Genomic DNA, 87,239 nt, shown 5'->3' on the forward strand with positions numbered 1-87,239 from the left:
TTTGTTTATAGCTCTGCAATGTGTTAGTCCTAACAACATTGTAACCTATGTGTGAACAAATTGGAGCTGTCTTACGTTCATCATAACTCTCTTTATCTACAATCGCACGAGCACAAGCTCAAACGGACAACCAGCAAGGATTTTTCTCTTGGCCGGAGGAAATTCCCTAGCGGGCGGAGACGCTGGAGATGAAGAGCCCGCGCAGATGAGGAGGAGCTGATGCTTTAACGATGTTTTTCATCGTTAAAAGCACCACGCCCTCTCCACATCCTTACTTTAATGATGAAAAACATCGTTAAAATCCCTTTTATCCCCCCAGACAGGTAGCGTCCTCTTTTAACGATGAAAATCATCATTAACGTGACCGATTGACCTGGAACACTTGTTTTAACGATGAAAAACATCGTTAAGTCAAGCACACGCTCAAACGGACTGCCAGCAGAGGTTGTTTTCCCGAGAGAAAGCAATAGTGGCGATCGACAATTGAAGGATTTCCGGAGGGGAGAAGTTCCCCCACCCGTTCTGGGTACTGGCGGGTCACGGGTGGTACGTCCGAATTCAATTTTTCTAGAGTTTCTTCCACGAACCCTTCCGCACCATGCTCTCCTTGTCCTTTTTCAGGTTCTTTGGCTAGACGCGTTATGTTAAAAAACCAGCCCTCTTTACAAAAAAGGGCTGGTTTTTGTTGATTTTTTCTAATAACGTATGTCGTTTGCAGTTGATTCATTGATTCTACCCCTTAGGCCTTACAAAAAGAGAAGCCAAAAACGAGAAAACAATCGCTGCCGAAATACCTGCGCTTGTCACCTCAAATATCCCAGTGATAATGCCGATCCAGCCTTCTTTCTGAAGGGCCTCCAGAGCTCCATGAACGAGCGCATTACCAAAGCTTGTAATAGGCACGGTAGCTCCTGCGCCAGCAAACTTAATAAATGGGTCATATAGGCCGCAGCCATCCGCGATAGCGCCAAGCACAACCAGTGTGCTCATCGTATGAGCCGGAGTAAGCTTGATAACGTCCATCATCAATTGTCCAATAACGCAGATCGCTCCTCCGATGAGAAAAGCCCAGACAAAATGCATAATCATCCTTGAATCCCCCCCTGAATCCCTGCTGATTCAATGGCAACTGCGTGAGCTATACAAGGTATGCTCTCTCCTTGCTGAAAGGATAGCGGAGATAATAGAGCCCCGGTAGCCACAACCAGTATTCGATTTAATTCACCCTTGCGCATTTTATTGAGCAAATGTCCGTAGGTTACGGTAGCCGAACATGCACAACCGCTGCCCCCAGCCTGAACCGACTGCTTTTCACGATTGTAAATCATAAGCCCGCAATCTTCATACCTTGTCTGTTCAATCGGAAATTTGTGCTTGGCAAAAAGCTCCCTCGCCATATCGTACCCAACTGCAGCAAGGTCGCCTGTAACGATAAGGTCGTAATAGCTGGGCTCTATTCTTAAATCCCGAAAATGAGCTTGAATCGTATCAACCGCCGCTGGAGCCATAGCAGCGCCCATATTAAAGGGGTCTTTAATGCCCATATCTACAATGCGGCCAATCGTTGCCGCGGTCACGACAGGGCCGTCTCCCTTGCTGGTCAACACCGCTGCCCCGGCTCCAGTCACGGTATATTGGGCACTGGGAGGCTTCTGCGAGCCATATTCCGTTGGATAGCGGAACTGCTTCTCAGCCGTGCTGTTATGACTGCATGTTCCACACATCACATAATGCGCCGAATTCGAATTTATAAGTTGCGCGGCTAGCGCCAGTCCCTCCATCGAAGTCGAACAGGCTCCGAATATGCCGATGTAAGGCATTGCTAAAGATCTTGCAGCGAAGGTGCTGGAGATGATCTGATTCATTAAATCGCCGCCAATATAGAACTGAATTTGCCCGCCCGTAAGGCCTGCCTTGCCCATGGCGAGCTGCGCGGCCTCTTCAAGAAAAGATTTTTCTGCCTTTTCCCAGCTTTTTTGTCCTAAAGTCAGATCGCTATGGACGATATCAAAATCCTCGCTAAGCGGTCCCAGCCCTTCATCCGGACCAACAATGGTAGCTGTAGAAACAATGACCGGTTTATTCTCAAATACCCAGCTTTGGTGACCCTTTAGCATCGGTTTATGCCCCCCCTATCACAATGAGGTGCACGATCCCTACCAGGAAGGCTGCCACAGTCCCGAACACAATTACGGACCCGGCCAGCTTGAACATATTCCCCCCTACACCCAGGACTAAGCCTTCAGCGCGGTGCTCAATAGCAGCGGAACACATGGAATTGGCAAAGCCGGTGACAGGTACCGCGCTGCCTGCTCCGGCCCATTGCGCAATTTTATCGTATACACCAAAGCATGTGAGAATAACAGCAATAAGAATTAACACAGCTACCGTCGGGCTGCCAGCGGTTTTTTCCGTAAATCCAAACCATTTCATAAACATTTCCATCAAACCTTGACCGATGAGACAGATGAAACCGCCCACTATAAAAGCTCGCAGGCAATTTTTCAATACTGGCCTTTTCGGCTCCATTTCCTTCGTCAACGACTGGTATTCCTGCTGCAGCATCGTCATGTTCTTCTTGTTGTTGTTGGCCATTATTCTCCTCCGCCTTCATTTGGATTTCAGAATCGGTGTTAGCTTTAGCAAGTGTTGTTGGAGCTCTTCAGCACACTTCCCGTACATCAGCTTCGCATCAGCCTGCCTGGTTGTTAGTGCGAATATTTCCAAATCCGCTTCACATTTCTTCAAGGTAGCAAGCAAAATCCGCCTTTGCACGGGCTTCGGAACCTTCAATTTATCATCATAGAGGTCGACTGATAGCTCCCCATAAGCATCAACTTGTGCTAGAAACACATTTTCCTTTGTCATCCCTAGCTTCTCCAGCTCGCAAAGAAGCCATCCTCTGCTTTTACCGGCTGCGGCCAAAGGCTCGTCCTGAATAACGCCATCCATAATTGCCGTTTGAGACGGCTTCTCATTATTCAGCTGAATACCCAGGTGATTGGCAGTTAGAGGCTGATGCTCTTTTTTCAACAGGATGCTTAAGTCGCCACTTGGCTCCAGCATGGCAAATTCTACGTCGGACACTCGAAATACGCTTTTGCTGCGCAGCTGTTCAAGCAGTTCATCGCCAGTAAAGCGTTCCTTCTTTAAATTATCCTCAAGAATACGGCCATCTTTGATAAGGACAGTTCCTTTGCCTTCGAACCAATAACGCAGCATCTTGCTCTTAAGTGTTAGCATCTCCAGAAGGAAGGGGATTAGGAACCAGACCATCAATGCAAGAAAACCATGAAAGAAGTTCTTCTCTACATTTGTTGAGAGATCACCTGCTAAATCCCCCAGAGTTATTCCTGTAACATACTGAAAAAATGTCAACTCTGAAATTTGTTTTTTACCCAAAATACGAGTCAAAACAAACAAGGCAGCAAGGGCACTAAAAGCTCTAATAAGAATATGCAGCCAATCAGGCATAGGCAACCTCTTCTCTTTCAACCTAGTTGGTTAAGGCTCATTATGCGCATAAATTATGGTTATTATGAACAGGGAGTAATGGATATATTTAACATTTTATTCCCATTGCATTTTGGGGTATATTAAGCATCGCCTACAAGGAGGTGATTGTCATGACTGTTTCTTCTGATGTGAAGACTTGTTTAGCTTCTTTAAAAAGTGCGCAAGCGAGCCTGGAAACTTTCGCTCTAAGTACAGAAAACCAAGAAGCCAAAACAACTTTCGAAAATGCTGCTCAATCCACTCAACAAATCGTTGATCAAATTGCGACGCGAGTACAACAATTAGAAAATGAAGAACCTCAATACAAAGGATTCTAAAAAAAGCTTCAGGGACGAAACGGACACCCGACAGCTTGCCAGCCCCCATTTGGGGGTTGTTCCTTTTTGTGGCTACCTTTGAGGGGCGTGTTCATGACGTTGGTTCATGACGTTGGTGCATTATGGAGGGAATGGCTGTGGGCTCCAGCCGCTGTTAAAGATTTGTTCCCTTGAGTGGAATGGATATGGGGTAGGAACAAATCTTTAAAGGCGGACGCTGCCGCTCTTCCACCCACAGCCATTCCCTCTCTTTAGCTACAATCGCAAGAATCGCACGAACACCAAGTTCCAACGGACAGCCAGCAAAGGTTTTTCTCTTGGTTAGTAAGTGATTTCCTAGCGGGTGCAGGCGCTGGGGATGAAGAACGCCCCCTGCCAGAGCACACAACTAAGAAGGAGCTGCTACTTAACAATGTTTTTCATCGCTAAAAGAACCAGGTCGCCCCAAATACTTACTTTAACAATGAAAAACATCGTTAAAATCCCTTTTATCCACCCCACAGAGAGGTCCTCCGTCCTCATTTAACGATGAAAATCATCGTTAAAGTGACGGACTGACTAGAAACACTTGCTTTAACGATCAAAAACATCGTTAAGTGCACATACTCCATTCGGGGGAGCCGGGCTGCTTCGGAATATGCTCTTTCCCTAAAAAAAAATCGCCAGCATAGTTCTCCTGACGATCCAAGATGCGGCTATTTTCTTCGATCAAGGCCAAAGTATTAAAACCAGAAACAATAAGATAAATAAAATCAGAATTAACAAGCCCATTTTATTTCTTGACATAGAAATCTGCCTCCGTAAAATTGATAGACAGGAAAAGTCATTGTTTCATTTCGCTATATGTTATTCATTCAGGGCATATGACGTGAACCGATTACCTGCTCCTCCTGCAATAATTTTATTCCTATATGTTTACTGTGGTATAATCAAATATGAGATAAAGGTTGCGCATCATTTGTGACAAGAAAGGACGAGATATCCCTATGTTATTATTTTCACCCCTTACCATACGAAACATGGTGCTCAAAAACCGTATAGTCATGTCGCCTATGTGCATGTATTCTTGCCCGCAGCAAGATGGAAAAGTTACTAATTGGCATCGAACTCATTATACAAGCCGCGCTGTCGGTGGTGTTGGACTTATCATGCTTGAGGCTTCCGCTGTCACTGAACAGGGGAGAATTTCAAGTGAGGATTTGGGAATTTGGCATGACGAGCATATTGCCGGCTTGCAGGAACTAAATGGACTTATTCACGAGCAAGGAGCCAAGGCGGCCATTCAGCTCGCACACGCCGGGCGGAAGGCTATGGTCGAAGGACCCATTATTGCGCCATCTCCCCTTCCTTTTAATGAAAAGATGAAGATCCCGCAAGAAATGACGACAGCACAAATTGAGCAGACGATCCAAGCCTTTATTCAGGCAGCTGCAAGAGCCATTGCCGCAAATTTCGACTGCCTGGAGCTGCATGCGGCTCATGGTTATTTAATCAATGAATTCCTTTCCCCTCTCACCAATTTACGAAAGGATGCATACGGAGGCGATGCTTCAGGAAGATACCGCTTTCTGAGTGAAATCATCAGCGGCATCCGACAGCTATGGAACGGTCCTTTATTTGTGCGGATTTCCGCAAGTGATTATCACCCAGATGGGCTCAAAGCCGATGATTATATTCAATTCGCAGCGTGGATGAAGGAGCAGGGCGTAGATCTTATAGATACGAGCTCCGGAGCTGTTGTTCCGGCCGCGCCTGACGTATATCCGGGGTATCAGGTAGGCTTCGCGGATAAAATCCGTAATGCTGCACACATTCCAACAGGAGCGGTGGGATTAATCACCCATGGTGTGCAAGCGGAAGAAATTTTGCGCAATGGACGCGCTGATTTGATATTCCTGGCCAGAGAGCTCTTGCGTGATCCTTATTGGCCGCGGACTGCTGCAAAAGAGCTGAACGTATCCATTGAACCGCCTAGGCAATATGAGCGTGCTTGGTGAAAATAAAAACGAAAGAGCCACATCCACTAAAGGATATGGCTCTTTTCTATATTAAAAGGGGGGTATAATTAGATAATAGCCTCTCAACCTTAAATTAAGCTGAAAATGAAGTGACTATTGTGTTACAAGTAAGGCTGAACCATCATGATGTCTGCTTAACCTGCAGGCTCAGGCGAAAGGTTGTCCCCTCACCAAGATCACTTGAAACCTCTATAGCTCCATGATGCTGCTCGATAATTTTATGCACAGTAGCTAATCCGAGCCCCGTGCCCTCGTAGCCTTTCGCATTATCCAGACGCTTAAAAGGAGTAAAGATATCAGGAATATCATCCTGCTTCATACCAATCCCGTTGTCCTCAATGATAATTAGACGAACGCTTTTGACCTGCTGATTTTGCCGAACCTGGTGCTGCTGCCCATACTGGTTCTCGTGCTGGTTTTCGTGCTGGTTCCTATACTGATGCTCATGCTGCTGATGCTGTTGCTCATGCTCATAAATTTTCACATGTGGCGCTCTTTCTTTATGGTGATACTTCATGCCATTCCCAATCAGGTTCTGAAAAAGCTGATACATTTGAGTACGATCGGCCTCAACAACAGGCAGTTGCCCGATCAGTTCGACCTTACCGCCTTCAATTTCAATCCGGCTATTTAAATCTTCGATGACATCTTTAATAACTACATTAAGATCTACAGCAGTAAAGCTGGTCGTTTCGGCATTCACTTGAGCGTAAGCCAGTACGTCGGTTATCAAGCTGTTCATCCGCCTCGCAGTCCCAGAAATGTGCTGCATACACTGCTTGCCCTTATTTTCCATACCATCGCTGTACTTAGCTATAACCATATCACAAAGGCCCATTATGGCACCTAGCGGGTTTTTCAAGTCATGGGCCACAACACTCGTAAATTCTGTCAGGCTCTGATTGCTGCGCTCAAGCTCCGTTTTCATCGCTTCCAGTTCCTTCTGCTTCAAATTCAGCTCCAGAAATATTTTCACCTTGCTAAGTAAAATATCTTCATCAACAGGCTTGAACAAATAGTCAACAGCACCGGACTCGTAGCCCTTAAACACGCTGTTATCCTCCTTGTTGATAGCTGTTACGAAAATAATCGGAATACGGCTTGTCTCCTCATTACTGCGCAGCAGCTCCGCCAGCTCAAAGCCATCCATTTCCGGCATATTCACATCCAGCAAAATTAAGGCAAAATCATGCCGAAGCGTAAAGGATAATGCCTCATTTCCTGAGTAGGCCTTGAATATTTCGCAGTCCAAAATGTGCAATATTTTTTCCATCGCATATAAATTTTCTTTACGGTCATCTACAACCAAAATTTTAGCACCTGTGTATGTCCAATTCCGAACACTTTTCATCCATTTTCTCCTTGATTAAATATTCGCGAACCAGTTCCCCAGCCTAAGCCGCTCAATAGCTTTCCAATTTCCGCCAGTGAAAGAATATGATCTACCTTCGTCGCTTGAATAGCCGCATCTGGCATCATATTATATTCGGCAGTTTTTGGATCCTGGACCACAGTCAGCCCGCCTTTTTTGTGAATGGCAGACAACCCGACGCTTCCGTCGCTATTGGCTCCTGTTAAGATGACGCCGACGCACCGTTCCTCAAATACATAAGCAGCACTTTCAAAAAGAACATCAATGGAGGGCCTTGAATAATTGACACGCGGATCTACAGACAGGCTGATTGTTCTGTCTTCCTCAATCAGTAAATGATAGCCGGCTGGCGCAAGATACACATAGCCCGGTCTAATCAACTCTTTCTCATCTGCTTCCTTCACATGAACAGCCGTTTGCTCATTTAAATATTCAGCAAGAAAGTTATCGCTTCCATCAAGCAGGTGCTGCACAATCAGCACTGGCAGTAAATAATCACGTGGCAAGTAAGAGAGGACATCTGACAATGCCTTGAGTCCTCCCGCCGAAACGCCAATGACAACTGCTTCATAACGAGACATCGAAATCCCCCTTTTTAGCGTAAGCTTATGAATGAAGCTGCTTCTGATAAATTCGCCATTTCGAGGAAACCACTTCATATTGCTGCCGGCTATCTGCATACTCGAATGATTCCTTACTGCCCAGGCATAGAAAACCGCGATGGATCAAGCTATCGTCGAACAGCTGAATCACCTTTTGCTGCAGCTCGCGGTCAAAATAGATCATCACATTCCTGCAAATAATCAAATGCATCTCGCCAAAAGAATGATCCGTTGCCAAATTATGCGTGGAAAAAACAATGTTTTTTTTCAAATCCTCATTAATCTTGGCCATCTGATATTTGGCATAATAGTAATCCGAGAAGGAGGCAGTGCCTCCGCTCTTGTTATAATTAGCCGTGAACTTGCGAATATTTTCCAAAGAATAGATGCCTTCCTGAGCAATCTGCAGCGATTCCGGATTAATGTCAGTAGCATAAATTTGCACCCTGTTATAAAAGCCTTCTTCCTTGAGCAGGATGGCCATCGAATATACTTCCTCACCCGTCGCACAGCCTGCATGCCATATTTTCACGAACGGGTAAGTCTTCAGAATAGGGATCACCTTATCCCGCAGCTCGCTGAAAAAGTGCGGATCGCGAAACATTTCAGTCACGGTTACCGATAAATCACGGATCATCTGCGCCATGAATGCTTCGTCGTGCAATAATTTAGGGATCAGACAAGATAGGTGCTCCATTTTATTCTTTAAACGTATGTAATCCAGGCGGCGTAATAAAGAAGACCGGGCATAATTGCGAAAATCATACCCATAGCATTCATAAATGGCATTCAGCAGCAAGTCTGTTTCTATTTTCTCTGTTTCTTTGTCGTTTTTCATTTATCTAAACAGCCATACGCGAATCAAGGACAGCAGCTTATCAGTATCTACAGGCTTAGTCATATAATCGTTGGCTCCTCCTTCTATACTTTTTTCACGGTCGCCGCTCATAGCCTTGGCCGTTAAAGCGATAATCGGCAGCTTATGGAAGCGCGGGTTTTTCCTAATATGCCTCATTGCTTCATAGCCATCCATAATGGGCATCATAATATCCATGATTACCAGTTCAACCTCCTGCTCGCTATCCAGCTTCTCCAGCGCCATCTTGCCGTTATCGGCCATCACGACTTCGAGTCCATGCTGCTTGAGTATTTTGGATAAGGCAAAGGTATTCCGTAAATCATCATCAACCAGCAAAACTTTGCGTCCCTTCAAAGATTCATCGGAAGCATGCGCATTCCGGATCATCTGGATCTGCTCAGGGTGAAGCGACTTGTGCACACTGTGCAGGAACAGGGAAACTTCATCAAGCAGCCGTTCAGGTGAGTTTACCCCCTTGATTACAATGCTGTCTGTAAACTGGCTTAGCTCCTTATATTCTTCTTCCGATAAATCCTTGCCTGTATTAATAATGATCGGAGGAATCGTTTTGTCGCTTTGCTTGACGAGCGTTTGCAGCATATCGAAGCCGGACATATCGGGTAAAGTTAAATCGAGAATAACACAATCGTATTCCTCTGATTTAAGCGTCTCAAGCCCTTCTTCTCCCGTATAAACGCTGTTGATTTCTATTTTTTTGTTTTTCAGCAGCTCATGAATCGCTTTTTGATTGTTCGCATCGTCCTCAACGACCAGCACCTTTTTAATACGCTCGTTCAACACATGATCAATGCGTGAATATACCGTATCCAGATCCTCATTCGTAATCGGCTTGGCCAAAAAGCCTACCGCACCTTTCTTCAAGGAAGCGGCGCTTTCGTCTTTCCCGGAAATAATATGTACCGGAATATGACGGGTTTCGCTGTGGTATTTCAGATGATCCAGCACCTTAAGACCATTCATATCAGGGAGCCCCAGATCAAGAAGTATCGCACTTGGCGTATAATGCTTAGCCAGATGCAGACCGCTGAAGCCATCTCCTGCTGCCAGGCACATAAAGCCCTTTCTGCGTGACAAGCCCATCAATACTTTGGCAAAATGAACGTCATCTTCGATAATGAGCAGCACTTTTTCGCCGCTATTAGGCTGAATACGGTCGCGGTCGTCTTCTACAAATTTTTTCACGACCGAAGGCTCTGCTCCTGACTCTACTCCTGGCTCCGACGCAGCGGCGGCCATTGCTTCCCCGGCAAACGCCTCGGCTATGGCTGTAACTTCGGCTGGCGGGGATGGCTGCACGAATTCTTGGGCACCAGTTCCCTTCAGGCTCTCGTTCTCCGAAGCAGCAGGCAGGTAAAGCGTGAAGGTGCTGCCTTGTTCAGGTACGCTTTGCAAATGAATCTCGCCGCCAAGCAGCTTGGCAAGCTGACGGGATATCGTCAGTCCAAGGCCGGTTCCGCCATATCTTCGGCTGGTAGAACCATCCGCCTGCTGGAATGCCTCGAATATCGCTCTTTGTTTATCTTCCGCAATGCCAACCCCTGTATCCTTAACAGATAGAGCAATCATATCAACTGCAGCAGGTCCCCCTCTGTACAATCCCTCATCCTGTTTAGGCTTGTAAATCCTTAAAGTCACTGAGCCTGCAGGTGTGAACTTAAAGGCGTTGGAAAGCAGGTTTTTCAATATTTGTTCCGTTCGATGACCGTCAGTTACGAGCGATTCAGGGATATCTGCCTCCAGCTTAATCGCAAACTGCAGCCCCTTATCCCTGGCAACGGGATTAAATTGATACTGCAAATTACGAACAATAGAATCGAATCTGACTTCCTCTTTATGAATGTTAAGCTTGCCGGCTTCTACCTTGGACAAATCAAGAATATCGTTGATAAGGGTCAATAAATCCTGCCCGCCGCTGTATATCACATTAGCGGATTCAATCTGATCCTCCGATAAATTCCCCTCTTCATTTTTCGCCAATGATTTGGATAAAATGAGCAGACTGTTAAGCGGTGTGCGCAGCTCATGAGACATGTTGGCGAGAAATTCTGATTTGTATTTACTGGCGAGCTCTAGCTCCTCCGCCTTTATTTCGATTTCTTTCTTTGAAATTTGAATCATTTGATTTTGCTTTTCTATATCTGTTTTTTGCAATTCCAGGTAATTCGTCTTTTCTTCCAGCTCTTCGTTAATCGCCTGCAGCTCTTCACTCTGAATTTTCATTTTCTCTTCAGACTTCCGCAGCATATTCGTCTGCTCTTCCAGCTCCTCGTTAGCGGTCCGCAGCTCTTCCTGCTGGGTCCGCAGCTCCTCTGCAAGCTGTCTCGACTCATCCAGCAGCTCTTCTGTGAGCTGACGGCTGCTTACACTGTCCAGCACAACGCCAAGTGAAGTGGTCAGCTGGTCAAGCAAATCCTGCTGAATGGGCGTAAAGCCCTGGAAGGAGGCCAGCTCCATTACAGCTACAACTTCTTCCTCAAACATAATCGGAAGTACAAGAATGTTCAGCGGCTTGCTTTCGCCAAGTCCCGAGCTAATGTGAATATAATCATCCGGAACGTTAGACAGCAGGATCGGTTTTTTCTCCAGAGCACATTGCCCCACAAGCCCCTCGCCCTTCCGGAAACGATTGGCCAAATTTTTTCTTTCTTTATACGCATAGCTGCCGAGTAAAACAAATTCGCTTTCCTGCCGCGGCCCCTTTTCCACTTCCTTGACATAAAAAACGGCTTGTCCTGCTTCAACTAATCCAGCTATTTCTGCAATCAGCATACTGACGAGCTGCTGCAGCTTGATCACACCCTGAGACATTCCCGTCAGGCGCGCAAGCTGGGTTTTCAACCAAAACTGGCGTTCATTCTCAGCCTTAGTATCCTTTAAGGAAGTCAGCATCTGGGTTAAGGCAATACTTAAACGGTCACGGTCCGATCTTGGCGTAATTGTCAGCTCATAATCGCCTTTGGAAATTTGGTCTGCCTGCAGGATTACATCCCGGAAGCTGGCCACCATCTGATTAAAGGCTTTCGTCAAATCGCCGAATTCATCCTTCGTCAGTACCTCGGCCTCCACATCCGTTTCTCCCCGCAAAATCAGCTCTGTAGATTGTTTCAGCAATCCAATTTGTTTAAGCAGCATGCGGGAGACTAGCATAATGATCGCAATCGAGAAAACCAAAATTATGAAATTCAACGAAATGACAAAGACCAATGAATTCAACGCTTTATCTTGAATGACACGCATCTTGGCAATTAATTGATTGGAGAAATCATCCTCCACAATTTTAAACAAATCGATTTTTTCGGTTATAACATTGTACCAATACTCAGAATCAGTCTCTGTGATATCTCCAGAAGCCCCTTCAATTACAGTCAAGCGTATTCGTCCCACTTCATTAACAGCTTGTCCTTTAACCACAGCCTTGTACTGGCTTAATGCTTCTGGCGCCGCAAATGACGAGAAGACATTAAAGTAAATGGTCTGTTCTTGTTCACTCAGCTTCGTCTGCTCGATATCATTTAAAGTCAGCTGATCATTCGAAAAAATATTGGCCAGCAAAGCCCTTTCCTGACTAACCGCCGATTTCATTCTGGAAAAGTTTATGTAAGCTGAAAGCATTCTTGATATTTCCGGATTAGAACTAAGTAAATTTAAATTTTGCATAACATGAAAAAAAGCGTCGATAGTCCCTCTATAGTAGGCCAGGCTTGCATTCACATCCGTTTTATTCGTATCGATCAGCTCGCGTTCTTCGCTCAATTGGTGCAGCATACGAACCGCATTTTCCAGATCTTGAACAAATTTCACCCCATAGCCGTCTGCCGATAACGACTTCAGACTATTTTCCAGCTCGGTTATTTTCCGGTTCGTTTCCTCTCTCTGATCCATCATGCTGACCTTGATCGTAGAGGCCTGCTTCCCCAGGTAACCGGAGACCAAGCCTCGTTCTTTTTGCAGCTCATGAATCATTGCATTCGTATCAACGGCCAGATCTGTTAAAATTTCCAACTGATTAATCGCCGCATTATCATGTATTTTTTCGTAAATACTAGTAATGGAAAAATAAAATACACCAAGCATAGGAATTAGAACCATCACAATCAGTTTACTGTTGATTTTTGCATTTTTTACCCATTTCATGCAAAGGCCCCTCATTTCTTATAAATCATTCATTTTTTGCAAATGCTATACGCTATCCCTTATACTCAATATTCCAAGCTATTTATTATGTCTATACCTTTATTCTCTGATTTCTGACAAAATTCCTTTCTTAGACAATATTATAACCTCTCAATCTATGAATCTAACATTCTTCTAAAAAGTATATGATACTTTGCAACTATAAGAAAGTCATCACTTCCAATTCCAGCAACCAACATATCCAGGGAGGTTCTATCTAATAATGAATAACATCCTTCTGCTGCTTACCATTCTATTCGCCAACAATTTCACATCTGACACCTACATGTCTCCAAATGACTTTAAACAAAGCTTGGTCACAGCCCATCGTGGAAGCTCGTACACCGCACCAGAGAACACACTTAGCGCCCTAAAAAAAGCCATTGAAGACGGAGCAGGCTTTGCAGAGCTTGATGTGCAGGAAACTAAAGACGGAGTCATTGTCGTCATGCACGATAATAATGCATTTCGAACTACAGGCATTAATAAGGCAATGTGGGAAATTCAATCCAGTGAGCTGTTCCGAGCCAATGCAGGTGCCTGGTTCAGCCATAATTTTGAGGATGAAAAAGTGCCTACACTTGAGCAGGCCATTCAAACAGCCAAAGGGAAAATCAAACTGAATATTGAACTGAAAAACAACGGTCACTCTAAGCATCTTGCTGAGGGAACCGTGAAAATCATTGAAAAAAACCAATTCGTAAACCAATGTGTGATCTCTTCCTTCGATCCGGTACTGCTGAAAAAAGTTAAAAAATTAAATCCTAACATTAAAACCGCACTGATTGTAGGCAGAGAAAAAGATTTGGATGAGGAGCTTTACAAGAGCAGGGATTACGAGGCGATCAGTATTTCTTACTTGCTTATCGACCAGAACGTTATGCGCGCTGCCGCCGCTGGCAATAAAGAAGTGTATGCGTGGACCGTAAACGACAAGGACGCCATGGTCAAAATGATAGAGCTTGGAGTCAACAGCATTCTTACCAACCATCCAGACAGACTGCTTCAACTGCTGCTTGCATAATGATATAATGGAAGTCATACATCATGTATAGCTCATTTAAAAAGCGTAAGTAAAGTCATTCTTCAGGAATGAGTTTACCTACGCTTTACTTTATTTTCGATAACTTTTTTCGATAACTTATGGTTTCATTTCATTTTCATCATATAGTTATCTACCTCTTTACTTTATAGAACTCATGATACAGCTTCATTAAAGCCCGCTTCTCAATCCGTGAAACATACGAGCGTGAAATACCTAGCTCCTTAGCAATCTCCCGCTGAGTCCTCTCCTCTCCCCCATGCTCCAGGCCAAAACGGCCCATAACCACTTCCTTTTCACGGTCATCCAAAATTTCCAGATTTTTGTATATTTTACTTTTTTCAATTTTCAATTGCACCTTGTCTACGACATCATCGGCTTCGGTACCGAGAATATCGATAAGCGTGATTTCATTCCCTTCCTTATCAGTCCCAATGGGATCATGCAGCGAAACATCTTTCCTCGTTTTTTTCAGGGAACGCAAGTGCATGAGGATTTCATTTTCAATACATCTTGCAGCAAAAGTAGCTAACTTCGTACCCTTGTTCGGCGAAAAGCTTTCTATCGCTTTAATCAGTCCGATCGTACCAATCGAAATCAAGTCCTCCAAATCTTCTCCGGTGTTGTCGAATTTCTTGACAATATGCGCCACCAGCCTGAGATTGTGCTCAATGAGCAAATTCCGGGAGGTTTCGCTGCCCTCAGCCATCTGCTTCAGATGCTTCTCTTCTTCCTCTTCCGCTAACGGTTGAGGGAAAGCGTTATTCTTGACGTAGGACACCAGCAGCATCAATTCTTTAACAAATAACGCAATCGCTGTGAAAAAACCAGGCACTTCAGCCACCCCCTGGGAGTTTTGCGGAGCATATCCTGCTTCGAAAGCCTCCGCTTGAGATTACTACCATTGTATGTGGGTATATGCCTAGAAGTGTCTGTACGAAGAAAATTCAGCGTTGCCAATATTAAAACATAGCCAATACGGATAAAGAAGGAAATGAATTCTGACTTCACCCTTATTGATGTTAGCTAGCGCAAGCACTGTGGATGAAGACCCAAGAAGGAGCTGCTACTTTAACGATGTTTTTCATCGTTAAAAGCGTAAGGTCGTCCCACATCCTTGCTATTGACCCGATCAGGCTCGCAGAATTACGTCAGAGCCTGCATAAATGCTTAAGCCACAAAGTAGAATCTATTAAAATACCCGATCGTTGTAATGATCTGGAAAATAAAAAACAGCATTTGGTAAAACAGGAGTACCTTTTCCCGCTCCTTGGTGAGCTGAACTAAATAGATATAGAACGGAATGCATACCATCAAATAACGGACCACACTCGTGAGATAATAAGGCTGGCTGGAAAAAGGCAGTATTATCAGACCAGCGCCGTATACATAAAAGAGCAGCTGTCTCTTGTCCCGAAGCAGCCCCTTGGCATGTATCACCAGATAAGCCAAGTAGACGACGAATACGGCTGTTGAGATGGTGAATTCCAGTACGCCGTTATCCCAGCCGGCCGGGGCTGAGAAATAGGGATGCTGCCAATACCTGAAATAATTTTGGAACGGCAGCGTCGTCTCGCGAAACCAGCTCAGGCTCTGCTCGTGGAACGGTGCCAGGAAGTCGCCTGTAATCATTTTCATATGAAGTAAAAAAGCCCCCATAGGCACTAAGGAAAGAAGACCATACAACCCCCACTTCAAGTACCTCTTGGAAAAGTGAAACCCTTCGTCAAGACAAACGCTGCCGGCCACAAACGCCAGATTGATAAAGCCTGGAACCCGCGTTACCGTTGATAGCCCGGCTGCCAGAAAAGCGAGGGCATACTGCTTGTTCGAGGCATAATATACGGACGCCGCTGACAGTAACAGAAATAGGCTCTCCGTGTAAGGAACAGAGAAAAATACTGAAGAAGGATAAATCAGAATGAGCGTCAGCACGGTACTGGCTTGCCGCTCGCTCAGCCCCCTTTGCAAGGCGATTCCGTACACATAAAGCAAGGCGCCAATCAGAAATAGATTGGAAAGCAGCATGCCTATGATCGCCGGATGCACCCACAGCACGTAGCCGAACAGATGAATGAGGAGCGGATACAGCGGAAAGAATACCCAATTTGCCGCCCGGTGCGGCTGATCGATATGTACCTGGTCATAGCCCTTCGTTGCTATGTTCAAGTATGGATAAGAGTCGAGCTTCATGAAGTCACTTAATTGAAACATCCTCGTTTCTTCCAGCCCGAGAGGAAGCTTCTGAATCCATGGCGTTACACTTCCCGGAACATTCTTCTCATAAACCGGAATTTGCGTGTAAGTATTAAATAAGTTCATGCCCATATAACCTGTTAACAGCATCAGTATCCGGCTGATCAGGACAAGCGCTAAAACGCTCCCTACGATCTTGGGTGTCATACGAAAATTGGTTAGCATATTGTCCCCTGTCTTATTCATTAAGAATGATAATAATTGTAAAATTATTCATTATTTTAGCATATAAAGTAACTATTTGCGAAGCTTTGATCATTTTCCCAGCTGCTTCGAATGATTGAATCGATAATGGGGATAATAAGTCAATTAGAAAAAAAATGTACAGAGGATGATTTTATGATTTACATATACAATGATTTTGGTGGCACACACTCGACTGCCTTGGCAGCAGCGTACCATCTCAATCAGCTTCCTACCAACCGCTCGCTTACCAAGGACGAAATTTTAAGTGTCAGCTACTTCAATAAATTACAGACTTCTGATATGGGTAAGCTCATCTTTCATGGGACAGATGAAGACGGAAATCCTGTCTACACAGTTGGATGTGGAGCATCCAAGGTAGTTGTTCCCGCTTTAAAAAATTTGAGCTTCTTATTGCAATCCAGATATCAAACAGATGAAACCATCGTTTTTTCCAATACATCCCCCACTGTTCCAATCGCCATGACATTTGGCGGCTTGTTTTCTAGAAGATTTAAAATTGATTTCATTGGCGTACCCTTATTGGTATTAGGGGCTCAGCAGTCCTACGATAACATCATCCGGCTTGTGAAGCAGACCAAAAGAGTAAAAAAGCCGGAAACTGGCAGCATTGTTATTTTGGAAAATAAAAAATTTAAAGATGATTAAAGCTAATTGGAATCGGACCTATTTCCTCTGCATAAATAAAGAAACCATCCTGTTCGAATTTCGAATGGATGGTTTTTTCGCGCTGTTTCAGGAACCTGGGCATGCTGTATATCATACTTTTTAGAAGGTAGAAAAACGAGGTGAACGCTGTGCAATTTCGATATGTCCCCCTACCAACGATGCTCTATCAGCCATTTCAGCCATCTGCGGGTTCTTACGGTCGTTTTCCGATCCACTCGCCCTATGCACTACCATCTGCATCTGGTTACTGGTACAGGACTCATCAGCCCGAATTGCAAGGCGGCAGCGAGCGGATGGACGAACGGCCACCCCAAGTAGAACGTATCGATTGGGCCGAACAATTTCCTAATGAAATTATTTTACATGGCCCTCCCACCAAAGAAGTGGCGCTAACTTTTGATGACGGGCCGGATGAGGTATGGACCCCGCAGGTGCTCGACGGTTTGCGCGAGTTTGGCGTGAAAGCCACCTTTTTTTGCGTAGGACAACGCATTCAGGCCAATCCGGATGTGTTCCTGCGCATGATCAGGGAAGGCCACAACGTTGGCAACCACTCCTGGAACCATCCCAATTTAGCAAAAATCCCGCTAGCCGCCGCTATGGAACAAATTAACAAAACCGATGAGGAAATGTACCGGGTAGCTGGCATACGCTCTCTTCTGTTTCGGCCGCCATACGGGGCTCTAACTGAAGAGCTTATCAGGGAATTGATCCGTTTGAAGAAAAAAACCATTTTGTGGAACGTGGATAGCTTGGACTGGAACCAGATAACGGCCAATCAGGTCGCAGCCAATATTCTCTCTCATGCCGGACCAGGCTCCATCGTCCTGCAGCACTCTGCCGGTGGAGTAGGCCAAAGCTTGCAAAATACCGTAAACGCCCTTCCTTACGTGATTCAAACTTTATGGAAAAGGGGATACGCTTTACGGACCATTTCTGATTTGCTAAACCTCCCCGCCTACAGCACATAAATGCTGCGGGCGGATTTTTTCTGTTTGTGTGCTCCTTATACTCTTGTCCTCCCCCTATCTACCTCCTATCCTCTCCTATCCCCCTCCTAACCCCTCTCAACAGCTTGAATAATCGCCACCAGGTTCTTCGCATATCTGCCTATCCTTACACTGATCTCACTTTTCATATAGTCGCGCGCCATGATCAAGGGCTCCTCGTGTCCGCGGCAGATGTAGCGGTACTGCAGCATATTCTCGTCCTTCATCTCCTCGAATACCTGGATGCTTCGCTCCTGTAAAGCTTTCTCCACTTTTCTTAAATCTTTACCAATGATGCTCGCAAGCACCCGCGAAGATGCCGAATATAACATTTTAAACGCCAGGGAGGACATTTCAATTTCCCTGCTTTTATTTTCAACCACGGAAAGCATCACCGGCAGCAAAATATAATCCCGGACTAAATTCATTTCTTCCTTGCTTAGCTGCGCAGGGAGCTTGGCAGTGCTGCTCCTCTGGTTCGAGCTGAACAATGCTTTATGCTCAGGCAGCATCATTCGGCTCGATTCCCAAAGACCGTTTCCTTCAAGTTTTTTGGTCATTTGTAATGCCCTCCAATTTTCTTAGCCCTCTCCCCCGCTTGACCGGATTCGCTCAACGAAGAGGCTCGAACGATAGCAAAGCTGCCATACCGCTCCTTGATTTCGTCCGTAACCTTCTCCAATGATCTGATTTTCACCTGGTCTTCGAATAAAGTAAGCTGGTAATTTTCATCATCCGTCAATTGGCTCAGTGTGATGCCTACCCTGCGGACCGCCAGACCGTTCCAGAAGCGGTAGAACAGCATTTTTGCTGCTTCATACACGCCATTCGTATTGTTTGTTGGATCCGGCATCTTCATTTGTCTGGAGAAGCCTGTCGGGTCCTCATAGGGGCTGCACATGCATGAAACCGTCAGAACAGAAGCCATGAACCCTTTACGTCTGCAATCGCGGCAAACCTCTTCTGTCAGCTCAAGCAATATTGTATTTATTTGAGCTTTTGTCGTGTAATCCTTAGGCAAGGTCATCATATGTCCAATAGACTTAGGAGCCACTTGATGCGTAGCGGGATTTACCGGACTATCATCATGCCCATTGGCTGTACGCCACATGACTTCAGCATGAATGTCGCTTTGCTTATTGAATCTCGCTCTAAACCGCTCTTTCAGTCGAGGCAGCGGGGTTTTTGCGATTTCCCCTATCGTATGGATTCCAAGCTTCGCAAAATGAGCAGTCATACGCGAGCCTACGCCAAACATTTTACTTACCGGCTCTGGCCATAGATGCTTTTCAATCTCGTTTTTATGCAGAGTGAAAATGCCGCTCGCATTTTTCTTGGCCCATATGTCCGTAGCTATTTTGGCAAGAATTTTGTTTTCCGATATGCCGATCCGAACCCGGACTCCTGTCTGCTTGAGAACCTTTTGCTGCACAGAGAGGGCAATGCTATGTGGATCGTCGCCAAAGATGGAAAGACTTCCGGTAACATCCAGAAATTGCTCATCAATACTGAACACCTCGACAAGATCCGTGAATTCTTCATAGATCTTAGTGATCATGTGCGAGATGTCGATGTAGTGCTGCATCCGCGGCCGTATGACAATGAGGTCAGGACACTTTTTCAAAGCGTCACCTATGCGCTCCGCCGTTGTCACACCATAACGCTTGGCAATAGGACACGCAGCAAGCACGATCCCGCTGCGCCTGGCCGGGTCCCCGCAGACAGCAACAGGCTTGTTTTTGCAACCTGGATGAGCTGCTTTTTCAACAGAAGCATAGAAGGATTCACAATCGGCCAGCATGATTACCCTTTGTCTTTTTCCGCTCATGGCAGTCGCCTTCTTCCCAAATTCATCAACATCGTCATTAACTCGGCCTTCACCAGGCTGCGCAGCATTTTAAAGTGGTGATTGTATCCACGAACCTTGTAGTCGATTTCGATACCAAGAGCATTTGTCTCAGTACTCAAGATTTTGACATCTCGTTTCCTCATTGATGCCTTCACCTGCTGCGTTTCCAATAAAATGGAATGATCAACTTCCCGCAAGTAGAAAATAACATGATTAAAAATGACCCCATCCGAGCAGCTCTTCAATCTGTTGATATCTCTTTCCAACATATCGAGCAGGATAGGGAGCAAAACAAATTCCTTGACAAGCTGAAGGTCTTCTTCTGTTTCAATCCGAGGGTTACTACTCATCTTCCCACCCCATGAATACGAACGTATATTCGCTGTCTTATTCTCTATTATATACCGAACATACATTCGTTATGCAAGGGTAATTGTTGGAAAACAAAAATATCCTATAAACGTGTCCAATCCATATTACATAAATTGAATATATTGATATAGTAATAAAGGTTTCTATGAAAGGAGTCGACGATATGTCAGAAATAGGTTGTAACCGCACAAGCACAGCAGGTATTCTGGTTCTTTTCATTCTCTTGGTTATCATTTCGTGCACATTTGCCTGGTAATATCCCAGGAAGAAAAAACGTAAACAAAGCTCCCCGCCAGCCTAAGCCAAGGGGGAGCTTTTTCCTCTTAATTGTATCCCAATTGTCGAGCAATCCGATAAGCTAAGTACATTCACAATAAAAGCCCAGGCATCGTTAACCTGGGCTTTGCATGTTTATTACAATACTTCTTCTTTAAGTTCTAATATTCAAAAAATAGGAATTCGGTACTTATCGCCTCCAGGAGAGTATAGATAAGCCTCCGAACTAAATAAATCAATTTGCACAGGTGATTCTTGCAACCGTGATAAAGTGATCTTGTTATTTTTTAATGCTGAGAGCAATGAGGGGATAAGCTTTTGATCAGTACCTATCAGATTGACGACAACGGCAGCATCGTTAAAAGATATATTCGTGCTATTCATATGCTCATTACCTCCACCAATTAATTTTGCTCGGTTTTGACAAGCCGCAACTCGGAATTTATAGTATCGGCAGTCGCCGAGTCTTGAGATATCACTGTAGAGTCTGAATCACTTGGCAAAAGATCAGCAGCAACCTCGGGCTTCCCCTTTTGCGTGTTGACGAGCTTTATAGAATCTAACAACAATCCCATTCCTGTCACCTCCTTGAAGCAATAGAAAAAAACATGGTGCTATCCATGCTTCCGGTTTTCCAGTCAGCTATTATTCTTAGTATTTATATCGGAATAATATGTATATGAACCACAATACCATCCCTTCTATTTCCTGTCAACTTAAAACCGGATTTTATTTTCAAGGTGCAAGAATACGCTTTACTAACTTCCAACTAAACTCTCATTAATCCGATTATATTACTTGGTATATGACATGCGGAAATTCATCATTGCGGAATAGCTAATAAATCGAACATTGGATTTCGTCTGGTCAATGCGATGGTGGCTTCCATAAACGAAGAAGGTTGGGAATGGCTTGGGAAATAGAAGGAAAACAGCTCGTCTGTCGGGGGTTAAAGGCTCAGGTTTCACATTTTACTTTCTTCATCATCTCACGCCCATTTCTTCCAATTCATTTAAGTAATTCTCATAATTTGTAAACTCATTTATAAGATTACTACATTTCGGAGCATACTGCAATCATTTTTTACGTATAAAATGATCATTAAAATAACTTTTTTTAAATGTCTATTGAAATTCTTATAATTCCTAGTATAATACTCGGTATAAGGCTTGGAAGGAGATCAGAAAAATGAATTCAACTAATAATCGTATCGTTCAAACTTGGATTGATGATCAACTGGATCTTTATAATTTGGCAAAGCAGCTTGGGGACACCGTCTGGCAAGAGCAAATTGTTCAGACTTTATATAATAAAGAGCAACATACTCAAAAACGCATGCAGCAGGATTTATGGCGTGTGTTCGATTCGATTAACAGAAAAATGTTGGAGCTATTCGGGCAGTTAAAGGAAAGCAGCAATTCTTACGAGGTACGTGTGCTCAGGGAGCAAGTATGGGAACTTAAGCTTCAGAGGATAGAAATTGTGAAGAAAATCAATAAGTGAAGTATGGCATACAGATGACTGCTTTGCCAGCTTCCTCGTTTCACTTGCGGCATACAGACGACTGCTCTGCCGGGATTGAAATGCATACAGTAGACTGCTCTGCAAACATATAAACATTCCAAATGAATTTGGTAGATTCATTAGGGTTTCTGCTGCACAGTAAATTACATAGAAGTTTCTTTCATTTCACGCATCATACTCATCATCATCGTCATCATTTCATCGCACTCTTGAAAATTAGTCATCATCATTTCAGTGTCCATGCTGCCCATCATGTTCATTTCCTGCATGCTGGTCATCATCATCTTCATGCATTTCATCTTACACATCATTTCTTCCATACACATGTTCATCATCATTTGCATACCCATCTTTTCCATGTTGTTATTCCTCCTCTCCTTCTCATGTTACGTCTATAAGATTACTATATCTTCCTGCAAACTGCAACCTATTTATTGGAATTTTAATAAATTGTCCTTGATTTCATATCAAGTTCTATGTTAATATAGACTTTTTAATTCCTTACAATCCCCATCGGATTTACTTTTCATAACCGCAGCTGGAAGCCAATATTTTTTCAAAATCACTAAAATCCTCTTCCAAATCAATTGATTTTATGTTAAAATGAAAGCGCTTCAATTTTACGCGTTAGCATTTAAAAAGGGAGGAATACAAATGAATGTAGCGCTGGAAAACCAGAATACGTACGATGAGTTTGTACTGGAGAAGGATATTTTGTATTTTCGTGTCGGGGCTCACGGATTAGTCAGCTTTCATGGCAAAAACTTCAATGTCAAACGAAGATTGTCAACCGAGCAATTAGACAAAATGCTTTCTGATAGCGCTTTCTTCAAGGTTAATACCGATTGCTACGCCAATCTCCACAAGGTTGAAGCGGTACAGGACAGCCGTGTCTGCTTTGATTCCAAGAGCCCTACCAGCAAGTCCGTATCCATTACCAAGCTGAGACAGGGCCGTTTAAAGGGCTTTCTGAATCATCATGAATTTGAACGGAACTTGAACGACACCTTAAAATAAATGCATACAGGCTCAGGCTTTAAATAAATAAAAAGGACAGCTTCCGGCAGGATTTGCGGGTTGCTGTCCTTTGTTGTTGCTTACTTCATTTGCTGCAAAAGCTGCACGCGATAGGCTTCGCTCTCCAACGATTGAATTTCTTTGTATTCTTCATCCGTCAACACTCTTGGTGTGCCAACGGCTTTGGCGATCAAATAAATTTTGGCGCTTTCCTCCATAACCTCGGTGCGGTAATAAGCCTCGCGCAGGTTTTTACCTGTGGTCACGAGTCCGTGGTTGCCTAGCAGAATGGAATAGAAGTCCGTTACTTTTTCCGCTAAAGCATCAGCCAATTTATCCGTAGTCGGCAGTACATAGGGAATATAACCAACGTCCCCCACTAGCGCCGCTTGGTCTGGAAACAGCATAGGCAGCTTATCGCCTAAGGTGCTAAGGGCAATGCAGTATGCCGGATGGGTATGAACAATAGCTTGAATAAGCGGATTAACCCTGTAGGCATATAGATGCATCAATACCTCAGAAGATGGACGAAAAGCCTTATCTACAATTTCTCCCGTTGAAATCGTTACACGCACCCATTGCTCGGGTTCAATATCCTCCAACGCGAAGCCGCTTGGCGATAAAAACATCGTATCCCCGTTTCTCGCACTAATGTTTCCGCCTGGTCCTACAACCAGTCCCTTAGCTACCGTCTTTCTGGCATACTTAGTTAGCTCTTCTCTCGTTAACTGTTCAGACATACCGCTACTCAGCCCCTATTCACTTTTGCTCTCATCTATTTTTTTATAACTCTGGTAAGCTTCCTGCCAGGCATCCGTGTCTGCTGGCACATACCTGTCCGGCGGGAAGGAGTCGATAACGACTTGCCTGATTTCATTCAAGCTGCCCACTTCTCCATGCGCCTTGGCCTGCATCAGAATATTCCCGATAGCGGTTGCTTCTATGGGCCCTGCAAATACCGTTCTCCCGGTTGCATTAGCCGTAAGCTGGCACAATAACGTATTCTGGATGCCTCCGCCGACCATATGAATATGCTCCAGCCTCCGGCCCAGCAGAAATTCGATCTCGTCCAGCGTTTGTTTGAATTTCATCGACAGGCTTTCAAGAATACAGCGGATGATCTCCGGCTTCGTTTGCGGAACGGTCTGCCCGGTATCCCTGCAGTAGGCCCGGATCCGATCCGGCATATGGCCGGGAGCCAGAAATACAGGATCCTCCGGGTCAACATAACTGGCATTATGCTTATGCACAGCAGCCATTTCCTGCATCTGTGCATAAGTAAGCGAATCCCCTTCAAGCTCCCAGTGACGCTTGCACTCCTGCAGCAGCCACAGTCCCATAATATTCTTGAGCAGTCTGATTTTCTGTTCGGCTCCGCCTTCATTCGTGAAGGACCAGCGCTCGCTCCACTCGTTAATGACAGGCTTATCCGTTTCAACACCCATCAGTGACCACGTGCCGCAGCTGATAAAAGCATAGTTGTTCGTTAAAGCCGGAATGGAAACTACCGCAGATGCCGTATCATGAGAAGCCGCTGCCACTACCGGAACGCTGCCGATCGCAAGCTCCTCGCGCAGCTCACTGCGAAGCGTTCCAAGCTGTGTGCCCGGCATCACAATATCCGTGAACAGACTCTGGGCAAAAGGAAGCTTGCCCAGCAGCTCCCTGTTCCAGCTGCGTGCAGCCGGGTCGAGCAGGCCGCTCGTGCTGGCAATCGTATACTCGGTTGCCTTCACTCCTGACAAATAGTAATGAAATAGATCCGGCATAAATAATAAACGGACGTCCTCGCCGACCGGCCGGGTACAGCTCTGCTGCCAAGCGAGCAGCTGGAATATCGTGTTGAACTGCAGCGGCTGAATGCCGGTTCGTTCGAACAGCTCCGTTCTGGGGATGGATTTAAAACAGGTCTCCATGGTGGCATTCGTACGTGCATCCCGGTAATGATACGGATTTCCAAGCAGATTGCCGTTACCATCCACCAAGCCGTAGTCCACCCCCCATGTATCGACAGCTATAGAAGCTGGGGTCTTCGAGGTCACTTGCTTAAACGCGCGTACGCCCTTCTTCAGCTCATGGAATAACCGTAAAAAGTCCCAATACAGACTTCCGCCGAGTTCTACAGGCTCATTGGCAAATCTGTGAATTTCCTGCACAGTAAGCTTGGATCCCGTGAATTCACCCCAAATTGTTCTTCCGCTGCTCGCCCCGAAGTCTACGGCCAACATGTTCAGATGCTTGTTTTCCACTTGGCGTTCACTCCATCCTTATCAAGCTGCATTACTTATACAAAGGACCAAAGGCTCCACAAGCACGGAAATCCGCCGCTTCCACGTCCGAAGTACCAAAAGAGCTCCAAACCCGGGGACGGAAAATATGCTCTTCCTCAATGTTATGCATCGAAACTGGAATCCGTAAAATCGATGCTAATGTAATCAAATCCGCTCCGATATGCCCGAAGCTGATAGCACCGTGATTAGAGCCCCAGTTATCCATTACCGAATAAACATCCTTAAAGGCTCCTTTGCCGGTCAAAATAGGCGCAAACCAGGTTGTCGGCCATGTAGAGTCGGTACGAAGATCCAGCGTATCATGCACGTCCTGCGGCAAATCAACCGAATAGCCCTCAGCAATTTGCAGTACTGGACCTAATCCTTTGATCAAATTCAGTCTGGACATCGTTACCGGCATGCCGCCTTTGGTAAGGAAATCGGAGGAATAGCCGCCACCGCGGAAATATTCAACCGCTGCCGGCCTCCAGGAGGTAGCTTCCAGACACTTGTTCACTTCTTCGTCGCTGATTTCCCAGAAAGGCTTCATAGCAGGCTTGCCATCAATGGATTGTTCGCCTGTTCCGTCCAGTGTAGCCGATCCCGAATTGATCAGATGCAGAATCCCGTCCTTAGCCGCTCCGCTAAGCGTATGACCCGTGACTCGTTTCACCGCATCCGGACTCCAGTAGGTTCTCACGTCCGCGAAGATTTGCGCGGAATTCGTCAGCAGGTTGCCCAGCAGCATGGCCACGCCATTTAGGCTATCGTTCTCAGTCGCAACCAAATATGGAGCGCGCTTGCCGTTCCAATCGAAGGAGGTGTTCAGAATCGCTTCCATAAAGTCCCCATTCGGGAAATGGTCGGTCCAGTGGCGCTGCCCTTGGAAACCGGAAAGAATCGCATTATGTCCCAGCGCTTCTTCGCCAAAGCCTATTTTACCAAGCTCGGGGTTCCCCAGCATCAAATCGCGGACGATCAGCGACATTTTGACAACGGTCTCCCAATCCTGATCCTTCTTCTCGCGAGACGTTTGAATTTCAGGACGGTTGTTGTCCTGGCCTTCCTTACAGTTTTCCTTCACCCAAGCCAAAGCCAGCTTAAATTCCTCCGGATCAAAAATCTCCTCTTCAATCCTGCGGACCAATTCGGACATATCTACATATTCATTGCGCATGCCCAGGTAATCCTGGAACAGCTCCTCATTCACGATAGATCCGGCAATCCCCATGGAAACCGATCCGATAGCCAGATAGGATTTGCCTTTCATATAAGCAGCAGCGAGTCCGGCTTTACTGAAGCGCAGCAGTTTTCCCTTCACATCTTCAGGAATATCGGTCGTGCCCGAGTCCTGTACGTCTTTGCCATAAATGCCGAAGGCAGGCAGCCCCTTTTGCGCATGTCCAGATAGAACGGCAGCGAGATAGACAGCACCCGGTCTTTCCGTTCCATTAAATCCCCAAACCGCCTTAGGCAAAGAAGGATCCATATCCATCGTTTCCGTTCCGTAGCACCAGCAGGGTGTAACTGTGATTGAAACTCCGACTCCTGCTTTCACGAATTTATCCGCGGACGCAGCAGCCTCTGCAACTCCACCGATACAAGTATCGGAGATTACACATTCAACGGCTTCGCCGTTCGGATATTTCAAGGTGCTGCTGAGCAAATCGGCAACCGCTTTCGCCATATTCATGGTCTGCTCTTCCAAGGATTCTCTGATTCCTTTTCTTCTACCGTCGATTGTTGGACGAATGCCAATTTTAGGGAAGCCTTGCTTCCATCTTACATCATTGCTTTCCAAATTACTCATCGTCAATTCCTCCTCCATAATATCAAACGCCAACCCTACTAATGCCTTTATTTAAAATGATACACAATACTTAAATTTATTATAATAGAGTTATCGATAACTCACAAGTTAAAAAATAAAGCTAAAATTAGGCCGGAGAGGAAGTAAAAGGTCAGAACCCCTCACCCTTTCCCCACAGTTGCCCTGTTTGCCTTGTTTAGCTTGTTTAGCTTGTTTAGCTTGTTTAGACTGTTTAGCCTTGTGAGCGCTGTTTAACAATGCTTAGCTTCGGAAGGTTACCTTTATGCTAACAATCTCTCCTCTATGGCCAACCCTTACCGGAGGACCCCATGTGCCAAAGCCGGAAGAGACCACGGTATGCATCGACTTTTCTTTATGAAGATATCCCCAATCAAGCTCATAAAGTCTGCGGGTCACATGGTGATAAGGAAACATCTGTCCCCTGTGCGTATGTCCGGAAACCTGCAGATCGATCCCCGCCTGCTGCGCCTCATCTAGCCTGGAGGGCTGATGGTCCATAAGAATAAGCGGCAGCGTTACATCGACATCCTGCATAAGCGTGCCTATCGCCATGCGGGGACGGCCTGTCAGTGACTTGCCTGAAATATCATCCCTGCCCATTACATAAAAACTGTCGTCCACCTTGACTGCCTCGTCCAGCAGCATCTGAACGCCCGCCTTCTCCAGCTCAAGCCGATACTCATCCAGATGACCTGCTATATACTCATGATTGCCAAGCACAGAGTATACACCAAGCTTTGACTTCAGCTTCTTAAATTGCGCTGCCATATTGTGCGCGATAAAAGGGTGGAAATCATCATCAATAATATCTCCGGCAAGGAGAATCAGGTCCGGCTCCAGCCCGTTAACACGCTTTACCAAATGCTGCAGCCTGCGATTTCCGTTAATCACCCCAACGTGCAAGTCCGATGCCAATACAATATGAAGCTCTTTATGCCGGCCGCCACTTTTGGGTATGACAATCTCGTACTTGGTTACGACCGTACTTTTCGCACTCCAGATACCATGCAGCACAATCGATACAGTCAGCAGCAAAGTGATCCAACCGACCAATTCAATGAAAGCAGGATCCTGCATCACAGAACCCGGAATAAGCTTCAACCCATAATTCAACCCTCTACCCACATCAATTAGAAGCAATAGAGGAACCGCATATTGCAGCACAGCAAGCCAGTATGAACCAATAACGGTCAGCAGGCTTATCAATGGACGGGGAAGCCACGAAGCCGTTAACCTAGGCAGCAAAAAAGCAAAGCCAACGATCCAAAAAGGTATCCAATACGCCCAGCCCTGCCACTGCGGTGCCACCACCTGAAGCCACTGCCAGCCGCGTAAACCCGTATAATAATTGACCCCACCGAAAAAAACAACAAAAATGGCGACCATCATCACAACTCTTCTATTCACCAAACACACTTCCCTCATCAAAAGAAAATCGAAAAAAACGGCTTATCACCCAATCAGTGCTTGATTAACCTCCGCCCATCAGTTACCTTATTTGGGGGCAGATCCACAAAAAACAACAGATAATCCTATTCAAAGTCACACATTCAAAATCCTATATTAACATCCTATAGTAAAATCACTTAGCTTCATTATAGCTCATTGCACTAGGGAATTAAAAAAATGCATTCTACTGAACGCTGCAGACCTCGCATAAGCAAAAAAGACCACCCAAGGAAATATCTCCCAGAGTAGTCTGTTCTTTTTCTTGTAAACTTATTCGACAGCGGCCATGAGTCCAGTCCTCTTCTCGCCGCCGCTGCGTTACGGATGCATGGAGTGTCTGCTTTGCTCACTTAACGATGTTTTTCATCACTAAGTGAGGCATTATCAGGTAACCAGGCACTTTAACGATGTTTTTCATCGTTAAAAGAGGACGAATGACCTCACTGGGTGATTAAAATAGCAGATCTTCCTCCCAAGCGCATTTACCCGCTAGGAACTCTCCTACATTCAAGAGAAAAAAACTGTTGACTGACCGTTTGATCTTTGGTGTTCGTGCGATTGTAGCTGAGAGAGGGAATGGCTATGGGTGGAAGAGCGATAGCGTCCGCATTTAAAGATAGGTTTCTACCACCTAAGTCTAATCAAGGGAACCTATCTTTAACAGCGGCTGGAACCCATAGCCATTCCCTCTGAAACGCATCCAAGTCACGAACACGATCCTCAAAGGACACCGCAAGGCATGTTCTTAACTAATCAAATCTCCAACAGCTTGACACATATAGGCCGCGATACCTGAGCTCTATGGCCTGTATCCGTCAGCTCGCCAGTCGCTTTGTCCAGCTTGAACACGACGATGTCGTCGGTCTCCTGGTTGGCTACTAACACATATTCACCATCCGGCGTGAGAACAAAGTTTCTTGGTGTTTTGCCAAGTGTAGAATAATGTCCGATTGGTGTTAATGTTCCCTGGTCCTTATCAATACTATAGGCTGCCAGGCTGTCATGTCCTCTATTCGAAGCATATAAGAAGCTTCCATCTTTGCTAAGATGTATATCCGCACAATAATTGACTGCATCGTAATCACGCGGAATCGTAGTCACCGTTTGAATCGTAGCCGCATTGCCCTGCTCTGCATCGTATGCAAGCACCGTCACCGTGGAATTCAGTTCATTGACTGCGTACAAGAAGCTTCCATCCTGACGAAAAGCGAAGTGTCTGGGACCCGCTCCTGCTTGAATATGGACTTCCTTATGGGCTATCAGCTTTTTGCCGGCAACATCCATGTCGTAAATAACCAATTGATCCAGTCCAAGGTCCGCGGCAACAGCAAAGCGATTGTTAAAATCAGGTGAGATCATATGGGCATGCGCCTTTTCCTGACGATCCTCATCCAGACTTTGGCCTTCGTGCTGGTGGATATCACTTGCTTCCGCAAGACTTCCATCCTCCTGTATAGGATATACACAGACGTTTCCTTTGGAATAATTGGCCACATATACACAGCTTCCTGTCTGATCTATGCTTAAATGACAAGGAGCCCCACCATATGTAGGCTGCTGATTCAAAAATGTCAGATGCCCTGTAGCAGGATCAATCTTATAGGAGAATACAGCGCCTTCTTCAATCTCGCTTACGGCATATAACCGCATCCGGTTCGAATCTATCGCGATATAAGACGCGTTGGTTTGCTCAATGCCATGGTTCAGAGAGGAAAGCTCTCCTGAGTTTAAATCCATTGAAAACAAGTTGAGCCCGTTCGGGGACTCATGAGTGTAACAGCCTACATAGACAAGAATGTTCGTTTTATTTTGCTCTGTCATATTAAAGCTTCGCCTCCATTTCCAGATTAAGGTTTCCCTATTAGGATATCATGATTTAAGCTTTAGATAAAATGTTATTTACTTTTACAAGTTTCGACCCGCTTGATAAGGAAATAAATCATAAATAATCGGAGTTATTCCGGAATTCCTGTATTTATCTTCAATTGCCTGCCTTAATGTTTGAATGCGCGATAAGGAAGCGATGACGTAAATCGGATGGTTTTGTTTCTGACCTAGTTTCTGATCTCGATGCTGACCTTGATGCTGGTCTAGCTCCTGGTCTGGCTGTTGTTCTTGTTTCCGTCCAGATGGACCCGAATCTATCAAGCTCTCCATTTTTAAACCGTGAAAACCTGCTTGCCGCACAAATAAATCAGCAAAGGCACCCGTTCCATATACATGAAACGACTGATGTCCGGCCTCCTTCACCTTGCGAATCAAAGCAAAGCAGAGGCTCTCGCTGCCAAATAAGCTCTGCTGCCGCAAATAATAGGCATACAAATAATAAGGCGATTTCAGCGTTACCATTCCTTGCGGCCAAAAAGCATTAAACATGGCAGGCCCATAATTGCAGTAATCTATGAAAGCTTCTTCTCCTTGTTCGAACCAATGATCATCCACTTCATTGCAAATCGGGGAAATTTGCAAGCCGCCAAAGTTTTCCTGATGCGTCAGCTCACCCAGCATAGAAGCCTCCTCAGGTGTCGGCATATCGATCACGCGATGAAACGGCTTGGTCCACTCACGCGGTTGATCCGACAAAGCTGCCAGCAGCTCCGGTTTAAGCGTATTCAGATAAGCGTAATATTGCTGAAAGGCCAAAACTCCCCTTTGGCATGCTCTTTTACAGCGCAGCTCTTCTGCGGTATGACCCTGCAGCTCAGCAAGCACAGGCTGAACAAAGCCATTGGCGTCCTTCTCATACCTCAGTGTGGATCCAAAATCCCCCATCATTAATTCTTCCAAAAAAGCAGGGCTGCGGGCAATTCTAAAGCCAAGATCGCTATTCCCGCCACAGCTCCCCACAAAGCTTCTGATATCCATGCCTGTCAGCAGGCTTTCCGCTATTTTCCCTGTTCCTACGGCAAGTAAATGAAGCATTCCATAAGGAAGGCCAGTTAATCTGAGCGCAGCTTCCATAGCCTTCTGAATGGTGCCGTTAAACCCTATATCGACCGTCACCATTCGCTCGGGAGAGCCGAATTCCTGAAGCAAATAATCGACGAACAGCTTACGGTTTCTTTCGATGGATGCCTCCACTTTTTGCTGAGTACGCTCTCCCATTATGTACTGCCGCAGGCTTTCCGTAACACTTCCTGAGCTTGCATCAGGGATCAGGCTGCACTGTGCCACCGATAAGTCCAGATAAGGCTGATAAGGGCCAGCTTCCTCCACAATATCCAGCATGCTGAATACATCGCCAACTTTTACCCAATCGAGCTCCAGCAGCCGTTCAAGGTCTGACACTTCAAAGCGCTCCAAGGCGGCCAAATAGGTGGACTGTCTGGAAAGATACACAGGCTTTACCGTCAGCTCAGCGCCACGCATACGGGCCGCAGCTTCCAGCATAGGAGCAAGCAGATAGCCTTCTCTCATCAGCGGATGCACCGCAGTGCGATTCTCGCGAATACAGGTATCGATCACCCATTCGCACCAGCCATGAAGGAAAGGCCCCAGCGAAGCTGCCCCAAAGCGGAAAAAAGCCCGCTCCTGCGGATCCTCTACTTCCCGCGCCCCGGAGCTGCCAGCCAGCTTTCTTAGCGATTTCAACGCAGGGAGCATATTCCCATGCCGGATCGAATCCCAATGGAAGGGGCTGTCAAAATGCTCGGGAATTACAGGATAGTACAGAGCCTCGATATTCCTGCTGGCTGCTCCCGCTATATCCGCAGCCGTATTATCTCCTATATGCACAATATCCTGAGGCGACAGCCCGGTAAAATGCTCCAGCAGCCGATCGAATAACCCGCCGGTTACTTTGCTGACTTGCTGCTCGTTGGAAACCAGCAGTACATCGATCTGTTCCATGTTCAGTCCCGCTGACTGCAAAAGATCCGTAAGCTGAACAGAGGAGAGATACATATCCGAAACAAGAGCTACACGAATGCCGCTGTGCTTGCACCAATGGATCAGCGACAGCATATGCGGATTGAGAAAGCAAACCTGCCGTTCGGCTTCAAGCTCCAATTCCAGCATACGCTGCGTATCGCAGATAACGTCCGGCACTTCCGCATAAATCTGCTCCAGCGTCACTTCCTCATAGGAGCTTGCTCTAGGCTCCATAAGCCTCCTGCGGGCTGCCCACTCCGCTCCTATGCGGATTTCGCGGAATTCATCCGCACTAACCGGCCGCTTCCATATGCCGGCTGCCGCTGCTTTTTCCGCTGTGAGTTCAAACACATCCGCCGGCACAGAGCAAGCACGCAGCAATAGCGTATCAAAAATATCAAGACTTAACAGACGCACAGATAACAGTCTGTTAGCGATTTGGTTCAGAAATACATCCGTTTTCCATAATTCCAGATTGTCGGGAGAAACCTCGCCGTTTTTTAGATGCAGCATGTTAGCCTCCAAGTAATCAGACTCCCATCTATTGTATAGCAAAATTGGCAAAATTAGAAACGAATGAACTATAATAAGAGAGTAAGGAACGTCCAATATGATGGAGGGAATCTCTTGAATCAACCGCTAGTATCCGTTATTATTCCTACCTACAATCGGCCGCTGGAGCTTTGCGAATTACTGGAATCGTTGTGGCAGCAAACATATACGCAAATGCAAATTATTGTAGTCAATGATTGTGGCACGCCTGTAGATTTTATAGGCGGATTGTACCCCGAGCTTGATATTCAAGTAGTCAATATGGAAGCGAATTTAAAGCATGTGTATGCTAGAAACAGAGGTCTTCAGGAGGCCAGGGGCTCCTACATCATGCTCTGCGATGACGACGATCTGCTGCTCCCCACTCATCTGGAGCGTATGCTTGCAGCTATTGAGCATTGTGACATGGTATATACCGACGTCGAAATATTTGACTACGAAGTCCGCGACGGCGTAAGAATACCGACCAGCCGCTTTGTTTTCGCCTATGATGATGACCTTGCGGGCATGCGCAAATTTTCTACCTTCTTCTCATCAGGCTGTTTGTTCAAGCGTCGCATTTATGATGAGCTTGGCCCTTTTGACACCGAAATGTTTCATTATTGGGATTGGGATTTCTATCTGCGGGCCGTACAGAGCTACAGTGTGAAGCGGGTCCCTGTCGCCAGTGCGCTTTATGCCTTCTCCAGTCAAGCGGACACGAATATGTCCGGGCAATTGGATCAAATGCGCCCTTATTTGGATAAGCTGTCGGACAAACATCAGCTCGGGACGCTGCCGACCAAAAACTTTTTCCTTCTATTGGACGAGCCCGAGGTTAAAAGCAGACAAGCGGATACAGAGCTTTTATGGGATGGCGAGCCTTTTCGCTCCCGCCTTGCAAGCGATAATTAGTACCACATTCGTTACTACAGATCAACAAGGAGTGATTCTATGAATACGACGAAGCTTCGATGGGGAATTCTAGGCTGTGCCGCTATTGCAGAAGGATCAGTCATTCCAGGGATCCAGGCATCGGAAACAGGTATTGTTCAAGCCATTGCCAGCAGGGAGCTCGATAAAGCAGAAGAGACAGCAGCGCAATTCGGAATTCCTGTTACTTATGGAAGCTACGAAGAGCTGCTGGCCGACAGTGAAATCGAAGCCGTCTATATCCCGCTGCCCAATCATCTTCACAAGGAATGGACGCTTAAGGCTGCCGAAGCCGGCAAACATGTGCTGTGTGAGAAGCCTCTGGCCCTCGATGCCGCTGAAGCGCTCGAAATGGTCCAGGCCTGCGAAGCGGCGGGCGTTCATTTGGCAGAAGCGTTCATGTACAGACATCATCCCCGTTACGAAATCATGAAAGAAGTCATGCGCTCTGGCGAAATCGGCGAGGTCCGCAGCATACATGGCACTTATACGTATAATCACGCAGATGAAAATGATAATGTGCGCTTTCACCGCCACATGGGAGGCGGCTCCATATACGATGTAGGCTGCTATCCCATTAGTGCCGCGCGCTTTCTTCTTGATCAGGAGCCGCATGCTGCAACTGTGAAAGCGTTCTTCTCGCCTGACCATGATCATGTTGATATGATGGCGACGGGCCTGCTCGAATTTCCGGATGACGTAGCGGTTACCTTTGATTGTGCGATGTGGGCCTCGCCTCGAAACACGCTGGAAATACTTGGAACACTCGGGCGCATTCAAGCGCACTCGGCCTTTGTCAGCCGCCCCAATCCCAGCTGCCATTTCTTTATCGTCAAAGACGAGGAGCTGAGGGAAGTCGTAGTGCCTTACGAAAATCCTTACTCCCTCCAGGCAGACAACCTGGCCAATGCAATTTGGGGAGTAAGACCGCTGCGTTTCGAACCGCTGGATGCCGTTAAAAACATGCGTGTCATCGACGCTTGCTTGAAATCTGCAGGAACCAGCCAGCGGGTTGAGCTGTAGCCCTTACATCACATTATATAACCGGCGGAACTCACTGGGAGTCATGCCCTCATGCTCCAGAAAGCGCTGGTTAAAATAACTGGCGGTCGGATAGCCTACCCTGTGTGCTATTTCCTTAATATTCAGCTGCGGCTGCTCCGTTAGCCATTTCTTGGCCGCCTGCATACGGCATAAAGTAATGAACGAAAGCGGCGTCATCGAGATCGATTTTCGGAAAAGCTTGCAAAAGTAATGCGTACTGACGCCAACCTGCTGAGCCCATTCCTCCAAAAGGAAGGGCTCACAAGCTTTTTGCTGCATGAGAGGCAGCAGCTTGCGAATACGGTCGGAAGCATCCATGCCGCGATTTGGCGTTAATGGAGAAGCATAGCTCATAAACTCGATCAGCATAGCATACGTAAGCGAGGACAGCTTCGAAGGGTGAAGAATGCCATACTCCTCGGCCTCATGAAGCAAAACTGTACACAACTCCTGCAGCTCAGCCCATCTATGAAGCGTCCACAGATTGCTGTGAAAGCCATTTTCATATAAAAAATCCTTGACTCTACTGCCGTAGAAATGAACCCATCCTACATCCCAGGGCTCCTCCTTACTGCTGTAATAGCGCTGCTTTTGATACGGAAAATACAAGAAGGCATCTCCCTTATGCAGTGTATATACATCGTCTTCCCATTCGACATAGCCTTTCCCTTCAATAATAAAGTGCAGACTAAAGGTCGTCCACTGACCTTCCTCACGTTCGACCCTGTGATGCGGCATATCTGTATATATACCAACCGATTCAGGAAATATGAAATAAAAAAATTCCTGTAAGGTTGGCAGGATCACATGTCTCTGCATACGCACCGAATCCTTTCACACTTATTTCCGAAGACAATTTTCTTTTATCTCAATGCAAAATACTTCTATATTCATTTTAATTATTCAGATATATAATAGCAATATCTCGTTATATTTCGTTCTACAAATAGAGAGGATCGTGAAAAAATGAGTTCTGTTAAACTTCGTTGGGGTATTCTCGGATGTGCCGGCATTGCCGAAAAAGCGGTAATTCCAGGCATCAGACAATCTGAAACTGGTGTTGTTACAGCCATTGCCAGCCGGGATTTAAATAAAGCTAAAGAAACTGCAGCTAAGCTTGATATCCCTACTGCCTATGGAAGCTACGAGGATCTGATAGCGGATGAGAACATTGATGCCGTATACATCCCCCTACCCAACCATATGCACAAGGAGTGGACGATCCGGGCCGCACAGGCAGGCAAGCATGTTCTATGCGAAAAGCCGTTTGCTATCGATGCTGCCGAAGCAGAGGAAATGGTAGCTGCCTGCAGATTAGCAGGCGTTCAGTTAGCAGAAGCTTTCATGTATCGGCATCACCCCAGATATGATCGCATCAAGGCGATTATCCGATCTGGAGAAATAGGGGAAATTCGCGGTATTCATGGTGCTTTTACATTTAATAATGCTGCAGACCTCAGTAATTTCCGCAACCAGAGATCCATGGGCGGCGGTTCACTCTATGATGTAGGGGTGTATCCGATTAGCGCAGCACGCTATTTATTAGAACAGGAGCCGCAGGCGGCAACGGTACATGCCTTCTTTTCTCCAGAGCACGGAGATGTTGATATGATGGCATCCGGCCTTGTTGAGTTTAGCGGCGGTGTTGCACTCACCTTTGATTGCGGAATGTGGGCGTCCTTCAGAAATACCTTGGAGATTTTAGGAACTTTGGGCAGTATTGAAGTGCCCTCCGCTTTCGTCTCGCCTCCAGATTCAGGCAGCCATTTCTTCGTTACTACAAGTGAAGGCCGCCGTGAAGAAGGAACAACCTATGAGGACCAATACGCTCTTCAGGCTGACGATCTTGCTTATGCGGTCTGGGGACAGAAATCACTGCGCTTTGAACCGGAAGATGCCATAGCCAATATGAAGGTTTTGGATGCTTGCTTGCAATCAGCCAGCGAGCGTGCCCGCATCATCATTCCATCTTAGAAAGAAGGACTAAGACACCATGAACACTATTCAAATAAAAGGCTTGGCCAAGCCAGTCTCACAGCTTATTATGGGAACAGATTTTTTCAGATTGGATAATCCGGACGAAGTCGCCTATGTGATGGAGCAATTCCTGCAAATCGGCGGAAATACGATCGATACAGCTTTGGTATATTGCGGGGGAGAAAGCGAGCAGGCCATCGGCAGATGGCTTAGAGAAACCGGCAAGCGTGCCGACATCAACATTCTGACCAAAGGCGCTCACCCGGATGCAACCGGCCACCGCGTGAACGCGGAAGCAATCCGCAAGGATCTTGCTATCAGCCTGGAACGGCTTGGTGTAGACTCAGTGGAGATGTATGCCCTGCATCGTGACGATACTAGCGTTCCCGTAGGCGCCATCATAGAGGCGCTTAACGAGCACCTCGAAGCAGGCAGCGTACAAACGATAGGCGCTTCCAACTGGACTCATGAGCGGCTGCAAGAAGCTGCTGAATATGCAGAGCAGCACGGACTTATCGGCTTTAGCTTCAGCAGTCCGAATCTCAGCTTGGCCAAAGCCAACGAGCCCTTCTGGGCAGGCTGCGTGTCCGCGGATCAAGCCGCTATTGACTGGCATGAAGCCCATCAGCTGCCTTTGCTATCCTGGTCCTCCCAGGCCAGAGGTTTCTTTACCGGCCGATTCACACCAGACAATCGTGAGAATGCCGATTTGGTACGTGTCTTCTACAGCGATGACAACTGGGAGCGTCTGCGCCGCGCCGAAGAGCTGGCCGGCAAGAAGGGCGTAACAACCATCCAGATTGCACTCGCCTTTGTTCTCAACCAGTCCTTCCCGACCTGTGCTCTTATAGGGCCGCGTAATGAGGCAGAAATGCGTTCCTGTCTCGAAGGTGCGCAGCTCAAGCTAACCCCTGAAGAATTAGCTTGGCTTGATCTTACCAAAGCGTGATCAGGCTTCTCTATCTAAAAAAAGAGTGCCGCGGTATAAAACCCGGGCACTCTTTTTTCGTGTCTGCGTTCTCATCTTCTCATCCGCGTTCGTATCTCTGTTCCATCTCTGTTTGAAAGCTGTTCGTCATGATTTCGAAGCAAGGAAAGCTTCCAGCGCACTAAGCGTGAGAACGCCTGTCCCGCCAACTGATTGCGTGGAAAGCGCACCACAAGCATTAGCCGTAGCCAGCATCTCTTCCCCATCCAAGCCTTGTAAATAGGCAAAAATCAAGCCTGCGTTAAACGAATCCCCTGCACCCGTCGTATCCACCGGTACTACCTGATAAGGCTCGCCCTTACGTACCACACCAGCAGCATCAACTAGCAGAGACCCTTTCGATCCCATTTTCACGGCAATACCGCGCCTGTCTGCCGGCAAAGCCTCTGGCAATCGATCCAGCGAATCTATTTCAAAAATCCGTTCAACCTCTTCCTCGCTCGGAATAAACCAGTCCGTATAAGGCAGCAGCGCCTTCAAGTTCTCCCGGTCCCAATTCTCTCCCGGATCCCAGCCTGCATCGAACGAGGTGCTGATACCAGCAGCTTGCGCTTTGCGGAAAACCTCTATCCAGCGGGAACGCATCTGCTCCTGCAAATAAAAGGAGCCAAAATGAATATGATCCGCCATCTGATACATCTCCTCGGGAATTAGCTCCAAAGTTACATCGCCAATTGTCCCCATATAAGTAAGAAGAGCGCGATCTTTTCCATCCGACAAAGAAAGCGTAACACCCGTTTGCCGCGAAGCGTCTATCGAAATATAACGGGTTTCTACACCAAGCTCCTGCAGTCTGCTGACACAAAAACGACCAAAATCATCATCACCGACAACCGAAACCAGAACTGTTTGCACACCAAGACCGGCAAGGCCGCTGGCCGTAATGGCAGAGGAAGAGCCAAGCTGCTGCTCAAAGCTATCCACAAGCTTTTCACGATTCGGTTCAGGCGTAACATTTTTACCGCTGAAAATTAAATCCACATTAAGCTCACCGATTACCCACACCTGCTTGTCCATTACGCCCCACCTCGTATTCACATGGTTACCAAACATATCCTCCCTATTTTAACCTGGTACAAAAATACTCGCAAGACGCAAATAACGGATGCTAAAAGCTGCGTTTTTGCGCTTTTAGCATCCGGTCCCTGAACAAACTTGCGCGGATGCGCAATTTATTTTGTGGTGAATCCTTTTCCTTTTCCTAGTACAATAAAGCTATACTCTTCCAAATATAAACAGAAAGAAGTGTCTGCTATGCCTGCTGCTTCCAGATCTTTAAGATTATTACCTAATGACCATCTAATTGAATGTTTTCGTTTGGCTGCCGAGATGGAACTTGATCCTGAATTTGTTTTGCAGCTTCAAGGTGAAATGGATAAGAGAAAGCTAGCTTCGCCGATTCACCAATCCCAACTGCTCGATGGGCGTCCTCTTCATTTCAAAGCCGCCGGCTCTGGGATCTGATTTCATATGTCGTAAAAGAGCGATCGTACTACTAATATCCTTCATACATTCTTTATCATCGATCTCGGCTGCAATTTGGTATAAGGTACTAAGACTCCCTGTAGCCTGCTCTTTTCCAATGGTGCCATTCTCGACATTAATTAGTGTCCTATCCTTTTCCTGGGCGATAAACCATTGGATGTTCATTGCTTTCATAGCCGTCTCTATCTCCTCCTGAAACCTTCCGAATGAAATTCCTTAAACCTTCTATCAATCATATGCACAAATAACAATTTCATTCGGCCAAATTACCAAGTCAACATACTCTTTTACAATTCAAAATCATCCAAAAAAAGAATGACTCAAACAAACAAAAAAACTGTAAAAGAGAACATATATAAAGATAGAATTGTCTATTGCAAACATCATCCAACATTGTTTCAAAGATCATTTAAGGTCAACAATGAACAACCTCACAGATTACTCACAGCTAATTTTAAAGTACATAGAGATCACGCTCTATATAGAACGAAAAAACAAAAGCCGTCCCTTTGACTAGCAAAGAAACAGCTCTTGTGTAGATCGATATAAATGAACAACCGGACTTGCCAGTTATGCTACTTGTATTTACCGGAACTAAATCAAAACAATGAAAGCCCTACCTCTCTTCCATCCTTGCGGCTCCATGACCGCGCCAGTGTGAATTGGTCTGCCAGCAGAGAGCAAATCTGCCCGAACATCGGACCTTGCCTCAGCTTACCTATACTTTGTTACACCTGATGAAGAAACAATGGGAAGGGATGCTTTCATCTCGCTAAACGTTTCTGAAGGGGTAATCGAGGTCTTGAACGATGCATATTTGAAGTTCATTTCAATCAATACATTTAAATATACACTATATCTCTAATTAAAGTCAAGCCCATTTTTATCTTTTTGTTTCTTTTATATATTTTCATATCTTTTTTCTATCTATATCTTTTTCCAGCTCTTTTGTTTCCTTCAGTACTACCAATTTTTTTATAACAATATTCCAGCCAGCACTCAGCAGTAAGTTTATTGTAACGACATAAATCAGGAAATGCTATCCTTTTCCATATAAATGCTTTTCACTTCCTCATTAAAGTCAACATGCATAAGCTTGTGCAGAGAGCCCTGCACCTTAACCCCGCCGTTGTCAAGCACAATAATATGGTCTGCATGCTGCAGCGCGGCTTTTTTCTGGGTCACTACCAGCAAGGCAGTTCCTTTTTTATGGCATAACTCGATGAGCCGTTCCCACAACGCCGCTTCCGTGCGAACATCCAAAGCATTGGAGATATCGTCCAGTACGAGCAGGTCCGCACATCGGATGAACATGCGTGCTGCCGCTACGCGCTGAACTTGACCGCCAGAAAGATTCGTTCCTTTGGTGCTGAGAATCGTGTCGAGCCCCTGTTCGAAGTGCTGCAAGTTCCTCATCCATGATCGCCAGTCTCAACGCTTCGGACAACTGCTGTTCATTCGAAGACCCATACAAGATGTTCTCCTTGATCGATTCGCTGAATAAATATGGAACTTGCGGCGTATAGGCAATGCTTGCAGGTGAATCTGCCTCGCCCATGTCGATTGGCTTGCCGTTCCAGCTGATGTCCCCGAAATCTTTCGGCAGTAAACCGAGGATAACCCGGAGAAGCGTCGTTTTACCTGCCCCCATTTTGCCTATGACCACCGTCACTGTTCCTTTGCGCATTGAAAAAGAAATATTGCGAATCCCTGATTTGGAACCTGGGTACGTATACGACAAATTGCGAAGCTCTATAGTCTCCAAAGGATCGATTGATCGCTTTTTCATTCCTGAAGGAGGCGGCTCCTTCAAATATAAGGAATCGTTCCGCGTAAGTTTTTCCAAATAGTTATCGCCAATGATTTCCTGAATACGGTTCAACGCGATGGTCGAGCTTTTAAAGTTCGTCAAGGTCGTGCCGAACAACCGGGTCAAGTTGGATACATAACCCAGCAAGAAGATAAATAGCGTAAAGCTGCCGATGGAAAAACTGCCGTTTCGGATCTTATCGCTGATCAGTAACAGCAGCAGGGCAGTTCCAATGCTCACTATATTATCGTATACAGAGTTCAATGAGGTGGTGAAAACAGAGTTTTTCCTGCTCGCATGGGCGCGGTTGGCGCTTAGTAGGGCCAGTCGCTTTAGGAATGCTTTCTCAGCCATATTGATCTTGATTGCCTGCGAATAGTTGAAGATGTCAGACAGTATCCCGGTTACATGATCAGTTGCTTTCTGTTCCTGTTGCATAAAAGAAGTTATTTTTCGCTCCATCCAGTTAACTACGATAACGGTGAACAGCAGAGGAGCAAACAGAATAACGGTCACAAGCAAATCAATGGAGCCGAGAATGACAAGCCCGCACATTGAAAAGACGGCATAAGCAATGAGGTATGAGAGATCCCACAAAATCCCCTCATGAATAGTTACGTCGCTTCGCATCACGTTCATGAACTGCCCGTGATTCACCGGCAATGGCAGAGCCCCGCGCTTGTTCAATATTTGCCGAAAGATATTGCGGCGGAAATAAGCACGAATAATTTCGACCCAACCATAACTGAGATGCAGGTCCAGGTAATACGTTGCAGCCTGTACCAAAGGCACAGCGATCAGTATCGCCGTAATGTAATACAGGCTACCTAATGATAAGGTGTGTTCCGACGTCTGATCGAAAAACTGCTTGATAAAAACGCCCGACAGCATACCAAATCCGGCAAACCCGACAATGCGAAGCAATGTTACTATGGAGTAATTGACGGGATAGTACAGGAAAATTCGCTTTAGCACGATCAACACATCAAGCAAGTTCTTTTCCCCCTTCTCTAATCAACGAGGTATAAACCGAGTCCGGATTCGTCTCCAGTTTGACACGCTCATCGAATTCGACCAAGGAGCCGCCGCTCATGATGAGAATATAATCGGCAGATTGTATGGTCGAAAGCTTGTGTGCAATCATCAAGACCGTACGGTCTTTGGTCAGCTGGGCAATCGCCCGACCGATCAATCGCTCGGTTAACGGATCGATTCGCGACGTCGCTTCGTCCATTATCATAATGCCGGGATTTTTTATGAATGCCCTTGCGAAGGCAATCAACTGTGCTTCACCTGCAGACAGATTTTTTCCATCACGTTCAATTTTATGGTCCAAGCCCTCCGGCAATTGCTCCAGCCATTGCCGCATTGACAGAATATCCATGATACCCCAAATTTTTTCGTCCATAACGTCTTCATGGAACATGGTCATGTTTTGACGAAGTGTGCCTTCGAACAGTTCGATATTTTGGGACACGATAGCAATATGAGAGCGTAATTCACTTAGCTTGAGCTGCTTAATGTCGATCCCATTGACCGTAATCGTCCCCTCCTGGGCATCGCACAGCCGGTAGAGCAGTTTGACCAACGTGGATTTGCCGCTTCCGGTTCTTCCGATGATTCCAACGGTTCGACCAGACGGGATCGTGAAGCTAATATCCTGAAGCGCGGGCTTAGCCTCATTATAACGGAAAGTTACCTTGTCGAAGCCAACCGATAAGGGGCCGGTTTTCATTGTAACTGTTCCGTCGTCAGGCACCTTGTTCTCATAATCCAGCAATTCATTGATTCGAAGGAACGATGCGTTCACCTGTTGAAGATCGTTCACCTCGGCAACCAGATTTTTGAATGGGACCAGCAGTATTGTGATATAGAAATAGATGAGAAATATCGTCCCCAAGCTCAGGCTTGAATCGTTCAAATAGATGATTCCCATTGTAAATATTACGCTTACCATAATAAGCGCGAGCACAATTTCTCCGACATTAAGCATGGAAGCGATATGAAAGCCCGTTCTCTTGCGTATGGTATACAGACTTCTCAACATTGTGTAAAACTTCCCAAGCACATGCTCCTCGGCGCGAAAAGCGCGAATGTCTTCTCTCCCGGCAATTCGCTCATCAATAAATCCGATGAATTTAGCTGCTTCTCCATTATAATTGCGAATGTTATTCGAGCCGAAATTCCCCATCCTTCTCAACACATAAAGGCCAAGCAAGGAGAAAAGCAGTACAACAGTGCCGATCAGCGGATGGATGAAGAAAATAACGACAATAACTGAAACAATGAGCAGATTATTGCTGATCACCTTGAGCGCAAACGCTGACATAAAGTTATTCAACTTGCCGACATCTCCGTCAATAAGGTCTACCATTTCACCGGGAGTATATCGATTATGAAATGATAAATCGTAAGCTAAGCAGCGGTGCGTCAAATCGATTCGGAGCTGGTTCGTGATTTTCCAGGTGACGTCACTGGTCAAATACTGAATGAAAATGGTTACCCCCTGCCTCATTACAGTTAACAGAAGGAAAACGAATGCCGTGCGATACAACAACGATTGCGGTTCATCGGCTCTAGCGGCATCGATGAAAGCTTTGATGTATTGTGGATTATAAATTTGAAGAAAAATATTTGCAGCTATCAAGAGAAGCAGCATGCATAATTTAACTCGTTGTGACTTCAAATACAAGTACATAAATTTCACATGCTTTTTCTCAGCTATAATGAACATGCAAGTTCTCCCACTGCAATCAGATTTCGTCCTTTTCAGGACAATGATTGCTTCCCCATACAATTTAGTTCCGCGCGGTGGCCATAACAAACATACAGTTTTTTCAAAAAAAAGACTAGACTGCAATTAAATTTTTTTATATAATAATATCTATCTATGCCATTTTTAAGTGTCTGACTTTAAATTAAAAACCTACACAGTTATTGTGTAGGTTTTCTGGTTTTTTAACGATTCTGCCCGTTTAGCTTAATGAGTGAGTCTTCTCCGCTTTCATTAAATCTTATTCACTATATTTACCGGGCTTCCTGCAGCGTAAGCCCGTAGATTGGCTGCAGCCGTAGCCAGCAGTCGGCCGCGCGCTTCTTTTGTCGCCCATGCCATGTGCGGCGTAATGATGCAATTCCGCGCACCGAGCAGCGGATTGTCCGCATTTGGCGGCTCGACGCTGAGCACGTCGAGGCCGGCACCCCCGATGCGGCCTTCGGCCAGCGCATCGGCAAGATCCTGCTCCACCACAAGCGGGCCGCGCGAGGTGTTAATCAGGAAGGCTGTCGGCTTCATCAGCGACAGCCTTTCCTTGTTTATCAGCCCTTGCGTGCTCGGCAGCAAAGGACAGTGCAGCGACACGACATCGGATTCCGCGAGCAGCTGCTCCAGCGGAACGAACACCGTTGTCGTTCCGCTTGGAGGCGTGCTGCGGCCGCTGGTCGTGGCCAGCACTTTCATGCCAAGGGCTTCGCACACCTTGGCCACTTCTTGGCCGATCCGGCCGTAGCCGATCAGCCCGATGGTTTTGCCATGAAGCTCGATCAGCGGCTTCAGGCTGAAGGTGAAATCAGCGCTGCGGCTCCATTCCCCTGCATGCACTGCCTCACTATGCTGACCTATATGATGACACAGCTCCAAAAGTAGAGCGAGCACAAATTGCGCCACAGAAACCGTGCCATAAGTCGGCACATTCGCGACAGGAATGCCTCGTTTCACCGCGGCTTCCACATCGACAATGTTATAACCTGTCGCTAATACACCTATGTATCGCAGCTTAGGCAGAGCGTTAATCGTTTCTGCAGTGATCGGGGTTTTATTAGTTAAAACAATTTCAGCACCTTCCAAACGCACCACAATAAGCTCCGCAGACGTTCGATCGTGAACGATGAGTTCTCCTTGAGCTTCCAGCTCTCCCCAATCAAGATCACCGGGATTGAGTGTATATCCATCCAAAACAACAATTTTCATAGTTTTCAATCTCCTTTCCTGCTGTTAATAACTGTTGTCTAGTAACTTTGTTTTAACAGCTCGACCATTTTTGCGGGATAATCGGTTATGACGCCACTTACTCTGTAATCAATCATTTTGCGGATATCTTCAATCGCATTAACCGTATAAGGGTACACGCTCAGACCAGCAGCAACAGCTGCGCTCACATCCCCTTTCCCTATTCTTTGATAATGAGGATGTAAAGAGTGCAGCTCCACGCCCAGCTTTTTAGCAAATTGAACATGGTTATTCGTAAAACTATTATAAAGTATGCCTACCTTAACCTCTGGCTCCAGCTCCTTAGTATGGCGGACACATTGAGCATCAAAGGAGGAAATGACCACTTGATTCAGACGATTTTTTTTGCGCAGAACATCCAGCAGCTTCGTCTCCATCAGACCTGAATACGAATCCTTAATTTCTATGTTGATCAGAATATGCTCAGGAACTAGCTCGAACACCTCGTCCAGAAGCGGCACCCGCTCTCCCTGGAAACGCTTGGAGTGCCAAGAGCCGGCATCGAAACGCCTAATTTCCGAAAGCGGCATCGCACGCAGCCTTCCCGAACCCGTAGTCGTTCGATCCAGTGTCGGATCGTGACAGACAACGATTTCTTCATCCTTGGACATGTGCACATCCAGCTCGATGCCATCTGCCCCCTGCTCCAAAGCCAATTGAAATGAAGCCAGCGTATTCTCAGGCGCCTCTCCAGCTGCTCCACGATGCCCGATTACCAATGGTATAAGACTGTTCATCTTCACAATCCTCTCTACTCCGCTTTGTCTTGTTTCTTGTAGTATGTACTGTATTTGCTTATACAAATAACTTGTTTAATTATAGAGGATATGAACCAATTTCTCCAGAGGCCATTGTGTTTCATCGTTAAAATCCCTTTTTACCAACGACTGAGGCCATCCATCCTCTTTTAGCGATGAAAATCATCATTAACTTGACATATTAACCTGGAAAACTTCCTTTAACGATCAAAAACATCATTAAGTGAAAGTTTCCGCCAATTTGGGATAAGGGGCTTCTCTGAAGATAGCACTGTATGCACTTATAATTTCTTATTAGTTAAAAAAAGCCTGACCCACTAAGGGCCAGACTTAGTATTCTTATGATTTACTCAAACAACAGAAATGAAAATTATTTCAAAAGCTGGTGGATCGGATGACCCAATGCGCCTTCGGCTGCATCCATTACCATCTCGGTTAAGGTCGGATGTGCGTGAATCGTCAAGGCGATATCTTCAAGTGTCGCGCCCATTTCAACGGCAAGTCCTAGCTCTCCAATCAAGTTCGAAGCTTCTGGTCCAACGATTTGTGCTCCTAACAAAAGCCCGCTGTCCTTATCGCCTACAAGCTTCACAAAGCCTTGAGTCGCATTCAGGGAGTTAGCACGGCCGTTAGCCGCATAAGGGAATTTGCCAGTTGCAACAGTGAAGCCTTGCTCTTTGGCTTCTGTTTCACTAAGTCCAACGCTCGCAATTTCCGGATCGGAGAATACGACAGCTGGTATAGCTTTATAATCAATCTCGCTCGGAAGTCCAGCGATCACTTCGGCAGCTACCTTAGCCTCATAAGTCGCCTTATGTGCAAGAGCCAGTCCTGGAACAATATCGCCGATGGCAAAAATATGCGGAATGCTAGTTCTGCACTGCTTGTCGACTTCCACAAGACCACGATCAGACAGCTTCAGGTTGATCAGATCCAGACCAAGCTCTCCATCTGTATTCGGGCGGCGTCCAACTGTTACAAGCACATATTCAGCCGTCAGTTCTTTCTCTTCACCTTTAACGGTGAAGGTTACTGAAACATCATCATCGGATTGCTTGCTGCTTTTTGCCATTGCTTCGGTGAAAACCTCAACTCCGGATTTTTTCAGGTTACGCGCAACCAGTTGCGACATTTCCTTCTCAAAGCCTGGCAGTACGCTGTCTGTACCCTCAAGCACAGTAACCTTGGTGCCCAGTTTGGCATAGGCTTGCCCAAGCTCGATGCCGATATAGCCTCCACCGATTACGATCATGCTTTTTGGAATTTCCGGCAAATCCAATGCTTCCGTCGAGGAGATAATCCGTTTCCCGAATGGGAACGTCTTTAGCTCGATCGGACGGGAGCCGGTCGCAATGATGCAGTGCTCAAAGCGATAGCGTGGAGCTTCTTGATCATTAAATACGCGAGCTTCGTGCTCGTTGATGAACATAACTTCACCTTGGAACATCTGAACGTTATTGCCTTTAAGCAGGCCGCTTACTCCGCCTGTTTGTTTGCTGATGATGGAGCTTTTCCAGGCTTGTACCTTGGAAAAGTCAATTTTTACATTTTCCGCCGAAATGCCCATGCTGTCTGCATGCTGCATATGCTCATACTGATGAGCTGCAGAGATCAGCGCCTTGGATGGAATACAGCCGCGGTTTAAACAAACACCGCCCCATGCTGATTTATCTACGATAAGTACGCTTTTACCCAGCTGTGCTGCGCGAATTGCAGCTACATAACCTCCGGGTCCAGCTCCAATGACTAAAACATCAATATCTAGAGAAGCATCTCCTACTACCATATCATCATACCTCCAAAACTAATAGCTCAGGATCAGCTAGCAGCTGTTTAATGTAATTCAAGAAATTTTGTGCAGTAGCGCCATCAACAAGTCTGTGGTCGAAGCTAAGTGACAAGGCCATAACGGAAGCTGCTACGATCTCGCCGTTTTTCACAACCGGCTTTTCCGTTATACGACCAGCGCCAAGTATAGCTACTTCCGGGAAATTAATAACCGGGGTGAAGAACATACCGCCTACAGAACCGATATTCGTAATAGAAATTGTGCTGCCCTTCAGCTCAGCTGAAGTCAGCTTGCCATCACGGCCACGCGTAGCCAGATCCTTAATGGAAGAAGCTATCGACCAGATGTTTTTACGGTCCGCATCATGGATAACCGGAACGAGCAATCCGTTCTCCGTATCCGTCGCTATTCCGATATTGTAATATTTCTTGTAGACGATTTCCTGGTTCTCTTCGTCTAAAGTCGAATTCATAACCGGGAATTGACGCGCCGCGGCAATCAGTGCCTTCACGATAAACGGCAAATAAGTAAGCTTTACACCCTTCTTCTCGGCTAGAGGCTTCGACTTTTCACGCAGCGCTACGAGCGCCGAAACGTCGATCTCGTCCATTAAGGTCACATGCGGAGCCGTGTAGACCGACTTGACCATCGCATTCGCAATAATCTTCCGGATCCCCTTGAAAGGAACCCGCTCCTCTGCGCGATCGCCTTGCACCTGCTGTGCAGCAGCAGGTGCCTTATTCGCAGCCGACTCTGTCGCTGCTCCTGCCTGCTCTTGCCCGGCTGGCGCTTCAGCGCTGCCGCCTGGCGTAAAGCCAAGAACGTCCTCGCGTGTGATGCGGCCGTTCTTGCCTGTTGCCGTTACCTCTGCGAGTGTAACGCCTTGCTCTCTTGCCAGCTTGCGCACGCTAGGTGTCGCAAGCACTTCCTTGCCCGCGGCTGCGGACGATGAAGCTGCGGGAGCTCCTGCATTCGCGCCATCCGATCCCGGCGCAGCGGTTTTATCCTTAGCAGCGTCAGCAGCATCTGGAGCCTTAGCAACACGGTCAGGTGCTACTGCCTTATCAGGCTCGGCAGCTACATCTGGATCAGCTTCAGCTTGGCCGGAAGGAGCCGCTGCGTCGCCTTCAATTTCTATTGTAGCTACCAGCTGTCCTACTGTACATACATCGCCTTCGTTAACTTTCACTTCAATAATTTTACCATCAACCGGACTTGGAACTTCGACGACCGCTTTGTCGTTCTGAACTTCCATGAGAATCGATTCATCGGTAACAACATCGCCAGCCTTGATCAACAGCTTGACAATTTCACCTTCATGAATGCCTTCGCCAAGCTCAGGGAACTTGTATTCGAATATTGCCACAAGCAACTACCTCCTAGATATGAAATGGATCCGACTTCCGCTCTGTAATCTTCTTTTTTTAGAAATCCAGAACCTTTTGAACGCCCTCTATGATACGCGCAGGGTTAGGAAGCCAAGCATCTTCGATTTGCGCAAAAGGATACACAGTATCCGGAGGCGTTACACGAAGCACAGGTGCTTCTAAATGAAGAATTGCTTTTTCATTAATTTGTGCAATAACCTCTGCTGCTACACCTGATGTTTTCTGAGCTTCTTGCACGAAGATAGCGCGGTTTGTTTTCTTAATAGAAGCTACAATAGTGTCAATGTCGATAGGCATAACCGTACGAAGGTCGATTACCTCAACTTTAACGCCTTTTGTTTTCTCCAATTCCTCAGCAGCCTTTAGGGAAGTATGAACCATCGCGCCATAAGTAATGATCGTTACATCTGATCCTTCACGAACAACGTTCGCCTTGCCAAGCTCAACGGTATATTCACCCTCAGGAACTTCAGCTCTAAAAGAACGGTATAAGTTCAGGTGCTCCATGAAAAACACAGGATCATTATCACGTATTGCAGCAATCAAAAGTCCCTTCGCATCGTATGGATTAGAAGGAATTACGACTTTGATTCCCGGGGTTTGGGCAATTAGGCCCTCAAGGGAATCCGTGTGAAGCTCGGCAGCCTTAACGCCACCGCCAAAAGGTGTACGGAAAACGATCGGAGCATTATATCTGCCGCCCGAGCGGTAACGCATACGGGCAGCTTGTACACAAATTTGGTCCAATGCCTCGTAAATAAAGCCTACAAATTGAATTTCAGCAATTGGACGGAAGCCTTGGACGCCCAAGCCTACCGCCAATCCGCCAATGGCTGATTCAGCAAGCGGCGTATCAAAGACGCGTTCCTCACCAAACTCCTCCTGCAGACCTTCTGTAGCACGAAATACGCCGCCCACCTTACCTACGTCCTCGCCAAACAAAAGTACATTCTCATCTCTTTTGAGTTCAACGCGCATAGCGTCCTTTATCGCCTGAATCATTGTCATCTGTGCCATGATTCTAATCTCTCCTCTTTCAAGATTACTGTGCTGATATTTTAATAAAGCGCCTTTTGCTCTTCCAGGTGCTTAGGTGTAGTTTCGAACATCGAATCGATCAAGCCGGCAACCGTCATCTTTTCGGTTTCCTCAGCTTTTTTAATATGCTCCGCTACCGCTGCCTTCGCTTCTTCCTTCACACTTGCTTCTGTCTCCTCATTCCACAGCCCTTTTTTCGTTAAAAATAGGCGCATGCGGGTTAATGGATCTAGAGGCTCCCACTCAGCTTCTTCATCTTTAGTACGGTATTTGGTCGTATCATCAGCCATGGAATGCGGACGATAACGATAAGTCAGCGCTTCGATTAAGGTTGCGCCTTCTCCGTTACGGCCTCTTTCAGCAGCTTCAGCAACAGCTTGATATACGGCCAACACGTCCATGCCGTCTACCTGCACGCCCTTGATTCCGGCTGCAACCGCTTTGTGTGCGATCGAAAGTGCCGCTGTTTGCTTGGCAAATGGAGTTGTAATCGCGTAGCCGTTATTTTGCACGAAGTAAATAGTAGGCAGCTTGAAGGCTCCGGCAAAATTCATGCCTTCATAGAAATCGCCCTCAGAGCTTCCTCCGTCGCCTGTATACGTAATAGCTACACGTTTTTCTTTACGCTTCTTAAAGGCCATTGCGACCCCGGTCGCATGCAAAATTTGTGCGCCAATAATAATTTGCGGCATAAGAACGTGAACGTCCTCGGGAATTTTTCCGCCATGCTGATGCCCGCGAGAATATAGAAATGCCTGATATAAAGGCAGACCGTGCCAAACAATTTGTGGCATATCACGGTATCCAGGACAAATGAAATCATCTTTGTTCAGGGCAAACTCACTGCCGATCATTGAAGCTTCCTGTCCAGAAACGGGCGCATAAAAACCAAGGCGTCCTTGACGCCCAAGATTTACAGCTCTTTCATCCCATACACGGGTGAAAACCATTCTTCTCATTAACTCTTTTAATTGCTCATCCGAAAGTTTGGGCATTTTGTCTTCGTTAATAATTGTGCCGTCTGGGGCGAGAATCGTCAAAGGTTCAACCTTCTCTGTGGTCACTTCATAATTCGCTTGCTTCACAGCCGACTTATTCATATCCCTTCACCTCATCTATAATTTTAATGCCTACCAACTTCTTTTCTGTTATAGTATTATTATAAACCTGTTTTGGTGAAAAGTACACCACAATACCTGTAAAATATGATTTTTTTTAATGTCACTGTATAGTACAGTTCTTGTATATATATAATACAGTTAACAAAATATTAACAACTGCTATAATACACCATCCATATGATTACCCCAAAAAAAGCAGGAGGAACCTATTCATGGAAGACTCAAAATATTATAAACGAACGATCCACAAAGAAGAAATATTCTCTGCCCACCTGAATACTACACGTTCATTACGCATCTTTTTACCGCCTGGTTATAATGAGATGTTATCTTACCCGGTCATTTATTGCCAGGATGGCGAGCAGTTTTTTAATTTCGGAAGAATTGCCACTACACTAACCCGGGGGATTCTTGATGAAGGCCTCGAGCCTGTTATAGTTGTCGGTGTTGATGTGCAGCTGGCTACCCGAACGGACGAATACTCACCGGATGGCAGCCAATTTAATAGCTATTGCCGCTTCTTCACAGAAGAGATGCTGCCCTATATTGAAGCCAACTATCCTGTAAGAACAGAACGCTCCGAACGTATTTTGGCAGGCGATTCTCTTGGAGGCACGATTTCCGTTCATCTTGCTCTAGATTATCCTAGCCTTTTTTGCCGAGTTATATCCTTATCTGGAGCTTTTTTCGAAAAAACAAGAGAACGAATCGATGCAGAAGCCGATTTATCTTGGTTAGAGCTCTATATGCTGATCGGTACGGAGGAAAGCGAAGTCTCAACAGAGCGGGGCGTTTTCGATTTTGTTACGGACAACCGTCTTGCCCAGCGCATTTTCGAGCAGAAAAAAGCCGCGCTTCATTATATAGAGAAGCCCGGCAAGCATGTCTGGGGATTTTGGCAGTTGGAGCTGCCTGAAGCGCTGCATTATTTCCTGTCCTAAACAGAGCTATTTTTCAATTTCAAAGGTAGGCCTCAGCCTGATGATCCGATCGTCATCTTTGCCTGGTCTGCCGCGTCCATCACGGTTATTGGTCAGAACATACAGTGAACCGTCGGGCCCTTCCACGATATCCCGCAAGCGGTCCGACTCACTGCTAAATAAAAACTCGGCAACTTCTGCCGTTTGGCCATCCGCTCCCAGCAGAAGCCTCTGTATTTGTGCCCCCCGCAGATTAGCAACAAGCAAATTCCCTTTCCAGGGTCCTTGAGTAATAAAGGCCATACCAGAAGGTGCCCATGTCTCTTTTCCACTGTGAAGAATAGGAGCTGTAAGCGGACCAGGTCCCTGCTTAGCGGCATCGCCTTCTTCAGACTCCGTCTCATCGCCTTGAATCAGAGGCCAGCCATAATTAGCTCCTGCTTCTATAAGATTAATTTCATCATGAGCACTCTGACCATGCTCTGAGCTGTAAAGCCTGCCGCTATCGGGATCCCACGCAAGCCCCTGCGGATTGCGGTGCCCTAAGCTGTACACAGGAGAATTTCCGAAAGGATTATCAGCAGGTATGCTTCCGTCTGGCTGAATGCGCATGATTTTGCCGCTTAGCTGTCCCAGGTCCTGAGAATTGGACGTATCGCTGGCATCACCATTAGTTATGTAGAGCATTCCGTCCGGACCAAACTTCAGCCGTCCACCGTTATGATTTTGACTTGCCGGAAGTCCATCCAGCAGCACTTTATCCAGCTTCGCTTGATTATTTTCCTCAACGATCCTAATAATTCTATTCTTGGCATCGCCGCCGTCCAAATAGCTTTGATACAAATACATGTAATGATTACTGGCAAAATCGGGATCAAGTGCAAGCCCCAGCAAGCCTGCTTCCGATTTTTGGTACAGCGCCTCTTGCAAATTAAGCACAGGAGATTCTATCAGCTTCCCTTGATCAATAACCCGCAGCAGTCCGGAACGTTCAGTAAAAAACAATCTTCCATCTGGAGAAACGACCAGCTCCCATGGCACATCAAGTCCCGAGGCTGCAACCTCTATTGTATATGGCAGTCCAGGAGAATCTTCCCCCTTATTTCCTTGATTATCACTTTGACCACTTTGTTCAGTATGGACAGGCTTCTCAGTCACTGCTGGAGCTTTACCACAGCCGCTCAGTACGAGTACAGCAATCAACCCTACGAAGACACTATTTCTAAGATTTGACATTCACATGGACCTCCCATTCAACTATCAATCTTATAGCGGTTTCTAAGCTGCTCAATCATCGCCTGGATTTCATCCTCCTCAGGCATGGCCGTCTCGTCTAAATCTGCGAGGACTCCTTGTCCTGCGAGTATTTCTCTGACACTATGAATGAAATCCTCAGCTTTAAGAGTTTGCCCCAAGCATTCCGACAAGCTGGCCATACGATCCTGGAGAACTTCCGGATAGTCAGCCGGATCACCACCAAGTGCTGCCCGGTCATAGAAAGCCTTGGCTAAATCCGCTTTATCCGCTCCCGCACCTTCGACAATTACAAAGGCTTGTACGGATAACGCATTCTGCTGCCGTCTCTGGGCAATGCCGCAAAACTTCCTGCCGCCAATGCTCAAATCATAATCCCCAGGGCAAAATGAGCCCGCCACTTCTCCTTTATGTACCTCGCTAGTCAGCTTCAAAAGCGCTTCTTGAATCAAGGTAACCATAAGCTCGAAATCCTTGTGATAATCAATATTCCCATCCGGTCTTGGCAGCAGCAGCGATATATTTACCACACCCAAATCCAGAGGGACTGCTGCTCCTCCTGAGTTTCGCACGGCCGTCTTGTACCCATTAGCATGAAGCCAGCTGTTCGCTTCACCAGCATGGGGCAAACGGCTGTCTCTTAGCCCGATTACAAATGCTTTCGGATGTCTCCAGAAATGAGCGACAGGCTGGCCCCCCTTCCCAATTTTCCTGCAAAGCAGCTCTTCCAGAGCAAATGGATATAAAATATCATAGGGATGGCTTATACTTGTTCGATCCAGCAGAACCATATTCGCCGGCAGTAAATTCGCATTCATTATCGTCTATCTCCTATATAAGTATATTTATTAGAGTTGTCCCCCTCTTTTATTGTATGCCAAGTAAAGTTAGACTGCAATGAAGGTAGGAATCTCCGGGTTTCCCGTCGAAGTAGTGTACATGAATAAAATTTGCTTTGATAAGTAGGGGAACATACTTGGAAGCGATTGATGACTTATTATTAAATGTACTTGTTTTAACGGCCCCGATATTGCTCTATTATATCCTTTGGCTGGATAAGCCCAAACCTATGATTGTCGATTTTAACAAGCGCTGGAATGCTCTTATGTGCAGTCTCGGCGCCATATTTTGCATGACACACCCTTTCTTCTCTATGACCGGAGCTATGTACGATTTACGCCTTATCCCTCTGCTTGTCGCCTTTTTATATGGAGGTATTGCACCCGGCTTGCTAGTTTCCGCCTCTATCATCGCCTATGCTTACTATCTCAATGCACCCGATTTTATGTGGACTGTCGCTAATACCATTTTGCCCATCCCTTTTTTCCTCGGCTTTATCGCTCTAAGTCATTGGGAGCAAAAGTCGACGAAAGTGATGTTCCCCAGCCTTCTGGCTTTATTAAGCGCATTGACCAGCTTTTGCATTTCATTGCTTTACCGCATAACGAACGAAATCCCGCTTCACCTTTCCTTTTTTCTGATGGGTGTTTTGTACTGTATGTTCCATTTTCTCACCATGCTGCTGCTCACCTATTTAATCGAACGGATTAAAGAAAACTTATGGATCCGTCAAGAGGTCCAGCATTCAGAAAAGCTGAATGTGCTGAGCGAGCTCGCGGCTTCCGTTGCGCATGAAATTCGCAATCCGATGACCGTAGCGCGCGGATTTATGCAGTTGTTAAACCAGTCGCAAGTAAGCGAAGAAAAAAGGACCATGTATACAACCATGGTCATCGAAGAAATTGACCGGGCGCAAAGCATTATCAGTGATTATTTATCGCTCGCTAAGCCCCAGGCAGAGAAATTGGAAAACGTTAATATTTCTTTACTTATGGTCAAGCTGATGAACCTGATCAGCCCGTATGCCTCCTTGCGAAACGTCCAAATTGAATTGCATACGGCACCTTCTCTTAACATGGAAGCTAACGCTGACAAGCTGATTCAATGCCTCGTTAATTTAACCAAAAATGGTATAGAAGCCATGCCAGTTGGCGGAACGCTCGATATCATCGGGTACAAAGAGCATACAAAAATCATTTTGGAAATCAAAGACAATGGAATCGGAATGTCACAGGAACAAATCGAAAGATTGGGCACTCCCTTCTACTCCACCAAGTTAAAAGGTACGGGACTAGGCATGATGGTGTCTTATAATATTATCAAGTCGTTTAACGGCAGCATCCATGTTCAAAGCGAGCTTGGTAAAGGAACCTGTATGAGGGTATCTTTTCCTTCCTTGCCTGAAAGCAAGAGCTCGATGGAGTAGGTGGAATAGTCGGAATACCGCCTAAAGCTGCAGCCACTATTAAAATCGATTTAGCGATATTTTTCATCGCTAAAACACCAGGTCTCCGCCACATCCATACTTTAACAATGAAAAACATCGTTAAAATCCTTTTTTCCCACCCAGTGGGGCCATCCGACCTCTTTTAGCGATGAAAATCATCATTAAAGTGGCTGATTCACCTGGAAACCCTTGCTGTAACGATGAAAAACATTGTTAAGCGAAGCCACACTCAATTTTTTCATTTTCTTTTTCGTTCGTGAGAGATGGACTGCAAAATTACAGGTATTTGGGGGGGGCTTGGAGCTGGGGTAGCTGGTATGCCTTTTAGAAAAAGCCGTTCTCCTGAAATCGGAGAACGGCCACGTCATTCTGTAACTGCTATGTAAGATTACTTATTCCACCCTGAATTTAGAAAGCGTCGTTTTGAGGGAATCGGACAGCTCTTCCAGCTTGTTCGATAGCTTCACCAAGCCCTCGCTAATGCTCAACTGCTCGGAGCTAAGCGAAGCAACCTCTTCCGAGGTGGCCAAGGACTCTTCCGCTACTGCACTGACATTCGTCATTGCATCGGAGAGTACCATCTGGGACTGATCCAACGTGCTGATCGAGTCACTGACTGCGCTAAGCTGCTCAATAAACCCGCCCATGTGACTGGCAACCTGTTGGAAAATAATATCCGCTTCTTTAACCGACAGGATCTGCTCCTGGAAGATTGGAGTCGCGTTCGACAGCACCTTAACCGTCTGGTCGATTTCACCTTGAATCGTCTCGGTGATTTGTCCGACTACATCGATCGACTGACGAGACTGATCCGCAAGCTTGCGGATTTCGTCCGCTACAACCATAAATCCTTTACCGGCAGCGCCTGCACGAGCGGCTTCAATCGTAGCATTAAGTGAAAGAATATTGGTCTGCTTCGTTAAGTTGTTGAGCACATCGAGAATCTTGCGGATGGATTTGGTGCTTTCCTTCAGGTTGTCCACCTTCTCAACCATCGAGCGCATCATATCTTCAGTCAGATTCGTCTTGTTGATCAGCTCAGACATATATTTGGTTCCCTGCTCACTGGAGCTCTGAACATCTGCAGCCGATGTGCCCATCTCGAGATTCGCTTCGATTACATGTTTCATTTGCATGCCGATGTGATGTGTCAACTCATTGCCTTTTTCCGACTCAGTTGCCAGGCCCGCTGCACCGCTTGAGATTTCGTCGGTCGCTATGGCAATTTCCCTGGCTGCAATTGCTGTTGTTTTCGACGAATTGGTCAGCTCGGCTGCCGTCTCCAACACCTGCTGAGCAGAGAGGCTTGTCTGTTGAACCAGCGTCGTAATTTGCTGCATCATCGTATCAAAGCTCTCGCCCAGCTGGCCAATTTCATCTTGTGATTTGTAACCGGCCCGGACCGTCAGATTCCCTTTGGCACCCTGCTGCATCAAATTGCGAAGATTAACAAGCGGCTTCCCGATCATCCGGACCATCCACAAGCCAATCAGAACAGCAATGATTGCTGCAATTAAAGCTACAATTAATGTAAAATTGAATATTTGCTTGGCATCCTTCACAAGCGAGCTAACCGGCATATACCCGATCAAATTCCAGTTGGATACGGGTCCTTTATAATACACGACCAATTGATCCTGAGCATTTTCAAATGAGCCTGATTCTGCTCCAAGCTGCTCTGCGCTAAGCTGGATAGCCGCATCTTTCTCTATATCGACGTTATCTTTCACTGCGATATTTTTATTCCCCGGACTGGTGATAATGATTTGGCTTTCATCACCAAGCTGTATTTGATCCATTTCCTTGTTCAGAATTTCACTGGAAATTTCAATCAGAAGCACGGTAGCTAAATCGCTGCTTCCACTGGTCGTGCTTTTGAGCAATCTCCCGATGGCAAATGCACTTTCTGATTCGGAGTAGCCTTGCTCCTTGGAATCGAGCCAAACAGCTCCTCCATTTCTTTCAACAACGCTTTTAAACCAGGCTTCCTCTGACTTGTTCTTATCCGCTTGACTTGTTCCGCTGCCCGACATCGTAATTAATTCACCGCTCGTCTTATACAGCTGCACCGTTTTAATCGTGTTATTGCCAAACACAATAACATTGAGCTTATCGTTCAATTTGCGCATTAATTCCAGGTATTCATAAGTTGCAGTATTCATTTTCGCTAATTGGCTTAAGGAGTCCTGCATATCTTTGTCGAGCAGCATTTGGAGGGTAGTATCCTCATAGGTTTTATAGATAAAATCCAATTTTTGACCAGCTTGCTTAATCGTTTGTTCGCTTGTGTCAGCTACTTTTTTCTGTATGACGCTTTTCGAAACCTGATAGGAAAAAATGCCCATTACTAGCACGAAAGCCAAAATACTAATAAAAAAGATTAAAAACAACTTCATTCCAACAGACTTGATCGGATTCGCAATGCGCACTTGTGTCATTCCCTTTAGGGCTTTGGAACTGAATGGCTTCGAATCCCTCGTTTTATTCGTGTCTCCCATTTGGCGTTTTATTCCTTTCTAGTTCTTTTCTCATACATTTCGACATATTCCTACAATATCCTCTATAATTCCTTCATATTTTTTCAGGAATTTGCATATTTACGCATCATATCCCATTTTTTCACGGGATTATCGACCTCAATATCCACAATTTGCAATGGATGACGGGCTGCATCAAGCTCTTGCGCTTTGACATCATAAATTTTGTGCACCTTTTGTCTGAATTTAGTTCCACCCGGGCCGAAAAACCCCATCTCTTGCCCTGGATTAAAGTAGTTCCTCTGCTCTATAACGGCAAGCTTTGCATCCGCCTCACAGAAAAAAAACGGTGTTTAGCGGCCGGTTTGCCGCCTTGTGGATCTCACCGCGCCAAACCTGGCTTAACACATAGTTCTCAGTATCCAGGAAAAAAGCATCAATATCCTGACGGTAGGCATTAACAATCGTCGCTAAGTAATGTATGCTTTTCTTCTCCTTTGGCGTATAAATCATACATCCAGCAACATGACTGCGAGCAGCCACCCCAGTTGGAATCACGGTCTGTGAAATGACCAGACAATACACAGCGGACCGAATAGAAGGGGGATGCTTATATTATAAATTCACCTCGTTTCAAAATTGTAGCTTTATTCAATAAACCTGCTCCTTATAGAAAAAACCATAGGACAGCTCGCGTTTCGGGTCCTGAAGATGCTCAATCGCCTCCAACCATTCCTGCTGAAAAACATAGCCCTGCGGATCAGCTAAGAAGGCATCAATAGCCGCTCTGTAGCTGCGTACAACGGTTTCATTATACAAAGTAGACTAAGGGGAGCCCTTCAATTTTCAAGCAATCTATCCGCCCTTCTATGAGCTCTCGAAGGTTATCCAGCATGCATACATCCTCAGAGTTCATAATATACGTGCCTTTTCCATCTTCATAAACAGGGTACAACTGATCCTGCCCTTCCTGCTCAATAAGAAAAAGCCCTCTTTGCATAGAGCGATCCTGGTCTGATGCTTCCTTGCCTTGATGCTGCATATAAGCTTTGATAAGCTCTCGCTTGGAATGATAAATATTTGTGTTACCCCATTATGACCGCGTCAGCTCCAGCTTCAATCATCACTTTCATATCTGCTGTCGAGCCGACGCTTACTAATCATTCAGGTTTTTTCAACCGTTTGCCCTTCTTTTCATATTCATACTATTGTTTATCGGCTGCACGGCTTCATTTACTTAGCGGTTTGCTCACTGATCGTTTTATTTTTTTTGTGCTCTTCAAATGTTTCGGCAAAAAGATGCCCCTGAGTGCCGTCTTTCTTGGTCAAATAAAAAAAGTATTTCGTCTCCTGCGGATACAAGGCCGCCTTAATAGAAGCTATGCTGGGACTAGCAATTGGCCCCGGAGGCAGTCCTAAATTTTTATAAGTATTATAAGGGCTATCGACCAACAGATCCTTCTCATAGAGTCGTTCTTTGAATTTATCGAATAAATATTGCACAGTCGCATCAATTTGCAGCTTCATATTCGTATTCAAGCGGTTATAAATAACACCAGCAACGAGTGGGCGTTCCTCATCCAGCACGACCTCTCTTTCAATCAGAGAAGCAATCGTTAACATTTGATGCCTATTGAGATTTAGTGCCTTCATCCGGTCCTGCCAATCACTTGGCAGCGTATCCAGCTTCTTATCCAGCTCCTGCAGCGCTCTTTCAATAAAATCTTCTACAGTTGATCCTTTTTTAAATTCGTATGTTTCCGGAAATAAATAGCCTTCCAGACGATGCTTAAGCAGCTCGTTATCAGGCAGATCGGCAGCAGCAGCTGACTTAAACTGCTCCGGATTGTCCATCAATTGTAAAAATTCATCCGCTGACCATGGCGTCTGCTCGCCCAGCTTATCAGCAATCTGTTCAATCGTGTAGCCTTCCGGGATCGTTACGCGGAATACCTCTTCTTTGACAGTCTGTCCATTGTTCATCTGTTCGATCATTTGATCAAATGTCATACCAGGCTTCATGGCGTATTCTCCGGCCTGGAAGCGCGAGCCTTCTTTTTTCATCTTTAAATAAATAGTAAATATGGTTGAATCTTTAATCATGCCTTCATCCTTCAGCAGCTTGGCAATTTGTGCAGAGCCTGTGCCACTTGGAATTTTCACCCGAACTTCCTGATCGGAACTGGCTGTGGGCTGGAGCGCACTCGATATATAAAGCGCAGTGCCAATCCCTCCGCCGATTAGAATTAGCACGATCAAGCTGATCGTTATCCCAATGGCCTTACGCTTGCGTCTTCCAGACTTCTTCTGTTCATCATGATAGTTTTCCAAAATCATTCTCCTTTCTGAACATAAAAAAAGAGCGGATGTCTCCGCTCGGGTGTAAGCCTCTTACAAGTCTTCGTTCACCGGAAACGTCATCTCATCATAGAGCTCGGAAACGGTTTCCCATTCCTCATCGTCCTCAATGGTTTCCAGCTCGTACTGCTGAGGTGCGCTCTCCACAACCCGAAAAATGGCGACATCTTCTTCCTTTTTCGACTCTGACGCTTGCAGCACCGCATACGTATAATTGCCGTAAACAAATTCGGCTAACAGCCGATACACTGTGGATTCATTGTGCTCATCAAATAAAATGATATCATCCCCGTAAGCATTGCGCAATAAGCCTGCTAACTCCTGGCTCATGCTTGTTCTTCCTCTTCTTCCTCCGCCATGAGAGTATTGAAGGTTTCTTCTACTATAGCCCATTCCTCTTCATCGTCGATTGTGAACAGTTTGAGGTCATCGCCATTGTCATCCTCTTCATAACGGAATGCATAGACTTCATCGGTTTCCTCGTCGCCTTCCATCGGCACTACCATCATATACTTTTTGTCGGAACCGTCCACTTCAAACTTCATGATGACCTCGAACTCTTCTTCATTGCCCTCGTCATCCGGAATATAAATAATTTCCGGTTCTTCTTCATGCAATTCTTCTTTGGACATGGCTTAATCACCCCTTCTTATTAGCATCCATATAACCTTGCAGTATCAGCGCCGCGGCCATCTTATCAATTACAGCCTTGCGCTTCTTGCGGCTAACATCCGCCTCTACCAAAAGCCGTGTGGCAGAAACCGTTGTAAGTCTTTCATCCCATAAATGTACGGGAACTTGTAACCTTTGTTGTAAATCCTCAGAAAAAGCTATACAGATTTCACCGCGGGCGCCAACCGTATTGTTCATATTTTTGGGAAGCCCGACGACAATTTCCGCTACCTCATACTGCTCGGCAATTTCCTTAATTCTAGCCGCATCTTTATCGGGGGTACGGCGCTGGATCGTTTCTAAACCCTGCGCCGTCCATCCAAGTTCATCACTAAGCGCGACACCGATCGTTTTATCCCCATAATCAAGACCCATCCATCTCATGCTGCTTCTCTTTTCGTTTATTTGTGCTGGGCCAGGTATGAGCGGACCAATTCCTCGATCAGCTCATCCCGCTCCCGCTTGCGTATCAGGCTTCTTGCATTATTATGTCTGGGGATATAAGCAGGATCGCCTGATAACAAATACCCGACAATTTGATTAATAGGATTGTATCCCTTTTCCTGTAAAGCATCGTAAACCGAAAGCAGAACTTCTTTAGGTGATGTCTCGATTTCTTCCGCTTTAACGTTGAATTTCATCGTCTTATCCATGGAACTCATCTGAAGCACCCCCACTTCCACTAGTGTATATTGTGATATATTCTCTATCAAATTAAAGATTCCTGTTTGTAGAGAAAAAATTATGCATTCTGGTGGGAAACTACCTTCTCAACCGCAGCTAACGCCGACGCAAGCTCAGATGGATTTTTGCCGCCTGCTTGTGCCATATCAGGCCTTCCACCGCCACTGCCTCCTACGATAGCAGCTATTTCCTTAATAATTTTACCGGCATGAAAGCCTTTCGAAACGAGATCAGGCGTTACTGCTGCAACCAGATTCACTTTATCCTCAGCTGCAGAACCTAACACGATAATGGCCGAGCCCAGCTTGCCTTTCATCTCATCCACAATATTTCTTAGTGAATCCATATCTCCGGCATTAACCTGAGCAGCGAGTACGGGAACCCCGGCAATAAGCTTCAGCTGATCAGTAAGCGAGCTGGCCTCGATACGGCCAAGCTTGCCGCGCAAGGACTCATTCTCACGAGCCAGGTCTTTCATCTGCTGCAAGCTGCTTTCCAAACGCTTAGGAACATCCTGCACATTCGATTTAAGCAGAACCGCAGCTTCTTTGAGCAGCTCTAATTGCTGATCCATATAAGCATAAGCACCACGCCCCGTTACCGCTTCTATACGACGGATTCCTGAGCCTATACCTGATTCGCTAACAATTTTGAACAAACCAATTTGTCCTGTATTGTTCACATGGCAGCCGCCGCAAAGCTCTAAGCTATAATCGCCGACACGCACTACGCGTACGATTTCGCCATATTTTTCTCCAAATAGCGCCATTGCTCCCATCGCCTTGGCATCTGCTATCGATTTCAGATCAATATCCACATTTGTATTATACCACACTTGCTGATTAACAAGCTCTTCTATTGCTTGCAATTCTTCCCCGTTAATACTGCCGAAATGGGAGAAGTCAAACCGCAGCCGATCCGGCTCCACCAGAGAGCCAGCCTGATTGACATGCTCTCCTAACACTTGCTTGAGCGCTTTATGCAGCAGATGGGTGGCCGTATGGTTCTTGATCGTGTCATCCCGGAAGCTCCGGCTGACACTAGCTTCTACTGCATCCCCCTGACGCAGAACGCCAGATTCAACAGTGACCGTGTGCACATGCTGGCCGTGAGGCGCTTTGCTTACAGCCTCTACCTTCAGCTCTGCCTGAGAACTGCGCATGCTGCCGAGATCACTTACTTGTCCCCCGCTCTCAGCATAGAAAGGCGTACGATCAAGTACTACCTGGCAAACCTCACCTACGCCAACCATGTCTATAAACTGATTCTCATGGACGATGGCAATGACATTAGCAGGAACTACCAATTCATTATACCCAACAAATTCACTTTTAGTCGTGAAATCAGCCAGCGGCCCGCCTTGAACATTCATGCTTTCCGATTCCTGACGAGCTCCTCTAGCCCTTACACGCTGCTCCTGCATCGCCGCATCGAATCCGGCCCGATTCACTGTCAAGCCCTTCTCACCGGCAAAATCCTCTGTCAAGTCAAACGGAAAACCGTAGGTATCATATAATTTAAAAGCATCCGGCCCGCTGATTTCGCTGCCTCCGGCCTGGAGAGTCTTCTCGGCCATATCAGATAAAATAGCCAGACCATCACTCAACGTTTCATGGAAACGTTCCTCTTCTGTACGGATTACCTTCTCAATAAAGTCAGCTTTGTCTACAACCTCTGTATAATAGCTGCCCATAATTTCTCCAACAACAGGCGTCAATTGGTACAAGAACGGCTTATCCAGCCCAAGCACCTTACCATAGCGCACTGCACGGCGGAGCAATCGGCGGATTACATATCCACGTCCTTCATTGGAAGGCAGTACCCCGTCTCCTACAGAGAAAGATACCGTCCTGACATGATCGGCAATAACCTTCAAAGCTACATCATGCTCTGCGTTAACATGGTACTTCACCCCTGCAAGCTCACAGGTTTTGGCAATAATCGGCTGGAACAAATCTGTATCAAAGTTAGAATCGACCTGCTGTAAAATGGAAGCAAAGCGTTCGAGACCTGCACCCGTATCAATATTTTTATTAGGCAGCGGCGTATAGCTTCCATCCTTGTTGTGATTAAACTGCGAGAAAACGAGATTCCATACTTCCAGAAAACGCTCATTCTCACCGCCCGGCCAGCACTCCGGATCTGCCAGATCCCCGTAAGCATCGCCACGGTCATAAAAAATTTCCGTACAAGGTCCACAAGGCCCTTCCCCGATATCCCAAAAATTCTCATCCAGCTTGTATATCCGTTCTGCCGGCAGACCAATTTTCAGATTCCACAGGTCATAAGCTTCTGTATCTTCCGGATAAACCGTAACCGAGAGCAATTCCGGGTTAAATCCGATCCATTTGGGGTCAGTCAGAAATTCCCAAGCCCAGACAATCGTCTCTTCCTTAAAATAATCTCCAATAGAAAAATTACCGAGCATCTCAAAAAAAGTTTGATGGCGGCGGGTTTTCCCTACATTCTCAATATCGTTAGTGCGTATACATTTCTGGGCGTTAGCAATACGAGGATTCTCAGGTACCACACGACCGTCAAAATAAGCCTTCAGCGGGGCCATCCCGGCATTAATCCACAGCAGCGACGGATCGTTGTGTGGGACAAGCGGCGCACTGTACTCGATGGTATGTCCTTTGCTTGCAAAAAAATCCAACCATTTTTTACGAATCTCACTTGCTTTCATCCTGGTTCTGCCTCCATTTATGTGAAAAATAAAAACGTCCCCTCAAAAAAACAGGGACGAATGATCGCGGTACCACCCTGGTTATCGCCTTAATAGTTAAGGAAAATTATAGCGATACGCTTCCAAGCTGTCAACTATTTAGAAGAGAATTAATGGGTTCGTCGATGCACGTAATAAAGAAACACATGCTGAACCACAACCTTCATAGCAGCAAAGAAGGGAACGGCCAAAATCAAACCCATAATACCAGCAACCTCACCGCCGACAAGCAGCGCAAAAATTATAAATAAAGGATGCATGTGCAGGGTGCGTCCAACCACCTGGGGAGAAATCACATTGCCCTCCAAAATTTGAATGGCCAGATTGACTATAATGATCAAAAGCACCAATTTCATCGAAACTGTTGATGCCATCAAAACCGCTGGAGCCGCTCCAAAAAAAGGACCCAGATAAGGGATAATGTTAAACACAGCAACTACACTTGCCAGTAAAAGGGGATATGGCATATCAATAATCCAGTAGCCTATATAGGCGAGAGTGCCAACAATCACGCATACCAGCAGCTGGCCGCGGATATAATTCCCCAGTGCAGTATCAATATCGACGAACAGCTTCACAGTTCGTTTGCGCTGGCTTTTCGGAACGATAGCAATAACCGCTTTCTCCATAAGCTGAAAATCCTTCAATATATAAAAGGCCAGGAAAGGAACGATAAAAGCAATAAAAAGCATATTTATCGTGGTGCCGATCTGATCCATATAGTTGGAAATCGATGTGGAGATGCCATTTTCCATTTTGATTAATGAACGATTAAATCCTGACCTTACGCTTTCCGGAAAAAACTGGCTGGAGTTAAAGCCGTCCACTAATGACTGTGCCCTCATCGCAAGCTGTGGCAAATGCTCATTCAGTTCCTGCAATTGTTCTACAAACATAGGTATAACGTTCATAATAATTACAGTCAGGCTGGCTATAAAAACACTATAGATCAGCAATACAGCTACTGTTCTAGGCACCTTTCTTTTGTTAAGCAGGTTCACGACCGGATTTAACACGTAGGATATGACCAGCGCGACAAAAAAAGGCGTCAACACCGATTTCAAAAACTGATATATACCTTGTAAAATCGGATTAATCCGCATTAGCATATATAAAACAGCTAAAGACAGCAGGATGTAAACGAGCGTGACAAACCATTTGTTTTTCCAAAATCGTTCCAATAACCTCACCCCGGCTTTTTCTCAAACTTCGCAGGAACATCCCCTCTTTTTACAGTATATGTACAACCTATGAAATTTAACCCGCTGAAGAATAGCACACAAAAAAACACCATTCTCGGTTGTGGGTTATCACAAAAAGAGAACGGTGCTTGTGCTTCTCATAGCTTTTTCTTACAACTTATATTTGCATCAACAGGTACTAGTTAGCATGAATATGAATTTGAGGAATTTCTTCCTCAAAGAACAAATCGTCAAGCGAGCTTAGTGTACCATCTTCTTCGACCTGATAAACAGACATTTTCTCTCCGTTCACGCTGAGCTCGATAAAGCAGCCCCAGCAGTAGAATTGATGGGAACCGATCTTCCCAATATCCTTCGAATTACAGTTTGGACAACGCATCTTATTTTCACCCTATTCTTCTTTGGTTACGAAGGGCACCTCCAGGTCCCGAACCCTGTGAATCGATACGATAATGGCATTCTCTCCCCTAACTGCCTGATCCGGCATGGGAAGCCATTTGCGTCCGTCCTTAACATCGGAAATGAAGCCTTCGGATAATTCATAGCCTATTATTTGTGTTCCCCAATCTTGCGCTAAATAAACATCTTCCACTATTCCTAGTTGCTCGCCGCCTACAGTAATGACCGGGAGTCCCTTAATTTTGCGGGTCCCACCAATAAAGGCATTGAGCTTCGCTTCATCGTCAAGATCTTGAACGGCAGTCTCATCCGCTACAGTAATAGCATCTTCTCCAAAAGCGGCAACATTGGCTGAGCTTATGTAACGCAAGGAAGCGAACCATTGCTTCGATTCCAGAATAATGCCCGTAATCATCCAGGCATCGTCAATAACCAGGTCCTTCGCACGGCCTAACTGCTTGCCGGTGTTAATAGCCAGCACCGGTAAGCCGACCCATTCATGAGCTTTACGCAAATTGCTTACCTCCTAGTACCACCCGGTACTATAACATACGTATGCGTTTCACAATCGTTGCAGTTTTGCGGGCGGCTTCTGCGATTTGCTCTTTAGAATTCCCCATTCCAAAGCTAAACCGAACAGCGGAGGACAATACATCTTCTGGTAATTCCATCGCTTGCAAAACGTGGGAGACCTCCAGGGAACCGGAAGTGCAAGCAGAGCCGCTTGCAGCAGCAATACCTTCTAAATCAAGATTCATAAGCAGACTCTCGGTGCTTACACCGGGAAAGCTGATATTTAAAATGTGCGGTAATCGCTTGGATTCATGACCGTTCACAATAAAACCTGCTGATCCGAGCTCATCTATAAAAGTGCTTATCATGCATTGACGCAGTTCTTCTGTTATAAGTTGCACAGTCTCAACATTGGGTACAGATATTTCTACAGCTTTGGCGAATCCGACAATGGCTGCAACATTTTCTGTACCTGCTCTTTTTTTTCTTTCCTGTGCCCCACCGAATAGAAGGGGATCGAGTTGTATGGTCTTGGAAACATATAAGGCTCCTATGCCTTTGGGTCCATTGATCTTATGAGCTGAGAAGCTCATGAGGTCAACAGGAAGCTGTGAAAGATCAAGCGGGGTTTTGCCAAGTGCTTGTACAGCGTCAACATGGAACGGTATCCTGAGACTGCGGGCAAGCTGGCCTATCTGTTCAATAGGCTGCAGCGTACCTACCTCATTGTTCCCGTACATTACACTAATAAGCACTGTATCTTGGCGGATGGCTGCTTCTACATCCTTGATATTAATAAGACCGGTCGGATCTACAGACAGGTAAGTAATCTCAAATCCCAGATCTTCCAGCCAATTACAAGGATGAAGAATGGCATGATGCTCAATGCGGGTTGTTAGGATATGCTTCTTCTGCTTTTCGTTGTGCCTCTTGCTTGCTTGCACAACGCCAAAAATGGCCATATTATTACTCTCGGTCCCTCCGCTCGTGAAAATCAATTGAGCAGGTGAGCATCCAATGCTTCGGGCAATAAAATCACGTGATCCGTTAACTGCTGTTTTGGCTGCCCTGCCGAAGCGATGAGTACTCGAAGGATTGCCGAAGGCTTCCTCATAATAAGGAAGCATAGCTTCGAGCACCTCAGGATGAACCGGTGTTGTAGCGGCATGATCGAGATAAATCGAATTCATAACATTCCGCCCTAGATGTAAAACATGTAATTATCTTGCCTGCCAATATCCTGAAAGGAGATCAGGCTGGCTAATGTTGTGGAATCAAGCACATCGGCTATGCTGTCCCGTATCCGAATCCAGAGATCCCGCTTGGCCGGATCGTCTTCTTCAGTGAAATCGACTGGACTGATAGGGCCTTCCAATACCCGAATCACTTCGCCAGCTGTAATCTTTTCCGGAGAATTTGAAAGAATATAACCACCGTAAGCTCCGCGTATGCTTTTAACCAGACCGGCATTTCGCAAGGGAGCCACGAGTTGCTCCAAATAATGCTCAGAAAGCTGATGTTTTTCCGCAATACTTTTCAAAGAAGTTGGGCCTTCACCGAATTTCGTGGCAAGCTCCATCATAATTGTCAGTCCATAACGTCCTTTGGTAGAAATCTTCAATCCTAGCCACCTCATTCAATTCATTTCTTAAACTCTATGATTCCATTAATAAATAGCTTAATAATCAGGATTACCATTTTTATGAAAAAAATCCCTAGCTTATATGCATGATATATATGGTAACACAATTCCTTGTATTTGGGGAGAAGAAGGATGACATTCTGATGAAATATTTTAATTTTACCGCCAGTAGATGTATAATGAAAGGATATGGCTTCAAGAATAATTTTTGTTTAAAAAGAAAGAGGTTAGCTTATGAGTAAAAAAGCACGGGTTGTGCTCGGCATGTCGGGTGGTGTCGATTCATCCGTTGCCGCGTTCCTGCTAAAGGAGCAAGGGTATGAGGTTATCGGAATTTTCATGAAAAATTGGGATGATACCGACGAGTATGGACATTGTACGGCAGAAGAAGATGCCGAAGATGTGCGAAGAGTATGCACTCAGCTCGATATCCCCTTCTATACAGTTAATTTTGAGAAACAATATTATAGCAAGGTTTTCACTTATTTTCTGGATGAATACCGGAAAGGCCGGACACCAAATCCTGATGTTATGTGCAATCGGGAAATCAAATTCGGTGAATTGCTGCAAAAGGTTAATGAGCTTGGCGGCGATTATATTGCAACCGGACATTACGCCAGAATCGGACAAACCGATGGAGAATACCGTCTGCTTCGCGGCCAGGATTCAAATAAGGATCAGACTTATTTCCTGCATCTGTTAAATCAGCAGCAATTGTCCCGTGTCATGTTTCCTATTGGCGATCTGCCTAAACCGAAGGTGCGTGAAATTGCGGAAAGCATAGGCTTGGCAACGGCCAAAAAGAAAGACAGCACAGGCATCTGTTTTATAGGAGAGCGTGATTTCAAGGAGTTTCTCAGCCAATATTTGCCGGCGCAGCCTGGCAATATGAAGGACATCCGCACTGGTGAAATAAAAGGACGGCATGACGGTCTTATGTACTATACACTAGGTCAAAGACAAGGACTTGGGATTGGGGGCTCTGGCTCGGGTGAGCCTTGGTTTGTGGCCGATAAGGATCTGGAGCACAACGATCTTCTTGTCGTCCAGGGCGAGCAGCATCCAAGCCTATATTCCAAGGGCTTGTCCGCCTCTGGTCTGAACTGGATAAGGACCCGAAAGCCTGACGGTCCCTTCCGCTGTACAGCGAAGTTCCGCTACCGCCAGCCGGATCAAGAGGTGACGGTTGAATTCGGCGAGAACGCTACCTGCGAAGTCAAATTTGACAAGCTGCAAAAAGCAGTAACGCCCGGACAGTCTGTCGTATTTTATGATGGGGAGCTGTGCCTGGGCGGAGCTACCATAGATCTGGTTCATAAATAAGGTAAATAATATGGGATATATGGGATCAGTCATAGGTCATAAATACGAAGCGTATAAACAAAATTCTAGGCAGTTGATGCAAGGTTAAATCGCAAAACTGCTTACACAATTTTCCGATACTGCTCGCAGTATCAAACTGCCTCCTAACGTAAACGCTAGTGGTGGAGGTGAGCTGTTTGCGAATTCGAATATCAGTAATAGCTTTGCTGCTAATCGCTCTATGCTCGAATGTATATCAGGCCAAAGCTGAATCCTTGGCAGAAGTGATGATCAAAGAGCCGGAATACGCCAAATGGAGCCGTCTGGCATTCCAGGAAGCCGGCAAAAGCTATAAACTAGTCGATTTCAAGTACTTGGGACGTACCGATATTTCCGCAACCGCTGCCGAGCAGCGATTTCGCTTTTGGGCGAGTAAAAACAATCGCGAATTCCCTCTCCTGGTTACGATCCGGTACAATCCGCTGACCGAAAAGGTCATTTCCATTTCAGTAAAAGAAAGCACACCAAGCACGCAAGGGAGTTCCGGGGCTTAATCGCCCGCGGATCTCCCTCTTCTTTTGTGCTGGTTTTGCCTCATTTTCTCCTCGGTACCCTGTTCACTCGCCGCAAACAAAATTTCATCCTTAATTTCATCCGGCAAATATTGCTGCTCCACATAGTGCCCTGGAAAATTATGCGGATATTGATACCCTTTATGGCCCAGCTTATCTGCTCCTTTATAATGCGTGTCGCACAGATGCAGCGGAACTTTGGCCGACTTCAGCCGTTCCATCGCCTGCATCGCTTTGTCTAAAGCGATCGGGATAGAGTTCGATTTCGGGCTTTCCACAGCAAAGAGAATCGCTTGCGCTATAGGATATTTCGCTTCTGGCCAGCCTATTTTATGATAGGCGTCCATTGCGGTAACAGCTTGGACCAGCGCCTGCGGGTTGGCGAGACCGATGTCCTCGCTGCAGGCGACAATCAAACGCCGCAGGAAGGTCATAGGATCCATGCCGAGCTTCTCGACGGCATAGAGGAACCAGAACAACGCAGCGTCGCTTGAGCCGCGCACGCTTTTGTGGAAAGCGGAGAGCACGTCATACTGCGTAGACTCATCCGCTTTGACTATGGGGCGGCGGATCGACTCCTCCGCCTCCTCCAGTGTAATCCGAATCGTACCATCCGGTTCGGGTGAGGTCGTGAGCGCTGCCAGCTCCAGCGCATTCAACGAGCGGCGGATGTCGCCATTGGCCATCTCCGCTATGTGCTGCAGCGCCTCCTCGTCCACGTGGAGGCTCATAAAGCCGAGCCCCCTTATGGGGTCGGCAATCGCCCGCCGCATGGCGATCAGCGAATGCTCGTGTGTAAGGGGCTCCAGCTGAAACAGCGTCGACCTCGAGAGCAGAGCCCCGTTCACATGGTGAAAGGGGTTTTCCGTGGTCGCCCCGATAAAGATCAGGATGCCCTGCTCGACTGCCGGAAGCAGTGCATCCTGCCTGGATGTATTAAAGCGGTGCACCTCGTCAAGAAACAATGTCGTTTTCTTGCCGTATAGCGCTTTATTTGTCTTGGCTTGTTCGATCACTTCCCTGACGTCCTTCACTGAAGCCTCCACTGCGTTCAGCTTGACGAACTCTCCCTGCGTACGGTTGGCAATAATGTTAGCCAGGGTAGTTTTACCCGTACCTGGTGGTCCATAGAGCAGGATCGAGGTCACCTGATCTGCTTCAATCGCACGCCGAAGCAGTTTGCCCTGGCCAACAATTTGCTCCTGACCAATGTAGTCTTCCAGCGTCGTTGGCCGCATGCGATCCGCAAGCAGCTTCCCTCCGGGATCTTGCTGCGAAGAATATGTGAATAAATCCATAAGTGCGGACTCCTGCCTTTTTGAAATTTTGTTTGCCTGCCTGTCTGTCATGCAAGAATGAAAAGATTGCCTAAAAAATATCACGATCCACGCCCTTCTGTCAAAACCTTCGTGAAAGACAACCGTTTTTGTAGAGTTAACGATGTTTTTCATCACTAAGTGAAATTTTTAGCATGTGATTGGTATTTTAGTGATGTTTTTCATCGTTAAAGGTGCTTGTTGAGCCATTTTTTCCGAGCCATTTCTGGAGCTGGCTGGTTAGTGATATTTTTCATCACTATAAAGATGCCCACCAATCCGCAACGGGGGTTTGAGCTATATTGAGTTTGTTTTAGCTTGTTTGAGCTTGTTTTAGCTTGTTTGAGCTTGTTTTGAGCTTGGGGTTGTGTATTGGGCTTGGCTTGAGTTTAGGCTCAATTTCCTGCCGCTGACCTTTTCTTTTTGGTGACTTCAAATGTATAGTGGTCATTTCCCAAAAAAGTCAAAAAAACAGAAGGACGGTTCAGGTCCCCCTGCTTTTTGAAATATTATAAACTGTAGCCAACTCTTTAGTCTATTGCTTCGCTTTCTCATTCGCTATGTTCAGCAAATCCTTCACTGCAACACTTACCATAATAAGTCCGGCTACCGGAGGCACAAAGGCATTGCTGGCCGGGGGCATTTTGGCTTTACGTATTTCTGGTGCATGTTCAGGTACTATCCGCTGTGTTACATCTTCACGGGGCTTGCTTGGCTGCTCGGTTGAGAATACAACCTTCACGCCTTTTTTAATCCCCTCTTTGCGCAGCTTCTGGCGAATGACCCTCGCGATCGGGTCCATTGTCGTTTTGGAAATATCGGCGACCTGAAACAGTGTGGGATCCATTTTATTGGCGGCTCCCATGCTGGAGACAAGTGGAATTTTGCGCTCTATGCACTGCTTGATAAGATGAATTTTGTAGCTGATTGTATCGCTGGCATCCAGCACGTAATCAAGAGGATACTCAAACAGCTGCTCATATGTTTCTTCGGTATAAAACATTTTAAGGGCTATGGCATCGCACTCGGGATTGATAAGCTTGATACGCTCACGCATTAATTCTGCCTTGTGCTGCCCTACCGTTGTAGTCAGCGCATGAATCTGACGGTTAATATTCGTGATATCCACGACATCCTTGTCGATCAGAATAAGGCGGCCAACACCCGTACGAGCCAAAGCCTCAGCAGCTATCGAACCGACGCCGCCAATACCCAGTACAGCTACGGTGCTGTTCTTCATGACTTCAAGCCCTTCAGGCCCGATAGCCAATTCCGTCCGTGAAAACTGATGAAGCATCAGAAACACATCCTTTTTAACTTTTCGCACTTTACGCTCTCGTACTTTAACGATTTAAGCCTTAGCGATTTAATCTTTGACGATTTCGTACTTTACCGATCTAAGCCTTAACAATTTAAACTTTAAAGCTTTCGCTCTTAAACCTTCGCAGCTGCCTGCTTCAAAGCAACGCGAATGGATAATTGCTCCAGCTGCTTGTCGTCTACGGTACCTGGCGCATCTGTCAACAGATCTGTAGCGCTCGCTGTTTTTGGGAATGCAATGGTTTCTCTAAGATTCGTCCGTCCGGAAATCAGCATCACCAAGCGGTCAAAGCCGAAGGCAATTCCGCCATGCGGAGGTGTTCCGTATTCAAAGGCTTCAAGCAGGAAGCCGAACTTCTCATTCGCTTCTTCCTGGGAAAAGCCAAGTGCGGCAAACATTTTTTCCTGCACATCCCGTTTGTAAATCCGCATTGAGCCACCGCCAACCTCATAACCGTTCAAAACAAGGTCATAGGCTTGAGCACGAATTTGTCCTGGATCTGTATCAAAGTAGGCCACATCCTCATCCTTAGGACGGGTGAAGGGATGATGCTCAGCTACCCAGCGCTTCGCTTCCTCGTCATAGCCAAGCAGCGGAAAGTCCACAACCCAGGCGAATTTGAATTTGGAATCGTCGATCAGACCAAGCTGACGGCCGATTTTAAGGCGGAGGTTGCCCAGTACATCAGCAACTACTTTTTTCTTATCCGCGGAGAAGAGCAGCAGATCTCCTTCTTCGGCGCCGAGACGCGACTTCAAGGATTCGATCTCCGCTTCCGTAAAGAACTTCACGATTGGCCCCTTAAACTCTCCGTCCTTCACCTGGATCCAAGCCAGACCCTTGGCTCCATATCTGGCAGCGAATGGCCCTAAATCATCGATTTCCTTACGGCTCCACGTACCACAGCCTTTAGCGTTCAGTGCTTTAACTTGACCGCCGTTTTCGATGACGGAAGCGAATACTTTAACGCCGGATGTCGAAACGATATCCGAAACATCCTCAAGCTCCATACCGAAACGAAGGTCCGGCTTGTCTGAGCCGTATTTGCCAATAGCATCGGCATAGCTTAAGCGTTGGAACGGTAGTTCTACATCTACGTTGGACGTTTCTTTCATCAGTTTAGCGATAAGCTCTTCCATCAGCTCCAGCAGTTGGTCCTGAGACAGGAAGGATGTCTCAATGTCCACCTGGGTAAATTCAGGCTGACGGTCTGCGCGTAAATCCTCATCCCGGAAGCAGCGGGCAATTTGATAATAACGCTCCAGGCCAGATACCATCAGCAACTGCTTGAAAATTTGCGGTGACTGCGGAAGGGCGAAAAACTCGCCAGGATGTACACGGCTAGGCACCAAATAATCACGAGCGCCTTCCGGTGTACTTTTTGTTAAAATTGGCGTTTCAACATCGATAAATCCATTTTCATCAAGGAAGTCACGGAAAATCTTGGACGCTTTCGAACGCAGCATAAGCGTTCTTTGCATCTCAGGACGACGAAGATCTAAATATCGGTATTTCAAACGGACAGCTTCGTCCACTTCAATCCCATCTTCAATGAAAAATGGAGGTGTTTTAGCTGCATTCATCACTTCGATTTCGGTTACTTGGATTTCAATTTCTCCGGTCGCAATATTTTTGTTCACTGTTTCTGCGTCGCGTTCCACTACTTTTCCTTGCACTGCCAGAACGTACTCGTTCCGTGCACGATCAGCTATTGCCAGCGCTTCCCCTGAAAAGTCAGGGTTGAAGACGATTTGTACAATACCGCTGCGGTCACGAAGATCAATAAATAGTACGCCCCCGAGATCGCGCCTTCTTTGTACCCACCCGTTTAGTGTTACTGTTTCTCCGATTTGAGCCTTGGTTAATTGTCCACAATGATGTGTTTTGAGCATCATAAATTTGTTTCCTCCTTTTGGAATTATCTTAGTTATCTAGCTTCGACATATAATCTGCAAAATCCGTTAGAGCGACTGTGGCCTGCTCACCTGTAGCCATCTTTTTCAAAGTGATCTCTCCGCTAAGCAGCTCATTCTCACCAAGAATGGCTACATAAGCAGCCTGAAGCCGATCTGCCGATTTCATCTGTGCTTTGATTTTACGCCCAAGGTAGTCCTTCTCTGCTGCAACTCCGTGCAGACGGAGCTGGTACAGCAGCTTAGCGACCTCCTGCTCCGCAGCCTCGCCCAAGCCGATTAAATATACATCAAGCTGCTTCTGCTTGGGAATCTCCACCCCTTGAGCCTGCAGCACAAGCAGTATACGCTCAAGGCCTAGCCCAAGTCCTACGCCAGGCTGATCATTGCCGCCAATTTGCTCGACAAGCCCATTGTACCTGCCGCCGCCGCCAATTGTATCAATAGCTCCTATACCCGCTGCCTTGTATTCGAAAGCCGTATGCGTATAGTAATCAAGTCCCCGTACCAAACGTGGATTAATCCGGTAAGGAATCTCCATAGCATCCAAGTGGCGCTGCACAGCTTGAAAATGCACGGTACAAGCTTCATCCAGGAAATCCAGTATACTAGGTGCGCCTTCACCGTGTTTCTGATCGATTTTACAATCTAGAATACGCATCGGGTTGCGTTCAAAACGAGACTGGCAATCCTTGCAGAGCAGCTCTTTAACTGGAGCAAAAAACTCTTGAAGCTTCAGCCTGTAAGTACTCCGAACCTCTGGCGTTCCGACAGAATTGATCTCAACAGTAACATCCCTGAGGCCCACTTCCTTGTAAAAGGTATAGCCCAGCGCTATCACTTCGGCATCTATGCCCGGTTCCTCAGAACCGATTGCTTCGACACCAAATTGGTGAAACTGACGGGATCTTCCAGCCTGCGGCTGCTCATAGCGGAACATCGGACCCATATAATACAGCTTGCTGACATCCGGCTCTCCGTATAGCTTATTTTCCACGTAGGCGCGAACAACACCTGCTGTTCCTTCAGGGCGAAGTGAAATGCTCCTGTTGCCCTTGTCCATAAACGTATACATCTCTTTTTCTACTATATCCGTCGTTTCCCCAACACCTCGTGCAAATAATTCGCTGTGTTCAAAAATAGGGGTACGGATTTCTTTGTAATTGAATCTGATGCATAATTCTCTCGCTTTTTCCTCTAAATACTGCCACTTCTCTACATCGCCCAGCAAGATGTCCTGTGTTCCTTTTGGCTTTTGAATGCTCATCCTATCGACCTCCCAAACTGTAACCCAACCCATCTTTTTTCAGAAAATTAAAAAAATCCCCCGCCCCGACGTTAGTCAGGGACGAGAGATTTGATAAACAAATTCACCCGTGGTACCACCCACATTCGAGATCAGCATGACACTTACGTGTACATGAAAAACAATCCCGTTCTTTGCGGCTAACGCCCGCTACACGCTTAACAGCTACTACACATTCAAAACTGATACAAGCCCAGTCATGTAAAATGCTTCCCTGTAAGTTCTCCAGGAGGTCTGTTCATTCACTCATCATAAGGAAGCTTACAGCCAAGGCTCCCCTCTCTGTTTATGTGGAATGCGAATTACTTTTTCCCTTCAACGAATCGCAACATGATCAAAAATTTCATTAATAATCATTTTAATCGCAGGACTATGCAAAGTCAAGCTCAATGAAAATTTTCAATGAATATTCCACTGAGCTTTTACGGAAAATGGTTGTTATTCAGCAAAAAACTCCACAATTATTCTACATAAAATGCATGAAACCCCGCAGCACTGTTGTATCCAAGCCTGGATGCTACCATTTGTCCGCCCACATTTGCAGCTCAGTCATTGCCGGCTCCAGACCTCTTCCTTTATCCGTAAGCTCATATTCTATCCGTACGGGCGTTTCGGGATACACGTGTCTAATTATCATGCCTGCTGCTTCGAGCTCCTTGAATCTTTCGGAGAGCATCCGATCACTCATGCTAGGTATGAAATCCGAAATATCCTTAAAGCGTTTAGGTCCTGTCAGCAGCACTCGGATAATCAGTCCCGTCCATCGTTTACCGAGCAGCTCGAACGCTTGCTCAAACTTCGGACATAAATGAAAGTCTTCCATAACGAATCATCTCCTTGCTACAATTTTAACATAGTTGCTTGATTTAAGTAAGTACAATATTAAACTACGATATACGCTGCAGATTTTCGTGATTTACATCGATATTAGCTGTATATCCTTTCATTTTGCGCATATACATGAACCACAAGGAGAATCCTTGAACAATCCTATAGGAGGCTAAAGCAATGACAAACACAGGAGGTTCACAAGGAGAAAGCCAAGAAATTTTCGAGCTGGCCGACGAAGTTATCGCAGAAATCGAAATAGCGCTTCAAGAGGAGGCGGCTCATGTCACAGCAGCGGCCGGCTCAGAGAATGCCGACAATGATGTTGAGCTCTCTGACGACGACGATTCCGGGGATCAAGAAGAAGATGATGATGATGATGGAGATGATAGCGACGAGGATGACGGCGAGGATGACGGTGAAGACGAAGACGGGGATGATGACGATGACGATGACGCCGAGGAAGATGACGCAGATGATGACACCGATGAAGATGATGAAGATGGTGAAGATGACGATGATGGCGACATAGAAGAAGATGGGGATGAAGACGGGGATGAAACCGAGCAGGACGATGCTGAAGACCTAATTGAAGAAGACACTGCCAATCATGAGGAAGCCGCTGAAGAGGTTAAAGCTTAAGTAAGCTATGATTTCTATTACGAAAAATCCGTTTCATTGCTTTCAATCCCATCTTTTTAAAACATAAGAGCCACTCTACATGATGATGCCGGTAGAATGGCTCTTTTTGTACCAACGAATCAGGGTGTCCCCGTTAATCCCACTTTCAAGTCCTTTATTATCATATACACATCACCGTTTGTAAGGCTTTGCTGGTCAGTGATTAGAGCCATACTTGCTTCTGTTAGCAGCTTCTGACGGAGCAGTTCTGCCTTAGCTTGTTCAAACACAACTTCCATGCCTAATGCTTGAGTAATCGTATAGCTTGCTTGATCTATAGTTAACGGAGCAGTATCAGGCGAACCAACCTTTCCTAGCGCTGTATGAGCATCGCCTTTAAAGGCATCTGGTTTAATGGCTTTGCTTGCTTTGATCAGGTTGGCCATGCTTGCCGGACTTGCTGCATCATCTAAATGAAAATCATTTTTGTAGCCCCCCTTGGCCAAGGACAGGCTCATTGCAGTCTTGAGACCTTCGTATTGCTTATGCCCCATAAACGGCTGCGGCTTCACTGAGAATGGCTTTACCTCCATCCCCTGCTTGTTAATACGAACCTGCAGCTCGGCAATATCGGCTTTGGAGGCAGATAGCTGTCTGAAGGTCAGGTTTTTCTCCTGCACCAGCTTCGCTGCAGCACCCGCCGCTTCCGCAACTGCCATGCCAGTCGGAATAACACGGGCACTGCCATGTGGAAGCGAATCATAGCTGGCTGAGCGGCTAACGACAAGCAGTCCGTCTACATGAAGCGGGACGATGCTGCGGAAAGGCACTGCATACTGAACCGGCTTGCCTACAACATCTCCGAAATGGGCGGCACTCAGTCGCTGAATATCAACCTGATAGGAACCGAAGCCAATGCGGTCCCATTGGTCCCTATTTTCCAATACATCGAGAATAGTCAATCTGTACTCGCCCTGAATATGCCTGGTCTCACGGACATAAAGCTCAGGCGCTGTCGCTTCGAGCTCTACATTCGCAAATTCCGGATAATTTTTTCTTAAAAAATCGACAACGTGAACAACCTCTTTCTTGCCAACTTCAAAGGCATCAGCCCGGCTTTGCGGATCAACCCCGTCAACATCAAAAATTTGCAGAGCGTTAATCAGCGCAGTATCATTATTTTGTCTGCCGATGTTCAGGCCACGCATCTTAGCTTTGTTTTTATATACTTCAGGATAATTGTAAAGCTCTCCATAACCCCAAGCGCTCACTTCATTAGCACCGGTTCCCGGATCATCGTCGCCATTAAGTCGCTTCTGAATTTGCTTCCATACATCTGGAGTGACATTTTTCAACCGGAAGACGAGCGTAACGGCCATTTTGGCATCAGGATCACCTAAATCCTCACGGCCATATGTATAAGGAACGCCTGCAGCTGCTGCGATATCGGCATCTTGTGTTGCATCAATGACGGATTTGGCAGAAATAGTCTGTTTGGTCCCATCTTCTTTTACAACTACAATCCCTTCGATAACCTCATTCCCGTCAGACCCGCTGCTCATCACAGGATCAATGGATACTGTCTTTAACAGTAAATCAATATTTTTCTGCTCTTTTACCATCTTATTAAAAGCATTCGCCGCAGTGATCACGTCAAAAGAATCGCCTTCAATTTGATTGTACCATTCACTAAAAATCCCTTTGTTGAAAACTTTGTGCCTTCCGCCAATAGGCTGATCCGGGGTATAGTTCATATCAATCGTATTGAGCCAGCCGAGTGTCATCAGACCGCCCAAAATGTCTCTGCCGCGTCCATCCACAAGCAATGTGGAAAGACCATTTCTTGCTGCAGACAAAGCAGCCGCCACGCCTTCCGGATCAGTTCCTACCACGATAACATCATAGCTGTCCCGGATCGTTTGTGCAGATTCCACTTTATCCAAAGCGTTCACCCCACCACCGACCTGCAGTCCGTTGTGAGGATGGTTGTGCTGCCAATATAATGCGGCGGCGGCTGCCAAAACAGCTGCCAGAATGAGCGCTCCCATCCAGAGCTTCCAAATGTGCGAAGTTGACTTATCCGTTATCTGATTGTTGTTCATGCTTACACCTGCCTAATTATTATGGATACCAGTTCCTAGTCTACCACAAAGCGGAAGCAGTGAAAAATTTTCAACTTGATTAGACAAATGACCCGGCAAAAAAAAGAGGGCACTGAAAAAAGACATGTTTTCTACATGCGAGCATGCGTGTCCTTTTTTCAGAGCCCTTATTTACCCAATTTAGCCTATTTATCTGAAACTAACTATTTAACTTCTGCTGTATCAGTCTATCAAGTTATTCAACTACTACAGCTGCTCCAATTTCTCCAGCTTGTTCTTCACACTTTCCAGCTCTGGATGCCGCTTGGCGATATCCTGATAAATGGCACGTGCCTCCGTCGTTTTGCCAGCTAATCTGGCCAAATCAGCAAGGGCCAAATCGGCCTTCCAGTCAGGAATTTGTCCATCTGCAGTTACCGTGCCGCGGTAGGTGTGAAAGGTTTGCTTCGAACGCTTTAGATGGCTCTCCGCCTCCCTAAGTAGTCCAACTGCGCGTCTCATTTGAATTTGTGCCATGTAATATTGGGCATCCGGGAAATCCGGTTCCATTGCAAGCGCTCGTCTGCACACTTCCTCCGCTTGATCGAGCTGATTATCCGACATATATATTTTCAGTAAAAACATCAGAACATCAAGCAGCCGGCCAAAGCCGGGTACATGCTCAGAGGCGCGTTCCGCCCGCAGCAGCATGGCGATGGCTTTCTCCTTTTCTCCCCTGCCAAGCAGTTCCCGGCCATAATAAAGCAGCCAGCCCGGATGGTCAGGCTCGTCCTCAAGCATTTTTTCCAATAGTGCAATATTGCGATCCAGCTTGTTTTTAAATTTCATAATATGTGGTTCGTATCCATCATGGTGCAGCCGAATGCGCACTGAATGACGGAACAGATCGCTGTCGAAAACGCCCTTGCCAGCACTCACAACCTGCTCATGCACCCGGCCATAATAATGCAGCCCACGACGTAATGGAAACATCCTCGGCAGTGAGTAATCTGGCGCAATGCGGCCTTGAATATGGTTAGCCTGGCAAATGCTTAGAATGGCGGGTATATTCAAAGTATCAAAAAGCGCTGCTGCTTCACGTACACAGCGGGCATCGCCAGCATCCAGCCATTCATCGGCATCCACCCACAGCACCCAGTCGCTCTCTATAACGCCCAGACCTTGATTCCGTTTGGCTGCAAAATCATCATCAAACGCCACACCCCGAACCACCTTCACCTTCGGCATATGCTCGATAAGCTCCAATGTGCCATCGGTAGAGTCATAGTCGAGGACAACGATTTCATCTACCGCTTCTATCAGACTGCGGATGCATCGCTCGATGCACCGCGCTTCATTGCGTGTAATGATCGCCGCGGCGACAGTCACCTTGTTCACGGTAAGTATTCGTTCAATTTCAGCGTGCAAGGCACCTTCGCCAGACTGGGCTAATGCTTGCTGCACGGCACCTACCCAGGTGGCCTGCGGATCGAGCAGCCAGCCACGTTCAAACACAGCCCTGGCAGTTTGTCCATAACCTTGATGCAGCAGCGCTTCGCCAAGATACACCCATACCTGCGCAGCGAACGGGTTGATACGCAGCAGCTCTAAAGCTACTTTTTCAGCATGATTATATTGCTTGTCAATAAGGGCTTGCTGGAGCTGCTCCATAGGATCGAACTCTGTGGATTTGGGAAGCTTATAGGTCTCCGTCTGCTCGTTCATTGCTTCACTTTCACCTTCACTTTCTTAGTTCATGAACTCATTTTCAAGAAAAAAGCGGCTTTTCGATGAGCCGAAAAACCGCTGCTTGATTCGATCACATAGGACCAAAGTAGGGTGGAACTACGATCTTAATCTTCCTGATTTGTGGAGGTGCGTTGTTATCTGTCGCAGTAATAATCATGATATATTCTCTCCATCTTTGGGTATCGAAATAGCCTGACTGGCCGTAAAGCGTGTTATCCTCAATTCGATATATAAATTTTTTGGATTCTTCTTCTTCTGGTCCTGTAATAGTAACACTGTAGGATATTGACGCCGAATCCACTTCACCAAAATATGAGCTTAAATTCTCATACATAACCCGCTCATCAGTGTCTGGCTCCCACAAGAAATCATCTGGACCAAAAACCGATAATTCGATAACTTTGCTTTTTTGAGCACCGTGAGCATCTGTTGCCGTAAAGCTAAACGATACCGTGTCACTTTGAGGATCTCCTGCTCCTGTATAGGCGACAGTAAAGGATCGTTGATCAGGCGCCCACACAATTGAAATATTATTATCGGCTTCAATCGAGTAAGTCAACGGATCGAACTCAGGATCTTCCACGAATATTGCGTTACTCATAGGGAAGTGCGGATTAAGGCTAAATGTCTTTGATTCACCTATTTTCAAAATAGAATCCAGGCCATATGAGTTATAATCAATCCACGGTTTTCCATTAACTTTAACGAAAAAATCTGCTTGTCTATCAGAAATATTAGCATCCCTTACATGAATAGTACTAGTCCCTGAGTAATTCCCACTTACAGATATTATTCCGCCGCTATCTAAATCTGCAACTATAGAAGAGTTATAGGTAAGCTGCACGCAGCCGAATCCGTATGTATCTTGAAAATATTCAGTGAGATCAATACCATCAGTTAAAGACTCATCTTCATTTACTTGAAATATATTGTCAACAACATGAACGTTAAAACTCGGATATTGCTCATAATAGTTATAATTTGAATCATATACAGCGAACGTAACAGTGTTTGTATTTTGAGCAGTACCTGATGCTGAGAATGTGAACATTCCACCACTTTGAGAAACCAAGCTTAAATCATCACTAGATACAATCTCAAAGTTTAACGGATCTCCGTCTGGATCGTAGAAATACTTGGAAAGATCAAAGGTTGCATGTTCATTTGCCTTTATTCCATACTCCGGAAGTTCATATTCATGCATCCTTGGAGCACGGTTTTCAATAGTCATTTGCAAATTATATGAAACCGTGCCACCTGGATATGTTGCAGTAATCGGTATGGTCTGGATTCCTGATGTTAAAGATGTATCTACAAAAAAGCTTAGTTCACCTTCTGTAAATGAATCAGGATTAATGGGGTGGTTGCTCCCAAATTCTCCAAATGAAGTAACCCATACTCCCTCAGGCACAGACATCGAGTAAATAAGAGTCTCTTCATTAGGATTCGGGAAAATATCTGCAAGAAAGACGTTCAGGTAATAAGTCCAGCCGCCTTCATAATTACCATCTAGAATACCAACATCATAAGGATTTGGAGTACTATATGCCAATACGGTAATTGGTGGGAATTCTTTAATTTGAGTAACATTCCCTTTCGTTAACGTGGCTATCATTCCTACTAAGGTATTCTCCTCACCATATTCGGGTCGTGTAACCGTACCCGTTCCTGCATCAATCAAGCTGCTGTTTGATTCCCAGGTAATCAGCACTCCATTTGCCCCTGTTGTTGGAAGCACTACATTCTGTGTCACATGCTCCTGAGTATCGTCTGGCACATATCCGATTTCAAGACCTACTGCTGCAATACTCACAGCATCCTGGTCACTTACTATTTCATATGCAGCATTCAGAACAGGAGAAACGTTGCCTGCACGGTCTACCGCTATTGCCTTCAACGTAGTAGTTTGGGTTATATAAATGTTCTCACCATTATACTCCTGATTGCTGTTTATTTCCGGTTCACTACCATCCAATGTGTAGTAAATCTTCGCATCCGCTTCGCCACTTAGCATTACGATTTGTTCCGCGTTATAAAAGCCTTCGGGAATGCTGGCTGTTGGCGCTGCTGGTGCTTCTTTATCGATTTCATAAGTGACTTCTAACATTGACAATGATATATTGCCTGCACGGTCTACCGCAATTGCTTTCAGCATAGTCGATTGAGCAATGTAAATCGGTGTACCTATATACTCCGGGCTGTTGATTGTAGGCTGACTTCCATCCAACGTGAAGTAAATCTTTGCATCGGTTTCCCCGCTCAGTGTCACGCTTTGAACCGTGTTGTATAAACCATCGGGAATATTGGCAAATGGTGCTTCAGGCGCATCTTTGTCGATATGATAGGTAACTATCAATGCTGGCGTAGAGATATTTCCCGCTCTATCTACCGTGATTGCTTTGAGCGTGGTCGTTTGTGTGATGCTGATCGGTATATCCATATACTCCAGGCTGCCAAGTGTAGGCTCGCTGCCATCCAGTGTGTAGTAAATCTTCGCGTCCATCTCTCCACTTAGTGTCACGCTCTGATTCACGTTGTACCAGCCACCCATTACATTTGCCACTGGCTCTAAGGGCGCTTCTTTGTCGATATGATAAGTAATCTCTAACGGCAACAACGAAACATTGCCTGCTCGATCTACTACAATCGCTCTAAGCGTGGTGGTTTGAGAGATGTAAATGGCACCTGTATACTCTGGGCTGCTCGTATTTGGAATCGTACCATCCAACGTATAGTAGATCTTCCCTTCCGCTTCACCATTCAACGTCACGCTCTGATTCACGTTGTACCAGCCCTCAGGGACATTGGCTGTTGGCGCTGCTGGTGCTTCCTTGTCGATTTGATACAAAACCCCTAACAATGACGACGAAATATTACCTGCACCATCTACCGCGATTGCTTTGAGCATAGTTGTTTCTGTGATGTTGATAGCACCTGTATACTCTGGGCTGTTAATACTTGGAGTTGAGCCATCCAGCGTGTAATATATCTTCGCATCTACTTCTGCACTTAAAATCACGCTCTGGTTCTTGTTGTACAATCCGCCGGCTACACTTGCTTCTGGCGCTGCAGGTGCTTCTTTATCAATATGATATGTAACTACAAACGCAGGTGACGATATATTTCCTGCCCGATCTACTGCAATTGCCTTTAGTGTAGTCGTGCTTGTTATGTTGATAGCGTTGAGATACTCTGAGCTGTTGGTAGTTGGAATCGTACCATCCAGTGTATAGTAGATCTTCGTATGCTCTTCTCCACTCAGCGTCACACTTTGATCCACGTTGTATAATCCTTCGGGGATACTTGCTACTGGCGCTACTGGTGCTTCTTTATCGATAAAATAGGTAACTGCCAACACAGGCGATATATTTCCTGCGCGGTCAACCGCAATCGCCTTCAGCGTTGTGGTTACGGTTATGCCGATAGCATCGCTATACTCTAAGCTGCCAATAACCGGCTCACTGCCGTCCAGTGTGTAATAAATTCTCGCATCCACTTCAGCACTTAGCAAAAGGCTCTGATTCACGTTATACCAACCGCCCACCACATTCGTTACTGGAGCTGGTGGCACTTCTTTGTCGATATGGTAAGTGACTTCTAACGGCAATGATACGTTCCCTGCTCGGTCCACTACAATCGCCTTCAACATTGCGCTTTGAGTTACGTTAATAGCACCTGTGTACAAAACACCATTTTCTTTGGTCGGCGTACTGCCATTCAATGTGTAGTAAATTTTACAATCCGCTTCGCCAATCAAAGTCACGCTCTGATCCACGTTGTACCAGCCGCCCTCTACACTTGCTACTGGCGCCACCGGTACTTCCTTGTCAATATAGTAGGCTGCTTCTAAAGGCGGCGACGATGCATTACCTGCACGGTCCACTACAATCGCCTTCAACGTAGCGCTCTGAGTTATGTTTATAGCCCCTGCATACAAAATACCGTTTTCTTTGGTCGGTACACTGCCATCCAACGTATAATAAATCTTCGCATTCTCTTCACCGCTTAACGTTATGCTCTGATCCGCGTTGTACCAGCCACCTTCGATGCTTGCTGTTGGAGCTGCAGGCGCAGAATGATCTACAGTCACCTCAACTTCACTCGTGAACACACCTTCATGACCATCATTCGCTGCAATTGTAATATTGTACGTGCCTTCAGGCAAATCACTAAATTTCATCACGCTGCCGCTATTAGCCAACTGGAACGAGAGAGGTGTCGTGCCATCATTCAAATAAGCACTATATGACAAGGCATCCCCATCCGGGTCAGTAAAATAACTACCTACATTAACCGACACAACAGCCCCTAGTCCGACCGGATTGGGGGTAGCCAGCAATGTCGCGCCATGTATGGCTTCGGGGGCAGAATTACTTATTTGAACCTGGAAGCCAACCACAGTCTGTGCGTTATTTGAATCTTTTGCAGTCAAAGTCAATGTGCCGGTTCCCCGCGAAACCCCTCTAATGGACAAGACACCACCAGTGAGCTCCGCACTGACAAAACCTGCAGATAACACTGCCGAATTATAGGATAAAACCAGAGAACCATATGACAATAAATCTCCATCTTCATCTCCGATAAAATCATCTAAAAAAAGAACAGAAACCTGATTCCTGTCCAATTGCTGAGTGGGGATATGGCCGGTTGTTAAAGCAGGGGCTTGATTCGGCATCTCCTGAATAGCGGATAAAGTATGCAGTAAAGTACCATAGTCTTCTTTATTCGTATACTTTCCCGGATTTAAATGACTATATTTGATAATATCATCAATATGTATCTTTCCTTCTGATAGGGCATTTAGCTGTGCGTTCTCAGTTACTGTTAGACGAAAGCGAGCGGCATTCCCATTTGCGGATAAAAGCGTTATCACCGTGGTCCCCAGTTTTTTGGCACCGATTCGCAATTTGCTTCCGTTGATAATAGCAGCATCAGCAACAGCAGGACTTTGCACATGAACAGTTTGATAGGATAATTCACCAGAGGATTGCAATATATCGCTCAAATTAAAAGTTTCGTTGTAGCCAAGTACAATCGTTTGCTCTTCAAAGGGCTGTATATGCTCAGGGGGTGCAGCCAAGGCGGTTAATTCTGCTGGAATGATGTACGCTAAAGGAGCAATCACTGCAGAAGCTGCTATCCATTTCGACATTTTTTTCTTGTTTTCTCTACGTTCCCTTTTTAATTTTTTGCTCATTTCTAGTAAATTCCTCCCGAAAACTCTTGATCGCTCGACACTACTGATTTCTTTGACTAAATTCTATCATAATTTGTATCAAGAATATATTAAAAATATAGTTTCCGACAAAATAGGAAAAACGCCTTGCGGCGTCCTTTGATGTGCGTGTTCGTGACTTGGGTGCGTTGCGGAGGGAATCGCTGTGGGCTCCAGCCGCTGTTAAAGATTTGTTCCCTTAAGTGGTATCGATGAGGTGGTAGGAACAAATCTTTAAAGGCGGACGCTACCGCTCTTCCTCCCACAGCCATTCCCTCTCTTTAGCTACAATCGCACAAATCACACGAACACCAAGCTCAAAAACGGACAGCCAGCAAAGGTTTTTCTCTTGATTAGAGGAGATTTCCTAGCGGGCGCAGTGCTAGGAATGAAGAGCACGCAGCTGAGAAGGAACTGCTACTTTAACGATGTTTTTCACATTAAGCATGCATTGAATCTGACATGAAATGTAATGAAGAATAATTTACTAAATAAGGTAAATTATGATGATCTTT

At 46.0% G+C, this 87,239-nt stretch carries 75 protein-coding genes and 3 pseudogenes; 17 read left to right on the forward strand and 61 right to left on the reverse strand.

Translation table 11 applies throughout. The features are described 5' to 3' along the window. Window positions 1-406 precede the first annotated feature (406 nt). Genes J2Z66_RS34990 through J2Z66_RS35010 form a run of 5 tightly spaced genes read right to left on the reverse strand, consistent with a single transcriptional unit; the run spans window position 407 to window position 3,474 of the window. Entirely contained in the window at window positions 407-727 is a 321-nt protein-coding gene (locus J2Z66_RS34990) for a hypothetical protein (RefSeq protein WP_209977429.1), read from the reverse strand. A 5-nt stretch (window positions 728-732) separates the two neighbouring features. Beyond that, entirely contained in the window at window positions 733-1,083 is a 351-nt protein-coding gene (gene spoVAE, locus J2Z66_RS34995; RefSeq protein WP_209977494.1) for a stage V sporulation protein AE, read from the reverse strand. A 2-nt stretch (window positions 1,084-1,085) separates the two neighbouring features. Continuing rightward, the gene (spoVAD, locus tag J2Z66_RS35000) at window positions 1,086-2,117 is read right to left on the reverse strand and encodes a stage V sporulation protein AD (protein ID WP_209977430.1); all 1,032 of its coding nucleotides are present in this window, start codon (window positions 2,115-2,117) and stop codon (window positions 1,086-1,088) included. 4 nt (window positions 2,118-2,121) lie between these two features. Next, entirely contained in the window at window positions 2,122-2,595 is a 474-nt protein-coding gene (spoVAC, locus tag J2Z66_RS35005) for a stage V sporulation protein AC (RefSeq protein WP_209977431.1), read from the reverse strand. A gap of 15 nt (window positions 2,596-2,610) precedes the next feature. Next, window positions 2,611-3,474 (reverse strand): DUF421 domain-containing protein, encoded by an 864-nt coding sequence (locus tag J2Z66_RS35010; protein WP_209977432.1) that lies wholly within the window; start codon window positions 3,472-3,474, stop codon window positions 2,611-2,613. Window positions 3,475-3,626: 152 nt separating this feature from the next. On the opposite strand from J2Z66_RS35010, the gene J2Z66_RS35015 reads away from it, so the two are divergent. Together J2Z66_RS35015 and namA are read left to right on the forward strand one after the other, a co-directional pair. Then, window positions 3,627-3,833, forward strand: a complete 207-nt coding sequence (locus J2Z66_RS35015; RefSeq protein WP_209977433.1) for a DUF1657 domain-containing protein — start codon at window positions 3,627-3,629, stop codon at window positions 3,831-3,833. A gap of 980 nt (window positions 3,834-4,813) precedes the next feature. Next, entirely contained in the window at window positions 4,814-5,830 is a 1,017-nt protein-coding gene (namA, locus tag J2Z66_RS35020) for an NADPH dehydrogenase NamA (RefSeq protein WP_209977495.1), read from the forward strand. Between the two features lie 142 nt (window positions 5,831-5,972). On the opposite strand, the gene J2Z66_RS35025 is transcribed toward namA, so the two are convergent. From J2Z66_RS35025 to J2Z66_RS35040, 4 genes are read right to left on the reverse strand one after another with little or no spacing between them, the layout of a single operon-like run. Then, a complete protein-coding gene (locus J2Z66_RS35025) occupies window positions 5,973-7,202 on the reverse strand; it encodes a sensor histidine kinase (protein ID WP_209977434.1) in 1,230 nt (409 codons plus the stop codon). Beyond that, window positions 7,199-7,804 (reverse strand): chemotaxis protein CheB, encoded by a 606-nt coding sequence (locus tag J2Z66_RS35030; protein ID WP_209977435.1) that lies wholly within the window; start codon window positions 7,802-7,804, stop codon window positions 7,199-7,201. The genes J2Z66_RS35025 and J2Z66_RS35030 overlap by 4 nt, the downstream gene beginning before the upstream one ends. 25 nt (window positions 7,805-7,829) lie before the next feature. Further along, window positions 7,830-8,663: a CheR family methyltransferase gene (locus tag J2Z66_RS35035; protein WP_209977436.1), complete on the reverse strand. Its 834-nt coding sequence runs from the start codon at window positions 8,661-8,663 to the stop codon at window positions 7,830-7,832. Further along, entirely contained in the window at window positions 8,664-12,839 is a 4,176-nt protein-coding gene (locus tag J2Z66_RS35040) for a response regulator (protein WP_209977437.1), read from the reverse strand. A 262-nt stretch (window positions 12,840-13,101) separates the two neighbouring features. Here J2Z66_RS35040 and J2Z66_RS35045 point away from each other — a divergent pair, with 262 nt between their 5' ends. Beyond that, window positions 13,102-13,902 (forward strand): glycerophosphodiester phosphodiesterase, encoded by an 801-nt coding sequence (locus J2Z66_RS35045; protein WP_209977438.1) that lies wholly within the window; start codon window positions 13,102-13,104, stop codon window positions 13,900-13,902. A 151-nt stretch (window positions 13,903-14,053) separates the two neighbouring features. On the opposite strand, the gene sigK is transcribed toward J2Z66_RS35045, so the two are convergent. Together sigK and J2Z66_RS35055 are read right to left on the reverse strand one after the other, a co-directional pair. Beyond that, window positions 14,054-14,755: an RNA polymerase sporulation sigma factor SigK gene (sigK, locus tag J2Z66_RS35050; RefSeq protein WP_209977439.1), complete on the reverse strand. Its 702-nt coding sequence runs from the start codon at window positions 14,753-14,755 to the stop codon at window positions 14,054-14,056. 335 nt (window positions 14,756-15,090) lie between these two features. Next, complete coding sequence (locus tag J2Z66_RS35055; protein WP_209977440.1) at window positions 15,091-16,341, reverse strand: mannosyltransferase family protein; 1,251 nt, start codon at window positions 16,339-16,341, stop codon at window positions 15,091-15,093. Between the two features lie 174 nt (window positions 16,342-16,515). Between J2Z66_RS35055 and J2Z66_RS35060 the strand changes: the two genes are divergently transcribed. Together J2Z66_RS35060 and J2Z66_RS35065 are read left to right on the forward strand one after the other, a co-directional pair. Next, window positions 16,516-17,028 (forward strand): DUF3189 family protein, encoded by a 513-nt coding sequence (locus tag J2Z66_RS35060; RefSeq protein WP_209977441.1) that lies wholly within the window; start codon window positions 16,516-16,518, stop codon window positions 17,026-17,028. A 149-nt stretch (window positions 17,029-17,177) separates the two neighbouring features. Beyond that, window positions 17,178-18,020 carry a polysaccharide deacetylase family protein gene (locus J2Z66_RS35065; RefSeq protein ID WP_312894936.1) on the forward strand — a complete coding sequence of 281 codons (843 nt, stop codon included), beginning with the start codon at window positions 17,178-17,180 and terminating at the stop codon, window positions 18,018-18,020. Window positions 18,021-18,106: 86 nt separating this feature from the next. Here the strand turns inward: J2Z66_RS35065 and J2Z66_RS35070 are convergent, their stop codons facing one another. The 5 genes from J2Z66_RS35070 to J2Z66_RS35090 form a co-directional block, all read right to left on the reverse strand. Continuing rightward, a complete protein-coding gene (locus J2Z66_RS35070; protein ID WP_209977442.1) occupies window positions 18,107-18,598 on the reverse strand; it encodes a YhjD family protein in 492 nt (163 codons plus the stop codon). Further along, window positions 18,595-19,866, reverse strand: coding sequence for a DNA polymerase IV (locus J2Z66_RS35075; RefSeq protein WP_209977443.1), 1,272 nt, complete (start codon window positions 19,864-19,866; stop codon window positions 18,595-18,597). The genes J2Z66_RS35070 and J2Z66_RS35075 overlap by 4 nt, the downstream gene beginning before the upstream one ends. Next, a complete protein-coding gene (locus J2Z66_RS35080; protein WP_209977444.1) occupies window positions 19,863-20,237 on the reverse strand; it encodes a YhjD family protein in 375 nt (124 codons plus the stop codon). Before J2Z66_RS35080 ends, J2Z66_RS35075 begins: the two co-directional genes overlap by 4 nt. Window positions 20,238-20,703: 466 nt before the next feature. Next, a complete protein-coding gene (locus J2Z66_RS35085) occupies window positions 20,704-20,919 on the reverse strand; it encodes a hypothetical protein (protein ID WP_209977445.1) in 216 nt (71 codons plus the stop codon). Window positions 20,920-20,939: 20 nt separating this feature from the next. After that, window positions 20,940-21,110 (reverse strand): hypothetical protein, encoded by a 171-nt coding sequence (locus tag J2Z66_RS35090; RefSeq protein ID WP_209977446.1) that lies wholly within the window; start codon window positions 21,108-21,110, stop codon window positions 20,940-20,942. A gap of 613 nt (window positions 21,111-21,723) precedes the next feature. On the opposite strand from J2Z66_RS35090, the gene J2Z66_RS35095 reads away from it, so the two are divergent. Then, a complete protein-coding gene (locus J2Z66_RS35095) occupies window positions 21,724-22,038 on the forward strand; it encodes a hypothetical protein (RefSeq protein ID WP_209977447.1) in 315 nt (104 codons plus the stop codon). A gap of 164 nt (window positions 22,039-22,202) precedes the next feature. Here J2Z66_RS35095 and J2Z66_RS35100 read toward each other — a convergent pair whose 3' ends face one another. Further along, entirely contained in the window at window positions 22,203-22,418 is a 216-nt protein-coding gene (locus tag J2Z66_RS35100) for a hypothetical protein (protein ID WP_209977448.1), read from the reverse strand. 295 nt (window positions 22,419-22,713) lie between these two features. On the opposite strand from J2Z66_RS35100, the gene J2Z66_RS35105 reads away from it, so the two are divergent. Next, window positions 22,714-23,076 (forward strand): LytTR family transcriptional regulator DNA-binding domain-containing protein, encoded by a 363-nt coding sequence (locus J2Z66_RS35105; protein ID WP_209977449.1) that lies wholly within the window; start codon window positions 22,714-22,716, stop codon window positions 23,074-23,076. An 80-nt stretch (window positions 23,077-23,156) separates the two neighbouring features. On the opposite strand, the gene J2Z66_RS35110 is transcribed toward J2Z66_RS35105, so the two are convergent. The 6 genes from J2Z66_RS35110 to J2Z66_RS35135 all read right to left on the reverse strand — a co-directional run bounded on the left by J2Z66_RS35110 (window position 23,157) and on the right by J2Z66_RS35135 (window position 33,009). Further along, the gene (locus J2Z66_RS35110) at window positions 23,157-23,816 is read right to left on the reverse strand and encodes a class II aldolase/adducin family protein (RefSeq protein WP_209977450.1); all 660 of its coding nucleotides are present in this window, start codon (window positions 23,814-23,816) and stop codon (window positions 23,157-23,159) included. Window positions 23,817-23,831: 15 nt separating this feature from the next. Further along, window positions 23,832-25,325 (reverse strand): rhamnulokinase, encoded by a 1,494-nt coding sequence (locus J2Z66_RS35115; protein ID WP_312894937.1) that lies wholly within the window; start codon window positions 25,323-25,325, stop codon window positions 23,832-23,834. A 31-nt stretch (window positions 25,326-25,356) separates the two neighbouring features. After that, complete coding sequence (locus tag J2Z66_RS35120) at window positions 25,357-27,156, reverse strand: L-fucose isomerase (protein WP_209977451.1); 1,800 nt, start codon at window positions 27,154-27,156, stop codon at window positions 25,357-25,359. A gap of 261 nt (window positions 27,157-27,417) precedes the next feature. Continuing rightward, window positions 27,418-28,584: a metallophosphoesterase gene (locus J2Z66_RS35125; protein ID WP_209977452.1), complete on the reverse strand. Its 1,167-nt coding sequence runs from the start codon at window positions 28,582-28,584 to the stop codon at window positions 27,418-27,420. Window positions 28,585-29,379: 795 nt separating this feature from the next. After that, on the reverse strand, window positions 29,380-30,447 hold the full coding sequence (locus J2Z66_RS35130; protein WP_209977453.1) for a lactonase family protein: 1,068 nt from the start codon (window positions 30,445-30,447) through the stop codon (window positions 29,380-29,382). A gap of 84 nt (window positions 30,448-30,531) precedes the next feature. Next, on the reverse strand, window positions 30,532-33,009 hold the full coding sequence (locus J2Z66_RS35135) for an HAD family hydrolase (RefSeq protein ID WP_209977454.1): 2,478 nt from the start codon (window positions 33,007-33,009) through the stop codon (window positions 30,532-30,534). 114 nt (window positions 33,010-33,123) lie between these two features. Here J2Z66_RS35135 and J2Z66_RS35140 point away from each other — a divergent pair, with 114 nt between their 5' ends. Both J2Z66_RS35140 and J2Z66_RS35145 read left to right on the forward strand, forming a co-directional pair. After that, the gene (locus tag J2Z66_RS35140; RefSeq protein WP_245376087.1) at window positions 33,124-33,942 is read left to right on the forward strand and encodes a glycosyltransferase family 2 protein; all 819 of its coding nucleotides are present in this window, start codon (window positions 33,124-33,126) and stop codon (window positions 33,940-33,942) included. A 39-nt stretch (window positions 33,943-33,981) separates the two neighbouring features. Beyond that, window positions 33,982-34,983, forward strand: a complete 1,002-nt coding sequence (locus J2Z66_RS35145) for a Gfo/Idh/MocA family protein (RefSeq protein WP_209977456.1) — start codon at window positions 33,982-33,984, stop codon at window positions 34,981-34,983. Between the two features lie 3 nt (window positions 34,984-34,986). On the opposite strand, the gene J2Z66_RS35150 is transcribed toward J2Z66_RS35145, so the two are convergent. Further along, window positions 34,987-35,823 (reverse strand): helix-turn-helix transcriptional regulator, encoded by an 837-nt coding sequence (locus J2Z66_RS35150; RefSeq protein WP_209977457.1) that lies wholly within the window; start codon window positions 35,821-35,823, stop codon window positions 34,987-34,989. Between the two features lie 147 nt (window positions 35,824-35,970). Here J2Z66_RS35150 and J2Z66_RS35155 point away from each other — a divergent pair, with 147 nt between their 5' ends. Next, the gene (locus J2Z66_RS35155; protein ID WP_209977458.1) at window positions 35,971-36,978 is read left to right on the forward strand and encodes a Gfo/Idh/MocA family protein; all 1,008 of its coding nucleotides are present in this window, start codon (window positions 35,971-35,973) and stop codon (window positions 36,976-36,978) included. A gap of 19 nt (window positions 36,979-36,997) precedes the next feature. Beyond that, a complete protein-coding gene (locus tag J2Z66_RS35160; protein ID WP_209977459.1) occupies window positions 36,998-37,930 on the forward strand; it encodes an aldo/keto reductase in 933 nt (310 codons plus the stop codon). Between the two features lie 126 nt (window positions 37,931-38,056). Here J2Z66_RS35160 and J2Z66_RS35165 read toward each other — a convergent pair whose 3' ends face one another. Next, on the reverse strand, window positions 38,057-38,986 hold the full coding sequence (locus J2Z66_RS35165; protein ID WP_209977460.1) for a carbohydrate kinase family protein: 930 nt from the start codon (window positions 38,984-38,986) through the stop codon (window positions 38,057-38,059). A 237-nt stretch (window positions 38,987-39,223) separates the two neighbouring features. On the opposite strand from J2Z66_RS35165, the gene sda reads away from it, so the two are divergent. Further along, the gene (gene sda, locus J2Z66_RS44210) at window positions 39,224-39,433 is read left to right on the forward strand and encodes a sporulation histidine kinase inhibitor Sda (protein ID WP_209977461.1); all 210 of its coding nucleotides are present in this window, start codon (window positions 39,224-39,226) and stop codon (window positions 39,431-39,433) included. Here the strand turns inward: sda and J2Z66_RS35175 are convergent. The 11 genes and pseudogenes from J2Z66_RS35175 to pdhA all read right to left on the reverse strand — a co-directional run bounded on the left by J2Z66_RS35175 (window position 39,356) and on the right by pdhA (window position 51,346). Next, window positions 39,356-39,628 (reverse strand): hypothetical protein, encoded by a 273-nt coding sequence (locus tag J2Z66_RS35175; protein WP_245376088.1) that lies wholly within the window; start codon window positions 39,626-39,628, stop codon window positions 39,356-39,358. The two genes, sda and J2Z66_RS35175, sit on opposite strands and share 78 nt — an antisense overlap. Window positions 39,629-40,483: 855 nt before the next feature. Next, window positions 40,484-40,648 (reverse strand): hypothetical protein, encoded by a 165-nt coding sequence (locus tag J2Z66_RS35180; protein ID WP_209977501.1) that lies wholly within the window; start codon window positions 40,646-40,648, stop codon window positions 40,484-40,486. A 135-nt stretch (window positions 40,649-40,783) separates the two neighbouring features. Continuing rightward, a pseudogene (locus J2Z66_RS44215) lies at window positions 40,784-40,870 on the reverse strand (hypothetical protein); the annotation flags it as partial. Between the two features lie 19 nt (window positions 40,871-40,889). Then, window positions 40,890-42,248: pseudogene (locus J2Z66_RS35185) on the reverse strand (ATP-binding cassette domain-containing protein); the annotation flags it as partial. A 1-nt stretch (window position 42,249) separates the two neighbouring features. Continuing rightward, window positions 42,250-43,998 carry an ABC transporter ATP-binding protein gene (locus J2Z66_RS35190; protein WP_209977463.1) on the reverse strand — a complete coding sequence of 583 codons (1,749 nt, stop codon included), beginning with the start codon at window positions 43,996-43,998 and terminating at the stop codon, window positions 42,250-42,252. 273 nt (window positions 43,999-44,271) lie between these two features. Continuing rightward, window positions 44,272-45,234: a D-2-hydroxyacid dehydrogenase gene (locus J2Z66_RS35195; protein ID WP_209977498.1), complete on the reverse strand. Its 963-nt coding sequence runs from the start codon at window positions 45,232-45,234 to the stop codon at window positions 44,272-44,274. A 38-nt stretch (window positions 45,235-45,272) separates the two neighbouring features. Next, on the reverse strand, window positions 45,273-46,010 hold the full coding sequence (locus tag J2Z66_RS35200) for a glycerophosphodiester phosphodiesterase (RefSeq protein ID WP_209977464.1): 738 nt from the start codon (window positions 46,008-46,010) through the stop codon (window positions 45,273-45,275). A 391-nt stretch (window positions 46,011-46,401) separates the two neighbouring features. After that, window positions 46,402-47,817 (reverse strand): dihydrolipoyl dehydrogenase, encoded by a 1,416-nt coding sequence (lpdA, locus tag J2Z66_RS35205; protein WP_209977465.1) that lies wholly within the window; start codon window positions 47,815-47,817, stop codon window positions 46,402-46,404. A 4-nt stretch (window positions 47,818-47,821) separates the two neighbouring features. After that, complete coding sequence (locus tag J2Z66_RS35210) at window positions 47,822-49,186, reverse strand: dihydrolipoamide acetyltransferase family protein (RefSeq protein ID WP_209977466.1); 1,365 nt, start codon at window positions 49,184-49,186, stop codon at window positions 47,822-47,824. Between the two features lie 58 nt (window positions 49,187-49,244). Continuing rightward, entirely contained in the window at window positions 49,245-50,225 is a 981-nt protein-coding gene (locus tag J2Z66_RS35215) for an alpha-ketoacid dehydrogenase subunit beta (protein ID WP_209977467.1), read from the reverse strand. A gap of 41 nt (window positions 50,226-50,266) precedes the next feature. After that, window positions 50,267-51,346, reverse strand: coding sequence for a pyruvate dehydrogenase (acetyl-transferring) E1 component subunit alpha (pdhA, locus tag J2Z66_RS35220; protein WP_209977468.1), 1,080 nt, complete (start codon window positions 51,344-51,346; stop codon window positions 50,267-50,269). Between the two features lie 233 nt (window positions 51,347-51,579). Here pdhA and J2Z66_RS35225 point away from each other — a divergent pair, with 233 nt between their 5' ends. After that, a complete protein-coding gene (locus tag J2Z66_RS35225; protein WP_209977469.1) occupies window positions 51,580-52,308 on the forward strand; it encodes an alpha/beta hydrolase in 729 nt (242 codons plus the stop codon). Window positions 52,309-52,314: 6 nt separating this feature from the next. Here the strand turns inward: J2Z66_RS35225 and J2Z66_RS35230 are convergent, their stop codons facing one another. After that, window positions 52,315-53,523 (reverse strand): PQQ-dependent sugar dehydrogenase, encoded by a 1,209-nt coding sequence (locus tag J2Z66_RS35230; protein ID WP_209977470.1) that lies wholly within the window; start codon window positions 53,521-53,523, stop codon window positions 52,315-52,317. Window positions 53,524-53,540: 17 nt separating this feature from the next. Next, window positions 53,541-54,359, reverse strand: a complete 819-nt coding sequence (locus tag J2Z66_RS35235) for a lipoate--protein ligase family protein (protein ID WP_209977471.1) — start codon at window positions 54,357-54,359, stop codon at window positions 53,541-53,543. 158 nt (window positions 54,360-54,517) lie between these two features. Here J2Z66_RS35235 and J2Z66_RS35240 point away from each other — a divergent pair, with 158 nt between their 5' ends. Further along, window positions 54,518-55,807: an ATP-binding protein gene (locus tag J2Z66_RS35240; RefSeq protein WP_209977472.1), complete on the forward strand. Its 1,290-nt coding sequence runs from the start codon at window positions 54,518-54,520 to the stop codon at window positions 55,805-55,807. Window positions 55,808-56,220: 413 nt separating this feature from the next. Here J2Z66_RS35240 and J2Z66_RS35245 read toward each other — a convergent pair whose 3' ends face one another. From J2Z66_RS35245 to cymR, 15 genes and pseudogenes are all read right to left on the reverse strand, one after another. Continuing rightward, complete coding sequence (locus J2Z66_RS35245) at window positions 56,221-58,326, reverse strand: methyl-accepting chemotaxis protein (protein ID WP_209977473.1); 2,106 nt, start codon at window positions 58,324-58,326, stop codon at window positions 56,221-56,223. An 83-nt stretch (window positions 58,327-58,409) separates the two neighbouring features. Further along, a pseudogene (locus tag J2Z66_RS35250) lies at window positions 58,410-58,903 on the reverse strand (U32 family peptidase C-terminal domain-containing protein); the annotation flags it as partial. Window positions 58,904-58,956: 53 nt separating this feature from the next. Next, entirely contained in the window at window positions 58,957-59,124 is a 168-nt protein-coding gene (locus J2Z66_RS43610; protein WP_281068926.1) for a U32 family peptidase, read from the reverse strand. Beyond that, window positions 59,117-59,347: a U32 family peptidase gene (locus J2Z66_RS43615; protein ID WP_281068927.1), complete on the reverse strand. Its 231-nt coding sequence runs from the start codon at window positions 59,345-59,347 to the stop codon at window positions 59,117-59,119. Before J2Z66_RS43615 ends, J2Z66_RS43610 begins: the two co-directional genes overlap by 8 nt. 191 nt (window positions 59,348-59,538) lie before the next feature. Continuing rightward, window positions 59,539-60,642, reverse strand: a complete 1,104-nt coding sequence (mltG, locus tag J2Z66_RS35260; protein ID WP_209977474.1) for an endolytic transglycosylase MltG — start codon at window positions 60,640-60,642, stop codon at window positions 59,539-59,541. A 54-nt stretch (window positions 60,643-60,696) separates the two neighbouring features. Continuing rightward, the gene (locus tag J2Z66_RS35265) at window positions 60,697-60,993 is read right to left on the reverse strand and encodes a DUF1292 domain-containing protein (protein ID WP_209977475.1); all 297 of its coding nucleotides are present in this window, start codon (window positions 60,991-60,993) and stop codon (window positions 60,697-60,699) included. Further along, on the reverse strand, window positions 60,990-61,295 hold the full coding sequence (locus J2Z66_RS35270; protein WP_209977476.1) for a DUF1292 domain-containing protein: 306 nt from the start codon (window positions 61,293-61,295) through the stop codon (window positions 60,990-60,992). The genes J2Z66_RS35265 and J2Z66_RS35270 overlap by 4 nt, the downstream gene beginning before the upstream one ends. Window positions 61,296-61,302: 7 nt before the next feature. Then, a complete protein-coding gene (ruvX, locus tag J2Z66_RS35275; protein ID WP_209977477.1) occupies window positions 61,303-61,719 on the reverse strand; it encodes a Holliday junction resolvase RuvX in 417 nt (138 codons plus the stop codon). Window positions 61,720-61,736: 17 nt separating this feature from the next. Next, complete coding sequence (locus J2Z66_RS35280; protein WP_209977478.1) at window positions 61,737-61,997, reverse strand: IreB family regulatory phosphoprotein; 261 nt, start codon at window positions 61,995-61,997, stop codon at window positions 61,737-61,739. An 80-nt stretch (window positions 61,998-62,077) separates the two neighbouring features. Beyond that, complete coding sequence (alaS, locus tag J2Z66_RS35285; RefSeq protein ID WP_209977479.1) at window positions 62,078-64,705, reverse strand: alanine--tRNA ligase; 2,628 nt, start codon at window positions 64,703-64,705, stop codon at window positions 62,078-62,080. A 149-nt stretch (window positions 64,706-64,854) separates the two neighbouring features. Continuing rightward, window positions 64,855-65,925, reverse strand: a complete 1,071-nt coding sequence (locus J2Z66_RS35290) for an AI-2E family transporter (protein WP_209977480.1) — start codon at window positions 65,923-65,925, stop codon at window positions 64,855-64,857. A gap of 199 nt (window positions 65,926-66,124) precedes the next feature. Continuing rightward, window positions 66,125-66,325, reverse strand: a complete 201-nt coding sequence (locus J2Z66_RS35295; protein WP_209977481.1) for a YrzR-like zinc ribbon domain — start codon at window positions 66,323-66,325, stop codon at window positions 66,125-66,127. Between the two features lie 12 nt (window positions 66,326-66,337). Further along, window positions 66,338-66,859 carry a PRC-barrel domain-containing protein gene (locus tag J2Z66_RS35300; protein ID WP_209977482.1) on the reverse strand — a complete coding sequence of 174 codons (522 nt, stop codon included), beginning with the start codon at window positions 66,857-66,859 and terminating at the stop codon, window positions 66,338-66,340. Between the two features lie 28 nt (window positions 66,860-66,887). Next, the gene (locus tag J2Z66_RS35305) at window positions 66,888-68,048 is read right to left on the reverse strand and encodes a cysteine desulfurase family protein (RefSeq protein WP_209977483.1); all 1,161 of its coding nucleotides are present in this window, start codon (window positions 68,046-68,048) and stop codon (window positions 66,888-66,890) included. An 11-nt stretch (window positions 68,049-68,059) separates the two neighbouring features. Beyond that, entirely contained in the window at window positions 68,060-68,479 is a 420-nt protein-coding gene (gene cymR / locus J2Z66_RS35310) for a cysteine metabolism transcriptional regulator CymR (RefSeq protein ID WP_209977484.1), read from the reverse strand. Between the two features lie 255 nt (window positions 68,480-68,734). Here cymR and mnmA point away from each other — a divergent pair, with 255 nt between their 5' ends. Together mnmA and J2Z66_RS35320 are read left to right on the forward strand one after the other, a co-directional pair. Continuing rightward, complete coding sequence (gene mnmA, locus J2Z66_RS35315; protein ID WP_209977485.1) at window positions 68,735-69,823, forward strand: tRNA 2-thiouridine(34) synthase MnmA; 1,089 nt, start codon at window positions 68,735-68,737, stop codon at window positions 69,821-69,823. A 176-nt stretch (window positions 69,824-69,999) separates the two neighbouring features. Continuing rightward, entirely contained in the window at window positions 70,000-70,356 is a 357-nt protein-coding gene (locus J2Z66_RS35320) for a DUF3889 domain-containing protein (protein WP_209977486.1), read from the forward strand. On the opposite strand, the gene J2Z66_RS35325 is transcribed toward J2Z66_RS35320, so the two are convergent. The 5 genes from J2Z66_RS35325 to J2Z66_RS35345 form a co-directional block, all read right to left on the reverse strand. After that, on the reverse strand, window positions 70,353-71,672 hold the full coding sequence (locus tag J2Z66_RS35325) for a replication-associated recombination protein A (RefSeq protein ID WP_209977487.1): 1,320 nt from the start codon (window positions 71,670-71,672) through the stop codon (window positions 70,353-70,355). The genes J2Z66_RS35320 and J2Z66_RS35325 overlap by 4 nt on opposite strands. Before the next feature lie 553 nt (window positions 71,673-72,225). Further along, window positions 72,226-72,987, reverse strand: a complete 762-nt coding sequence (locus J2Z66_RS35330) for a tRNA threonylcarbamoyladenosine dehydratase (protein WP_209977499.1) — start codon at window positions 72,985-72,987, stop codon at window positions 72,226-72,228. Between the two features lie 137 nt (window positions 72,988-73,124). Further along, window positions 73,125-74,903 (reverse strand): aspartate--tRNA ligase, encoded by a 1,779-nt coding sequence (gene aspS / locus J2Z66_RS35335; RefSeq protein ID WP_209977500.1) that lies wholly within the window; start codon window positions 74,901-74,903, stop codon window positions 73,125-73,127. Between the two features lie 31 nt (window positions 74,904-74,934). Next, window positions 74,935-76,191 carry a histidine--tRNA ligase gene (gene hisS, locus J2Z66_RS35340; RefSeq protein ID WP_209977488.1) on the reverse strand — a complete coding sequence of 419 codons (1,257 nt, stop codon included), beginning with the start codon at window positions 76,189-76,191 and terminating at the stop codon, window positions 74,935-74,937. Between the two features lie 556 nt (window positions 76,192-76,747). Then, the gene (locus J2Z66_RS35345; protein ID WP_209977489.1) at window positions 76,748-77,053 is read right to left on the reverse strand and encodes a winged helix-turn-helix transcriptional regulator; all 306 of its coding nucleotides are present in this window, start codon (window positions 77,051-77,053) and stop codon (window positions 76,748-76,750) included. A 185-nt stretch (window positions 77,054-77,238) separates the two neighbouring features. On the opposite strand from J2Z66_RS35345, the gene J2Z66_RS35350 reads away from it, so the two are divergent. Further along, complete coding sequence (locus J2Z66_RS35350; RefSeq protein WP_209977490.1) at window positions 77,239-77,700, forward strand: hypothetical protein; 462 nt, start codon at window positions 77,239-77,241, stop codon at window positions 77,698-77,700. A gap of 119 nt (window positions 77,701-77,819) precedes the next feature. Here the strand turns inward: J2Z66_RS35350 and J2Z66_RS35355 are convergent, their stop codons facing one another. From J2Z66_RS35355 to J2Z66_RS35365, 3 genes are all read right to left on the reverse strand, one after another. Next, entirely contained in the window at window positions 77,820-79,781 is a 1,962-nt protein-coding gene (locus J2Z66_RS35355) for an FAD-dependent oxidoreductase (protein WP_209977491.1), read from the reverse strand. Between the two features lie 246 nt (window positions 79,782-80,027). After that, a complete protein-coding gene (locus tag J2Z66_RS35360; RefSeq protein ID WP_209977492.1) occupies window positions 80,028-81,485 on the reverse strand; it encodes a glycosyltransferase in 1,458 nt (485 codons plus the stop codon). Window positions 81,486-81,579: 94 nt separating this feature from the next. After that, on the reverse strand, window positions 81,580-86,706 hold the full coding sequence (locus J2Z66_RS35365) for a chitobiase/beta-hexosaminidase C-terminal domain-containing protein (protein ID WP_209977493.1): 5,127 nt from the start codon (window positions 86,704-86,706) through the stop codon (window positions 81,580-81,582). Window positions 86,707-87,239: the final 533 nt, after the last annotated feature.

Source organism: Paenibacillus eucommiae (genome assembly GCF_017874215.1).
Taxonomy (GTDB): domain Bacteria; phylum Bacillota; class Bacilli; order Paenibacillales; family NBRC-103111; genus Paenibacillus_AI; species Paenibacillus_AI eucommiae.

Bases quoted from the DNA above. Each gene is read 5' to 3' on its own strand.
- J2Z66_RS34990 (WP_209977429.1), bottom strand. From the start codon at position 727: ATGAATCAACTGCAAACGACATACGTTATTAGAAAAAATCAACAAAAA.
- spoVAE (WP_209977494.1), bottom strand. From the start codon at position 1,083: ATGCATTTTGTCTGGGCTTTTCTCATCGGAGGAGCGATCTGCGTTATT.
- spoVAD (WP_209977430.1), bottom strand. From the start codon at position 2,117: ATGCTAAAGGGTCACCAAAGCTGGGTATTTGAGAATAAACCGGTCATT.
- spoVAC (WP_209977431.1), bottom strand. From the start codon at position 2,595: ATGGCCAACAACAACAAGAAGAACATGACGATGCTGCAGCAGGAATAC.
- J2Z66_RS35010 (WP_209977432.1), bottom strand. From the start codon at position 3,474: ATGCCTGATTGGCTGCATATTCTTATTAGAGCTTTTAGTGCCCTTGCT.
- J2Z66_RS35015 (WP_209977433.1), top strand. From the start codon at position 3,627: ATGACTGTTTCTTCTGATGTGAAGACTTGTTTAGCTTCTTTAAAAAGT.
- J2Z66_RS35025 (WP_209977434.1), bottom strand. From the start codon at position 7,202: ATGAAAAGTGTTCGGAATTGGACATACACAGGTGCTAAAATTTTGGTT.
- J2Z66_RS35030 (WP_209977435.1), bottom strand. From the start codon at position 7,804: ATGTCTCGTTATGAAGCAGTTGTCATTGGCGTTTCGGCGGGAGGACTC.
- J2Z66_RS35035 (WP_209977436.1), bottom strand. From the start codon at position 8,663: ATGAAAAACGACAAAGAAACAGAGAAAATAGAAACAGACTTGCTGCTG.
- J2Z66_RS35040 (WP_209977437.1), bottom strand. From the start codon at position 12,839: ATGAAATGGGTAAAAAATGCAAAAATCAACAGTAAACTGATTGTGATG.
- J2Z66_RS35045 (WP_209977438.1), top strand. From the start codon at position 13,102: ATGAATAACATCCTTCTGCTGCTTACCATTCTATTCGCCAACAATTTC.
- J2Z66_RS35055 (WP_209977440.1), bottom strand. From the start codon at position 16,341: ATGCTAACCAATTTTCGTATGACACCCAAGATCGTAGGGAGCGTTTTA.
- J2Z66_RS35060 (WP_209977441.1), top strand. From the start codon at position 16,516: ATGATTTACATATACAATGATTTTGGTGGCACACACTCGACTGCCTTG.
- J2Z66_RS35070 (WP_209977442.1), bottom strand. From the start codon at position 18,598: ATGACCAAAAAACTTGAAGGAAACGGTCTTTGGGAATCGAGCCGAATG.
- J2Z66_RS35075 (WP_209977443.1), bottom strand. From the start codon at position 19,866: ATGAGCGGAAAAAGACAAAGGGTAATCATGCTGGCCGATTGTGAATCC.
- J2Z66_RS35080 (WP_209977444.1), bottom strand. From the start codon at position 20,237: ATGAGTAGTAACCCTCGGATTGAAACAGAAGAAGACCTTCAGCTTGTC.
- J2Z66_RS35085 (WP_209977445.1), bottom strand. From the start codon at position 20,919: ATGAATAGCACGAATATATCTTTTAACGATGCTGCCGTTGTCGTCAAT.
- J2Z66_RS35090 (WP_209977446.1), bottom strand. From the start codon at position 21,110: ATGGGATTGTTGTTAGATTCTATAAAGCTCGTCAACACGCAAAAGGGG.
- J2Z66_RS35095 (WP_209977447.1), top strand. From the start codon at position 21,724: ATGAATTCAACTAATAATCGTATCGTTCAAACTTGGATTGATGATCAA.
- J2Z66_RS35100 (WP_209977448.1), bottom strand. From the start codon at position 22,418: ATGGAAAAGATGGGTATGCAAATGATGATGAACATGTGTATGGAAGAA.
- J2Z66_RS35105 (WP_209977449.1), top strand. From the start codon at position 22,714: ATGAATGTAGCGCTGGAAAACCAGAATACGTACGATGAGTTTGTACTG.
- J2Z66_RS35110 (WP_209977450.1), bottom strand. From the start codon at position 23,816: ATGTCTGAACAGTTAACGAGAGAAGAGCTAACTAAGTATGCCAGAAAG.
- J2Z66_RS35120 (WP_209977451.1), bottom strand. From the start codon at position 27,156: ATGAGTAATTTGGAAAGCAATGATGTAAGATGGAAGCAAGGCTTCCCT.
- J2Z66_RS35130 (WP_209977453.1), bottom strand. From the start codon at position 30,447: ATGACAGAGCAAAATAAAACGAACATTCTTGTCTATGTAGGCTGTTAC.
- J2Z66_RS35135 (WP_209977454.1), bottom strand. From the start codon at position 33,009: ATGCTGCATCTAAAAAACGGCGAGGTTTCTCCCGACAATCTGGAATTA.
- J2Z66_RS35145 (WP_209977456.1), top strand. From the start codon at position 33,982: ATGAATACGACGAAGCTTCGATGGGGAATTCTAGGCTGTGCCGCTATT.
- J2Z66_RS35150 (WP_209977457.1), bottom strand. From the start codon at position 35,823: ATGCAGAGACATGTGATCCTGCCAACCTTACAGGAATTTTTTTATTTC.
- J2Z66_RS35155 (WP_209977458.1), top strand. From the start codon at position 35,971: ATGAGTTCTGTTAAACTTCGTTGGGGTATTCTCGGATGTGCCGGCATT.
- J2Z66_RS35160 (WP_209977459.1), top strand. From the start codon at position 36,998: ATGAACACTATTCAAATAAAAGGCTTGGCCAAGCCAGTCTCACAGCTT.
- J2Z66_RS35165 (WP_209977460.1), bottom strand. From the start codon at position 38,986: ATGGACAAGCAGGTGTGGGTAATCGGTGAGCTTAATGTGGATTTAATT.
- sda (WP_209977461.1), top strand. From the start codon at position 39,224: ATGCCTGCTGCTTCCAGATCTTTAAGATTATTACCTAATGACCATCTA.
- J2Z66_RS35175 (WP_245376088.1), bottom strand. From the start codon at position 39,628: ATGAAAGCAATGAACATCCAATGGTTTATCGCCCAGGAAAAGGATAGG.
- J2Z66_RS35190 (WP_209977463.1), bottom strand. From the start codon at position 43,998: ATGTTCATTATAGCTGAGAAAAAGCATGTGAAATTTATGTACTTGTAT.
- J2Z66_RS35195 (WP_209977498.1), bottom strand. From the start codon at position 45,234: ATGAAAATTGTTGTTTTGGATGGATATACACTCAATCCCGGTGATCTT.
- J2Z66_RS35200 (WP_209977464.1), bottom strand. From the start codon at position 46,010: ATGAACAGTCTTATACCATTGGTAATCGGGCATCGTGGAGCAGCTGGA.
- lpdA (WP_209977465.1), bottom strand. From the start codon at position 47,817: ATGGTAGTAGGAGATGCTTCTCTAGATATTGATGTTTTAGTCATTGGA.
- J2Z66_RS35215 (WP_209977467.1), bottom strand. From the start codon at position 50,225: ATGGCACAGATGACAATGATTCAGGCGATAAAGGACGCTATGCGCGTT.
- pdhA (WP_209977468.1), bottom strand. From the start codon at position 51,346: ATGAATAAGTCGGCTGTGAAGCAAGCGAATTATGAAGTGACCACAGAG.
- J2Z66_RS35225 (WP_209977469.1), top strand. From the start codon at position 51,580: ATGGAAGACTCAAAATATTATAAACGAACGATCCACAAAGAAGAAATA.
- J2Z66_RS35230 (WP_209977470.1), bottom strand. From the start codon at position 53,523: ATGTCAAATCTTAGAAATAGTGTCTTCGTAGGGTTGATTGCTGTACTC.
- J2Z66_RS35235 (WP_209977471.1), bottom strand. From the start codon at position 54,359: ATGAATGCGAATTTACTGCCGGCGAATATGGTTCTGCTGGATCGAACA.
- J2Z66_RS35245 (WP_209977473.1), bottom strand. From the start codon at position 58,326: ATGGGAGACACGAATAAAACGAGGGATTCGAAGCCATTCAGTTCCAAA.
- J2Z66_RS43615 (WP_281068927.1), bottom strand. From the start codon at position 59,347: ATGCAGCATCAAGGCAAGGAAGCATCAGACCAGGATCGCTCTATGCAA.
- mltG (WP_209977474.1), bottom strand. From the start codon at position 60,642: ATGATTTTGGAAAACTATCATGATGAACAGAAGAAGTCTGGAAGACGC.
- J2Z66_RS35265 (WP_209977475.1), bottom strand. From the start codon at position 60,993: ATGAGCCAGGAGTTAGCAGGCTTATTGCGCAATGCTTACGGGGATGAT.
- J2Z66_RS35270 (WP_209977476.1), bottom strand. From the start codon at position 61,295: ATGTCCAAAGAAGAATTGCATGAAGAAGAACCGGAAATTATTTATATT.
- ruvX (WP_209977477.1), bottom strand. From the start codon at position 61,719: ATGAGATGGATGGGTCTTGATTATGGGGATAAAACGATCGGTGTCGCG.
- J2Z66_RS35280 (WP_209977478.1), bottom strand. From the start codon at position 61,997: ATGAGTTCCATGGATAAGACGATGAAATTCAACGTTAAAGCGGAAGAA.
- alaS (WP_209977479.1), bottom strand. From the start codon at position 64,705: ATGAAAGCAAGTGAGATTCGTAAAAAATGGTTGGATTTTTTTGCAAGC.
- J2Z66_RS35295 (WP_209977481.1), bottom strand. From the start codon at position 66,325: ATGCGTTGTCCAAACTGTAATTCGAAGGATATTGGGAAGATCGGTTCC.
- J2Z66_RS35305 (WP_209977483.1), bottom strand. From the start codon at position 68,048: ATGAATTCGATTTATCTCGATCATGCCGCTACAACACCGGTTCATCCT.
- mnmA (WP_209977485.1), top strand. From the start codon at position 68,735: ATGAGTAAAAAAGCACGGGTTGTGCTCGGCATGTCGGGTGGTGTCGAT.
- J2Z66_RS35325 (WP_209977487.1), bottom strand. From the start codon at position 71,672: ATGGATTTATTCACATATTCTTCGCAGCAAGATCCCGGAGGGAAGCTG.
- J2Z66_RS35330 (WP_209977499.1), bottom strand. From the start codon at position 72,987: ATGCTTCATCAGTTTTCACGGACGGAATTGGCTATCGGGCCTGAAGGG.
- aspS (WP_209977500.1), bottom strand. From the start codon at position 74,903: ATGCTCAAAACACATCATTGTGGACAATTAACCAAGGCTCAAATCGGA.
- hisS (WP_209977488.1), bottom strand. From the start codon at position 76,191: ATGAGCATTCAAAAGCCAAAAGGAACACAGGACATCTTGCTGGGCGAT.
- J2Z66_RS35345 (WP_209977489.1), bottom strand. From the start codon at position 77,053: ATGGAAGACTTTCATTTATGTCCGAAGTTTGAGCAAGCGTTCGAGCTG.
- J2Z66_RS35350 (WP_209977490.1), top strand. From the start codon at position 77,239: ATGACAAACACAGGAGGTTCACAAGGAGAAAGCCAAGAAATTTTCGAG.
- J2Z66_RS35355 (WP_209977491.1), bottom strand. From the start codon at position 79,781: ATGAACAACAATCAGATAACGGATAAGTCAACTTCGCACATTTGGAAG.
- J2Z66_RS35360 (WP_209977492.1), bottom strand. From the start codon at position 81,485: ATGAACGAGCAGACGGAGACCTATAAGCTTCCCAAATCCACAGAGTTC.
- J2Z66_RS35365 (WP_209977493.1), bottom strand. From the start codon at position 86,706: ATGAGCAAAAAATTAAAAAGGGAACGTAGAGAAAACAAGAAAAAAATG.